This is a genomic window from Bacteroides sp. 44_46 (genome assembly GCF_001915465.1).
Lineage (GTDB): Bacteria > Bacteroidota > Bacteroidia > Bacteroidales > Bacteroidaceae > Bacteroides > Bacteroides clarus.
Genome location: NZ_MNQO01000019.1, coordinates 173015 through 288357 on the forward strand (window position 1 = coordinate 173015; position 115343 = coordinate 288357).

Annotated in this window: 93 protein-coding genes, 1 tRNA gene, 2 pseudogenes and 1 riboswitch (2 of these 97 running past the window's edge); of the genes and pseudogenes, 53 read left to right on the top strand and 43 right to left on the bottom strand. The window is 46.2% G+C overall.

What is annotated here, in order from left to right:
* Positions 1 to 563: the final stretch of a S41 family peptidase gene (locus BHV73_RS11825; protein WP_087412386.1), read on the top strand. 2707 nt of this gene lie to the left of the window's left edge; only the last 563 of its 3270 coding nucleotides appear in the window; the start codon falls outside the window, past its left edge; it ends in the stop codon at positions 561 to 563.
* A gap of 129 nt (positions 564 to 692) precedes the next feature.
* Here the strand turns inward: BHV73_RS11825 and BHV73_RS11830 are convergent, their stop codons facing one another.
* Positions 693 to 1082, bottom strand: a complete 390-nt coding sequence (locus BHV73_RS11830; protein WP_009122953.1) for a DUF2721 domain-containing protein — start codon at positions 1080 to 1082, stop codon at positions 693 to 695.
* Between the two features lie 109 nt (positions 1083 to 1191).
* On the opposite strand from BHV73_RS11830, the gene BHV73_RS11835 reads away from it, so the two are divergent.
* From BHV73_RS11835 to BHV73_RS11845, 3 genes are read left to right on the top strand one after another with little or no spacing between them, the layout of a single operon-like run.
* Positions 1192 to 2787: an aspartate:alanine exchanger family transporter gene (locus BHV73_RS11835; protein WP_022218056.1), complete on the top strand. Its 1596-nt coding sequence runs from the start codon at positions 1192 to 1194 to the stop codon at positions 2785 to 2787.
* Between the two features lie 4 nt (positions 2788 to 2791).
* A complete protein-coding gene (locus tag BHV73_RS11840; RefSeq protein WP_087412387.1) occupies positions 2792 to 3775 on the top strand; it encodes an aminodeoxychorismate synthase component I in 984 nt (327 codons plus the stop codon).
* Positions 3759 to 4358, top strand: a complete 600-nt coding sequence (locus BHV73_RS11845; protein WP_087412388.1) for an aminotransferase class IV family protein — start codon at positions 3759 to 3761, stop codon at positions 4356 to 4358. Before BHV73_RS11840 ends, BHV73_RS11845 begins: the two co-directional genes overlap by 17 nt.
* 95 nt (positions 4359 to 4453) lie before the next feature.
* On the opposite strand, the gene BHV73_RS11850 is transcribed toward BHV73_RS11845, so the two are convergent.
* The gene (locus tag BHV73_RS11850; RefSeq protein WP_087412389.1) at positions 4454 to 5659 is read right to left on the bottom strand and encodes a multidrug effflux MFS transporter; all 1206 of its coding nucleotides are present in this window, start codon (positions 5657 to 5659) and stop codon (positions 4454 to 4456) included.
* A 170-nt stretch (positions 5660 to 5829) separates the two neighbouring features.
* Here BHV73_RS11850 and BHV73_RS11855 point away from each other — a divergent pair, with 170 nt between their 5' ends.
* The 5 genes from BHV73_RS11855 (at position 5830) to BHV73_RS11875 (ending at position 9192) form a co-directional block, all read left to right on the top strand.
* Positions 5830 to 7113, top strand: coding sequence for a 3-phosphoshikimate 1-carboxyvinyltransferase (locus BHV73_RS11855; protein WP_148360155.1), 1284 nt, complete (start codon positions 5830 to 5832; stop codon positions 7111 to 7113).
* Between the two features lie 145 nt (positions 7114 to 7258).
* Positions 7259 to 7681: a hypothetical protein gene (locus BHV73_RS11860; RefSeq protein ID WP_009122947.1), complete on the top strand. Its 423-nt coding sequence runs from the start codon at positions 7259 to 7261 to the stop codon at positions 7679 to 7681.
* A 10-nt stretch (positions 7682 to 7691) separates the two neighbouring features.
* On the top strand, positions 7692 to 8513 hold the full coding sequence (locus BHV73_RS11865; RefSeq protein WP_009122946.1) for a metal ABC transporter permease: 822 nt from the start codon (positions 7692 to 7694) through the stop codon (positions 8511 to 8513).
* Entirely contained in the window at positions 8513 to 8938 is a 426-nt protein-coding gene (tsaE, locus tag BHV73_RS11870; RefSeq protein WP_087412391.1) for a tRNA (adenosine(37)-N6)-threonylcarbamoyltransferase complex ATPase subunit type 1 TsaE, read from the top strand. The genes BHV73_RS11865 and tsaE overlap by 1 nt, the downstream gene beginning before the upstream one ends.
* A gap of 35 nt (positions 8939 to 8973) precedes the next feature.
* A complete protein-coding gene (locus tag BHV73_RS11875; protein ID WP_087412392.1) occupies positions 8974 to 9192 on the top strand; it encodes an immunity 17 family protein in 219 nt (72 codons plus the stop codon).
* An 88-nt stretch (positions 9193 to 9280) separates the two neighbouring features.
* On the opposite strand, the gene BHV73_RS11880 is transcribed toward BHV73_RS11875, so the two are convergent.
* The 3 genes from BHV73_RS11880 to dnaE form a co-directional block, all read right to left on the bottom strand.
* On the bottom strand, positions 9281 to 9613 hold the full coding sequence (locus BHV73_RS11880; protein WP_022218048.1) for a hypothetical protein: 333 nt from the start codon (positions 9611 to 9613) through the stop codon (positions 9281 to 9283).
* Positions 9614 to 9645: 32 nt separating this feature from the next.
* Positions 9646 to 9960, bottom strand: coding sequence for a thioredoxin (gene trxA / locus BHV73_RS11885; protein ID WP_087412393.1), 315 nt, complete (start codon positions 9958 to 9960; stop codon positions 9646 to 9648).
* A gap of 86 nt (positions 9961 to 10046) precedes the next feature.
* Positions 10047 to 13844, bottom strand: a complete 3798-nt coding sequence (dnaE, locus tag BHV73_RS11890; protein ID WP_286738410.1) for a DNA polymerase III subunit alpha — start codon at positions 13842 to 13844, stop codon at positions 10047 to 10049.
* A 173-nt stretch (positions 13845 to 14017) separates the two neighbouring features.
* Here dnaE and BHV73_RS11895 point away from each other — a divergent pair, with 173 nt between their 5' ends.
* From BHV73_RS11895 to BHV73_RS11910, 4 genes are all read left to right on the top strand, one after another.
* Complete coding sequence (locus BHV73_RS11895) at positions 14018 to 14707, top strand: phosphatidylserine decarboxylase family protein (RefSeq protein WP_009122939.1); 690 nt, start codon at positions 14018 to 14020, stop codon at positions 14705 to 14707.
* 2 nt (positions 14708 to 14709) lie between these two features.
* The gene (pssA, locus tag BHV73_RS11900; RefSeq protein WP_087412395.1) at positions 14710 to 15417 is read left to right on the top strand and encodes a CDP-diacylglycerol--serine O-phosphatidyltransferase; all 708 of its coding nucleotides are present in this window, start codon (positions 14710 to 14712) and stop codon (positions 15415 to 15417) included.
* Positions 15418 to 15484: 67 nt separating this feature from the next.
* Complete coding sequence (locus tag BHV73_RS11905) at positions 15485 to 15799, top strand: DUF4834 family protein (RefSeq protein ID WP_022218046.1); 315 nt, start codon at positions 15485 to 15487, stop codon at positions 15797 to 15799.
* A gap of 14 nt (positions 15800 to 15813) precedes the next feature.
* Positions 15814 to 18006, top strand: a complete 2193-nt coding sequence (locus BHV73_RS11910; RefSeq protein WP_087412396.1) for an alpha-galactosidase — start codon at positions 15814 to 15816, stop codon at positions 18004 to 18006.
* Positions 18007 to 18170: 164 nt separating this feature from the next.
* Here BHV73_RS11910 and BHV73_RS11915 read toward each other — a convergent pair whose 3' ends face one another.
* Both BHV73_RS11915 and BHV73_RS11920 read right to left on the bottom strand, forming a co-directional pair.
* Positions 18171 to 18605, bottom strand: coding sequence for a nucleoside deaminase (locus BHV73_RS11915; protein WP_009122935.1), 435 nt, complete (start codon positions 18603 to 18605; stop codon positions 18171 to 18173).
* Positions 18606 to 18668: 63 nt separating this feature from the next.
* Positions 18669 to 18902, bottom strand: a complete 234-nt coding sequence (locus BHV73_RS11920; protein WP_004293731.1) for a hypothetical protein — start codon at positions 18900 to 18902, stop codon at positions 18669 to 18671.
* An 83-nt stretch (positions 18903 to 18985) separates the two neighbouring features.
* Between BHV73_RS11920 and BHV73_RS11925 the strand changes: the two genes are divergently transcribed.
* The 4 genes from BHV73_RS11925 to BHV73_RS11940 are packed head-to-tail and all read left to right on the top strand — an operon-like array spanning position 18986 to position 21877.
* Positions 18986 to 19351 (top strand): YraN family protein, encoded by a 366-nt coding sequence (locus tag BHV73_RS11925; RefSeq protein ID WP_009122934.1) that lies wholly within the window; start codon positions 18986 to 18988, stop codon positions 19349 to 19351.
* Between the two features lie 22 nt (positions 19352 to 19373).
* Positions 19374 to 19730, top strand: coding sequence for an MmcQ/YjbR family DNA-binding protein (locus BHV73_RS11930; protein ID WP_087412397.1), 357 nt, complete (start codon positions 19374 to 19376; stop codon positions 19728 to 19730).
* The gene (locus BHV73_RS11935; protein ID WP_087412398.1) at positions 19714 to 20487 is read left to right on the top strand and encodes a biotin--[acetyl-CoA-carboxylase] ligase; all 774 of its coding nucleotides are present in this window, start codon (positions 19714 to 19716) and stop codon (positions 20485 to 20487) included. The genes BHV73_RS11930 and BHV73_RS11935 overlap by 17 nt, the downstream gene beginning before the upstream one ends.
* A 43-nt stretch (positions 20488 to 20530) precedes the next feature.
* Positions 20531 to 21877 (top strand): zinc-dependent metalloproteinase lipoprotein, encoded by a 1347-nt coding sequence (locus BHV73_RS11940; RefSeq protein ID WP_087412399.1) that lies wholly within the window; start codon positions 20531 to 20533, stop codon positions 21875 to 21877.
* 34 nt (positions 21878 to 21911) lie between these two features.
* On the opposite strand, the gene BHV73_RS11945 is transcribed toward BHV73_RS11940, so the two are convergent.
* Entirely contained in the window at positions 21912 to 22595 is a 684-nt protein-coding gene (locus BHV73_RS11945; protein WP_087412400.1) for a tetratricopeptide repeat protein, read from the bottom strand.
* Positions 22596 to 22765: 170 nt separating this feature from the next.
* Between BHV73_RS11945 and BHV73_RS11950 the strand changes: the two genes are divergently transcribed.
* Positions 22766 to 24073 (top strand): MATE family efflux transporter, encoded by a 1308-nt coding sequence (locus BHV73_RS11950; RefSeq protein WP_286738417.1) that lies wholly within the window; start codon positions 22766 to 22768, stop codon positions 24071 to 24073.
* A 26-nt stretch (positions 24074 to 24099) separates the two neighbouring features.
* On the opposite strand, the gene BHV73_RS11955 is transcribed toward BHV73_RS11950, so the two are convergent.
* Genes BHV73_RS11955 through BHV73_RS11965 form a run of 3 tightly spaced genes read right to left on the bottom strand, consistent with a single transcriptional unit; the run spans position 24100 to position 26772 of the window.
* Positions 24100 to 25479 carry a glycosyltransferase family 39 protein gene (locus BHV73_RS11955; protein WP_087412402.1) on the bottom strand — a complete coding sequence of 460 codons (1380 nt, stop codon included), beginning with the start codon at positions 25477 to 25479 and terminating at the stop codon, positions 24100 to 24102.
* A gap of 3 nt (positions 25480 to 25482) precedes the next feature.
* A complete protein-coding gene (locus tag BHV73_RS11960; protein WP_009122927.1) occupies positions 25483 to 26040 on the bottom strand; it encodes a hypothetical protein in 558 nt (185 codons plus the stop codon).
* 9 nt (positions 26041 to 26049) lie between these two features.
* Positions 26050 to 26772, bottom strand: coding sequence for a glycosyltransferase family 2 protein (locus BHV73_RS11965; RefSeq protein ID WP_087412403.1), 723 nt, complete (start codon positions 26770 to 26772; stop codon positions 26050 to 26052).
* A gap of 179 nt (positions 26773 to 26951) precedes the next feature.
* Here BHV73_RS11965 and BHV73_RS11970 point away from each other — a divergent pair, with 179 nt between their 5' ends.
* The 10 genes from BHV73_RS11970 to pelA all read left to right on the top strand — a co-directional run bounded on the left by BHV73_RS11970 (position 26952) and on the right by pelA (position 39743).
* Positions 26952 to 27539 carry a helix-turn-helix domain-containing protein gene (locus tag BHV73_RS11970; RefSeq protein ID WP_087412404.1) on the top strand — a complete coding sequence of 196 codons (588 nt, stop codon included), beginning with the start codon at positions 26952 to 26954 and terminating at the stop codon, positions 27537 to 27539.
* Between the two features lie 79 nt (positions 27540 to 27618).
* Entirely contained in the window at positions 27619 to 27798 is a 180-nt protein-coding gene (locus BHV73_RS11975) for a hypothetical protein (protein WP_087412405.1), read from the top strand.
* Between the two features lie 10 nt (positions 27799 to 27808).
* Positions 27809 to 30307: a heavy metal translocating P-type ATPase gene (locus tag BHV73_RS11980; RefSeq protein WP_087412406.1), complete on the top strand. Its 2499-nt coding sequence runs from the start codon at positions 27809 to 27811 to the stop codon at positions 30305 to 30307.
* 70 nt (positions 30308 to 30377) lie between these two features.
* Entirely contained in the window at positions 30378 to 31088 is a 711-nt protein-coding gene (pyrH, locus tag BHV73_RS11985) for a UMP kinase (RefSeq protein ID WP_022217846.1), read from the top strand.
* 158 nt (positions 31089 to 31246) lie between these two features.
* A complete protein-coding gene (gene frr, locus BHV73_RS11990; RefSeq protein WP_009122921.1) occupies positions 31247 to 31807 on the top strand; it encodes a ribosome recycling factor in 561 nt (186 codons plus the stop codon).
* Positions 31808 to 31916: 109 nt separating this feature from the next.
* Positions 31917 to 32849, top strand: coding sequence for a ribosome small subunit-dependent GTPase A (gene rsgA, locus BHV73_RS11995; protein ID WP_087412407.1), 933 nt, complete (start codon positions 31917 to 31919; stop codon positions 32847 to 32849).
* Between the two features lie 140 nt (positions 32850 to 32989).
* Positions 32990 to 34072: an efflux RND transporter periplasmic adaptor subunit gene (locus BHV73_RS12000; RefSeq protein ID WP_009122919.1), complete on the top strand. Its 1083-nt coding sequence runs from the start codon at positions 32990 to 32992 to the stop codon at positions 34070 to 34072.
* A gap of 106 nt (positions 34073 to 34178) precedes the next feature.
* Positions 34179 to 37211 carry an efflux RND transporter permease subunit gene (locus BHV73_RS12005; protein WP_286738420.1) on the top strand — a complete coding sequence of 1011 codons (3033 nt, stop codon included), beginning with the start codon at positions 34179 to 34181 and terminating at the stop codon, positions 37209 to 37211.
* Positions 37208 to 38533 carry a TolC family protein gene (locus BHV73_RS12010; protein WP_009122917.1) on the top strand — a complete coding sequence of 442 codons (1326 nt, stop codon included), beginning with the start codon at positions 37208 to 37210 and terminating at the stop codon, positions 38531 to 38533. Before BHV73_RS12005 ends, BHV73_RS12010 begins: the two co-directional genes overlap by 4 nt.
* A gap of 103 nt (positions 38534 to 38636) precedes the next feature.
* Positions 38637 to 39743, top strand: coding sequence for a pectate lyase (pelA, locus tag BHV73_RS12015; protein ID WP_009122916.1), 1107 nt, complete (start codon positions 38637 to 38639; stop codon positions 39741 to 39743).
* 6 nt (positions 39744 to 39749) lie between these two features.
* Here pelA and BHV73_RS12020 read toward each other — a convergent pair whose 3' ends face one another.
* The 10 genes and pseudogenes from BHV73_RS12020 to BHV73_RS12065 form a co-directional block, all read right to left on the bottom strand.
* Entirely contained in the window at positions 39750 to 40907 is a 1158-nt protein-coding gene (locus tag BHV73_RS12020; protein ID WP_009122915.1) for an acyltransferase, read from the bottom strand.
* Between the two features lie 157 nt (positions 40908 to 41064).
* Positions 41065 to 42705, bottom strand: a complete 1641-nt coding sequence (locus BHV73_RS12025) for a fumarate hydratase (RefSeq protein ID WP_286738421.1) — start codon at positions 42703 to 42705, stop codon at positions 41065 to 41067.
* 115 nt (positions 42706 to 42820) lie between these two features.
* Positions 42821 to 44806, bottom strand: coding sequence for a DUF4954 family protein (locus tag BHV73_RS12030; protein ID WP_009122912.1), 1986 nt, complete (start codon positions 44804 to 44806; stop codon positions 42821 to 42823).
* Between the two features lie 113 nt (positions 44807 to 44919).
* Entirely contained in the window at positions 44920 to 46179 is a 1260-nt protein-coding gene (gene hflX / locus BHV73_RS12035; protein ID WP_009122911.1) for a GTPase HflX, read from the bottom strand.
* 115 nt (positions 46180 to 46294) lie between these two features.
* Positions 46295 to 46798 carry a lipid-binding protein gene (locus tag BHV73_RS12040; RefSeq protein ID WP_087412408.1) on the bottom strand — a complete coding sequence of 168 codons (504 nt, stop codon included), beginning with the start codon at positions 46796 to 46798 and terminating at the stop codon, positions 46295 to 46297.
* Positions 46799 to 46817: 19 nt separating this feature from the next.
* Positions 46818 to 47612: a BT_2262 family domain-containing protein gene (locus BHV73_RS12045; protein WP_009122908.1), complete on the bottom strand. Its 795-nt coding sequence runs from the start codon at positions 47610 to 47612 to the stop codon at positions 46818 to 46820.
* A 35-nt stretch (positions 47613 to 47647) separates the two neighbouring features.
* Positions 47648 to 49123: a SusD/RagB family nutrient-binding outer membrane lipoprotein gene (locus BHV73_RS12050; RefSeq protein ID WP_009122907.1), complete on the bottom strand. Its 1476-nt coding sequence runs from the start codon at positions 49121 to 49123 to the stop codon at positions 47648 to 47650.
* Between the two features lie 16 nt (positions 49124 to 49139).
* A pseudogene (locus BHV73_RS12055) lies at positions 49140 to 52112 on the bottom strand (SusC/RagA family TonB-linked outer membrane protein); the annotation flags it as partial.
* 518 nt (positions 52113 to 52630) lie between these two features.
* Positions 52631 to 54283, bottom strand: coding sequence for a RagB/SusD family nutrient uptake outer membrane protein (locus BHV73_RS12060; protein WP_022219500.1), 1653 nt, complete (start codon positions 54281 to 54283; stop codon positions 52631 to 52633).
* A gap of 13 nt (positions 54284 to 54296) precedes the next feature.
* Positions 54297 to 57500, bottom strand: coding sequence for a SusC/RagA family TonB-linked outer membrane protein (locus tag BHV73_RS12065; RefSeq protein WP_118481683.1), 3204 nt, complete (start codon positions 57498 to 57500; stop codon positions 54297 to 54299).
* A gap of 452 nt (positions 57501 to 57952) precedes the next feature.
* On the opposite strand from BHV73_RS12065, the pseudogene BHV73_RS12070 reads away from it, so the two are divergent.
* The 3 genes and pseudogenes from BHV73_RS12070 to BHV73_RS12080 all read left to right on the top strand — a co-directional run bounded on the left by BHV73_RS12070 (position 57953) and on the right by BHV73_RS12080 (position 64106).
* Positions 57953 to 59133, top strand: a pseudogene (locus BHV73_RS12070) (site-specific integrase).
* A 595-nt stretch (positions 59134 to 59728) separates the two neighbouring features.
* Positions 59729 to 62653, top strand: a complete 2925-nt coding sequence (locus BHV73_RS12075; RefSeq protein ID WP_009122903.1) for a SusC/RagA family TonB-linked outer membrane protein — start codon at positions 59729 to 59731, stop codon at positions 62651 to 62653.
* A gap of 16 nt (positions 62654 to 62669) precedes the next feature.
* Positions 62670 to 64106 (top strand): RagB/SusD family nutrient uptake outer membrane protein, encoded by a 1437-nt coding sequence (locus BHV73_RS12080; protein WP_022219496.1) that lies wholly within the window; start codon positions 62670 to 62672, stop codon positions 64104 to 64106.
* A 230-nt stretch (positions 64107 to 64336) separates the two neighbouring features.
* Here the strand turns inward: BHV73_RS12080 and BHV73_RS12085 are convergent, their stop codons facing one another.
* Positions 64337 to 65464 carry an AAA family ATPase gene (locus BHV73_RS12085; RefSeq protein ID WP_009122901.1) on the bottom strand — a complete coding sequence of 376 codons (1128 nt, stop codon included), beginning with the start codon at positions 65462 to 65464 and terminating at the stop codon, positions 64337 to 64339.
* A gap of 432 nt (positions 65465 to 65896) precedes the next feature.
* Here BHV73_RS12085 and BHV73_RS12090 point away from each other — a divergent pair, with 432 nt between their 5' ends.
* On the top strand, positions 65897 to 68920 hold the full coding sequence (locus tag BHV73_RS12090; RefSeq protein WP_009122900.1) for a SusC/RagA family TonB-linked outer membrane protein: 3024 nt from the start codon (positions 65897 to 65899) through the stop codon (positions 68918 to 68920).
* 24 nt (positions 68921 to 68944) lie between these two features.
* The gene (locus BHV73_RS12095; RefSeq protein WP_009122899.1) at positions 68945 to 70423 is read left to right on the top strand and encodes a SusD/RagB family nutrient-binding outer membrane lipoprotein; all 1479 of its coding nucleotides are present in this window, start codon (positions 68945 to 68947) and stop codon (positions 70421 to 70423) included.
* A 141-nt stretch (positions 70424 to 70564) separates the two neighbouring features.
* On the opposite strand, the gene BHV73_RS12100 is transcribed toward BHV73_RS12095, so the two are convergent.
* The 5 genes from BHV73_RS12100 to BHV73_RS12120 all read right to left on the bottom strand — a co-directional run bounded on the left by BHV73_RS12100 (position 70565) and on the right by BHV73_RS12120 (position 74202).
* Positions 70565 to 71221: a MarC family protein gene (locus BHV73_RS12100; RefSeq protein WP_009122898.1), complete on the bottom strand. Its 657-nt coding sequence runs from the start codon at positions 71219 to 71221 to the stop codon at positions 70565 to 70567.
* 56 nt (positions 71222 to 71277) lie between these two features.
* Positions 71278 to 71970: a YjjG family noncanonical pyrimidine nucleotidase gene (locus BHV73_RS12105; protein WP_255379972.1), complete on the bottom strand. Its 693-nt coding sequence runs from the start codon at positions 71968 to 71970 to the stop codon at positions 71278 to 71280.
* Between the two features lie 83 nt (positions 71971 to 72053).
* Positions 72054 to 72932, bottom strand: a complete 879-nt coding sequence (locus tag BHV73_RS12110) for a Cbp1 family collagen-binding glycoprotein adhesin (RefSeq protein ID WP_009122896.1) — start codon at positions 72930 to 72932, stop codon at positions 72054 to 72056.
* Positions 72933 to 72966: 34 nt separating this feature from the next.
* A complete protein-coding gene (gene rsmI / locus BHV73_RS12115) occupies positions 72967 to 73641 on the bottom strand; it encodes a 16S rRNA (cytidine(1402)-2'-O)-methyltransferase (protein ID WP_009122895.1) in 675 nt (224 codons plus the stop codon).
* Between the two features lie 12 nt (positions 73642 to 73653).
* Positions 73654 to 74202 carry a DUF8457 domain-containing protein gene (locus BHV73_RS12120; RefSeq protein ID WP_009122894.1) on the bottom strand — a complete coding sequence of 183 codons (549 nt, stop codon included), beginning with the start codon at positions 74200 to 74202 and terminating at the stop codon, positions 73654 to 73656.
* A 109-nt stretch (positions 74203 to 74311) separates the two neighbouring features.
* On the opposite strand from BHV73_RS12120, the gene BHV73_RS12125 reads away from it, so the two are divergent.
* The 3 genes from BHV73_RS12125 (at position 74312) to BHV73_RS12135 (ending at position 76222) form a co-directional block, all read left to right on the top strand.
* Positions 74312 to 74917 (top strand): thymidine kinase, encoded by a 606-nt coding sequence (locus tag BHV73_RS12125; protein ID WP_009122893.1) that lies wholly within the window; start codon positions 74312 to 74314, stop codon positions 74915 to 74917.
* A gap of 19 nt (positions 74918 to 74936) precedes the next feature.
* Positions 74937 to 76046, top strand: a complete 1110-nt coding sequence (locus tag BHV73_RS12130; protein ID WP_022219487.1) for an AI-2E family transporter — start codon at positions 74937 to 74939, stop codon at positions 76044 to 76046.
* Positions 76047 to 76146: 100 nt separating this feature from the next.
* Positions 76147 to 76222 (top strand) — tRNA-Lys (locus BHV73_RS12135).
* Positions 76223 to 76413: 191 nt separating this feature from the next.
* Here the strand turns inward: BHV73_RS12135 and BHV73_RS12140 are convergent.
* Positions 76414 to 76956 carry a hypothetical protein gene (locus BHV73_RS12140; protein ID WP_181986734.1) on the bottom strand — a complete coding sequence of 181 codons (543 nt, stop codon included), beginning with the start codon at positions 76954 to 76956 and terminating at the stop codon, positions 76414 to 76416.
* Between the two features lie 131 nt (positions 76957 to 77087).
* Between BHV73_RS12140 and BHV73_RS12145 the strand changes: the two genes are divergently transcribed.
* Positions 77088 to 77336, top strand: a complete 249-nt coding sequence (locus tag BHV73_RS12145) for a hypothetical protein (RefSeq protein WP_009122890.1) — start codon at positions 77088 to 77090, stop codon at positions 77334 to 77336.
* A 92-nt stretch (positions 77337 to 77428) separates the two neighbouring features.
* Here the strand turns inward: BHV73_RS12145 and BHV73_RS12150 are convergent, their stop codons facing one another.
* Positions 77429 to 78280: a mechanosensitive ion channel family protein gene (locus BHV73_RS12150; RefSeq protein WP_087413395.1), complete on the bottom strand. Its 852-nt coding sequence runs from the start codon at positions 78278 to 78280 to the stop codon at positions 77429 to 77431.
* A 123-nt stretch (positions 78281 to 78403) separates the two neighbouring features.
* Positions 78404 to 78500, top strand: a riboswitch (TPP riboswitch).
* 35 nt (positions 78501 to 78535) lie between these two features.
* On the opposite strand from BHV73_RS12150, the gene BHV73_RS12155 reads away from it, so the two are divergent.
* Genes BHV73_RS12155 through BHV73_RS12165 form a run of 3 tightly spaced genes read left to right on the top strand, consistent with a single transcriptional unit; the run spans position 78536 to position 82063 of the window.
* The gene (locus BHV73_RS12155; protein WP_087413394.1) at positions 78536 to 80770 is read left to right on the top strand and encodes a TonB-dependent receptor; all 2235 of its coding nucleotides are present in this window, start codon (positions 78536 to 78538) and stop codon (positions 80768 to 80770) included.
* Between the two features lie 8 nt (positions 80771 to 80778).
* Entirely contained in the window at positions 80779 to 81396 is a 618-nt protein-coding gene (gene pnuC / locus BHV73_RS12160; RefSeq protein WP_087413393.1) for a nicotinamide riboside transporter PnuC, read from the top strand.
* Positions 81397 to 81427: 31 nt separating this feature from the next.
* The gene (locus BHV73_RS12165; protein ID WP_022219480.1) at positions 81428 to 82063 is read left to right on the top strand and encodes a thiamine diphosphokinase; all 636 of its coding nucleotides are present in this window, start codon (positions 81428 to 81430) and stop codon (positions 82061 to 82063) included.
* On the opposite strand, the gene BHV73_RS12170 is transcribed toward BHV73_RS12165, so the two are convergent.
* Positions 81990 to 82931 (bottom strand): DMT family transporter, encoded by a 942-nt coding sequence (locus BHV73_RS12170; RefSeq protein ID WP_087413392.1) that lies wholly within the window; start codon positions 82929 to 82931, stop codon positions 81990 to 81992. The two genes, BHV73_RS12165 and BHV73_RS12170, sit on opposite strands and share 74 nt — an antisense overlap.
* A gap of 128 nt (positions 82932 to 83059) precedes the next feature.
* On the opposite strand from BHV73_RS12170, the gene BHV73_RS12175 reads away from it, so the two are divergent.
* Together BHV73_RS12175 and BHV73_RS12180 are read left to right on the top strand one after the other, a co-directional pair.
* Positions 83060 to 83227, top strand: a complete 168-nt coding sequence (locus tag BHV73_RS12175; RefSeq protein WP_164470644.1) for a hypothetical protein — start codon at positions 83060 to 83062, stop codon at positions 83225 to 83227.
* Positions 83212 to 83532: a type II toxin-antitoxin system RelE/ParE family toxin gene (locus tag BHV73_RS12180; RefSeq protein WP_087413391.1), complete on the top strand. Its 321-nt coding sequence runs from the start codon at positions 83212 to 83214 to the stop codon at positions 83530 to 83532. Before BHV73_RS12175 ends, BHV73_RS12180 begins: the two co-directional genes overlap by 16 nt.
* Positions 83533 to 83693: 161 nt before the next feature.
* On the opposite strand, the gene thrC is transcribed toward BHV73_RS12180, so the two are convergent.
* From thrC to thrA, 3 genes are all read right to left on the bottom strand, one after another.
* The gene (gene thrC / locus BHV73_RS12185) at positions 83694 to 84995 is read right to left on the bottom strand and encodes a threonine synthase (protein ID WP_087413390.1); all 1302 of its coding nucleotides are present in this window, start codon (positions 84993 to 84995) and stop codon (positions 83694 to 83696) included.
* Positions 84992 to 86245: a cofactor-independent phosphoglycerate mutase gene (locus tag BHV73_RS12190; protein ID WP_087413389.1), complete on the bottom strand. Its 1254-nt coding sequence runs from the start codon at positions 86243 to 86245 to the stop codon at positions 84992 to 84994. Before BHV73_RS12190 ends, thrC begins: the two co-directional genes overlap by 4 nt.
* A 108-nt stretch (positions 86246 to 86353) precedes the next feature.
* Entirely contained in the window at positions 86354 to 88786 is a 2433-nt protein-coding gene (gene thrA, locus BHV73_RS12195; protein ID WP_087413388.1) for a bifunctional aspartate kinase/homoserine dehydrogenase I, read from the bottom strand.
* A gap of 449 nt (positions 88787 to 89235) precedes the next feature.
* Between thrA and BHV73_RS12200 the strand changes: the two genes are divergently transcribed.
* Entirely contained in the window at positions 89236 to 90273 is a 1038-nt protein-coding gene (locus BHV73_RS12200) for an asparaginase (RefSeq protein ID WP_009122878.1), read from the top strand.
* A gap of 216 nt (positions 90274 to 90489) precedes the next feature.
* Here the strand turns inward: BHV73_RS12200 and BHV73_RS12205 are convergent, their stop codons facing one another.
* Positions 90490 to 91035, bottom strand: a complete 546-nt coding sequence (locus BHV73_RS12205) for a beta-class carbonic anhydrase (RefSeq protein ID WP_022219475.1) — start codon at positions 91033 to 91035, stop codon at positions 90490 to 90492.
* A gap of 112 nt (positions 91036 to 91147) precedes the next feature.
* Here BHV73_RS12205 and radA point away from each other — a divergent pair, with 112 nt between their 5' ends.
* Together radA and BHV73_RS12215 are read left to right on the top strand one after the other, a co-directional pair.
* A complete protein-coding gene (radA, locus tag BHV73_RS12210; RefSeq protein WP_286738428.1) occupies positions 91148 to 92515 on the top strand; it encodes a DNA repair protein RadA in 1368 nt (455 codons plus the stop codon).
* 76 nt (positions 92516 to 92591) lie between these two features.
* On the top strand, positions 92592 to 94217 hold the full coding sequence (locus tag BHV73_RS12215) for an NAD(P)/FAD-dependent oxidoreductase (RefSeq protein ID WP_286738430.1): 1626 nt from the start codon (positions 92592 to 92594) through the stop codon (positions 94215 to 94217).
* Here the strand turns inward: BHV73_RS12215 and BHV73_RS12220 are convergent.
* The 5 genes from BHV73_RS12220 to lpdA form a co-directional block, all read right to left on the bottom strand.
* Positions 94209 to 94715 carry a flavodoxin gene (locus tag BHV73_RS12220; protein WP_039951147.1) on the bottom strand — a complete coding sequence of 169 codons (507 nt, stop codon included), beginning with the start codon at positions 94713 to 94715 and terminating at the stop codon, positions 94209 to 94211. The two genes, BHV73_RS12215 and BHV73_RS12220, sit on opposite strands and share 9 nt — an antisense overlap.
* Before the next feature lie 17 nt (positions 94716 to 94732).
* The gene (locus BHV73_RS12225) at positions 94733 to 96769 is read right to left on the bottom strand and encodes an alpha-ketoacid dehydrogenase subunit alpha/beta (RefSeq protein ID WP_009122873.1); all 2037 of its coding nucleotides are present in this window, start codon (positions 96767 to 96769) and stop codon (positions 94733 to 94735) included.
* An 18-nt stretch (positions 96770 to 96787) separates the two neighbouring features.
* Positions 96788 to 98164, bottom strand: a complete 1377-nt coding sequence (locus BHV73_RS12230; RefSeq protein WP_286738432.1) for a dihydrolipoamide acetyltransferase family protein — start codon at positions 98162 to 98164, stop codon at positions 96788 to 96790.
* A 64-nt stretch (positions 98165 to 98228) separates the two neighbouring features.
* Entirely contained in the window at positions 98229 to 98981 is a 753-nt protein-coding gene (locus tag BHV73_RS12235; RefSeq protein WP_286738434.1) for a lipoate--protein ligase family protein, read from the bottom strand.
* Positions 98978 to 100327 carry a dihydrolipoyl dehydrogenase gene (gene lpdA / locus BHV73_RS12240; protein ID WP_286738435.1) on the bottom strand — a complete coding sequence of 450 codons (1350 nt, stop codon included), beginning with the start codon at positions 100325 to 100327 and terminating at the stop codon, positions 98978 to 98980. Before lpdA ends, BHV73_RS12235 begins: the two co-directional genes overlap by 4 nt.
* Before the next feature lie 142 nt (positions 100328 to 100469).
* Between lpdA and BHV73_RS12245 the strand changes: the two genes are divergently transcribed.
* Entirely contained in the window at positions 100470 to 101090 is a 621-nt protein-coding gene (locus BHV73_RS12245) for a response regulator transcription factor (protein WP_039951145.1), read from the top strand.
* 88 nt (positions 101091 to 101178) lie between these two features.
* On the top strand, positions 101179 to 103653 hold the full coding sequence (locus BHV73_RS12250) for a TonB-dependent receptor (RefSeq protein ID WP_022219466.1): 2475 nt from the start codon (positions 101179 to 101181) through the stop codon (positions 103651 to 103653).
* On the opposite strand, the gene BHV73_RS12255 is transcribed toward BHV73_RS12250, so the two are convergent.
* The 4 genes from BHV73_RS12255 to metA all read right to left on the bottom strand — a co-directional run bounded on the left by BHV73_RS12255 (position 103650) and on the right by metA (position 107927).
* Positions 103650 to 103949, bottom strand: coding sequence for a hypothetical protein (locus BHV73_RS12255; RefSeq protein ID WP_286738437.1), 300 nt, complete (start codon positions 103947 to 103949; stop codon positions 103650 to 103652). The genes BHV73_RS12250 and BHV73_RS12255 overlap by 4 nt on opposite strands.
* Entirely contained in the window at positions 103919 to 104965 is a 1047-nt protein-coding gene (locus BHV73_RS12260) for a hypothetical protein (RefSeq protein WP_286738438.1), read from the bottom strand. The genes BHV73_RS12255 and BHV73_RS12260 overlap by 31 nt, the downstream gene beginning before the upstream one ends.
* Before the next feature lie 183 nt (positions 104966 to 105148).
* Positions 105149 to 107008 carry a peptidase U32 family protein gene (locus BHV73_RS12265; protein ID WP_286738439.1) on the bottom strand — a complete coding sequence of 620 codons (1860 nt, stop codon included), beginning with the start codon at positions 107006 to 107008 and terminating at the stop codon, positions 105149 to 105151.
* Between the two features lies 1 nt (position 107009).
* A complete protein-coding gene (gene metA / locus BHV73_RS12270; protein WP_022219463.1) occupies positions 107010 to 107927 on the bottom strand; it encodes a homoserine O-acetyltransferase MetA in 918 nt (305 codons plus the stop codon).
* A 219-nt stretch (positions 107928 to 108146) separates the two neighbouring features.
* Here metA and BHV73_RS12275 point away from each other — a divergent pair, with 219 nt between their 5' ends.
* From BHV73_RS12275 to BHV73_RS12300, 6 genes are all read left to right on the top strand, one after another.
* Positions 108147 to 108965, top strand: a complete 819-nt coding sequence (locus BHV73_RS12275) for a KilA-N domain-containing protein (RefSeq protein ID WP_039951045.1) — start codon at positions 108147 to 108149, stop codon at positions 108963 to 108965.
* Positions 108966 to 109334: 369 nt separating this feature from the next.
* Positions 109335 to 111248 (top strand): fimbrillin family protein, encoded by a 1914-nt coding sequence (locus tag BHV73_RS12280; RefSeq protein WP_286738441.1) that lies wholly within the window; start codon positions 109335 to 109337, stop codon positions 111246 to 111248.
* Positions 111249 to 111338: 90 nt separating this feature from the next.
* On the top strand, positions 111339 to 112292 hold the full coding sequence (gene metF / locus BHV73_RS12285; protein ID WP_286738443.1) for a methylenetetrahydrofolate reductase [NAD(P)H]: 954 nt from the start codon (positions 111339 to 111341) through the stop codon (positions 112290 to 112292).
* Positions 112293 to 112307: 15 nt separating this feature from the next.
* Positions 112308 to 113432 carry a DNA polymerase III subunit gene (locus BHV73_RS12290; protein WP_118469035.1) on the top strand — a complete coding sequence of 375 codons (1125 nt, stop codon included), beginning with the start codon at positions 112308 to 112310 and terminating at the stop codon, positions 113430 to 113432.
* A gap of 102 nt (positions 113433 to 113534) precedes the next feature.
* Positions 113535 to 114884, top strand: a complete 1350-nt coding sequence (locus BHV73_RS12295) for a PSP1 domain-containing protein (protein WP_286738445.1) — start codon at positions 113535 to 113537, stop codon at positions 114882 to 114884.
* Positions 114862 to 115343, top strand: the 5' portion of a protein-coding gene (locus BHV73_RS12300) for a gliding motility lipoprotein GldH (protein WP_009122856.1). 4 nt of this gene lie beyond the right edge of the window; only the first 482 of its 486 coding nucleotides appear in the window; the start codon lies at positions 114862 to 114864; its stop codon lies off the right edge, out of view. The genes BHV73_RS12295 and BHV73_RS12300 overlap by 23 nt, the downstream gene beginning before the upstream one ends.

Genomic DNA, 115343 nt, shown 5'->3' on the forward strand with positions numbered 1-115343 from the left:
GCCGTTTGGGCTATGTGCATATCGAGTCGATGGGCGATGACAGCTTCCGTTCCGTTTACTCGGATATTTTGGGTAAATACAACAATTGCGAAGGTATCGTCATCGACACCCGCTTCAATGGCGGCGGCCGTCTGCACGAAGATATCGAGATTCTGTTCAGCGGCAAGAAGTACTTTACGCAGGTAATCCGCGGTCGCGAAGCTTGCGATATGCCCAGCCGCCGCTGGAACAAGCCGTCTGTCATGCTGACGTGCGAAGCCAACTATTCCAATGCGCACGGTACGCCGTGGGTATACCGCCACCGGAATATCGGCAAGCTCGTAGGCATGCCCGTTCCGGGAACTATGACCAGCGTATCGTGGGAACGCCTGCAAGACCCTTCCCTCGTTTTCGGCATTCCCGTTGTAGGCTACCGTCTGCCCGACGGCAGTTATTTGGAGAACTCCCAATTGGAACCGGATATCAAAGTCGCCAACTCGCCCGAAACCATTGTGAAAGGCGAAGACACCCAGCTCAAAGTAGCCGTAGAAGAGCTGCTGAAAGAGCTGGAATCCGTCTTATGAGACAAAAAGATTCGTCCTGCGGGACAAAAATATTCATCTCACGAGATAAAAAAAATCATCCCACGAGACAAAAACAACCGTCTCGCGGGATGAAATAAACTGTTCCGTAAGAAGGAAAAAACGCTCTCTCTAATCATCCATATCGTTCAGATGTATCTCCAGCGCTTTCACCGAGATATAAATTTCGTATACTGAAATAGTCAGCGAGATAATCAGCAGTACCAAAGCAAGGCCGAAAATATAAACCGAGGCCAGATAAAGCCGGATATAAATAAAGAACATACTGACTACGCACAGCAGCAAACTCGCTATGCCCGTTACCTGCATGGCACGTGTCAGATACAGACGTTTACGCAGGTTGGCAATCTGCGCGGCGGTTACAGACGAATGGCTCTTCTGGTGCTGTTCCTTCAAAGCGCGCACAAGACCGGCATACGACAAAAAACGGTTGGTATACGCCAACATAATCAAGGATATTGCCGAAAACAGCAAAGCGGGGGTAGTCAAATCTATTTCCATAAGACGGATTTCTTTAAATCTTTAGCGGCTGCAAAGATAAATAATACTTTCTCTATCTAACTTTTTTCCTTTACCTTTGTTCCCACGAAAAGACTAATTCACCGAGCCTATGTTCACTGACCTGCTTAATTCCTCTTACTTCGCGCTTTTCCTCATCGTAGCCTTAGGCTTCATGCTGGGAAGAATCAAAATCAAAGGATTGTCGCTCGACGTTTCCGCAGTAATCTTCATCGCCCTGCTCTTCGGACATTTCGGGGTGATTATCCCTAAAGAGCTGGGAAACTTCGGGCTTGTACTATTCATATTCACCATCGGCATACAGGCCGGTCCGGGCTTCTTCGATTCCTTCCGGAGCAAAGGGAAGACACTCATTATCATCACCCTGCTGATTATTTGTTCCGCCGCTTTGACGGCGACAGGGCTGAAGTATGCGTTCGACATCGACACGCCAAGCGTGGTAGGGCTGATAGCCGGCGCACTGACCAGTACTCCGGGACTTGCCGTTGCCATCGACAGCACGCATTCACCGCTGGCATCCATAGCCTACGGTATCGCCTATCCGTTCGGAGTAATCGGCGTTATCCTGTTCGTGAAGCTGCTGCCCCGCATCATGCATATCGACCTCGACCGGGAAGCCCGCCGCTTGGAAAAAGAACGCCGCGGACAATTCCCCGAACTGATTACCTGCATTTACCGCATTACGAACCCTATCGTTTTCGGACGCACCCTGATGCAAATCAATGCCCGTGCCATGACCGGCGCGGTAATCTCCCGCCACAAGCATGACGAGCAAATCTCTATCCCGACCGCACATACCGTACTCCACGAAAACGACTACATACAAGCCGTCGGCAGTGACGAAGCCCTGAATCAACTTGCCACTCTGGTAGGCGAACGCGAAGAGGGCGAGCTCCCGCTGAGCCACACCCAGGAAATAGAGTCTCTGCTGCTCACCAAAAAGGATATGATAAACAAACAGCTGGGAGACTTGAACCTGATGAAGAACTTCGGCTGCACCGTAACGCGTGTCCGCCGAAGCGGTATCGACCTCTCCCCCTCACCCGACCTCGCCCTTAAGTTCGGCGATAAGCTGACGGTAGTCGGCGAGAAAGAAGGGCTGAAGGGTTTGGCGCGTTTGTTGGGCAATAATGCCAAGAAGCTGTCCGATACGGACTTCTTTCCAATCGCAATGGGTATCGTGCTCGGAGTGCTATTTGGCAAACTGAATATATCCTTCCCCGGTGGTTTGTCGTTCTCACCGGGACTGACAGGCGGTATACTGATAGTGGCCTTGTTCCTTAGCGCCGTAGGCAAGACAGGCCCCATCATTTGGTCTATGTCGGGTCCAGCCAACCAACTGCTGCGACAATTGGGACTGCTGCTATTCCTCGCCGAAGTAGGGACATCGGCCGGAAAGAATTTAGTAGCTACCTTTCAGGAAAGCGGCTGGCTGCTGTTCGGCGTGGGCGCAGCCATTACGTTAGTGCCCATGCTGATAGCCGTAATCGCAGGCAGGCTGTTTTTTAAAATCAGCATCCTCGATTTATTGGGAACCCTTACCGGAGGCATGACGAGTACTCCCGGCCTGGCAGCCGCCGACTCCATGACGGACAGCAATATTCCGAGTGTGGCCTATGCTACGGTGTATCCTATTGCGATGGTGTTCCTCATATTATCCATCCAAATTATTGCAACGGTGATTTAAGACGATGAGAGCCTTGGACAAAGAAACAGCCATCGCCCGCATGAACACATTCGGGCGTAAAAACACACCTTTTCTGTTCATCATCGACTATACGCAAGAGCAGTCGTACGTTGAAGCCCTCGATGAGATAGATACGTCCGTCTGCCTCTACCGATTCGGAGAAGCCGATAATGCCCCCGATGCAGATGCCCGGTATACCGGAACAATAGATTGGGACTTTACTCCCCCGTCTCCAGCCGATTACCGCCGTTCTTTCGATATCGTGAAACATAACCTGCTGGGCGGAAACAGTTATCTGACCAATCTGACGTGCAAAGTTCCGCTTCGCACTAACCTGACGCTAAAGGATGTATTTCTGCATGCTCACGCTTTGTATAAGCTTTGGCTGAAAGACCGTTTCGTCTGTTTCTCGCCCGAAATCTTTGTCCGCATGGAAGAAGGCAGGATAAAGTCCTTTCCGATGAAAGGAACGATTGATGCCGCTCTGCCCCATGCCGAATCAATATTGCTGGACGATGCCAAAGAAGCGGCGGAACACGCCACCATTGTCGATTTGATACGCAATGATATCAGTATGGTTTCCGAACACGTCACCGTAACGTCCTATCGCTATATAGACCGCCTGCAAACCAACAAAGGAGCGATTCTGCAGACAAGCTCTGAAATATGCGGCACGCTGCCCGATGATTATACCGAGCGGCTCGGCGATATCCTTTTCCGGTTATTGCCTGCCGGCTCTATTACCGGCGCTCCCAAGCCGCGTACCATGCAAATCATCGCCGAAGCGGAAGGCTACGAACGGGGATTCTACACCGGAGTTATGGGCTGCTACGCCAACGGCCGACTGGACAGCGCCGTCATGATACGCTTCATCGAACAAGAAAACGGGCAACTCTATTTCAAAGCCGGCGGCGGTATCACCGCCCAAAGCCGATGGGAAAGCGAATACAACGAGGTAAAACAAAAGATATATGTGCCGATTTATTGAAACCATACGTATTGACGGCGGAGTGGTTCGTAACTTAGCCTACCATGAACGGAGGCTGAACGATACCCGCACACACTTCTGGCCGGAAAGTACCGGCCTGCAATTGACCGATTTTCTGCCCCCGATTCCCGAAAACGGCAGACACAGATTGCGTATAGTCTACGGACGATGCGGTATCGAGGAAGTGACTTGTACCCCTTACATCCTACGTCCCGTCCGTTCACTGGCGTTGATATCGGCAAACGACATCGGTTACACCTACAAAAGCGCCGACCGTGAAGCGCTCAACCAACTGTTTGCGCAACGCGGCTCTTGTGATGACATTCTCATTGTCCGCCAGCGCCTGCTCACCGACACCAGCATTGCCAACATCGCTCTCTTCGACGGCAAGCGGTGGTACACTCCGCAACATCCTTTGCTGAAAGGAACCAAACGAGCCGAGCTATTGGACAAAGGCATTCTTACGGAAAAGAATATACGCATGGAAGATTTGCCTTCCTACTCCACCGTCCGCCTTTTCAATGCGATGACAGACTGGGGTGAACTGGAACTTTCCGTCCGTCACCTGCAACCAATATTCTGAAAATTACTGAAACCGGTTGCGGCATCGCAGGTTTCAAGCCTATCCGGATAACTCCGTTATTCAAAGAAACGGCAGACACTCAATATTTATCTGCCTCAACGTTTCGGAGACGTACCGAATGCGAAGTAAAGCCTAGCCCGCCTTTTGCCCAAAGCCAGCAGGATGCAACTTAACGAGCAGCCGGCACTGATGACAAAGATAATTCCCGTGGATACCAGGATATCACCGAGCCCCACCAAAGGAGAGACAATTCCGCCGGAAGCGAAACAGACAGCCCCCAATAGCGCGGAAGCCGTACCCGCATTGTCACGCTGACACTCCATCGCCAATGTTGTGGTAGACGTAAAAGTCAGCCCCATCATAAACAACAAAACCAGCAGAAGCGCTTCGTACATCCAAAAACCGCATCCTGTCATAAGCGCCGTACACTCTCCGAGTGCAGCCACCGCCATGCCCACACAGCCTATCAACGTACTACTGACAGGACGCCTGAACTTCACGGATGTCGCAGCCGCAACCCCTATCGCCACCGCATTAACAGCAAAGCAGAAACTGAATACCAACGGCGAATATCCGTAATGCTGCTGCACTATAAAAGGTGAAGAGGAAATATAGGCAAACAGCACTCCTTGCGCAAACGCCATTTGCAACACATAAAACACATATTGCCTATCTTGCAGCACCACTTTAAAACTGCGGAATGTATCTCCCCACCGGCTTACCGAACGGTGCTCCTTGGGCAATGACTCCCGAAAGCAGTAACTGCCGACAAGCAACACAACGCCCAATCCCAACAGAATACCGAAGATGCCCTGCCAGCCGATAGCTTCCGTAAATACACCTCCGATAATAGGAGCCACCACCGGAGCCACTCCGTTGATAGCGCCAATAACCGCAAGCATCTTCGCCAGTTCCTTACCCGAATATTTATCCGCAGCCACCGAACGGGCGATTACAATACCGCCTGCCCCGGCTATGCCTTGTACCAGACGAAAAGCCACAAACTGATGAATATCCCGTGCAAACAGACAAAGAATGGTAGAGACGATAAACAGCCACATGGCTGTCAGTAACGGTATGCGCCTCCCGTAGCGGTCGCTCAGCGGACCAAACAAGATTTGTCCTGCCGCCAACCCTATCATGCTCGTGGTAAGTCCCAACTGTACCATTGAAGAAGCGGTTTGAAAATAATCTCCCATAGCCGGAAGGCTGGGCAGATACATGTCGGTGACGAATGGGCCGAAAGCAGTCAGCATACCCAGCAATACAAGTAGAAACAACTTAGAATTATCTTTTACCATACTACATATTAATTTGAACCACAAAAGTAGTGTATTTCCATAAGTCCGGCGAGACATATTATTAAGCAATCCTGTTCATTTTAGGAACATGCTTCCATTTCCCAAAGATTTGTCTTACTTTTGCATCGGAATATAAAGCTCTCCACTACCGTAACTTAACAAATACAACTATGCGTTATACCGTTTCCGCCCCCGGCACCCCGATACACGCCGCTATTCAATTGCCGGCATCCAAGAGTATCAGTAACCGTGCGCTTATCCTGCACGCCCTTGCTCACGGCAAGCAAACGCCCTGTAATCTGAGCGATTGCGACGATACCCGTGTCATGGTGCGCGCGCTGCAAGGCAATCCCGAGCATATAGACATTATGGCAGCGGGGACGGCCATGCGTTTCCTCACCGCCTATCTCAGCGTGACACCCGGCAGCCGTATCATCACCGGAACGCAACGCATGCAGCAACGTCCCATCCGTATTCTCGTAGATTCGCTGCGTTTGCTCGGAGCAAAAATCGATTACGCCGGACAAGAAGGATTCCCACCTCTGCGCATCACGGGGACGGAGTTGCAAGGCGATGAAATATCCCTTGCCGGAAACGTCAGTTCGCAATATATCTCCGCCTTGCTGATGATGGGAGCGGTGCTTCCCAACGGACTGCGCCTGCACCTTACGGGCAGTATCATCTCCCGCCCCTACATCAACCTCACGCTTCAGCTTATACACGACTTCGGCGGACGTGCCGAATGGAGTTCCGAAAACAGCATCACCGTATATCCCGGCGGTTACCGGGATGTCCCGTTCACCGTGGAGAGCGACTGGAGCGCGGCATCCTACTGGTATCAGATATTGGCGCTGAGGGGAAATGAAGAACGAAGAATGAAGGATGAAGAATCTCCGAAGGGTGATGAGCATGAAACGGTGGAGCTGCTCGGGCTGTTTCCCCGCAGTTATCAAGGTGACAGTCGCGGCGCGGAGATTTTCTCCCGACTGGGCGTACATACCGAATATACCGACCGGGGCGTACGACTGACATTGGCGGGTACACCCGTCTCGCGCTTGGAAGAGGATATGGTAGACATTCCCGACCTGGCACAAACCTTTGTCGTAACTTGCTGCCTGATGGACATTCCTTTCCGCTTTACCGGTTTGCAAAGCCTCAAAATTAAGGAAACCGACCGTATCGCCGCCCTTATCACCGAGCTGCGAAAGTTAGGTTATTTGGTACGTTCCGAACAGGACAGCATTCTGTTATGGGACGGAGAACGTTGTCCTGCTGAAAACACCCCGATTATCTCCACGTACGAAGACCATCGTATGGCAATGGCATTTGCTCCTGCCTGCATCGTATTACCGCAGATAGTGATTGATGAACCTCAAGTAGTTTCCAAATCCTACCCGGCCTATTGGGAAGATTTAAAGAAAGCGGGGTTCACAATCTCCAACGAACAAGGGTAAAAGGCAATGTTTCTTTTTGCTATCCGCCAGTTTCTCCGAAGAGAATCAACCTTTTTGCCCGTCCAAAAGAAGTCAGATACGAAAACAATGTGTATCTTTGTCCGTTCTATTTTATAAGGACACTTTTTTCAAGGAAAGAGAACGTATGTGGATACTGATTATTAGCCTGATTGCCCTCGCCATCGTAGCTGCCATAGCGGGAATAGTACGCAACCGCAGACTTCAAAAGAAAATTGACAACGGCGAGTTGGACGCCATGCCCGAAGTGCAGGAAGCAGATATGGAATGTTGCGGACAGCACGAAGTATGCGAGAAAGACAGTCTGCTGGCCGCCGTCAGCAAGAAAATAGAATATTATGATGACGAGGAACTGGACAAATACATCGGGACTGCTCCCGACCGGTATACTCCCGAACAAGAAGAAGAATTTCGTGACGTATTCTATACCATGCAGTCGGAAGATGTGGCCGGATGGGTGCGCAGCCTGCAACTACGAGGCATCGCGCTACCGGACAACATAAAAGACGAAGTGTTCCTGATTGTAGGAGAAAGGAGAATTAATCACTAATCACCGCCACATGGAACTTTTACAATATACTTTTTTTCAACATGCCCTTATCGGCAGCTTGCTGGCAAGCATTGTCTGCGGAATTATCGGTACATACATCGTTACCCGGAGACTGGTATTCATCAGCGGCGGACTGACGCATGCTTCTTTTGGAGGTATAGGAATGGGGCTGTACACGGGAATTTCACCGATTCTTTCGGCAGCTATCTTTTCAGTACTGTCGGCATTCGGTGTAGAATGGCTCAGCAAACGAAAAGATATGCGTGAAGACTCTGCTATTGCGGTATTCTGGACGTTAGGAATGGCATTGGGCATCATCTTTACATTCCTGTCTCCCGGATTTGCCCCCGACCTTTCCGCTTATCTGTTCGGGAATATCCTGACAATAACATTTGGCGACATCGCCTTGCTGGGCGGGCTGGCGATATTACTTATCTTGTTTTTTTCGTGTTTCCTGCATCCGATAATCTATGTAGCATTCGACCGCGAATTTGCCCGTTCACAAGGTATTCCTGTACAGGCTTTTGAATATGTATTGATGATGTTCATCGCATTGACTATCGTAGCCTGCCTCCGTATGGTGGGTATCGTGCTGGTTATCTCATTACTGACAATTCCGCAAATGACAGCCAATCTCTTCTCGCACAGGTTTCACCGTATTATATGGCTATCCATCGGCATCGGCTATCTTAGCTGCTTGGGGGGACTGCTTATTTCATACTATCTCAATGTTCCTTCGGGAGCAGCCATAATCTTCTTCTCCATTATTATTTACGCAATCTGTAAAGGAGGAAAAAGTTTTTGGTTATCTTTGCATCAAAATACAAGATAATGGAAATCAAAATTCAGTCATTAGACCAGATTCATGAAGCTGCCCGCCAATTCATCGAAGCGATGGGCGACAATACGGTATTTGCTCTTTACGGCAAGATGGGAGCCGGTAAAACAACCTTTATCAAGGCGGTTTGCGAAGAACTCGGCGTGTCCGATGTCATCACCTCTCCTACTTTCGCTATCGTCAACGAATATCGTTCCGATATTGCCGGAGAGTTAATCTATCATTTCGACTTCTACCGCATCAAGAAACTGGAAGAAGTGTACGACATGGGATATGAAGACTATCTGTACAGCGGTGCGCTTTGCTTTATCGAATGGCCGGAATTGATTGAAGAGCTTCTGCCGGGAAATACCGTAAAAGTTACTATTGAAGAGGTGGAAAGCGGTGAACGAAAAGTGACGCTGGAACCACTGGATTAATATAGATTACTAAATTAACAGCTAATCACTTTACAATGAGCCAATACATTGTTCAAGGTATCTTTGTTGCCGCGGGAATTATCTCCCTGCTGGCTGCTATTTTGGATTGGAATTGGTTCTTTACCGCCCAAAATACGCAGTTTGTTGTGCGAAACGTAGGCCGCCGGCAAGCGCGCTGGTTTTATGGCGTATTAGGAGCGATACTTATCGGAATGTCAGTATTCTTTTTTCTGAATACTCCGCCAATGGCATAATAAAGAAAGACCAATACAGTTTAATTAATAAAAGGAAAGGCGCAGGTTTTACAATCTGCGCCTTTCCTTTTATTAATTAAACTGTGATTTACTCATCTTCCAAAGATTCCGTATATTCCATTTCACCTTGTACAATGAAAAGGATTTCATCCGGATCATAATCACCCATTTCATCCTTATGAGCTTCTTTGATGATGTAATCTACGATTTTCTCCAAATCGACTTCGATATATCCGTCACCGTCGGGCTGCACATCAAGGATGCCGCTCTCGGAATAATACTCGTCAATCAAATCGAGGAAATAATAGAACTCGTCATCAGAGAACTTCTCTTTTAACTCCTGCGGCAAATAGTTTTTGATGTACTCAATGGTCTTTTCATCATCGAGATCATTCTTCAAAAAATCGTCTTCCAGTCCCATAGCTTTATATTTTAAATTTGTCAAATAGTACCTTATAACAACGCTTCAATCTTCGTTACATAAACCGACTTGGGGGCAGAACCTACCTGTTTATCCACCAATTCCCCGTTCTTAAAGAACAGTACGGTAGGAATGTTACGAATACCATACTCGGCAGCTACATCACCGTTCTCGTCTACATCACATTTACCGATAAGTACTTTACCTTCATATTCACCTGCCAATTCATCGATGATAGGACCTACCATTTTACAGGGTCCGCACCACGGTGCCCAAAAGTCAATTACTACAGGTTTACCCTCTGCCAAGATTTCCTTGAAATTGTTGTCTGTAATTTCTAAAGCCATTTCTTCTAAATATTAAGTTTAAATATTAATTCAATAATACAATAGCAAACATTATCTTCTTACTGTTATCAGTGAAGCAAAGATAATTAATTTATCCGAAACTCAAGCTCCGGACGCTCTTTTAAATAAGAGATAAGTTCACGGCCTACGGAAAGCTTCACCGGACGAGACACCAAATCAACAGTCATCTTACTATCCGGATCGGTCACTCTGAAATAGAGTTCCGTAGTACCGGGACGGTCTTTCGTAAGTTCTGCCAATTCCGTCACCAATGCTTTGTTCAGTACACTGAGCGGGATAAGAATCGTAATCTTCTCTATCAGTTTCTCTTTTACATCGGGAAGCAATTCCATAGAGGTAATCTTCAGTTCCAATTCATCCTGCCGCCACTGTTTAGGTTGGCAACGCGCCTTAATATAAAGGAAAGTACGCTCACCCAAATAGCCTTGATAAGTTACCCAATCGTTCCCGAAGAAAGGTAACTCTGCCGAACCGGAATAGTCTTCTATCTTGGCTATACCGTAAGGATTGCCGTTCTTACTGATGCCTCGGCGGACGGTAGTGACTATACCGCCCATGGTAATTTCACGTCCCACCAGAAGTGTCTTATCCTCCAACTCCGCCATGTGTGTATTACAAACATGTTCCAGCACTACGGAGTACTCATCCAAGGGATGAGCGGAAAGATAAATACCGACTAAATCACGTTCCTTATTCAATCTGTCAAGGTCGCTCCAACGCTCTGCGGGAAGAATTTCGGGAGTAGCGATATCTACCACATTTTCACCGCCGAACAAAGAGTTGACCGCTGCCGCTTTATCCGCCTGATAACGGTTACCATAGCGTACCAATGTCTCGATAAAGACTTCATTCTTGGCATTAACGGCAAAATATTGTTCACGCTTCAACTCGGGGAAACTGTCAAAGCCACCGGCAAGAGCAAGGCATTCCAGGTTCTTCTTGTTACAAGCGTTCAAATTGACACGCTGTACGAAATCGAAGATACCTGTATACGGACCATTCTTCTCACGCTCCTCCATGATGCTTTGCACAGCACCCTCACCTACTCCTTTCACCGCACCCAATCCGAAACGGATATTACCTTCCGGATTGACGGTAAACTTCAAGTTCGATTCGTTCACATCAGGGCCAAGTACTTTAATACCCATCGACTTACATTCGTCCATGAGTTTGGTTATGGTAGTTATATCGGATAAACTTCGGCTCATGACGGCAGCCATATATTCCGCCGGATAATTCGCTTTCAAGAAAGCCGTCTGATAAGCCACCCATGAATAGCAGGTGGCATGAGATTTATTGAAAGCATAAGACGCGAACTTTTCCCAGTCAGTCCAAATCTTTTCGAGCACCTTCGCATCGTGCCCGTTTTTCTGTCCGCCCGCAATGAATTTCGGCTTCATGTGATCCAGTTTATCCCGCAACTTTTTACCCATCGCCTTACGCAAAGCATCGGATTCGCCACGGGTGAAGTCCGCCAACAAACGGGACAGAAGCATGACCTGCTCCTGATAGACAGTAATACCGTATGTATCCTTCAAGTATTTCTCCATAATAGGAATATCATACTCGATAGGCTTGCGTCCCCACTTACGGTCGATGAAATCCGGGATATAGTCCATAGGCCCCGGACGATAGAGGGCATTCATGGCAATCAAGTCCTCAAACGTACCGGGTTGCAACTCACGCAGATATTTCTGCATACCGGCAGATTCAAATTGGAATGTACCGATAGTCCGTCCGTCACAGTATAATTTATAGGTAGCGGGATCATTGATGGAAATCTTGTCGATATCCAATGCCAATCCCCGATGTAAACGTACATTCTCAACAGCTTCCTTAATGATTGAAAGAGTCTTCAATCCCAGGAAGTCCATTTTAATCAACCCCGTATCTTCAATGACCGAACCTTCGTACTGGGTAACGAGCATCTTCTCACCGGTCTCCTTGTCATCCGCCGTGCTGACAGGAACCCAGTCGGTGATATCGTCACGGCAGATAATCGTACCGCAAGCGTGTACACCTGTACCTCTCACATTACCTTCCAGCATTTTGGCATACTTCAACGTATCGCGTACCAACGGGTCGGGCGATGCCTCTGCCGCCTGCAATTCCGGTACGTAAGCGATAGCATTGGGAAGATTCAGTTTCTTATCAGGGATTTTGTCGGGAACCAGTTTGGCCAAACGGTCGGATTCCGACAAGGGTAATTTCTGTACACGGGCAACGTCCTTGATAGCCAATTTGGTTGCCATGGTACCATACGTGATGATATGCGCTACCTTCTCCTGTCCGTACTTTTCCGTTACCCAACGCAACACTTCACCACGTCCGTCATCATCGAAGTCCACATCAATATCAGGCAACGAGATACGGTCCGGATTAAGGAAACGCTCAAACAGCAAGTCGTACTGGATAGGGTCTATCTTGGTAATACCCAAACAATAAGCCACAGCCGAACCGGCAGCCGAACCACGTCCCGGCCCCACCGAAACTCCCAGTTGCGTACGGGCGGCATTGATAAAGTCCTGTACAATCAGGAAGTAACCGGGGAAACCCATCGTCTTCATGATGTACAACTCAAACACCAAACGCTCTTTTACTTCATCCGACAACGGATCACCGTAAATCCGTTTGGCGCCGTCAAATGCCAGTTTGGCGAGATAGTCGGCTTCCAGCTTGATACGATAAAGCTTATCGTAACCGCCCAAACGCTTTATTTTGGCTTTAGCGGCTTCCTCATCCAAGACTACTTTCCCATTTTCATCTTGCGTAAATTCATCGAACAAATCTTTTTCCGTATATTTCTGCCTGTATCCTTCTTCTGTTCCGAAATCCTCGGGAATGGCGAAAGTAGGCATGATAGGAGCATGGTCTATGGAGTAGTATTCCACCTTGTCCAAAATCTCCAACGTATTGGAAAGCGCTTCAGGAACATCGGCAAAAAGTTCGTTCATCTCCGCCTTGGTTTTCATCCACTCCTGCTTGGTATAAAGCATACGGCTCGGATCGTCCAAATCCTTGCCCGTACTCAAACAGATAAGGCGGTCGTGCGCCTCGGCATTCTCCTCGTCCACAAAGTGAACGTCATTGGAGCAGATTACTTTTATATTGTACTTCCTGGCATATTCCAGCAGTTTGGCATTGGCTTTTTGCTGTAAAGGATAAGCTTCGTGATTGGCACGGGGAACGGTCGCCTTATGGCGCTGCAATTCCAGGTAATAATCATCTCCGAAAAGATTCTTATACCAACGGATGGCTTCTTCTGCCTCCTCTAATTGGTCATTGATAATCTTTTTAGGAACCTCTCCACCGATACAGGCGGAGCAGACAATCAGGCCTTCGTGATACTTCTCCAGCTCATTGCGATCGGTACGCGGACGCATATAGTATCCCATAGTCCATGCGCGGGACACCAATTTTATAAGATTATGATAACCAGTTTCATTCTTCGCCAATACAATCAGGTGGTAACCGCTTTGGTCGGGCTTACCCTCTTTCTTATCCATTGTACGGCGGGCCACATACATTTCGGAACCGATGATAGGCTTGAACAGTTTATTTTCGGCTTCCGTTATCTTCGCTTTGCAAGCCGCTATCTCCGCTTCCTTATCCTCACATGCTATTTCACCGCTCTCTATACCGGCAATCCGCTTTTTCAGGTCTTTTATTTCCCCTTTCGGACCACCGTTCTTTTTATTAACATAGTTGGTGAATTCCTTGATACCGAACATATTGCCATGATCGGTAACGGCAATACCTTTCATACCATCCTTCATCGCCTTGTCTACCAAACGGCTCACACTGGCCTGGCCGTCAAGGAGCGAATACTGGGTATGTACGTGCAAATGAACAAAATCCTGCATAAATCTATCCTTTCTATAAGTGAGCATAAAGGTACGACCTATGCGATATCTAACAAAAATATTCCTCAAAAAGTTATCAACATCTGCAATTCTATGACTAAATTCTTGTTAGATTTTCAAAATAAGCCTATTTTTGCAGATAATTTGCATCAGAAAAGAATAAAACAAGATACATGGGTCGACTTAAAAAACTAAAGAAAATACGCATTCACCGCGAAGGCACACATACACTGGCCGGCAGTTTGCTGTTGATACTTGCCGTAAACGCCGGACTTTATTTCGGTTTGGAGTGCAAGATTCCGTTCTATGTAGTGGCCGTCATCAGCCTTATAGTTTATGGAATCTTGGTAAACTTCTTCCGTTGCCCGATACGTTTGTTCGGTCAGGAAGAGACTGAAAAGATTGTGGTCGCTCCCGCTGACGGGAAGATTGTGGTAGTGGAGGAAGTTGAAGAAACCGAATATTTCCATGACCGCCGTATCATGGTTTCCATATTTATGAGTCTGGTCAATGTACATGCCAACTGGTACCCGGTAGACGGAACCGTGAAGTCGGTGTCTCACCAGAACGGTAAGTTCATGAAGGCCTGGCTGCCTAAAGCAAGTACCGACAACGAGCGTTCCACCGTAGTAATCGAAACTCCCGAAGGCGTGGAAATCATGGCACGTCAGATTGCGGGCGCTATGGCACGCCGTATCGTAACCTATGCCGAACCGGGCGAAGAATGTTATATTGACGAACATATGGGTTTCATCAAGTTCGGTTCCCGCGTGGATGTATTTCTCCCGCTGGGTACGGAAGTGCTTGTTAAACTCGGACAACTGACTACCGGTAATCAAACCGTGATAGCAAAACTTAAATAACAATGGCAAATCGCATCACCCGTTCTATACCAAACACCTTAACCTGTCTGAACTTATTCTCCGGGTGTATCGCTTGTGTCATGGCTTTCGAGGCCAACTACAATCTGGCGCTTGTATTCATTATCCTCAGTGCCGTATTCGATTTCTTCGACGGTATGATGGCACGTTTACTGAACGCGCATTCCCCCATCGGAAAGGATTTGGATTCCTTGGCGGATGATGTAAGTTTCGGTGTAGCCCCCTCATTGGTAGTATTTTCCTTATTCAAAGAAATGTACTATCCGGCATCCATGGAGTTCATCGCTCCTTACATGCCGTATGCCGCATTCCTTATTTCCGTATTCTCGGCGCTGCGTTTGGCGAAATTCAATAACGATACCCGCCAGACCAGTTCCTTTATCGGTGTGCCGGTTCCTGCCAACGCCCTTTTCTGGGCATCGTTAGTGGCGGGCATACATCCTATCCTTATCTCCGGGAACTTCAATCCTTTTTATCTGTTAATATTGGTCTGCCTGTTCTCATGGCTGCTGGTATCGGAAATACCGATGTTCTCATTGAAGTTCAAGAATCTTTCATGGAAAGACAATAAAGTAAGTTTCATTTTCCTGATTGTCTGCATTCCACTCCTTATTTTTTTAAAAGTCAGCGGCTTTGCAGCGGTGATTGTATGGTACATCTTACTGTCACTCCTAACAGGAAAACGTAAATAAACATTTTCTTGGCACGGTTGTTGTACTATCGTTCGCTGAAAACGAACACATAAAAAGACATTAGCCCATGTTTCATTTTTTAGGATTCTTATTTATCATTATAATTGCTATCCTGCTTATCGGGCTTAGCATTATAGGCACTGTCATCCGAAGCGTCTTCGGATTAGGCGGCCGCCGTTCATCGAGCACTTACCGGAATGACAACGGAAATTACCAATCCGGAAGGGGATATTCTTTTAATGACAGACAGCAATCAGGCCCTTCTCCCAATGAAGAGCCGGACACAAGAACTAAAGAAGCCCCCACGCACAACAGACACAAAAAACTATTCTCCCAAGATGAAGGAGAGTACGTAGACTTTGAGGAAATCAAAGAAGAATAACAATAAAACACACCATGAAAACACTACTTGCCTTTATTCTTTTCGCGTTATCATCCCTGACGTATGTTAATGCAACGGATAACAAAACAATCCGCATCTCTACAAAAGACACAGACTTAATACTCCAGGTAGGGGAAAACGGTCGTCTGTACCAAACCTATTTGGGTGAAAAACTATTGCATGAGCAAGACTTGCAGCATTTCCAATGGAATATACATGCCGGCTCGGATGGCAGCGTAAGCAAACGGGGTTGGGAAGTGTACAGCGGTTCGGGCAACGAAGATTTTTTTGAACCGGCCATTAGTATCACGCACCACGACGGTAATCCATCCACCATATTATATTATGTTTCTTCATCCGACAAGGCCGTTGAAGGTGGTACGGAAACAACAATTCTGTTACGCGACGACCAGTATCCGGTAGAAGTTACCCTACATTACATAGCCTATCCCAAAGAGAACATTATCAAGACATGGAGTGAAATCAGACATCAGGAGAAGAAACCCGTTACCCTATCCTCCTATGCCTCTACCATGCTTTACTTCAACAACTCCGGTTACTATCTCACCGAGTTCAGCAGCGACTGGGCCAAAGAAGCGCAGATGAGCAGCCAGCAACTACAATTCGGCAAGAAAGTCATCGATACGAAACTCGGCAGCCGCGCCGCCATGCATACACACCCCTTTTTTGAAATAGGATTAGACCAACCCGTCAACGAACACCAAGGCACCGTGCTCATGGGGACATTAGGCTGGACCGGAAATTTCCGCTTCACCTTTGAGGTAGACAACGTAGGCAATCTTCGTGTAATCCCCGCCATCAATCCCTACGCCTCAACTTACGAATTAAAAGCGAATGAAGTGTTCACCACGCCCGAATTCATATTCACATTAAGCAATAACGGTACCGGACAAGGCAGCCGCAATTTCCACGAATGGGCGCGTAACTACGGCATAAAAGACGGTAACGGTCCCCGCCTGACACTATTGAACAACTGGGAAAATACGGCGTTTAACTTTAACGAGGAGAAGCTTGCCGCACTGATGAAAGAAGCCAAACACTTGGGAGTAGACATGTTCCTGCTGGATGACGGTTGGTTCGGCAACAAATATCCCCGTCAAAACGACCGTGCCGGTCTGGGCGATTGGGAAGTGACCCGTGACAAACTGCCCGGCGGCATACCGGCTTTAGTCCGGTCGGCAAAAGACGCCGGTGTAAAATTCGGTATCTGGATAGAGCCGGAAATGGTAAATCCTAAGAGCGAGTTGTTTGAAAAGCACCCGGAATGGGTAATCAAGCTACCCAACCGCGAAACCTATTATTACCGTCACCAATTGGTCTTGGACCTTAGCAATCCGAAAGTACAAGACTACGTTTACAACGTTGTCGCCGATATATTAAAAGAGAATCCGGAAACAGCTTTCTTTAAATGGGACTGCAACAGCCCTATCACCAATATATACTCGCCCTATCTCAAAGAGAAACAAGGACAGTTATATATTGACCATGTACGCGGCATCTACAATGTTATGAAGCGCGTCAAAGCGAACTATCCCGATGTGCCGATGATGCTTTGCTCCGGCGGTGGCGCCCGTTGCGACTATGAAGCGCTGAAATACTTCACCGAATTCTGGTGCAGTGACAATACCGATCCGATAGAACGTATCTACATCCAATGGGGGTTCTCTCAGTTCTTCCCCGCCAAAGCAATGTGCGCGCACGTCACCGGCTGGAACAAATCCACTTCCGTCAAGTTCCGTACCGACGTGGCCTCCATGTGCAAACTCGGCTTTGACCTCGGGCTGAAAGAGCTTAGTGCTGACGAGCTGACCTATTGCCAAACGGCGGTAACCAACTGGAAACGCCTGCAAGCCGCAATCATGGACGGAGTTCAGTACCGATTGGTCTCTCCGTACCAAAGTAATCACATGGCTGTAAATTACGTGAGCCGGGATACCGACAAGGCCGTTCTTTTTGCCTACGACATTTATCCCCGCTTCCAAGAGAAACTGATGCCCGTCAGACTGCAAGGCCTGAACCCAGACAAACGATATAAAGTAGAAGAGATAAATCTGATGCCTTCCGTAAAATCCGCTTTAAAAGCCAATGGAAAGATATATTCGGGAGATTATCTCATGAAAGTCGGTTTGGATGTATTCGGAACGGCAATTACGCAGAGTCACGTTATTGAACTGACCGCGCAATAATCATCCCGTAAGATAAAAAAAATCATCCCGTGAGATGGAATAATCCGCCTCACGGGATGATTTTTTTTGTCCCGCGGGACGAATCCATCCGTTCCGCAAGACGATTTCATTCGTGTTCCGTACTATCTGGGCAGTCTGCTGTAACGGTATTATTCAGAAAAGCATTACCTGCGTTTCGCAGCGAAAAAGTCTTTCATCAACGCGGCACATTCGTCCGCCAGTACGCCTTTCACTACCGAGGTTTTAGGATGCAAAGCCTGTGGCGCATAACGCTGGTATCCCCGTTTCTCGTCTTCCGCGCCAAACACCAGCCGTCCCGTCTGCGCCCATGCAATGGCTCCGGCACACATGACGCAAGGCTCAACGGTGACATAAAGAGTACATTCATTGAGATATTTACCGCCAAGCGTAGCGGCGGCGGCAGTAATCGCCTGCATTTCGGCATGCGCGGTGACATCGGTCAGAGTCTCAGTCAGATTATGGGCACGGGCAATAATGCGGTCTTTGCAAACAACGACAGCCCCAACGGGTACTTCCCCCCGCTCACCCGCCTTTTGCGCTTCAAGAAGCGCCTGCTTCATATAATCCGTATCCGTCATTTTCTTCCTGCCTGCTGTTTATCTTCTTCTACATCATGCACGACACCCTGCTCCGCCGCTTTCTCATCTTCGCATATCATGCTCGCCGAACAGCGTAGGATAATCTTCCTCCATATTCTTGTGGATAAACATGAGAATGGTTTCCCTGAGCCAGCGTGATTTATTCGTTATCTTGTACTTCTCCAGATAACGGTCTACAATCCGCAGCTCTTCCTCGCTCATCAGGCATACCATGCGCTGCTCGCGTTTAGGCTCTTCGGGTGTTGCTTTCGCACACGTTTTGTCTCTCTTTCTCATATTTCTTTGCAAAATTAGTTTTACTTCTGTAAAAACAAAGCAGAAAAAACGTATTTTTGTACTGAAAGAAAGAAAATCGTACTATGGCAATACATAATGCTCTGGGAAAAGCAGGAGAAGATGCGGCAGCAGCCTATCTGGAGCGTAACGGATACGAGATACGCGACCGGAACTGGCGGAAGAACCATCTGGAACTGGATATCGTCGCGACCAAAGACAATGAGCTGATTATCGTCGAAGTGAAAACCCGAAGCAATACAGAGTATGTCGAGCCGCAAGATGCCGTCAATTGGCAGAAAGTACGCCGTATTGTCATAGCCGCCGATGCTTACATAAAACATTTTTGCATAGATATGCCCGTACGTTTTGATATTATTACGGCAGTAGGCGATATAGGAGCTTTCAAAACGGAACATATCAAGGAAGCGTTTTATCCGCCTATGTTTTAAGAACTCTAATACCTGAAATACAATGGATATAGAAACCGCCCGCGAATATTGCCTCAGCAAAAAGGCTGCGACCGAAGACACTCCTTTCGGTGAGGATTTCCTCGTTATCCGAGTTATGGGGAAGATGTTTTTATGTATAAACCTCAATACCCCCGACCGCATCACCATGAAATGCGACCCGGAATACGCGCTGGAATTGCGTGACCGCTATAACGCCATCGAAGGCGCCTGGCACTTCAATAAAAAGTACTGGAACCAAGTGTTCCTGGACAGTGACGCAGATGACAAGCTGATAAGACATCTGATAGACCACTCTTACGAAGAAGTAATAAAGAAATTCACTAAAAAAACGCGCAATGAGTATGAAGCCCTGCCCTGAAACATTCCCTTATCCGCTGATAGCGTTGGACGAGACAGACTCAACCAACCGATACATCAGCCAGTTGTGTAATGAGCTGCAAGAATCCGTTGCCGAGCTGACCACGGTTACAGCCGAGTTTCAAAGCGCCGGCAAAGGCCAGCGTGGCAACACCTGGGAAGCGGACAAAGGAAAGAATCTGCTTTTCAGTTTTGTCCTCTATCCTACTTTTCTGGAAGCACGCCGCCAGTTTATCCTGTCGCAAATCGTTTCCCTCTCCATTAAGGAAGAGCTGGACAGATGGTCGGACGAGATTACGATAAAGTGGCCGAATGATATTTACTGGAGAGATAAGAAAATATGCGGTATACTGATAGAGAATGACCTCTCCGGACACTTCATCGGACGCAGCATCTCCGGCATCGGAATCAATATCAATCAGGATGAGTTTCACAGCGATGCTCCCAACCCGGTATCCCTGAAGCAGATTACCGGTCAGGAGCACGACCGCTATGAGATTCTATCGCATATCCTGAAACGGGTGCAAATCTACTACAACGGTTTGCAAACGGAAGACGGCAGTACTTATACCGCCGAAATAGCCGCCCGCTATGCCCGCTCCTTATTCCGCCGCAGAGGCTTTCACCCTTATGAAGATGCCGACGGCAGGTTTTCCGCCCGCCTGCTGCGCGTGGAGCAAGACGGACGTTTTGTTCTGGAAGACGAGAACGGCAAGGAACGGGAGTATTTATTCAAAGAGGTGCAATACATCGTCTGATTAAACAAATTGGCAAACATTATCTTTGTAAAACACGTTTTGTATGGAATTAATATATAAACTCATGAAGATACAAGTCTTAATCGTAGCCGTCATATCAAGTTTCATTTTATATGGTTGCGAAGATAATGAAGCCGACTATTTGGAACTCTCCGAATCGTCATTCGGCAATGTCAGTGGCGACGGGGCTACACTGACTGTCAATATCACAAGCGACGTAGAGTGGCAAGTGTCCAAAACTGCGCAATGGTGCAGCATCACTCCCGGCAAAGGCTCCGGAAATCAGACGCTGACCCTGCAAATAGAAGCCAACCCCGACAGTAAAGAAAGGAAAGTTACAGTAACAGTCGCGTCGCCGTCCATCCAGGTAAGCAGAAAGATAGAAATCACTCAAGCAGCAGGATATACCCCCATAGAACAGCATCACTATAAACTGCCTGTGGTTTTTCATGTTCTCTATCACGACAAGTCCGACCCTGAACAGTACGTCAGACAAAGTCGCTTATCCGAGATATTGAACACGGTAAACCGGCTGTATAAAAACAGCACGCAAAGTGTAGACATGAACCTGACCTTTACACTCGCCACCGTTAATCCTGACGGAGAAGCGATGGAACAGCCGGGAGTGGAATACATTGCATGGCCGGAGAACTATCCGATAGATTGCGATGCCTTTATGAACGATGATATAAGCGAAGCAACTGGAAAAGGCTATGTAAGATATTTATGGGATCCCAACAGATATATCAATATAATGGTCTACAACTTCGCCAATGACCCCAACAGCAATACGACAACATTGGGGATATCACATCTGCCTTTCACCGTGAAAGGAGCCAATAGCCTGGCAGGTCTCAGTGAAATCAATGCATCCCATTTAGAATTGGAGAACTTATCCTTTCCCTATTGCGTATCCATCAACAGCCTGTTCATTAACGAAGAAAGTACGGGAAACACATACAATACGGCGGACATTACCGTTACATTGGCGCATGAATTGGGGCATTACTTAGGATTGCACCATGTATTCTCCGAAACGGAAAACGAAAACAGTTGTGAAGATACCGACTATTGCGCAGATACCCCCACCTATAACAAAAAAGCATACGATATGGATTGCGCATACATCGAGGTGAATGATCCGGATAACTTCACATTCGCCAATTTGGTGAACCGCGAGAATTGCCTGACAGGCGAATCCTTTGTCTCATACAACATCATGGATTATGCAATCAGCTATTCCGACCGTTTTACTCCCGAACAGCGAGCGCGTATTCGCCATGTCTTGTTATACAGTCCTCTGATACCGGGCCCAAAAGCCGGTCAGGAAGCAGGCACGCGCTCTGCGCCAAGCGGGCTCATGAAGTTACCAATCCGTACCGCCAAATAGGGATTGCGATAAAAAGAAAAAAGGAGATGAACAATCATTTGTTCATCTCCTTTTCCAATATCTTTATCCGTTCCAATGTTTTTCCCGCTTCCGTAGAAGGAAACAACTGAAGAACTTTCTGCAAATAGTTCTTAGCCTTATCATACCCGTTAGCGAACACATCCGATAACCCGTTACGGTAACTGGCATATTGCATCCGTGTGGGAGAAATAATTTTCTTATAGTTATCTTCCAGCGTCTTCTTCTTTCGCTCGGCTTGCAGGTAGTAATAATTACCTAAAAAGATATTTGCCTGAAGATTATCTGCATCCAAAGCCAACACCGTCTCATAGAGTTTCAAGGCATCTTTCGCCTCGCCACGCATCATCTGCATCTCCGCACAGGCTACAAGGCCGGGAACATCTTCCGGATAATACTGCAACCATTCCTTATAAAAAAGGTATGCTTTGTCATAATTCCGCTTATCCTTGTAATAAGCAGCCAGTTCGCGTACCAGACGAGGAGCCACCGCACTGTTCTTCTCAATGCGGGTCCAATAAAACATCTCCGTCTGCTCCGCTCCCATGCCTGCGGCCTGACGGAACAAACTCACGGCATAATCATCCTTACCGGCTGATAAGGCATCGGATACTTTCTGCAACAACACATCTGCCGATTGTGCCAAAAGTGACATCGGGCACAGCAAGAGCCCAAAGAAAAGTAAAGTTAAGGTCTTCATTTTTTAAGTCTATATAGTTTAACAGCCCGAAATCGCTCATAGAGAGTCACCTACAAATTTACAAACTTCCCCGCCAATCATCAATAGATAAAAGTAGAAATATAGTTAATCTTTCCCACTATTTTTGCTTTTCTGCGTACCTTTGCCCCCCATTAAACAAAATATCGCGAATGAAGCCCATAGACAGACAGATATTACAGATAGCCTTACCTTCCATCGTATCGAATATCACCGTGCCTTTGCTCGGACTAATCGATGTGGCTATCGTGGGGCATCTGGGTGCTCCCGCCTATATCGGCGCCATTGCGGTAGGCGGTATGCTGTTCAATATCATTTATTGGATATTCGGCTTTCTGCGTATGGGAACCAGCGGCATGACATCACAGGCTTATGGTAAACGGGATTTCCCCGAAATTGTTCGGCTGCTGATACGTTCCGTAGGTATAGGGCTGGCTGTGGCTCTTTGCCTTATCCTGCTGCAAGTGCCTATCAGGCAAGCGGCCTTCCTCATTATCCACCCCACGGAAGAAGTCAGGGAAATGGCGACGCTCTATTTCCACATCTGCATATGGGGCGCTCCTGCCATGTTAGGATTATACGGCCTCTCCGGATGGTATATCGGCATGCAGAACTCGCGCATTCCCATGTACATAGCCATTACACAGAACATCGTGAACATCATCGCCAGCCTCAGCCTTGTCTATTTCTTCAATATGAAGGTAGAAGGCGTAGCCTTGGGGACGCTGATCGCCCAATACGCGGGCTTCTTCATGGGACTCATACTGTGGATGAACCGTTACGGTAAACTGAAAAAGCACATCGTTTGGAAAGGGGTATTGCAAAAAGAAGCAATGGTACGCTTTTTCCAGGTGAACCGCGACATATTCCTACGTACGCTATGTCTTGTAGCCGTCACGTTATTCTTCACCTCGGCAGGCGCTTCGCAAGGTGAAATTATACTGGCGGTAAATACATTGCTGATGCAGCTCCTCACCCTTTTCTCTTACGTAATGGACGGCTTCGCCTATGCGGGAGAGGCACTGAGCGGACGATACATAGGCGCCCGCAACCGGGAAGCATTTACAAACACCGCCCGTCACCTGTTTATGTGGGGCGGCTGGATGGCCATACTCTTTACATTGGTTTACGCGTTGGGGGGGAATGCTTTTCTGGGACTGCTGACCGATGACCGAAACGTGATAACCGCCGCCGATACCTATTTCTATTGGGCGCTTGCCATACCCGTTGCCGGAATCGCCGCCTTTATTTGGGACGGTATCTTTATCGGCGCTACCGCCACCCGCGGAATGCTCGCATCTATGGCAGTGGCGGCCGTCTGCTTCTTTGCCGCATTTTACGGGTTCTGCCCGGCTTTAGGCAACCATGCCTTATGGCTTGCTTTTCTTATCTACCTCTCCATACGGGGAGCTATGCAGACCTTGCTCAGCCGAAAGATTATCAAAGAAAACTTCAGCTAAAGCCGTTGCGCATACCCGCAAAGAAATTACTTCTCCTCCAACAGCAGGAAACTGTCCAGCCTGCCAAAGAGCATCCTCGCCCAATGATTAGACAATGCATAAAACCACATCATAGGAATGAAACAGAAGAAGAAACGCTTGGCGGAGTAAGCCAGAACATTCTGGATGGAGTCCCATTTATAATCAATCTGATAAAGAACCATCACATAAAAGGCCAGAGAGATGACAACCATCGCCAGCAAAGCCAGATTATCTTTCCTCTTGAGTAAGAACCAGCCGTTTGCGAGCAATGATAGAGAGAACGCCATAACAGTCCAGCCGAAGAACTGCGTATCTTTATAATAGGCTTTCATAAACGCCCAAATAATACCGGCTTTCTCCGCATCCCAATAAGGACGGAATATGACGATATTTTCGGCATAAAAGCCGCTCACCCACGAAAAGACCGCCCACAAAAGCGCGGGAAACAGCGCAGCGGCAACAGGCAGCAAATCTTTCCAATGCCTGTTCCTGAGTACATCCGCAAAAACAACCGCCAAGGCCGCACCGATAAAGACTATCCCTTCCGAACGCGTCCATATATTTACGGCAAGCAGCAAGGAGCCGAGGTACAAATCTTTCCGTTCCCTGCACTTCAGCCATAAAGCAATATAAATAATGCCCGACGAAGCAGTGGCGGCATGAATGACATTAGTGGCCGACAACGACGAAAACGCAATCATCTCCGGAGTAATCAGCACGAAGAAAGTGGCGACAGCCGCACCCGTAGGTCCTGTCACGCGCTGCATACTGCCGTAGAAAGCTATCAGCAGGGATAAATACATCAATGCCGGAACAAGCTTGGACGTTTCCGCTCCCAAAAGATAGACAAAAGCATAACTCAACTGAACCATCGGAGCATACGTCATGTAACTGCCCGCATCGTGGATGTGCGGCATATAGCTCTGCTGAAAGATGCTCAAGTTCCTGAAAGTATGTTCCTTTGCCATGACATAACCAATGGTATCAAATCCCGCCAGACTATCCCTGTCGAACGTAGGGAAATACATACACTTGGTAAAGTTCATATACTCGAAGTACGCAATAAGCACGATAAAGAAGCACCAGACAAGGTTGCAGTTCGAAGTATCGATACGGACAGCCTTCTTATAATACATTATCACCCCGTCCCTGCGCTTGTACAGAAACGACAGTAACAGAAGCAGTATCAACACTCCCCCAAGCATAACGCTGGCAGTTATCAGTTTTATTTTAAGCAGGTTGATGATGAGCATCATCATTGTTTGCAGTCCGATTCCCACCGGAAAGGCAAGACCTATCTTTTCGCTCCACGTAAACTTCACGGAGATGCAGTTGACGGCAAGAAAGCCTATTGCAATAACGAGAACTATTCCTAATACAAGCATAAGCTACTGTTTTTTCGGTTGGACAACCGGTAATACGGCGTGTTGAATCTCCGGATCGACTTGATAAGGAAGCCTGTCTTTACCTTCTCCGTTCACTATGGCTACGTGGGTTATCCTATCCGCATACCTGCTTTCTTCCAATTCACTTTCCAATATGAGCAGGCGGGGGTACAGGAAACGGGTCGCGTAAAGCTTATTGCCGATTTCCCGCTTAAACGGACTGCCTTTCTTCAGGAAAGCCTCCTGAGAAGGATAAAGAATGACCGCATTCTCCGGCGTGGCCTGCTTTATGAAAAGAAGATAATCGTAGTCAACTCCCAGCTTCATCTTCATTTTCTCTTCAAAAGTAAGCTCGGGATGTTTCTTTATCGTCGCCATATTCTCTTTCAGCAGACTGCTGTATACCCAACGATAAGCCGGCTGTTTCGTCAATGTATATTTAACGAGGAGCAAAGCAAGAACCATGAACAGCACATTCCTTGCAAGCCACACGGCGTACACGGCAAAAGTTTTCCTTTGCTTCTCCTGTTTCCCTTCCTTAGTCGTTTTCTCAGATTGCATACCCGGTATTTACTTTTCGTTAAACCTATATTTCAGCAATATGCCGATAGCTTCCACTCCATCATGCCATTTTATCTTTTTCCCCTCTTGCCTGGAGCGCGGATAATAGCGTATCGGAACTTCCTTTATCTTATATCCCCTTCTGAGAACCTTGGCCGTCACCTCCGGGCAGAACCCGAACCTGTCGCAGACAAGCGGTATGGACTTCAGCAAGGAAGCGTCAAACATCTTGTAACAAGTAGGCTCGTCCGTTATCTTCCGGGAGAAAAGCAGGCTTGTGACAAAAGACACCAGCCGCCCGCCCCAATAAAAGGTACGATATATCGGCTTATTGTCACCGCCCAACAGCCTGGAACCATATACAACCCTATATTCTCCCGACAGAATAGGCTCCAGCAAAACCCGGTAGTCGTCCGGGTCATATTCCAAATCGGCATCTTGTATGATTATGACGTCACCGGTGGAGCGCGCTATTCCCTGACGCACCGCATATCCCTTCCCCCGGTTTGCCGGCAGCCTGAGATACCGAATGCAGGCATCCGCATACTGCGTTTGGGCTTTCTCCACCTCCCGTTCCGTATCGTCGGCGGAGCAATCGTCAATCACCCATATCTCTTTTTCCACAGCGGCAGGAAGCTCCGCGCCTATAACCTTTTCCAAAACCCTGAAGATGGTTCCGGCCTCATTATAAGCAGGTATTATTACGGAGAGTTTCTTTACTGATTTCTTCATCTTTATCGATTAGGATATTATCCCTTCAGGCCGCGTCCCCAAAGAGCCCATAAGGTAATCGTCCGCAAAGTAATGAAATTTTGATTAGAAAGTCACGATAAGCGCCATTAATATTTATTCGCAAATAAATGCAAGCAAAAACAAATCGTTCGTGTTATCTTTGCTCGAAAAAGAACAAGATGCCCGATACCGTACCCAATTCCGAAAATACGCTGCACATCAAGAACATGGTCTGCAACCGTTGCATCATGGTGGTGAGAAACCAGCTTGAGCAATTGGGACTCCACCCCCTTTCGGTGGAACTGGGCATCGCCGTCCTGCCCGGCACCGTTACAGACGAGGTATATCAGAGCGTAAAAGCCTCGCTTGAGCCTTTCGGATTCGAACTGATTGACGATAAGAAGTCCCAGACAACAGAGCGGATAAAAGACGCCATCATCGAATTAGTGCATTACAACGACAACGATTTGAAGGTCAACCTGTCCGATTATCTGGCAGCCAAACTGCATCGGGAGTACAGCGCGCTAAGCAAACTGTTCTCGGAAGTCACCGATACCACTATCGAGAAGTATCTCATCGCGCAGAAGATAGAGCGCGCCAAAGAACTGCTGGTATACGGAGAACTATCCCTGAACGAAATAGCCGACAAGCTGAACTATTCGAGCGCAGCCTATCTCAGCTCCCAATTCAAGAGCGTCACCGGGTTGACACCCAGTTATTTCAAGAAGATAAAAGCAAACAAGCGCAAACCGCTTGACGAGGTATAGGCGTAATCTTGTAAATCATATCCCGAATTTTACAATTCCCAAGCAACTTCCCTGCCGTATCTTTGTTCCATATAAAAGTTTGGAACGTGAGATAAATAAGTTCCCAACCCGTGGTACCGGAAATACCAACGGTTGGTACCGGCAGTTTCAAGCGTTGGTACTGAAGATTCCAACCGTTGGTATCAGGCGTACCAACCGTTGGTATTTCCGGTTTCAGCCGTTGGTACTGAAAGTTCCATATCAAGAGCTAACAATTTAGATACAACATTATGGCAAACAAAAGCATTGTTCAAGAAACTTTCCCCGTATTGGGAATGAGTTGCGCCTCATGCTCGGCAAGAGTGGAGAAGACGTTAAACCATCAGTCCGGCGTCCAAAAAGCGACCGTAAACTACGCTTCGGCAATGGCGACCGTGGAATATGACACCCGGGATTGCTCTCCCGAAGCCCTGCAACAGGCAGTGCAGAATGCCGGATACGACTTGCTGATAAAACAGGATGAGGATACGCCGGATGAGTTGGAGCAGGCGCACGACAAAAAATATCGCGCGCTGAAATTCCGTACCACATGGGCCATCGTCTTGTCCGTACCCATTATGGTTATCGGCATGTTCTTTATGGACATGCCGTACGCCAATCTCATTATGTGGCTGCTCTCCACTCCCGTCGTATTCTGGTTGGGAAGAAGTTTCTTTACCAGCGCATGGAAGCAACTGAAACATGGCACGGCCAATATGGATACGTTGGTAGCCAACAGTACCGGGATTGCTTACCTTTTCAGCCTGTTCAACATGCTGTTCCCCGGGTTTTGGCTGGAAAGGGGTATTCATCCGCACGTCTATTTCGAAGCGGCGAGTGTCATCATCGCCTTTATCCTGCTGGGACGGCTGCTGGAAGAAAAGGCAAAAGGAAACACTTCCTCCGCCATCAAGAAACTTATGGGACTACAACCCAAGACGGTAACCGTCATTGACGGTTCCTCGTCGGAGAAGGTTGTCCCGATTGGACAGATTCGTCCGGGAGACATTATTTTAGTGAAACCGGGAGAACGGATCGCCGTAGATGGCACCGTCACGGAAGGCAGCTCTTATGTGGACGAAAGCATGTTGAGCGGTGAGCCGGTGGCGGTAGCCAAACAAAAGGATGCAAAAGTCTTTGCCGGCACTATCAATCAGAAAGGAAGTTTCCGGTTCAGCGCGGAGAAAGTAGGGACAGATACGCTGTTGGCAAAAATCACCCACATGGTGCAGGACGCGCAAGGCAGTAAAGCCCCCGTCCAGCAATTGGTAGATAAGATTGCGGGTATCTTCGTACCGGTTATTATCGGCATTGCCGTGCTCTCCTTCATCGCATGGATGTTGCTGGACGGACAGAGCGGATTCACACACGGACTGCTAGCATTGGTTACGGTACTCATCATCGCCTGCCCATGCGCCCTGGGACTTGCCACACCTACCGCCATCATGGTAGGCATCGGCAAAGGCGCGGAACGGGGCATTCTGATAAAAGACGCCGAAAGTCTGGAAACCGCCAAGAAGATTGATACGGTGGTACTGGACAAAACCGGAACCGTAACCGAAGGGAAGCCGGTAGTCGGCGATTTGATTTGGGAAACGCAGACGGCGGAGACCGGAAACATCTTTTACAGCCTGGAAAAGTTATCGGAACATCCGCTTGCCGAAGCGGTAGTCCGCCACTTACAAGATGCCCGAAGCGTAAGCATCGATAATTTTGAAAGCATCACCGGCAGGGGCGTAAAAGGCGAGTCGAACGGAAAAGCCTATTATGCCGGCAACCGGAAACTGCTGGAAGAGAACCGGATTGCTGTCAGCCGGTCGCTAAGCGACGAGGCCGCCCGTCTGACAACGGACGCGCAGACCGTTATCTGGTTTGCCGACAGCGAAAACGCGCTTGCCATAGCCGGAATTACAGACCAAATCAAACCGACCTCCATACAGGCCGTCAGCGAATTGCAAGCCGCCGGCATCGAAGTCTGCATGCTGACGGGCGACAACGAAGCCACCGCACGGGAGATTGCACGCAAAGCGGGTATTCTTCATTATAAAGCGGGAGTATTGCCGCAGGATAAGGCCGCCTTTATCAGTGACCTGCAGAAAAACGGCAGGAAAGTGGCAATGGTAGGCGACGGCATCAACGACAGCGCAGCCCTGGCGCAAGCGGATTTAAGCATCGCCATGGGCGGCGGCAGCGACATCGCCATGGATGTAGCCAAGATGACCATCATCTCTTCCGACCTCACAAAGATACCGGAAGCGTTGAAGCTCTCCAGACTGACCGTGCGCACCATTCGTCAGAACCTGTTTTGGGCGTTCATTTATAATATAATAGGTGTACCCGTCGCAGCCGGCGTACTCTACCCCGTCAACGGCTTCCTGCTGAATCCCATGATAGCCGGCGCGGCCATGGCGTTCAGCAGCGTCAGCGTGGTAACCAACAGCTTGCGGCTGAAAAGGAAAAAGATAGAGAGTGCCGAAAGCCCTGCCATCGACCCGGCAGGACAACCGGACAATAAAGTAGAACCATCAACAGAAAAAATCATGAGAAAAGAATTTAAAGTGGAAGGCATGATGTGCAACCATTGCCGCATGCATGTGGAAAAAGCATTGAACAGCATGGAAGGCGTACACGCCACCGTAACCCTCAATCCGCCGGTGGCGACCGTGGAATTCCCGGAAGGCGAAAAGACACTCGACGAGCTGCAGGCCGCAGTAACCGCAAAAGCCGGTGACTATACGCTGAAAGAATAACTGAAAATTGTTTATAGCGATTGGCATTATTTTCCTATCTTTGCCGCTAAGCGAAATAAATTAATAAACTATGGCAACATACAAAAGAATCTTATTGAAACTCAGCGGCGAGAGCCTGATGGGAGAAAAGCAATACGGTATCGACGAGAAACGTCTGGCCGAATATGCAGCGCAGATTAAGGAAATCCATGAATTGGGCATACAAATCGGCATCGTTATCGGCGGCGGCAACATCTTCCGCGGGCTGAGCGGCGCCAACAAAGGTTTCGACCGTGTAAAAGGCGACCAAATGGGTATGCTGGCAACCGTTATCAACAGCCTTGCGCTAAGCTCGGCACTGGTAGCGGCAGGCGTAAAAGCCCGTGTGCTGACAGCCGTCCGCATGGAACCTATCGGTGAATTCTACAACAAATGGAAAGCTATCGAGTGCATGGAAGCGGGCGAAGTGGTTATCATGTCTGCCGGAACGGGTAATCCGTTCTTCACGACAGACACCGGTTCCAGCCTCCGCGGTATCGAAATAGAAGCGGACGTCATGTTGAAAGGGACACGCGTCGACGGCATCTACACCGCCGATCCGGAAAAAGACCCTACGGCTACGAAGTTCCACGATATCACTTACGACGAAGTGCTGAAACGCGGCCTGAAAGTCATGGACCTTACGGCTACCTGCATGTGTAAGGAAAACAACCTGCCCATCATCGTCTTCGATATGGACACCGTAGGCAATCTGAAAAAAGTAATGCAAGGCGAAGAAATAGGAACGCTGGTACATAACTGATATCCATCCGCACCCATCCGCCGGTTTACATGACAGATACGGATTCAGATTTACACAGGTTATCCGAATAAAATAATCTGTGTAAATCTGTGTAATCTGTCGTGAAACAATTATATTTGCAAAGTTTCAAATTAAAAGCTACTTCAAACAATAGAAATATGAAAGACGTAAAAGACATCTTAGACGAAGCACAAGAGAAAATGGATATGGCTGTAATGTACCTGGAAGAATCATTAGCCCATATCCGTGCCGGAAAAGCCGACGTTCGTTTGCTGGACGGAATCCGTGTCGATTCTTACGGAAGCATGGTGCCCATCAACAACGTAGCAGCCGTAACCACCCCGGATGCCCGCAGTATCGCTATCAAGCCGTGGGACAAGAGCATGTTCCGTGTCATTGAGAAAGCAATCATCGACTCCGACCTCGGCATCATGCCCGAAAACAACGGCGAAATCATCCGCATCGGTATTCCTCCGTTGACAGAGGAACGCCGTAAACAACTTGCCAAACAGTGTAAGAACGAAAGCGAAACCGCCAAAGTAAGTGTACGTAACGCACGCCGCGACGCTATCGACGCCTTTAAGAAATCTGTGAAAGAAGGATTGGCGGAAGACGCCCAAAAAGGCGGCGAGGAAAAGCTGCAAAAGATTCACGACAAGTATATCAAGCAGATTGACGATATGCTGGCGGCGAAGGACAAAGAGATTATGACAGTATAAATATAGTTGAAAGTTGAAAGTTGAGAGTTGAGAGTTACCGTGCGGCATGACCGTTCCAACGACTCCCGGCACTCAACTTTCAGCTTTCGGCTCTCAACTTTCAACTATTTTGAGGGGACTGGTAATTAAAAATACAGGGAGTTGGTATCTGGTAAAGACCGACGAAGGAACATACGTTGAATGTAAAATCAAAGGTAACTTCCGTCTGAAAGGTATCCGTAGCACCAATCCGGTGGCGGTAGGCGACTACGTGCAAATCATATTGAACCAGGAAGGCACGGCTTTCATCAATGAAATCGAAGACCGGAAGAATTACATCATCCGACGTTCGTCCAACTTGTCCAAACAATCTCATATCCTTGCCGCCAACCTCGACCAGTGCATGCTGGTGGTAACAGTGAATTATCCGGAAACCTCCACTACATTCATCGACCGCTTTTTGGCATCAGCCGAGGCATACCGAGTACCCGTCAATATCATATTCAATAAGACAGACGCTTACGATGAAGACGAGCTTCGCTATCTGGACGGGCTTATCAATCTTTACACCACTATCGGTTACCCTTGTTTCAAGGTGTCCGCCAAAACCGGTGAAGGCGTCGACACCATAAAAGAAGAGCTTAAAGGGAGAATAACTCTCTTCTCCGGACATTCCGGAGTAGGCAAATCCACCCTTATCAATGCTATCCTGCCTGAACTGGATATCAAGACCGGCGCTATCTCCACCTACCACAACAAAGGTATGCACACCACCACTTTCTCCGAAATGTTTCCCGTGCCGGGTGACGGCTACATCATCGACACACCGGGCATCAAAGGTTTTGGAACATTCGACATGGAAGAAGAAGAAATAGGACATTACTTTCCGGAAATATTCAAAGTTTCCGCCGGCTGCCGCTATAACAACTGTACCCACCGCCATGAACCGGGTTGCGCCGTACGCGAAGCGGTAGAGCAACATTACATCAGCGAATCCCGCTATGCCTCTTACCTGAACATGCTGGAAGATAAGGAAGAAGGTAAATACAGGGCAGCGTATTAATAAAACGGTAAAGTGGCAGTCTTGCCCCTACCGCTCTACCGCTTTATTGCCTTATCACTTTTATTAACTTTTCTTGTTTTAAACTTTTTCGTACCTTTTCCGTCCAAATCTACGGCTAAATATACTACTAATACTACGATATGAATAAAAAAGTAAAATGGGGCATCATCCTATTCATTGGTGCCGGACTGATAGGCGGAGGTATTTATTCTCAACTTCCCAAGACAAACGAGGAATTGGCGGCTGCCGATAAAGTAATGACCGGTAAGCGTGGAGGCAAAAAGATTCTGAACGTAAACGCCAAAATAATAAAACCGCAACTGCTAAAAGACGAAATACAAATCAGCGGCAGTTTGCTGCCCGATGAAGAAGTAGACCTTTCATTCGAGACATCCGGCAAGATTATCGAAATCAACTTTGAAGAAGGCAGTTTCGTGAAGAAAGGGCAATTGCTCGCTAAAGTGAACGATCGTCCTCTTCAGGCGCAATTGCAAAGGCTGGTATCGCAGTTGAAGCTGGCGGAAGACCGCGTATTCCGTCAAAATGCCTTGCTGGAAAGAGATGCGGTCAGTAAGGAAGCGTACGAGCAGGTAAAGACCGAACTGGCGACCTTGAATGCCGACATCGACCTGATAGAGTCCAATATTGCACAAACAGAGCTTCGCGCTCCCTTTGACGGAGTTATCGGCCTGCGGCAGGTCAGCGTAGGAACATACGCTTCTCCCTCTACCATTGTAGCCAAACTCACCAAGCTCTCCCCCTTGAAAGTAGAGTTCGCAGTACCCGAACGATATGCCAATGACGTAAAAATCGGCGCAGGGCTGGACTTTACGCTCGAAGGAAAGCTGAACGCTTTCCATGCCACTGTTTACGCACGCGAATCAAAGATAGACCCCACGACCCATACACTGACCATCCGTGCGCTCTATCCCAACGCCAACAGCGCCGTACTGCCGGGACGCTACGCCAGTATCAAACTGAATAAGGACGAAATACAGAATGCGCTTGCCGTACCCTCCGAAGCCATCGTACCGGAAATGGGTAAGGATAAGATTTTCCTCTATAAGTCAGGAAAAGCACAGCCGACAGAGATTACCACCGGTATCCGGACGGAAGCCGAAGTGCAAGTATTGCAAGGTCTGAACGTAGGCGATACAATCATCACTTCAGGAACCCTGCAACTCCGCACAGGATTACCCGTGACATTAGACAACATTAACTAAGTATAAAGTATCAAGAATAAAATATGAGCTATGGCAGGTTTATGCCGGAAGCAGTAATTCATAATTCGTACCTTATACTTCATATTCATACCTTATACTTCTTATCATGAATATATCTGAATTAAGCATACGGAGACCGGTACTCTCCACCGTATTGACACTGATTATCCTGCTTTTCGGTTTCATCGGGTACAACTACCTCGGTGTCCGCGAGTATCCGTCAGTGGATAATCCTATTATCTCCGTATCCTGTTCCTATCCCGGAGCAAACGCCGACGTTATCGAAAATCAGATTACAGAACCGCTGGAGCAGAATATCAACGGTATTCCGGGGATCCGTTCCCTCTCCAGCGTCAGCCAGCAGGGTTCATCACGTATTACGGTAGAGTTCGAGCTTTCCGTCGACTTGGAAACGGCCGCCAATGACGTACGTGACAAAGTTTCGCGCGCCCAGCGTTATTTACCCCGCGACTGCGACCCGCCAACCGTATCCAAAGCCGACGCGGATGCTACTCCTATCCTCATGGTGGCTTTGCAAAGCGACAAGCGTTCGTTGCTGGAACTTAGCGAGATAGCAGACCTCACGGTCAAAGAACAGTTACAAACCATTTCCGATGTAAGCAGCGTAAGCATTTGGGGAGAGAAACGTTATTCCATGCGTTTGTGGCTCGACCCCATTAAGATGTCCGGTTACGGTATCACTCCTATCGACGTAAAGAATGCGGTAGACAATGAGAATGTGGAACTTCCTTCGGGCAGTATCGAAGGAAATACCATCGAACTGACGATTCGCACGCTCGGCCTGATGCATACGGCAGAGGAATTCAATAACCTCATCCTGAAAGAAGACGGCAACCGTATCGTCCGGTTCAGCGACATAGGCCGCGCCGAACTTGGCCCGGCAGACATCAAAAGTTATATGAAGATGAACGGTGTGCCTATGGTGGGTATCGTAGTGATTCCGCAACCGGGCGCCAATCATATCCAGATTGCCGACGCCGTGTACGAACGTATGGAGAAGATGCAGAAAGACCTGCCGGAAGATGTGCATTACTCGTACGGTTTCGATAATACCAAATTCATCCGTGCCTCCATCAATGAAGTAAAGCAGACGGTGTACGAAGCGTTCATCCTCGTAATCATCATCATCTTCCTGTTCCTGCGCGACTGGCGTGTGACCCTCGTTCCCTGTATCGTAATTCCCGTCTCATTGATCGGAGCTTTCTTTGTGATGTACCTGGCAGGATTTTCCATCAACGTACTCTCCATGCTGGCCATTGTGCTTGCCGTGGGACTTGTGGTGGACGATGCCATTGTTATGACGGAGAATATCTATGTCCGTATTGAAAAGGGAATGCCCCCGAAAGAGGCAGGTATCGAAGGAGCCAAAGAAATCTTCTTTGCCGTAATCTCCACCACCATTACGCTGGTAGCGGTGTTTTTCCCTATCGTATTTATGGACGGTACGACAGGACGTCTGTTCCGTGAATTCAGTATCGTAGTATCCGGTTCGGTTATCATCTCCTCTTTTGCCGCGTTGACTTTTACACCGATGTTGGCTACCAAACTGTTGATAAAAAGAGAAAAGCAAAGCTGGTTCTATCGTAAAACCGAACCTTTCTTCGAAGGGATGAACAACGTTTACAGCCGCTCTTTGGCCGCTTTCCTGCGGAAACGCTGGATTGCACTGCCGTTTACGGCGTTAACCATTATCATTATCGGTTTTCTTTGGAACTATATCCCCGCGGAAATGTCACCGCTGGAAGACCGTTCGCAAATCAGCATCAATACGCGTGGTGCCGAAGGCGTCACCTACGAATATATCCGTGACTACACAGAAGATATCAACCAGCTGGTCGATTCTATCGTGCCCGATGCGGAAGCGGTGACCGCCCGTGTATCCAGCGGTAGCGGTAACGTGCGCATTACTTTGAAAGACATGCAGGACCGTGACTATACGCAAATGGAAGTAGCGGAAAAGCTATCGAAAGCGGTACAGAAAAAAACGATGGCCCGTTCTTTCGTGCAGCAGTCTTCCTCGTTCGGCGGACGACGCGGCGGCATGCCCGTACAGTACGTACTGCAAGCTACCAACATTGAGAAATTGCAAGAGGTACTTCCCAAGTTCATGGCGAAAGTATACGAGAATCCGGTGTTCCAAATGGCGGATGTGGACTTGAAGTTCAGTAAACCAGAAGCCCGTATCAACATCAATCGTGACAAAGCAAGTATCATGGGAGTCAGCACCCGTAACATTGCCCAAACACTGCAATACGGTTTAAGCGGCCAGCGCATGGGTTACTTCTATATGAACGGCAAGCAATACGAGATATTGGGAGAAATCAACCGTCAACAGCGTAACAAGCCTGCCGACCTGAAAGGCATTTATATCCGTAGCGACAAGGGGGATATGGTACAGCTCGACAACCTTATAGAACTGACAAACGGCATCGCTCCGCCTAAGTTGTATCGCTACAACCGTTTCGTATCCGCCACTATCTCCGCCGGGCTTGCCGATGGCAAGACTATCGGACAAGGTTTGGACGAAATGGACAAGATAGCTAAAGAAACATTGGACGACACTTTCCGCACCGCCCTCACCGGTGACTCAAAAGAGTACCGTGAGAGCTCTTCCAGTCTGATGTTCGCTTTCATTCTGGCAATCCTGCTTATCTACCTGATTCTGGCCGCCCAGTTCGAAAGTTTCAAAGACCCGCTGATTATCATGCTGACGGTGCCCCTTGCCATTGCCGGCGCACTGATATTCATGTATTTCGGAGACATCACAATGAATATATTCAGCCAAATCGGTATCATCATGCTGATTGGTCTGGTGGCAAAGAACGGTATCCTTATCGTAGAGTTCGCCAATCAGAAGCAGGAAACCGGCGAGGACAAGATGCAAGCCATCAAAGATGCCGCTCTGCAACGCCTACGCCCCATCTTGATGACAAGCGCCTCTACCGTACTGGGACTGATACCGTTGGCATTCGCCACAGGTGAAGGATGTAACCAACGTATCGCCATGGGTACGGCCGTAGTAGGCGGTATGCTTGTGTCCACACTGCTCACGATGTATATCGTCCCCGCTATTTATAGTTATGTATCTACCAACCGAAGTAAACTAAAGAACGAATGAAACGTACGATTTTATCTTTCTTAATCATTCTGTGCGCCACGCTTGCCGTTCAGGCACAGCCCGCGCCTATCTATACCCTGAAGTCTTGTCTGGAACAGGGGCTGTTGAACAACTATTCCCTGCGTATCACCCGTAACGAACAGCAAGTAAGCAAGAACAACGCCACCCTTGCCAATGCCGGCTACCTGCCTACCCTGGACTTATCTGCCGGTTATAAAGGTACTTTGGATAATACCGAAACAAAGCTGCGCGCCACCGGTGAAACAACCAAAGAGAACGGTGTGTTCGACCAGACCGTCGATGCCGGCATTAACCTGAGCTGGACTATCTTCGACGGCTTCAATATCACCGCCAACTACCAGAAACTGAAAGAGCTGGAACGACAAGGCGAAACCAATACCCGTATCGCCATCGAAGATTTGATAGCCAATATTGCAGCCGAATATTACAATTATGTACAGCACACAATCCGCCTGAAGAACTTCCGCTATGCCGTATCGCTCTCCAAAGAACGTCTGCGTATCGTAGAGGAGCGTTATCATATCGGAAACTTCTCCCGCCTGGACTACCAGCAGGCTAAAGTAGACTTCAATGCCGACAGTGCGCAATACATGAAACAACAGGAGTTATTGCATACCTCACGCATCCAGCTGAACGAATTAATGGCACACGAAGATGTAGACCGCCCTTTCATCGTTGAAGACAGCCTCATCAATGTCAGCGCCAAACTGAATTTCGAGGAACTTTGGAACGCCACTCTCCAAGCCAATGCATCTTTACTGAAAGCTGAACAGAACAATACTTTGGCACGACTGGATTATAAAAAAGCCAGTTCCCGCGACTACCCGTACGTGAAGATGAATGGCGGCTACGGCTATACCCTCAACAAATATGATATTTCCGCCAACAGCCGTCGTAGCAACCTCGGACTGAACGTAGGCGTCACCGTAGGCTTCAATCTCTTTGACGGCAACCGTCGCCGCGAACTCCGGAATGCACGTATCGCAGTGCAAAACGCCCGTCTGGAACGGGAACAGTTGGAACAAGCCTTGCGCGCCGACCTGAGTAACCTGTGGCAAGCCTATCAGAACAACCTCCAAATGCTGAACCTGGAACGTCAGAACCTTGTTGCAGCCAAAGAAAACCATGAGATTGCCATGGAACGATATATGCTCGGTAACCTCTCCGGTATTGAAATGCGTGAAGCGCAAAAGAGCCTGCTGGATGCCGAAGAACGTATCTTATCGGCGGAATATGACACCAAACTATGCGAAATATCCTTGCTGCAAATCAGTGGAAGAGTGGAACAATATTTAGAGTAAATACATAAATCACAATATTTACTCTCTTAAAAACAAATATTACTATTCTCTCTTTAGAGTTTTCCCTACTTTTGTTCGCAAAGAAACTCAAAACTTCAATAGTATGAAACGAACATTTCTCTTCTGCGCATTGCTCGCCCTTCTCACCGGAGCCAATGCGCAGGAAACAACCGATTACAAGGAAAAACATCCCTACAAGGATTGGGTGAAGATAGCTCCCAAACTGGATGACGCTTTCTTCACCACTCCCGAAGCCATTCGCATTGCCGACAATGTACTGCTCTACCAACAAACGACCGGCGGCTGGCCCAAGAACATCTATATGCCCGCCGAACTGACGGCCGATGAGTATAAGAAAGCCCTCGCCGCGAAAGATAACGTCAACCAGAGTACCATCGACAATAATGCCACGAGTACGGAAATCCGTTACCTTTCCCGGGTTTATCTGGCCACCGATATAGAGAAATACAAAGAGGCCGCTTTAGAAGGTATACGTTACATACTGAAAGCGCAATACCCCAACGGCGGTTGGCCTCAATTCTGGCCGCGTCCCAAAGGCTATTATACCCACATCACCTACAACGACAACGCAATGGTAAACGTCATGAACCTGCTACGTGATGTTTACAACAAGAAAGCCCCGTACACCTATGTACCGGATACTCTTTGCCAACGCGCCCGTGCCGCATTCGACAAAGGTGTGGAGTGTATCCTTAATACTCAGGTGAAGCAAAACGGCAAACTGACAGTGTGGTGCGCCCAGCATGACGAACACACCCTCGCCCCCGCCAAGGCCCGTGCCTACGAACTTCCCTCACTCAGCGGGGCCGAATCGGACAACATCGTCCTACTGTTGATGTCCATCCCCGATCCGTCACCCGAAATCATCGCTTCCGTGGAAGCAGCCATCGCATGGTTCAAGGCAAACAAGATAACAGGTATCATGCGTGAGAATTTCACTAATAGCGAAGGCCAAAAAGACTACCGGATGATTCCATGCCCGCAGGACGATTATCCTTGTCCCGTACTTTGGGCGCGTTTCTACACTCTCGAAGACAACCGTCCTTTCTTCTGCGACCGAGACGGCGTGAAGAAGTACGATATCTCCGAGATAGGCTATGAACGCCGTAATGGATACAGCTGGTACAACAATGCCGGACTGAAAGTGCTGAAAAAGTACGAGCAGTGGAAAAAGCGGATAGGTAATTAAGCATACCTATCCCAACACCCATTTCGTATTCTTCCCGAAACAGCGATAAGCCATCGCTACCAGAAACCAGGATACACAGAATGCCACCACTGCCGCACAAGGTATCTGCAAAGGAATGGGAATATGGATAGCGCGCATCAGTACCACACTCGGTCCGGTAAAGAAATAATGTATCATATACACACCGAAACCGCAAAGAGTCAGATTGGCCAGCGCTCGTCTGACTCTTTCCGATTTAATATTTGCCCGTTTACACAGTACGAATACGGGAACAGTCATCATGACTACATTCAGCGAGCAATATGTAAAGTACAATTCCAGCATTTCATCCGTGAAGTCCGGTAACGAAGTCATGTGACAAAACCCCAGGAAGGTCACCGCATACCCCGCTACAAACATCGGTATACCGATAAATGCCAGTTGTCTTCCGCTCCAATCATGGTTACGCAAATAATGCCCCAGCAACAGGTAACCGTTGAAACCGGCAAAGTAGTACAACATTCCGAACGCATTCCACGAACAACCGCCCCAAAGATATTCCGATACGTACTCATTATAATAAGGTAGTAATAAAGTCACTCCCCACGCCGCAAGAAACCAGAGTTTGGCACGTTCCGACGCCTTTTCCACCCATGCCGAGAATATCGGCAAATATAAGTAAAGGCCGATCAGCAAGTATATGTACCACATATGTACGGCAAGCAGCGAGAAATTAAGGGGTATTTGAGCGATATATCCCATGCTCACTGCAAAAGATTGGCGCATGACATCCTCGCCCGAGTAAGGGAAGAAATCAAGAATGACTTCCGGGTTCAGCCCTAACAGTCCCGTTATCCAAGGAAAGAAATTATATATCAGCGACCAGATAATAAACGGGAAGAATACGCGGGGAATACGTTTCTTATAAAATACGGATGCTTCTCCACGTACCGGCAACAGCAACGCGCCGGTAATCATTACGAATAGCGGTACGCAGGGGCGAAGCACCGCGCCATAGGCGGCTCCCCAAAACTTAATGCTTTCGATGTCGGGCGACGTACCCGGAAAGAAATTGAAAGGGTCTGCGCTGTGGCAGCAAACTACGGTAAACATAGCTACCAATCGGGCTACATCGAGCCATACAATGTGTTGTCCTGCTTTGGATTGTGTAAGTGTTTGTTCCATGTTATCAGATATTTGTGTTTGAAAGCGTAAAGATAGAAAATGTACCAAAATACAGCAGCCTTTTTCCATATATATTTTTGACAGGAAACTCATCAAACACAAACAGAGCCGCTGAAGTTTCCCTCGGCGGCTCTGTCTTTATTTAATCTTGCGGCACTTATTTACTGCAATTCCAGGGTTTCAGTTGTTTAAAGAAGTCATTACCCTTATCATCCACCAGGATAAATGCGGGGAAATCTTCCACTTCAATCTTCCAGATAGCCTCCATACCGATTTCGGGATATTCCACACACTCGATACTCTTGATATTATTCTGTGCCAAGATGGCGGCAGGACCGCCGATAGAACCGAGATAGAAGCCGCCATACTTCTTGCAGGCATCCGTAACCTGCTGGCTACGATTACCTTTGGCAAGCATAATCATACTTCCGCCATGGCTTTGGAAAAGGTCCACATACGGGTCCATACGTCCGGCAGTTGTCGGCCCCATTGAACCACACGCCATTCCCTGCGGAGTTTTGGCAGGACCGGCATAGTAGATAGGATGGTCTTTGATGTATTGCGGCAAATCTTCACCGCGATCCAAACGTTCTTTCAACTTGGCATGAGCGATGTCACGACCTACGATGATAGTACCGTTCAGAGACAGACGGGTAGAAACCGGATACTTGGTCAGCTCCTTCAGGATATTTTCCATCGGTTGGTTCAAATCGATCTTCACTACATCACCCTCACCAGCTTTACGGAGTTCGGCAGGAATCAGCTCACCCGGATTGCTGTCGAGTTTTTCAATCCAAATACCCTCTTTGTTGATTTTACATTTAATGTTACGGTCGGCAGAACAGGACACGCCCAGACCTACCGGACAGGAAGCACCGTGACGCGGTAAACGAATGATACGTACATCATGAGCCAGATATTTACCGCCGAACTGTGCGCCAAGACCAATCTTGTGAGCTTCCGCCAATACCTGTTTCTCCAATTCCACATCACGGAAAGCACGACCGAACTCATTGCCGGCGGTAGGCAGGTTATCGTAGAAGTGAGTGGAAGCCAACTTCACCGTCAGCAAGTTCTTCTCGGCAGAAGTACCACCGATAACGAATGCAATGTGATAGGGCGGACAAGCAGCCGTACCCAATGTCTTTATCTTTTCGATAAGGAACGGAACCAGCGTTTCAGGATTCAGGATAGCTTTCGTTTCTTGATAGAGATATGTTTTATTGGCAGAACCGCCACCCTTAGTAACGCAAAGAAACTCATACTCCATGCCTTCAGTAGCTTCAATATCAATCTGCGCCGGAAGATTGCACTTCGTATTCACTTCGTCGTACATATTGAGAGGGGCGTTCTGAGAATAACGCAGATTCTCTTCCGTATATGTTTTATAGACACCGAGCGAGAGGGCTTCTTCATCACAATAGCCCGTCCACACTTGTTGTCCTTTTTCACCGTGGATGATAGCCGTACCCGTATCCTGGCAGAAGGGCAGCACACCCTTAGAGGCAACTTCGGCATTACGCAGGAAAGTCAAAGCCACATACTTATCGTTGTCACTTGCTTCAGGGTCACTCAAAATCTTAGCAACTTGTTCGTTGTGCGAACGACGCAACATAAACGAAACGTCACGGAAAGCCGCATTAGCCATTGCGGTCAGACCCTCTTTTTCAATCTTCAGGATGGGTTTTCCTTCAAACTCGCTTACGGACACGTAGTCTTTTGTAAGCAGATAATACTCAGTTGTATCCTTACCCTTCTCGAACATGGGCTGATACTTGAACGGAGGTGTTGTTGCCATAATTACTTGTTCATTTAATATTTAAAAGTGATTCGTGACACAAAGGTAACAACTATTATTGAAATATTTCTTTAATTAGGGTGAAAACTTATAGGCACAACCATCTTGCCATTACTTAACGTACGTGTCGCATGCGCCCTATCAATTCATCGCCCAACGCCGTCTTTACTTCGATATGTTTCAACACGGCAGTTACAAACGGATTACTTTCAAAATCACCGCGCACTTGCTCAAAGTCAAGTTCTTTTTCAAGACGTGAGCCATCGGCTCCGAACCCGGTCATAGAAGCCAAAGAAAATTCTTTCTTGGCATCTTCATAGACCATACGGTCTAGACCGACAACAGACTCTTTCCACTTTTCTACGATGTGTATAATGTCTTCCGCCGTAATATTTTCGGGATTGATACCGTAAAATTCTTCCAGTTTGTCGTACGCCCATGTCCACTCGTAAGTGTAGTAGTTCTGATGCATCCGTTCAAATTCCGCATTGATGTTTTTCAATCGGTTGACCACCCCGGACTCAATGCCGTCTATTAATGCGTCAATTTCGCTTTTAGGAGCTATCAATCCGGAAATATCCACCCACTCCCCGCTACCGATAGAGGTATCGGGCTTAAGGCGGGTGCGTATCTCTTCATTACTTCTGAAATTGATACCTTCCAAACGCTTGATTACGGAATTACCAAGGAATTTGTGAATAGCGATTTCATAAAAGCGAATACCTTTTACCAATGCTGAATTGCGAATCTTGGCACTATGGAAAGAATAGATATCGGATAATTCACCCGAAGCATAACGCAGGTTCTTCAATGTCTCCCGCCCCTTGAACATCTTTTGTACAGTATACGGACTCAAAAGGTTGTAGTTAATGAAGTCCAGCTTATTGGTATCGGTACGCTGGTCACGCTTAGGCCATTTCTGGGCATCACGGATAGTACCTACGCTACGCAGATTGACACCCGGAACAAGATAGGTCGTATTGTTCTGCTCTATCAGATAAGAGAACGGCAAGTTGGAAGTATCGGAATGGTTGACGTGACGACCCATAACGAGAGAGAAAGCCCCCACCCTTGCAGGCCACAGAATATAAGAATCGGAAGTGGTCTTAGCGCCGCGTTCCAACGTTCCCTGGTGAATAGGGCCGAGCTTGTACATGTGATTACTCTGATTGGAACCGGAACCGGCATTCATAAAGGAGAACATACCGGCTATAAGCAAAGTGGATTTGTGGTGCGTCACCGTATAAGGTCCGGCAAAGATGGCACATGCTTCACCGTTTTCTCCCTGACAATTACTGAAGAACAAGGAATCCGAAGCAGAATAGTTATGCCCCAGTTTGCAAGCCTGCCCTACAAAACAACGGGTAAGCATAGCACCGTCGTCCACACGCGAACCGGATGATATAATAAAGTTATCGCAAATAACGCCGTGACCGATATGTACAGGAGCTATCTCATTACTGTTGACGCTTCCGTTGTACAGACGGCACGTACCGCAAATGTGGCAATAGTCACCGATACGCACATTCTTGATAGAACCGGTGTTGAGTATCATGACATGATTACCGATAGAACCGACAGTAGAAGCATGCTTATTGGAATAGAAATCTGTTATTTCCTTCATCCGTGCAATCAGCTCCGGACGATGGCGGTAAAGCGCCATGATATAAGCTTGATGAGCGGAAAGTTTATCACTGATAAGAACCTCACGGCCACCCGTTTCGTTCAGAACGGATACCTCTACACCATTACCAAATTTAGATAACCCGTCTACAAGAATGATATCCACATTCTCAATGAAAGTATCATGTCCGATTTCATAATTGGCAATGTAGTTCTGAATATTCTCAATGCAGCAGTTATCGCCCACCGTTACATTGTGAAGCGTTACATGCCGCAAACCGGAATGTTTCTTTATTCCACCCGGTAAGGTAAATTCCGAATGGAATATCCCCAAACGCACCTCGCCCGAGAAGCGGGTATGATGCACAAATTCCGTTGAAAACTCTTCAGCAACGGTTACCTTCCCCCAATCATCCGCCAGACACGACTGGCTCTTTAACCGGAGCACTTCGTCTTCGGTCAAGTTTCTGTAAGTCATAACACCTAAATTAAGAATGAAGAATTAAGAATGAAGAATCCGGCTGCGCCGTGTCGTGCAGACATCATTCCGCACGGTAATTCTTCACTCTTCATTCTTAACTCTTCATTAAATTAAACCTCTTCTTCTTCGTAGGTCTGATAAAGAAAATCGTTATAGGGGTACTTTTGCACGTGCAGTTCTTTTACACGCTGATAAACCACACTCTTCAATTCCTCTACATTGACTCGTTCACGGGCAGAGATAAAGAGACAGTTGTCTTCCATCTTTGCCATCCATGTCTTCATCAGTTCTTCGAGCGTTAAGTTTTCTTTGGTTCTGGGGGTAAGGTCGTCTTCCGCTTTCGCCACATAGGTGTAAGCGTCTATTTTATTAAATACAAGTATCATGGGTTTACCGGATGCACCGATGTCCGCCAATGTCTTGTTTACCACTTCTATCTGCTCTTCAAAGTCGGGATGTGAAATATCTACGATGTGCAGCAACAAATCGGCTTCGCGCACTTCGTCCAAAGTAGATTTAAAAGAATCTACCAAGTCGGTCGGCAATTTACGGATAAAACCAACCGTATCTGACAAAAGGAACGGCAGGTTCTCGATGATAACTTTACGTACCGTAGTATCCAACGTAGCAAAGAGCTTATTCTCCGCAAATACTTCGCTCTTGGAAAGCAACGTCATCAAAGTAGATTTGCCTACATTGGTATATCCTACCAATGCTACACGAATAAGACGACCGCGATTCTTACGCTGGGTTGCCTTTTGCTTATCAATCTCCGCCAAACGTTCTTTCAGTAATGACATGCGGTTTAAGATGATACGACGGTCCATCTCCAACTGTGTTTCACCCGGACCGCGCAAACCTACGGAACCTTTACCGCCACCCGCACCTGAACCACCTCCCTGACGTTCCAAGTGAGTCCACAAACGTTGCAGACGGGGAAGCATGTATTTATACTGCGCCAGTTCAACCTGAGTTTTCGCATTGGCAGTCTGTGCACGCATGGCAAAAATGTCGAGAATGAGTGAGGTACGGTCTAATATCTTTATTTTCAACTCAGCCTCAATATTACGTATCTGCTTTGCCGAGAGCTCATCATCGAAAATCACCATACCGATTTCACGTTCGGCTTCTTCTTCGTTACGGATATATTCTTTTATTTCTTCCAGCTTACCCTTTCCGACATATGTCACAGAGTTTGCCTGGTCTAACTTCTGAGTAAATCGTTTCACCACTTCCGCCCCGGCTGTCTCAGCCAAGAATGCCAGTTCATCGAGGTATTCGTTCGTCTTGCGCTCATCCTGAGTTTTCGTGATAAGACCTACCAATACTGCGGTTTCGACCTGTGCTTCGGAAATTACAAATTCTTTCATTCTATTTTATACCTTATTATATATGTATACCTTTATTATATGTGGCGGCAAATATAACAAAAAAAAAGAGGACAATGTTGCGTTGTCCTCCTTTTCGTATTCTCTAGTTTCAAAATTACTCATCTTCAGCAAAGCCTGTACGACGGAAACCCGCGATTTTATAGGTATCGTCTCCCTGCACATTTACAAAGAAAACAATACTATCCGCCGGCATTCCGCTCGGAGTAGTGGCCTCGCCTTCCAAAACCTTACCGTCTGTAATGCTCAGTGTTATCTTGGGCGCTCCCCAATTAGCTTCATTGACAGCAATAGACGTTTCTGCCATTTCGAACGTACGACCTGCATAGTTAGTAGTAACTTTCAATGCAGTATTCAGCAGATAGCCTTCTTTCAACCACATCTCGGTAGGAACATTAGCGGCAGTATTATAGGTGTTCAATTCCACCGTACCGCCCAATACATCTTCCCATTCTCCTTGAGCATTTTTCTGCTCCCATGTTACATACCATGTTCCTGCCATCTTTTCTACGGCAGTACCGCCCGCTTCTACATCCGTTTCTTCGCAACCTGTCAGCGAGAAGGAAAGAACGGCAAACAATAACATCAAATATTTTTTCATATACGTATTCCTTTTATATTTATTCTACTGGTTTATCCAACACTATATTAAATAACATTCCCTGATATTCAATAGACCATTTCAATATGCCCGGATAAATATCATCAGCCGGAGTTACATCCGGATTATAAGTGATACCGGATAATTCATCATACATTCCACCAAAAGCAGAAGTTCCTCCTGATACGATAGTAAATGCAGGGTCAGTATTGCTCTTCATGCTGACATAAGCAGGCATAGCATACGCAGCACCGTATCCACGGCCTTGATCGTAGTAACCGCCCATCATATCCGAGATATGGAAAATACCCGGAGCAATCTTTTCAATGACAACAGAGAAATTACTTGAGAAAGGTTCCGGAGTATCCCACACATAATTACCACCGTCATCTGTCATATCTTCACCTTCATCGTTTGTTTGAGGCATTTGGCGATTAGAGTCCAAACTGGTAGAATACGTACCGGATATATCGGTAGTGATGGCAGGGTCATAAACGGCAACCATTCTTGTAATCTCACTGCTATACCCGTCTACGTTTGTAGCTGAATATGTAATGAAATATACACCGGCCTTGCTGACGTCTACTTTATCCGCACCGGTAGTTACAATCGTAGAAGTAATATCCTTGCCCTGCTCTTTAGCAATTACACCCGGCTCTACATAAGGGGTACCTAATTCAACCGTCATAATCTCGTCTCCGTTCATCTCAAAATCCACATAGTAAGTGATGAATGACGGGTCTTGTGTTGATTCATCGCAAGAAACCATCACAAGCGATAAACAAACAAATAAACTATATATTATCTTTTTCATATCTTTCTTTTATTATAAATATGTGATTGATACGCTTAATTCTTATCCCACCAAACAGGATCAGTCAACTTCATACCTGTAGGAGTATTTTTATTCAGCTGACTTGCACTATAAGAAGGATACAGACGCTTAATCATATTCTGACCGCCCAACGCATTAGTCATCGGAGCAATTAAATCACCGGCCTCATACCCTGAAATATCACCACTTGCCATATCGGCAGCCGATTTAGATGACAGTTTCGGACAATCCGTGCGACGAATTTCCGACCAAGCCTCCATATGATCCATATAGCAAAGAGCAACCCACTTTTGCATATAAATAAGTTTCAATTTAGCATCAGTAGTTGTAGCCGAAGCCCAACTAACAGTAGTAGTATATAATGCATCCGCTCCGGTCAAGCCACGTGCGGCGAAGTCGGCTTCGATACCGGCTTCATAAGCAGCTTTTGCTTTGGCATCATCATTGATGAAACGGATATATACCTCCGCTATCAAGAACTGAAGCTCACTTTGAGTAAAGAAATAGACCGGTTTTGTAGCATAATACTGCATACCGCTATAATCTTTATTAAATTTACTTCCTTTCAGATTATTCTTGACTCCCGGAATTTCACCCTCATACTTCTTGGTAGCTTTTGCTTCCTTAAAACTATAAGCCAAACGTTCGATATCATTTGTCTGACTCATATACGCAATGATAGGATATGAAGCACAATGATTGTTAGCCAGACTGATGTTATTCTGTCCATACCAAGGATTATACTTGGATGTTTCATTGGCATACACATCAAATTTCACATCACCGGAAAAGAATTGATTGGCAGTAACGAGAGATTTTACTTTTTCCGTATATCCGGCAACATCCACACCCGCATCAATAAATCGAAGATACATACGCAAACGAAGAGCATTGGCAAAACCAACCCATTGGGATACATTCTTATTGAGCAGCAAATCCGTACAAGTCATTGCAGACTCCCCAAGCTCTTTTTCAGCTTCTTCCATTTCTGCCAAAACACCTTCATATATGGCTTGGCCGCCATCCCATTTAGGCATTGGATTTTCACTACCCATCAAAGCTTCACTGTAAGGAGCCTGATCCATATTATCCACTAATAACTGGAAGCTGAATGCACGCAATACAGACACGGCAAAACGGTCGGCCGGAGTTACATCTTCACTTTCGCTAATAGTTTTCAAATCTTCCAAAGCACCTGCATATAATTGGGTATAAGCACGGTCTATAATCTGAGAAGAAGGATTTATATCATATTCAATCAATGCATCATATTGCTGAGCTTCCGGCATTTGCTCGTAGTACTGAGCAAAGAAACCGGCATAATTGTACATAGCATTACCTACCGTCCATGCAATAACATTTTCCGCAGCAGGAAGTATCATATCCGGTGTTACATCACTCGGTGCATCCGGATCCGTATTAATATCAAGGTTGCAGCTCGTAAACCCTATGAGCAACGAGGAAGCAAATATCATCAGTTTCTTTTTCATATTCGTTTCTGTTTTTTTAGAATTTAACCATTAAGTTAAAACCGAACTTACGGCTGCTCGGGTTGGCCGTCCATTCACCGTACTGTCCTTCAAGGTCATTACCGAATGAAGTCATTTCCGGGTCAATAAAGGTATTGTCTGACGGAGTCCATACAAAAAGGTTGCTTCCGTAAACAGACACCTTGATATCTTGGAACGGAGTCTTGGATAACCATCTCTTTGGCAAATCCCATCCTAAAGAGATATTGCGCAACTTAACAAATGATTTATCAATCAATTCATAGCTGCCCATCATATCTCCACCTGCATTCCAATAATCACAAATCTTAGCATAGCTCACCGGAGTGGTATTTTCCACGAAACTGCCATCGCTTAATTGATTAACCGAGTTAGGCACGATGAACGGGTTACGGTCGTTATAGGCAGTCTGGATAGCATTACCTGTAAAATAGTTGATTGCCTTTGTACGTGAATACATTTTACCACCCTGACGAATATCGAAATCTACACCTAAAGTAATACCTTTGTATTGCAACATGGTAGATACACCCATCTGATATTTATAGTTCATGGTACCTACAATAGCCATTTGGTCTGAAGCCACCGGCAGACCGGTAGAAGGATTCACTACAATATTACCATTATCATCAGTCATAGGAACTTCAGCTTTGTACGTACCCAAAGGTTCACCTACAATAGCATATAGTGTTGTACCACCGCTCAAACCGAAAATGGTAGCAAGGCCGCCCAATTCTTCCGGCAAACTGATTACCTTACTATTGTTTTTCGTAAAGTTCCAGGTCAATTCCCAAGTAAAGTCTTTAGTCTGAATAGGACGTCCGGTAACAAGCAACTCCCAACCTTGATTACGAATTTTACCCAAGTTGACGTTACGATATGTATAACCGCTGGCAGCATCCATATTCAAACTCATAATCTGATTGTCTGAATTACGGTTATAATATGCCGCATCTACTGACAATCGTCCATTAAAGAACGCTACATTTGCCCCGAATTCATATTCCGTAGTCATCTCCGGCTTCAATGCATTATTGCCAAGTATATTACCTTTGGTAAAAGCATTAGTACCATTCAGCGGAAACTTCACTTCACCCCAGCCACCGCTATCAGCCACGGCTTGACCATAAGAAGTCAATGTCATATAAGGATCGGCATCATTACCGGTCTTACCATAAGCCGCACGAATCTTACCGAATGTAAACCAGCTTTTCAAATCTTCATTAAACAATTCGCTGAATACAAAACTACCTGTAACACCCGGATAGAAGAAACCGCGTTTACCCTTAGGAAGAGTAGATGACCAGTCGTTACGCGCTGTGGCAGTCAAATAAACCATGCTTTTCCATGCCAAGTCCACTTGTGCAAACACCGCATTGGAACGACGGCGGGAGCTTAATTCCTCTGCAAGAGGAGTATTGGCCGAATTGCTCAAATGATACCAGGTAGGGATATCCAAACCTGTAACAGTCGATGTCATTGAAGAATATTTACGCTCATTGAAGTTACCACCGACTAAAGCATTGATATCAAAATCACTTACCGGCATGCTGAAAGTAACTAATACATCTTGATTCAGCTCACGACGACGTAACATTTCTTCCATTACCTTTCCGTTCTTTCCATTAAAGTTTCCCTGATCATCATTAGGAGTACCGGCAAATAAAGCTGCCAAATTAGGCTCACCATATTTTTGTTCGCTGTTCGTAGCGTCTAAACCGATGCGATAGGTAAACTTAAAATATTTCAAGAAATCGTAATCTACCTGGAACTTTCCATAAATCTTCTCTGACTTATAAGTATTCATATAAGTATCCAGAATATAATAGGGATTGGTTACACCATAAGGAGTATAATAGTATCCCGGACCATTGAATGGATCATTCAAATCCTTTTGACCAATAATGCTTATATCACGCGGAGTTTGGTACAGAGAGTTAATCATTGAAAGTCCCTGTCCGGTTGTAGCAAACTTATTACGCTGACTTGCATAATTTACAGAAGATGACAGGGTCAAATTTCCAATCTTATGTCCGCCACGGGCAGAGAAAGTATATTTGTCATACGTATCTGCCTTGCCCGGCAACATTCCATCATCACTTATTTGTGAAAATGACACATAGTAATTACTTTTTTCATTAGCATTATTGAATGAAAGGCTGTTTGAGTAACGGAAACCTGTATCAAAGAAATCTTTAATGTTATCTTTCATTGCCACATAAGGCTTTACTTTCTGCGAGTTATCATAGACATTACCCCAAACACGCATAGAACCGTCAAAACGAGGTCCCCAACTACCATTCTCCAATTCAGTATGTGTACCGCTCCAACCCATACCGAATTCATTCTGTAATTGCGGGTAACGTAAGATAGTAGAAGCCTGTAAGCCACCATTATATTCTATTCCCAAACCTTTCTTTTGCTGCTTACCAGTTTTTGTAGTGATCATGATAACACCATTAGCCGCACGGCTACCATAAAGTGCCGTTGCAGCAGCACCTTTCAATACTGTCATGCTCTCTACATCATCAGGATTAATAGCATTGGCACCATTACCAAAGTCATAGCTCGTATCAAGAGCATCACTGGTAGATGAACCGGCGGAAGAGTTACTCATCGGTACTCCATCAATAATATAAAGCGGCTGATTGGAACCTGACAAAGAACTAAAACCACGTACGACAACAGAATTAGACGCACCCGGATCCGATGAGTTACTTGATATCTGTACACCCGCAATTTTTCCGGATAAAGCAGACATCACATCTGAATTGCGAGTAGCTGTAATCTTGTCACTATTCACAGAGGTTGCAGAATATCCCAATGCTTTTTCTGAACGTTTAATACCCATTGCTGTCACAACGACCTCATCAAGCACTTCTGTATCAGACTTTAATACAACTCTCAAATTAGGCTTGATTGCAACTTCTTGTGCCTGCATACCTACGAACGAAACCTGCAAAGTCTTCGCAGAACTACAAGCTATGTAATGTATTACAAATTAAGTATTTACATATAGTCTATTTTTCATTGTACTTAGTAAGAGCTTTACAGAAAGTATCCTATTGTATATTAGCATTATTTTGAAACTACCAATATGCTACCAATATTCATTATATATCACTATTATTTAATGTATTATGTATGATAATATGGTTCGTTTTGTAGCTATTAGCATATACTAATTGTTTTTGAGAACCAATCTTTGTCAATAAAAGTATATCAATAATTAATATTGAGAGGAAAGAAGCTTAAAAGATTTTTTTAAGGGGAAAGAAGTTTTTATGTTAAAATAAAGTCATATATATAACTAAAAAAGTATTCTAGTCAATAGAAGATATCACAAAAAAAGAGAGATGCACCAATTGTCTTGGAAACATCTCTCTTGGGTTTAGCAGGAATATAATTATATTCCCATATTATTACTCTACTATTTGTAGTTAAATATACAATTTATTTCGTATATCGCCCTGCTTCAAACTGGTGTATTTACTTTATTTCAATAGCTGTATTGTAATCACTTTCACGATTTGGAATAATCCATTTCCAGAATGTTTCATCATAATTACCACTTTTGTCAAAACCGAAAGTTCCACTAACGAACTGACTGTAATTACCACCCTCAGCTATAGAAGGGCGGACTACGGGATCTCCCCAACGCTTACAGTCATACCAGCTGAAACCTTCACCCCATAATTCTAAACGGCGATACATTTTGATTTCTTTCAACAAATCTTCGCCCGTAGCCGTACAAGTATATTGTGGGTCACGACCACTGGCAAGATTCAATTCTTCCAGACTATTTTGCGCAGCAGTCGGATCTGTACTCAGATGATAATTAGCTTCTGCTTCGATTAATAACATTTCTGAAGCTCTAAAAATAGGTTGGCAACCAACAGCGGGTTGAGCCGTAGCTTGGAACTTCAAACTTGCATAAGCATAAGATTGAGTTGCAGCTGATGCAACGACTCCTTTAGCATATTGATTAGCTTTTACATAGGCCGTTTCATCTGTAAAAGCATTTATATCGTCATCATCTGTATAGATAACATCTGTAAAAGCTTTACCTGCTGGTAAGAATGTAGATTCTGTAAGAAACAAGCCTTTACGAATATCCGTATCTGGAAATGACTCTGCTAATTCGCGATTGATACACACATCAATTCCTTGTTGTGCATAATAACCATTACAGGTCATGAAAAGCTGCCAGCCAAAGTACCAAATTGTTTCAGACGCATCATTGTACACGCCCCAAATCCATTCGTTATTAGGCTCACAAAAACCTGTACGGTAAGAATTTACATCCATCAAGGCAAAGCCGTCACGTGCTAAAGAGGCATGTGATTTTGCCGTAGCATAATCCTCACGTGTCAAAGCTGCACGTGCATAAATGGCATGAGCTACTGGTGCGTCCGGGAAACTGACTGTGGAAGCAGCTTCGGAATACACATCATCGCGAGTCAGTCCAGAAGCGTCATATAGTCTGAGTGCTTCATCAAGGTCAGCATAAATTTGCTCATAAGTTTTTGCCAATGTAGCCAAAGCCATATCAGTTTCTCCACCAGCATTTGCAACTTCCTTTGTACGCAATACTATACCATCTGCCGCACCATTATTGCTACGTGCCCAAGGAAGACAATAAAACTCCGATAAACGGAAAAATGAATAAGCACGGAATGTTAGTGCTTCTGCCTTTAAAAAATCTTTCATTTCCTGTGTACCTTCCGCTTTATCAATTCTATCGATCACCGCATTAGCATTGCCAATAATCAAATAATAATAATACCAAGGATAAGAGTCATATATGGAACTACTATTTTGAGTCTGGCTTGATTCATTATTCATGATCGGTGACCATCCCGGAGACATATAAGGAAAGTTAAGATCCTGTCCTGCATATTCTCCATAAAGAACTTTCATTGTTCCTTCACCGTTAAACATCTGTCCGTAATAAGCATGTTGCTGTACCATTGTCCGGCAAATACCGTTAATAACAAGTTTGGCATTATCCGTTGTAGAGAAGATGGCATCTCCTTCTGCTGTTTGCGTAGAATCTGTTTGAAGCCAGCTGTCCGAACAAGAGGTAAGCCCCATAAGACAACCAAGGCCGAATATCATAACTTTTTTGAATGTATATTTCATAATTAGTTTCATTTTAGAAGTTTAAATTAAGACCAAGCGTAAATACACGTGCTGCAACGAACGTGTTGTCTTGAGAACCGCTAAAGCTATATTGAGGATTCATACCTTTACGTGCTGTAAAAGTAGCGGCATTCTCTATTGAGCCATAAACGTTCAAACCACTTAATCCCCATTTGGTAACTACTCTTTTAGGAAATGCGTAATTCAAGTTGATATTTTTGATGACAAAATAAGAAGCATCCGTCAACCAGCGTGAACTTGCACCATAAGAAGTAGATGCCAAACCTGAAAGGTCGAATTGAGGTGTACCGTTTGGATCCAAACGATTAGGAGCATCAGCCGTCATACCTTCCGGAACAGCTTGCCAACCATTCAATACATCCTTATGCAAAGCACTTGGCCCGTTAGTTGTCGTATACATCAACCCTTGATAGTTATAATCGTACACTTTTCCGCCTAAGGAATACGTACAAAGTACAGAAAGTGTAAGGTCTTTCCAACTTAAAGAAGTATTGATACTTCCATATACATCAGGTAATGCACTTCCTTGCCAAGCTTTTTCCGCATATGAGGTATTATACACATAGTTCTTATCATTAATAGTAACATAATTGCCACTAGCTTTTAGAGCACTTATAGTATTTTCACTCAGATTTGAATTCGCGGTATAAAGCGCACGTCCATTCATTTGGTCTACTCCAGCATAAGTATAAGTGTAGAATTCATAAATACTATGTCCTTCACTGTAATTCTGTGTTCCATGCAAAATATCTTTGCCGCCAGGTAGTTTGGTGATTTCATTATGAATAGTGGTCAAATTCAAACCAATATTCCACTTCCAATCTTTAGTTCGGATAGCATCTACATCCATAGCAACTTCAAGACCTGTATTACGCACACTACCTATATTAGCAAAATATTGTGACATACCGCTTGGCGTTTCGTCAGAAGTGGCATACCAATCTGTCGCACCAGCAGAAAGTGGATTATATACTGTGAAAAGCAAATCTTTAGATGTTTTGTTGAAGAAGTCTAAAGAAAAGTTGAAGCGGTTAAATAGACGACCTTCCAATGCAATATCCAATGAACCGGAAGTTTCCCATTTCAAATTCTTATTAGGAATCTGGATTTTATAGAAAGCACCGATACCTGCATTTACATCCGAATAGAAAAGCTCTTTATAAGCATAATAGTCAGCACCAGCATCATTACCTACCTCGCCATAAGATACACGGAACTTCAAGTTGTCTATCCACGTAAGATTTTTCATAAATTTCTCTTGAGAAATGATCCAGCTTGCACCTAAAGACCAGAAATTACCCCATGGTTCATAGAAACGTGAAGAACCATCACGACGGAATGAAGCATCTACAAAATATCTCTCAGCAAAATTATAGCGTGCACGAGAAAGGTAGCTTTCTGTTGTATATTCCTGTGTATAACCATCAATGCTTGTCATCTTGGCAAAATTACTCATTTCTGTGTTACCGCTGACTTTCATTTGTTCTTTCATCATAAAGTCATAGTTGTAGGAATGCTTGAAAGACTCATGTGCCAATAATACATCTATGTGATGTTGTTTGAAATCATGTCCCCAAGTTAATTCCTGTGTAAAGCGATATTCGCGAGTACGGGCATGCATTTTAGAAAGACGTCCATTATTGGCAGCTCCATCACCGCAATAAGGATTATTGAAAGCTTTCTCTGTGTTATTTACATTATAGAGGTCTCCTCTTACTGTTGCCGTAAAATCTTTCAAGAAAGAAACCGTACCATACACCTGACCTGATACAGCATTACGTTCTTTACGATTAATATCATTTTTTATTTCATAAATGATATTGCGTCCACTTAAGTATTTATAATTGTTTATATCGTAAGAATTTCCATTCTCGTCAGTAGCAATGCTTCCATCTTCATTATGGAGCATATAAGGATATACAGGAGCCATTTGCCCTGCTGTATAGAAAGGGTTTGCATAGTATTGGTCGTAGGCATTAGCTTGATAATTAGAACCAGACATAGTTCCACTTAAGCTAACCCCTGTTTTAAACCACTTAGTTGGCTGATAGTTTGCTTTTAAGCGAGCTGTAAAACGATCATAGTCAGAACCTATAATATAGCCTCTTTCGTTTAAGTAGCCAAAAGAAGAGAAAATATCATATTTGTCACCCATAGCATCTGCACTGGCAGTATATTCTTGGCGATATCCTGTACGTTCCAGAGCGTCCAACCAATCCAAGTCGTTATACCCAGGTTTTACATTTGCAATGAATTTTCCATTTTCATCGAACATCTCAGCACCACTCTTATCGAAAATAGGAGATTTAACGATGGTATTTACATTTTTAGAAGCCTCGAACGCTTGTTCTACAGGCATTCCGCCGTTTTTCTGATAATAACTTTGCATACCGGAACGCATAGCCTCCATCCATTGATTCACTCCCAGTTTCTCATATTCAGGAATACCACGGGTGTACATACCTTGTTTTACACCTATTCTAAAGTTCAACTTGTGGCTTTTTCCTTTCTTGGTAGTAATCATAATAACACCGTTAGCAGCTTTATTTCCATAAAGAGCGGCAGAAGATGCATCTTTCAACACAGAAATAGATTCTATATCTTGAGGATTAATATCATTTAGGCTTCCACCATAAGGGGAACCATCTACAACTATCAATGGGGCATTAGTTCCATTTACAGAGCCAAATCCACGAATACGAATTTCAGATTTATCGCTACCCGGTTCACCGTAAGAGTTATTCACCTGAATACCAGGAGCAGCACCTTCCAAAGTTCCCGTCACTTCTGTAACAGGACGCATCTCTAATTTTTTTGAGTCGATAGAAGCTACAGCACCTGTGATAGATTGACGGCTGGCTGTACCATAGGCAACTACCACTACTTCATCAAGCATCTCACTATCAGATTTTAACGTAACTTTTACATGTGGTTTAATTTCCACTTCTTGTGTCTGCATACCCACGAATGAAACCAACAGAGTTTTCGCAGAACTTGGTACGTTCAGTAATGTAAAATCACCATCTACATTGGTAATAGCACCAATTTGTGTACCTTTTACCAATACAGAGGCTCCAATAACTGGCTGCCCATCTTCTTCAGAAATCACAACACCTGTAACCTTCTGTGTTTGGGCAGTTACTAAGCCTATTCCTACAAAAAGGCAGGCCAATAACAGCATTAATTTTCTTTTCATAAATTCTCTCTTAAAGTTTAACTTTACATTAATTGTTTCTTTACTCTAACAAAATGCAAATATATTATAAATATGAAACGGGCAACTATTTTATTGAAAAAACCTTGTAAATCTATCAAACTGTTAACAAAATATGCCATTTTATGCTGAATAGCAGATTTTATACAATTAAAGAACCTCAAAACACTATCATTAGCTATCACTATGTTTCAACCATTTTACCCAATTATTAATCCGGATACACGTATTTTAAAACAAAATGGTTAAAAAAACTCCCATATTTGTGCTATTTGATTGGATTATGAGAGACATTTTGCGTCTTTTTTATGGCTTTAAAGAATGAACTATAAAAAAACAGAAGCCATTTTTTGCAGATATTAATCCTTATTCAAACCCTGTTTTGCACAGAATATCGTCTTATTTGTTTATAGTATTAATCAAAACAACTTGAGATGAATAAAATTATTTACAGTCTTGTGTATAACAGGAAGAAGTGTCTGAACAAAAAGGTATGGCATTAGTACAGGTAGAAGCCTATTTAGACAGAAAAAAAAAGTACTTTTCCACCAGAGTCTATTTGAAGCCGGAACAGTGGGATACCAAAAAGCTGGTTGTTAAGAACCACCCTAATGCAGATGCTCTAAACCGGTTGATTTATGAATTTGTAGCAGCGATAGAGAAAAAAGAGCTGGAATTATGGCAACAAGGCAAACGTATATCTTTAGAGCTACTAAAGAATATGTTGACCACTCAGGAGAATAATTCTTCGTTTATATCCTTTTTCAAGCAAGAAGTCACAAACTCATCTTTAAAGAATAGCACTAAGCGCAATCATCTTTCCACCCTTATGTTATTGCAAGAGTTCAAAAAGGATATAACGTTTTCTGATCTGACATTTGAGTTTGTGTCCTCTTTTGAGTATTTTCTACAGTTAAAAGGGTATCATACAAATACTATTGCAAAACATATGAAACATTTGAAACGCCACGTAAATATAGCTATTAATAAGGAATATATTGAAATACAGAAATATGCTTTCAGAAAATATAAAATAAAAACAGTGGAGAATAAACATACCCATTTAGTGCCGGAAGAACTGGAAAAGTTGGAGAAATTGAATTTGTCGGGTAGATATATGAAGTTACAAAAATCTTTGGATGCTTTTCTGTTCTGTTGCTATGCAGGAATGCGATACTCTGATTTTACAAATTTATCTTCCGAGAATATTGTGGATATTAATCAGGAAACATGGCTTATATATAAATCGGTAAAGACAGGAACAGAAGTACGTTTACCCCTTTATTTGCTTTTCGCAGGCAAAGGGATTATAATTCTTAATAAATATCGAGATAATCTTGAAGGCTTCTTTCGTTTGAGAGATAACTCAAATGTCAACAAAGACTTGCTGACCCTCGCAAAGTTGGCCGGATTATCAAAGAATATATCTTTCCATACGGCACGTCATACCAATGCAACGTTGCTGATATACAACGGGGTAAATATCACTACCGTGCAAAAGCTACTCGGGCATAAGAGCGTAAAAACCACTCAAGTTTATACCAATATTATGGATATGACCATCATTCATGATTTAGAGAAAATGAAACAAGCAACACCGTTTGCTGGAAAATAAGTGGGGAATAAGGCTTTTTTAGTCAAGAAGTACCCCAAAAACAAGCAGCCAAGCTGCTGGCTCTGATTCGTTAGACAACTGTTTCCCTTTCGTTAGACAGTTGTTTAACGAAAGGATAACGGATGTCTAACGAAAGGGAAACAGCTGTCTAACGAATTAAAACTTGCTAAGTGGCTTGATAGTTAAGCACGATAGAATTATTATGTTTTACTACGGATTTGCATCCTTTATTTGTTTGTTGTCATACGTTATATGTTTTTGGGAAGAAATATCATAATCTTATTATAATATTCTTTTATATCTCTGAATTACTGTATTTATTTTTACATGAAATCTTAGTTTACCGTTTCCTAAATAATATGTTTTTTATTTTCATTCACTGCCACTATTTATATCGTTTTTTTTATTTACAAATGTATCTTAGTAAAAATTGAAAGTATATTTTAATAGTCATAATAAAAACTGCATATTGCTATTAGTACTCTAAAAATCAATAATTTATCATAGAATATGGGTACATAAGGGTAACGTAAAACTCTTGTTGATGTCCGTTGGAGCATGTTCTATTGATGTTTTAATCAAATGCAAAAAATAGATGCAATTTGTAAACTGCTCATTTATATATATTTATGTATATGATAGTTCTGCGAAAACTCTGCAGATTTCGTTCGTAGGTATGCAGACGCAAGAAGTAACAATTAAGCCGAATGTAAAGGTTGTAATGAAGTCTGATAGCGAGATGCTTGATGAAGTGATGGTAGTTGCTTATGGTACCGCGAAGAAATCTTCGTTTACAGGTGCCGCATCTTCCGTTAGTGGTGATAAAACCTTAAAGGATATACCCGTTTCGTCTTTTGAAGAAGCTCTTGCCGGTTCTACTCCGGGACTTACGATTAATTCAACCAGTGGGCAACCGGGAGCCGGCTTGCAGATTCGCGTACGTGGAACAGGCTCTATGAACGCGACTAACGAACCTCTTTATGTTATCGACGGTGTACCTGTTGTTTCGGGAGATATTGCAGTCTCTGCCGTAAATAATGACTCTAAGGCTTTCAATGTCATGGCATCTATTAACCCGAGTGATATAGAAAATATTACGGTTTTGAAAGATGCCGCTGCAGCCTCTCTTTATGGTTCAAGAGCAGCTAATGGTGTCATTCTTATCACCACCAAACATGGCAAGGCGGGCAAAACTAGAATTAACTTCAAAGCTAATTGGGGATTCTCGGATTGGGCTATGAAGAATCGCAAAAGTGTAAATGGAAAGCAGCGACATGAACTGACCTATGAAGCCTGTTATAACGAAGCAACCATTTACGGTATACCCGATAGTGAAGGAAACTATAATGGACCCGCTTCTGATGCTGATGCAAAGGCGTATGCACAAGAAATGGCAGACTATTACGCTGATGCAAACTATAACGTAGATTGGGAAGATGCTTTCTTCCGTAAGCACGGTTCAAGCCAAAACTATGAATTCTCGGCTCAGGGAGGAGATGAGCGTAATTCGTTCTTCGCATCACTTGCATACAAAAAGGAAGAGGGAAAGGCCAAGACTTCTTCTTTAGATGGATTTATGGGGCGTATCAATGCTGTGCATCGTTCTGCTGATAATAAGTGGCAAATGGGTGCAAACATTTCATTGTCTAAACAAAATTCTTCGGTTACTAGTGAAGGAACAGCTTATGCTAACCCATTTTTCCTTGTGAATTATGTTTGTTCACCTAACATGCCTATATATGACGAAAATGGTGACTATTATTTGCATCCGGTATTGCAACAGGTTTTCACTCATACTCATCCTGTTGAAGATATTAACCTGGATAAAAATGAATCAAAGGTTTTCAGAAGCTTCAATAATCTATGGGCATCCTACCAAATCATTGAAGGATTGACTTTGAAAGAGAGTATTAGCTATGACTATATCAATAACACATCTGTCACTTATTGGCCGCTTTCCTCTAATAATGGTGTTATGAACAATGGTTTAGGAGCTACTTACCCTGTACAGCAACATAATATTTATTCGTCCACAACTTTAAATTATACCAAAACTTTCAATAACAAACATAACGTTGACGCTTTGATTGGTTGGGATATTGATGATAGACGTAAAGAATATGTTCTTGCTACTGCATCGGGATATCCTCATGATAAATTACCGGAGTCTATTAATGCCTCGACTCCTTTGGAAGGTTTTTCATATTATACAGAAGACCATTTATTGTCTTTACTTTCACGTGTCAATTATGATTATGACAATAAATATTATTTCTCGGCTAACTATCGTAGAGATGGCAGCTCACGTTTAGGAGCAAACAACCGCTGGGCTAATTTCTGGTCTGTTTCCGCTGCGTGGAGAATGACTCAAGAAAAGTTTATGGAGAATGTTTCATTTATCAATGACTTGAAAATTAGAGCATCATATGGTATTAACGGTACATTACCCAATGACCTTTACGGACATTTAAGTCTTTATGGATACGGCTATAATTATCAAACGATAGCAGGCTCGGCACCAGCATCTGTTCCTAATCCTGATTTGTCGTGGGAACGCAATAACAACTTTAATATAGGTTTCGATGCAAGATTGTTTGATAGATTAGGCATTACCTTTGACTATTACACTCGTAAAACAACAGACTTGTTGCAAGATGTACCAACTTCAATGGTTGTTGGCTTTACATCAATGCTGAAAAATGTTGGAGAAATGACAAATAAGGGGGTTGAATTGGATATTAATGTTGATGTATTTAAGAATGGACCTGTTAAATGGAATACAGGTTTAGCTCTGTCTCATAACAGCAATAAGGTATCTAAACTTTATGGTGGCAAAGACATCATTGACGGCACAAGTATCATACGTGAAGGCGAATCATATTATTCATGGTGGAGTCGTGAATGGGCTGGAGTAGACCCTGCAACAGGTGAAGAACAGTGGGTTCTGAACACAGAGAATGAGGATGGAAGTCTGAATCGTGAATTGACGAAAGACCCTTCAAAAGCACAAAGAGTAATTATCGGGAAACCGGATCCTAAATTAACCGGTGGTTGGAGAAATAGTGTGTCATGGAAGGGTTTGGAACTTAATATGCTGTTCAATTTCTCTTTAGGCGGTAAACTCTTTGATTCAATGCGAACCAGTATAACAGATACAGATGGTTACTATATTTACTATAATACGTCCATAGACCAAATGAATAGATGGCAAAAGCCGGGTGATGTTACGGATGTACCCAGACGCATCAATAACTATATCTATGGTAATTATGGTAGCTCACGTTTTATGAAAGACCTTAATTATCTGCGTTTAAAGAGTTTGAGCCTGTCATACACGCTTCCTAAACAATGGGTAAGTCGCGCGCAAATGGAAAATGTCAGAGTTTTTGTTTCCGGAAGTAATCTATTAACGTTGACTTCTTATGATAATGTAGACCCGGAACAACCAATAAACGGTATCCCGACGTTTGCATTGCCGGCTCTGAAGAGTGTGACATTCGGTATTGAAATTGGCTTCTAATCAACAAAAAAAGAATATGATGAAAACAATAAATATAATATCTAAAACAGCTCTAATAGCAGGCTTGGTGTGCTTAGCCTCTTGCAATGACTATTTAGTTACATACCCTTCCGATTCGTTGGAAAGTGAAACCGCCATCACTACGCCTGAGGATACCAAAACTGCGCTGAATGGTGCATATGCAGGATTAATCAGTGCTCGGGATGCTGCTGGTAACAACTATTATTATTACGGAACTGATTTCTTGGCAAGGGCAGAAGTTGGGGGAGATGATATGCAAACCTCAAAGTCTGGTGACCGTACAGAACAATATTATCGCTTTACCTATCGCCAGACAAACGCCTCGGCGGATTTATGGTATCCTCCCTATACCGTTATTAATCGAGTTAACGTATTGTTGGAAGCAATAGATAGTGGTAAGGTCCCTATGACGGACGTAACCAAGAATTCTAAAGGAGAAGCTTTAGCTATCAGAGCCTTAGCACATTTTGACTTACTAATTACATATGGAGCTCCTTACTTAAAAGATAATGGGGCATCATTAGGAGTTCCTATTGTGAAAAAAGTGTTGTCCGCAACAGAATTGCCTGCTCGTTCAACGGTGGCCGAAGGTTATCAAGCTGTACTAGATGATTTGACTGAGGCTTTGGGTTTTATTGGTGAAGACAAGAACTATGGACACTTTAATATATGGGCGGTGAAAGCGCTTCTTGCCCGGGTTAATCTTTATAAAGGAGATTATGACGCCGCTTACACTTACGCCACTGATGTTGTGGAAAACAGCCCGTATAGTTTGATAGAAACCGGAGAATATGTAGCTTCATGGCAACTGGAAGAAACCAAAGAATCTATATTTGATTTAGCACTGTCTTCCACAACTTATTCTGGAGATCGTGAACTATGGGGAGCAGTTGTAAGTCCTGCGGAATATGGTTCGGTTATAGCAACCAAGGAATTTGTGGATTTATTAAATGAGGATCCTAATGATGTCCGGTTAGGCTTGCTTATCCCTGATAAGAGTGGAAGTAAACAAACCGTTAATAAATATCCTGGACGTGATGCCATAACAATTAATAATATCCGTGTGTTACGTTTGTCTGACATTTACTTGATTGGTGCAGAAGCTGCATTGAGAAAGGCCACAGTAGACCAGACGGTTGCAGATAATTATTTGTTTGCTATAAGGAATCGTGCAAATCGAGCAAATGTTAAAATTACTGCTACTTTAGATTTGGTGAGCAAAGAACGTAGGAAAGAGTTGGTTATGGAAGGACACCGCCTGCATGACATATTACGCCAAGGAGGAGAAGTGACACGTCAAGGAGGTTATCATTTTTTGAATGCGACTGACTTGATTACGGTTAATTGGAATGATTACCGTACTATCATGCCGATTCCGCAAGCAGAAATAGATGCTAATACTAATATGATACAGAATCCTGAATATAATTAATAGAATAAGATATTCATAGGGGAAGATTATTTTCTTCTTTCACAAGGATAGGCCAACTAGTTATTATAAACTGGTTGGCCTATTGTATTCTCCGAAGAGAACAATCTTAATTATAAATACTTTGCAGTATTTTATAGTGCCACTTATAACTGAATCCCGTTTACATTTACACAAAATTATGGACAGTGCCATTTTTTACTTTTACTAATAAGCAAATCATTACTTCCCTTTTAACTTATCTGTTTCTTCAACCAAATATCAAAGAACTTATCATATATGCTATACACACCTAATTCATTAGTTACAAAATCTTTATCCAAAAGTCCTTTAATAGCTCCTTGTACAGAACTGGCAGTGAGTTTATAAGTTTTCAAGAATTTGGAGGAAGTAATCTCCCGTGCCTTCCCTTCCTTGCAAATAGCAATAAGAACTTCTTTTTGCTTAGGTGGAAGTTGAAACAAAAGCGAAGAATAGGTAAAATTCAATTGTGCCAAAATATTATCAACTGCAGTATTCACTTTATCAACTGTACATTCTTCACCTTCAGCAGTTATTGCATAAAGTGAGTTTGCTAGAAATTGAATGTACCAAGTTATTCCTTCAAAACGCTGATAAACTTCTTGAACTGTTTCCTCAGTAATTATTTTCTTATTCTCCGTAAAGTGCTTTTTTATAAATTCCGTATAAATATCTATATCAATAGGAGATAATTCCATGATAGCCGTACTCTGATAAAACGGACGTGATGGGCTGGTAAATATCTCTCCCATCATATGTCGTTGCGAACCGGCATAAATAAATTTCGCATTAGAACAGTGTTGGATATGTGTTCGTAGTGTAGCCTCAACATCACTTTCCGGGTATTTAGCAATAACTTGAAACTCATCAATGGAGATTAAGCAAGGTTTATCTGCTTGTTCCAAATAATGAAATATTTCATCAAGAGTAATGGTAGGAGTCTTTATATCTCCCATCTCCAGATTCCAACTTGGATTACCGCTGAAGTCAAAAGAAATACTGGTACGAAGAGAAGACAAACTTTTGAGAAATACTTCCCACGCTTTTCTTCCACGTGGCTTTAAACCGTTCAAAATACCTTTTCCAAGTTCAAATACAAACTCTTGAAGATTCTTTGTCGCATATATATCTATTAAGAATGTATGATATGCTTCCTTTATTTGTTTTTGATGAAAGCAATGTTCTATCAGCCCCGTTTTTCCTAAACGGCGGGGAGATATCAAAGCTACATTGTTACCGTTGGTTATATAGCGTGTTAATGTGGCAGTTTCAATGATACGATCACAAAAGTACTCTGCCGAAATATAGCCACTGGTTATAAAAGGATTGATTTTTGCCATAGATTACATGTTTTATACAAAGATAATTATAATCTTATTATAATAGTAATTTTATAACGATTTTCTGTAAGCAACAATTCAAAAGTACGATAAAAAATAAGAATCTCTCTTTCTTATCTTCCTACTTATGCAAAGTTTTTTCATCTACAATACTGTGTTTTATTTTGACATGAGATCTAAATCTACTGCTTTTATTATAGCATGCCTCATCTTTGATAGCAACCAATATTTAGATTACTTTTTATTTACAAAGATAGTGCAATAAAAGACCAAGGTATATTTTAATAGTTATCATATGAGTTATATTACAGCATGTAATATTTTAAGAATCAGCATTTTGTTTTGAAGTACGGTAACACACGAGTAACTTTATAATCTTGTTAATTCCCTCTTGAATATGTTCTGTTGACGTTTTAGTCAAGTAGGATAAATATGTTATTATTTATAAGTTGTTTATTTAGAGATATTTATGCATCTGATAGTTCTGCGAAGACTTTGCAGGTTTCGTTCGTTGGCATGCAGACGCAGGAAGTGGCTATCAAGCCGAATGTGAGAGTAATACTCAAATCCGATGCCGAACAATTGGATGAAGTGGTAGTAACCGCCATGGGTATCAAACGCGATCGCAAAGCATTAGGCTATGCGGCACAGGATTTGAATTCAGAACAACTGAATAAAGCGGGAACAACATCGCTTGCCAGCGCCATACAAGGTAAGCTGACAGGGGTAGATATCCGACAATCATCAGGTGCACCGGGTGCTTCTTCCCAAATTATAATTCGTGGCGCCCGCTCGTTTGACGGTAATAACCAGCCACTATATGTAATCGACGGTATGCCAGTAAATACAACTGCTGATTTTGATACCGGCAACTCTGTAACGGGTGCCAACTATGCCGATCGCAGCATAGACATTAATCCTGAAGATATAGAATCTGTAAATGTACTAAAAGGACAAGCGGCATCCGCATTATATGGTATCCGTGCATCCAACGGTGTAATTGTCATTACGACCAAACGTGGTGCCAAAAACAATATGAACAAGCCAAGTGTAACGATTTCAACGAACCTGAGTGCGCAACGGGTTTCACGCAAATTCGAACACCAAGATATATATTCGCAGGGTAACAGCATTACCGCAGGATATGATCCGACTTCCTCTATGACCTGGGGACCGAAAATCAGCGAATTGGCTAACGATCCTAAATATGGTGGAAACATGAGCAATCAATATACTGCGGCAGATGGTATGCACAAAGGACAATATTACAATCCCAAACGCGCGCAGGCCGGTCTGGACGGTTGGACTACACCGCAAATCTATGATAATGTGGGTGACTTCTTAGGTACAGGATTTACTGAAAACACCAATGTGAACCTGTCACAAAGTATCAACGGAATAAATTATTCGTTCGGCGTGAATAATTCGCACCAAAATGGCATCATCCCTTCAACAGGAATGGACCGTTGGGGAGCACGCGGATTGGTAGACTGGAAAATCAATCCACAGTGGAATACAGGATTCTCCATAAACTATTCATCTACCAAAATCACATCCGCACCTGGAGCCAATGATGGTATCATGAATGTGGTTTACTCGGCTCCCGCCGAATATGATTTGAAGGGAATCCCTAATCATGAACCGGGCAATCCGACGAACCAAATACTATTCCGTTCTACCTCATTTACCAACCCTTATTGGTGGGCGGAACATAACGAATACCTCCAGCATACTAACCGTGCCTTTGGTAATACCTATTTGGAGTATCAGCCAGATTTGGGTTTGGGAGAGAACTTCTCACTCAAGATTAGAGAACAAGCCGGTCTTGACATCTGGACTTCAGACTATGCCACCGTACGAGAAATGGGTAGCACGTCATCACTGAAAGGTGGAGACATAGAGAATTACGGTTCGCAGCACAATGTATTCAATAACTTATTTACCGTTAACTTTGACGGAAAATTCGGCAAAAGTGATGAATGGAGGCTGAATGTAATATTAGGTAATGAGTTCAATCATGAGAGCATTCGTAACTGGGACTATTACGGCAGTAACTTCAATTTTCCCGGTTTTACCAATATTGGAAATGCCACTTCATTGACATCCAGTGAATATAAGCGACAAGAACGTACAGTGGGCTTTTTCGGAAGCCTTTCAATGTCATGGCAAGATCAGGTGTACCTGACCGTAACCGGACGTAACGACTATGTGTCAACAATGCCACGCGGTAGTCGCAGCTTCTTCTATCCTTCGGTATCGTTAGGTTGGGAATTCACCAAATTACCTTTCTTGCAGAACAATAAAATATTAAACTACGGTAAACTCCGTGCTTCATTCGCACAGGTAGGCCAGGCCGGTAACTATTATGCCAATTATTATTATACCCCAACCTATGGCGGAGGCATGTATTCTTACTATCCGGTTACTTATCCTCTACCTAGTGGAGTATCCACTTTCACACCCTATTACCGAGTGTATGATGAAGGATTGAAACCGCAGAATACAACCAATTATGAAGTGGGTGCCGACTTGCATTTCTTTGGCAGCCGTCTGAAAGTGGAATACACATACAGTTTACAGAATGTAGAAGATCAGATTTTTTATGTGCCCGTAGATGGAGCGACAGGTTATCAGGAAATGTTAACCAACGCCGGAAAGATGCGTACACATGCTCACGAACTTTCTATCAATGCTGCTATTCTGCAAGCCAAAGATTTCGACTTAAATTTAGGTATCAATTTTACGAAAGTAAACAACAAGGTTATAGAACTAGCTCCAGGGGTAGAATCCATTATGTTGGGCGGATTTGTAGAGCCACAAATTCGTGCACAGGCAGGATGTACCTATCCGAATATATATGGTTTGGGATTCAAACGCGATGAAGCAGGCAATTTGCTGTTACTGAACGGTCTGCCCCAATCCTCGGGCAATAGCCAAGACTTGGGGAACTGCTCTCCAGACTTCACTACCGGTTTTACGCTGGGCGGCCGTTATAAACGTCTTTCACTCTCTACTACATGGAGTTGGCAACAAGGTGGAAAGATGTATCATGGAACAAACATGACCCTGAATTATTTCGGTGCTACCAAAGAGTCGCTTCCTTATCACGAAGGGAGTATGGTTGCTGAAGGTATAGACGAAGCAACGGGACAACCCAACACGGTTGAAGTAAATAAGGCCGATTACTATCAGGCTTATTACAACATCACCGAATCCGGTGTTTATGATACGAGCTTTATCAAGTTACGCGACTTAACCTTGACTTATCAATTGCCCAAGCTTGGTATCTTCGACATTTCAATTTACGGTTTTGCCCGTAATGTACTTGTTTGGGCCAACCTGCCAAACTTCGACCCAGAGTCTTCGCAAGGTAATAACAATATGAGTGGATATTTCGAACGGTTCTCAGTTCCCAATACATCCAGTTTCGGCGGTGGTCTTACTATTAATTTTTAAACATACAACATAAAGATTTTGATTATGAAAAAATACATATTCATGACTTTGACGGTGGTTCTTCTCGGACTGACAGCATGTACGGAAGATGCATTTGACCGTATCAACAAGGACAATGAACATCCTTCACCGGAAGCGGTCCCGGCAGTACTCCAGCTGACAGATGCCATTATGTCCACAGGTTTCAGTACCGTATCGGGTGACTTTGCTTTTTACCTTTCCTCACTCAACGAACAAGAGATAGGTATGGGTAACAATCAATTAATGTTTGCCGAAATGCGTAACTCAAGCGAATGGGCAGCTTCTACCACCTTTAATAATGTATGGAACTCCATCTATGGCAACTTACAGAATATACGCCAAATGCAGAGTAAAATAGAGAATGAAGTACCGGGTAATGTAGGACAGTCTGATATACTAGGAATGGCACAAGTATTGGAAGCTGTAAACTTCGGTATTCTGACCGATATGTTCGGTGATATCCCTTACAGCGAAGCTGTACAAGGGCAAGGTAATCTGCAACCCAAATTAGATGCGCAGAAGGATGTGTATACCGGCGTTCTGGCTACACTCGACAAAGCCATCAGTAACTTGGAAAAAGGTAAAAGTATGACAAATGCCGGCAACCAAGACATTGCCTACAAAGGTGTCGCATCTAAATGGCTCGCAGCTGCTCATGCGCTGAAAGCACGCTACCTGTTGCATAAACTGGCAGTAGAACCCAACGTGCTTTCTGAAGTAGCGACAGCGGTACAACAAGCTATAGACAATGGATTCGAAGGATTTACGGTTACAGGATTTAATGGTTCTACATGCGACAATCCATGGAGTGCCTATGTTTTCAGCCGTCAGTACACAGCACCCTCAAAGACTGTAGCAGATCTGATGAAAGCTACAAATGATCCTCGTTTGGATTATTACCTGAATGCTTTGGGAGAATCTTATACTCCGGGAGATGAAACTATTGCCAAGACGGTAGATGATGCCAGAGTAATGCAATATCAGCCAACATGGTATTTATTTGGTTCACAACCCGTTCATATCATGAGTAAGGCCGAACTCTATTTCATTCAGGCGGAAGTTCAACTACGTTCAAACATTGATGCCACCTCAGCGTATCAAAAAGCAGTAGAGGCTTCTGTTACGGAAATTCTGACTTGGTTTGGAGATGAAGCCACTGTGCCTGCTGCCGCAACAACAGCAAAAGCCTATGCAATGTCTTTGGGTACACCGACACTTCAAAAACTTTTCGAACAGAAGTATGTGGCGCAAGCACTGGATGAACAAGTGGAAACTTACAACGACTTACGCCGTTTGAAAGCAATGGGTGAAGAATATGTAATACTGACTAATCCGAGAAATACCCAAAGCGGTATCAATCGCTATCCGGAACGTTTACCCTATGGTAACAGTGCAGTCATCGGCAATCCAGATGTGAAAGAAGCTTACGGCGACGGTTCTTATATCTATTCTGAAAAGACATGGATAAACGGAGGTAAATAACTCCAAATAGATGAGGGTGTATCGAAACTCTCATAAATAGAAAATCACCCTCGCCACAGATAGTCGTAGCGGGGGTGATTTCGATACAAGGGGAGTTTTGACACACCTCCATTATAATAGAACGTCAACTTCCAAACCTACTTATTTAACTATCCCCAAATACCCTTCCTTAATTATATCCACCAATATCGGCTTCATTCCGCTAACAAAACACTCCACGGCAATCACCATCAGAATCAGCCCCATCAGACGCATCATCACATTATTACCGGTCTCACCCAATAAATTCACCAAACGGGTGGAAGCTCTCAATATCAAGAATGTAAGAAAATAAATAAGGGCAATAGTACCTATAAGCACCCCTTTCATCTCAAAAGAATGCGCATCTTGCATCAGTACAATCGCATTGGCAATAGCACCCGGACCGCACAACATCGGGATACCTAAGGGAGTAATTGAAATATCATCCGCATAGGTCTTAATTTCTTCGTCTTTTAACTTCATCGGCGTATAGCGTGCCTGCAACATATCAAATCCAATCTTAAAAATGATAACGCCACCCGCTATTCGGAAACCATTCGTCGAGATACCGAAAAACTTGAAAAGGAATTGTCCGGCGAAGACAAAGACCATTAAAGTTATAAACGAGACCAATGTGGCGCGGCTGACGATAGAACGGCGTTCCTTCTCCGTCATTCCCTGTGTCATCGTCAAAAAGACAGGCATCGTACCTAAAGGATTCGTCAATGTAAAGAAAGAAGTGAAACACAACAATGCAAAAGGAATGAGAGTTTCCATAATGGTAGTTTTATACGGTTATCATTGAAAGCAAAAGTACAACTAATCTCCCAATGTCACAATAAATCCAACAACTCTTTCAAATCCGTAATCTGATAGGTAGGAGTAAAAGGCAAATCCGTACGCCCGGACAGATTATAAAACACCTGATGCATTCCCACGCCGGCAGCTCCTGCAATATCATTTTCCCAACTATCTCCAATCATCAGCGAATCATTCAGTTCGGACTGGGTTGCCGAAAGAGCAAAATGAAAAATCTCCGACCAGGGTTTCAGGATTCCGATATCATCGGAAAGAACCACCTTCCTGAAATATTTATCAATGTCCGACGAACGCATTTTATGGAACTGGAGTTCTTTAAATCCGTTTGAAAGAATATACAAATTATATTTCGCCGAAAGATATTCCAACACTTCACGCGCGTGAGGCATCAACTTGCTTTTGGTAGGAATCGTTGCGAGAGCATCTTTTTCGTATGCTTCTGCCAAAGCGGAGTCACCTGCTCCCACAGCCTCCAATGGATAGAGATAGCGTTGGCGGTTTAGCTCTTCTTTCGTCACTTTACCATCGGCATACTCTGCCCATAACTCCAGATTACGACGCTGATAGAGTGAATAATAATGCTCGAAAGAGTCAAAGAAACGGTCGTAATCATACTTCCGGTACATTTCTTCGTATGTATCACGAGCATTGGCAGAGAACGCCCAAAGCGTATCGTCCAAATCGAAAAAAAGATTTTTATAAGGCATAAAGAGAATACTAAAAAGGCTGTTTCAAAAGCAAGCCGACAAACGCTCTTTTGAAACAGCCCCATCAATTATCAATCAAGTAACTATTTCACTTGAATTACCAAATACTTGGAAACACTCCAGAACTCTTTCGGGTTGGTAATCTTCAAAGTCAACTGACCCTTATCATCTTTCTCCAAGGCATAAGAACCGGTAGGATGAGTAGTCAGGATATCAGCATCCTTAGAATACAATTTGATTTCTTTAGTGGTACGAATATCAACCTGAGTAAAATAATCCTTATTGACATCGCCGTCTTTCAAAACCGAACCCTTCTTGAACAGACCGGAGCCGCTCAAAATCTTCTGATCTTTCAATTCTTTCTTCGTTCCGAATACAAACCAAGCGGTATTGAGCGCCTTATCCTGTTCTGCCACAGTCTTAGCTTTTGCCTCATTTTCAGCAGTCAGCTCACTCTTAACAGCATTCAAATCTGTTACGGCAGCATCCAGTTCCTGAATACGGATATTCTTGGAAGCCAATTCAGCCTGCAGTTCCTCAATACGCTGAGTTTTCGCATTCAACTCCTGCGTCAAAGATTCAACAGCCTTCTTCAATTGAGAAGAATTGGTTTTGCTACTTTTCAGCATAGACTGCAATTTCGCAATCTGCTGTTTGTTTTCTTCCATCTGCTTGCGAATGAATTCAATATCAGAGGCTATCTGCTGTTTTGCATTCAGAGAACCCTCTGCAACCGCACCACGCTGCAAGTCCACACGGCTCTCTGCCGCATTGATTTGGCGAAATCCTTCCGAAATATCATTGAAAGTACCCATCATCTCATCCAATTCAGCATTACGCTGAGTCAATTCCATCAAAAGAGAATCGTTTTCAGCTTTCAACTGGTCTTTGCTACCGCCAGAGAAGCTATCACATGAAGCCATAACGGCCGCACATACAATTAAAACAGCTAACTTTTTCATACGCTTTTGTTTTACGTTTTGTTAATGAAGTTATTTAATCGTCTATTCCTGCTACTACAATCACTATCTCACCACGCGGTTCGTTGGCGGTGAAATGTTCTATCAATTCGGTGAGAGTACCGCGTACCGTTTCTTCGTGTATCTTAGATATTTCACGAGAGACGGATGCCTGCCGCTCCGCACCAAAATATTCCGCAAACTGCGTCAGCGCTTTTACCAAACGGTGGGGGGATTCATAAAAGACCATTGTCCGGCGTTCTTCCGCCAGCCCTTTCAGCCGTGTCATCCTACCTTTTTTCTGAGGGAGAAAGCCCTCAAAGCAGAACTTCTCGTTAGGTAATCCTGAAGCCACCAATGCCGGAACGAAGGCTGTAGCCCCCGGCAAGCATTGCACTTCAATACCGTTGCGGACACATTCGCGAACTACCAGAAAACCCGGATCGGAGATTCCCGGAGTACCCGCATCCGATATCAGCGCTACGGTTTCACCGCCCTTTATTCTATTTACAACACTTTCTACCGTTTTATGTTCATTAAATTTATGGTGAGACTGCATCGCATTCTTTATCTCAAAATGCTTCAGTAATATTCCGGAAGTCCGTGTATCTTCGGCCAGTACCAAATCCGCTTCTTTCAGAATGCGAATCGCACGGAAAGTCATATCTTCCAAATTTCCTACCGGTGTAGGCACCACATAAAGTTTTCCCATATCCGCTACTTTTTAACTGAAATACTTCTTGAGAAGTTCCACAAAATCCGCCGTCGCCTCATTCTCCTCGTCCGGCCGAACCGTTGATATAAAAACAGCCATCGCCTCATCCAAAGAAGAAGCCTCACCCAACCGGCGTACCACTTCATTCATACGCGCCGTATCCCCGTTAAACAGTTCGCGGGTAAAGCGGAACGAATCATTCAGGCTGATAGCGTGGCGTAAGTCCTTAGCCGGTTTAATACGTTCGGCCAAAATCGGCGAAGCGGGAGCTGCGATATCCGAAACGGGAGCCGTTTCAACCGGGGGTTCTGCCACAGGTTCGGAAACAACGTCCGATTCGGTCATGTCCTGCACGGTATCAGGAGCGATCTGTCCCGCCGGAGTTATCACAAAAGCGGCATCCAGCAATTTGGTCAGCGCATCCAGCCGTTCCTGCATTTGATGGATATTCCTTTTGGCAACTATCTTCAACACAGGATTTGCATCGGCGGATATCGACTGCATCAAACATTTCAATTCCTGAACATCCAGTTCTATATCATTCAATAATGCTTGCATATCCTTCTCCCGTCCGTATTAATGGTACAAATGTAGAAATAAATAATGAAAAAATACCTGGAAGCAAACAAAATCATTACTTTTGCGACTGAATATAACACTTAAAAACATGGTATTATTCTCGGAAGACCACATACAGGAAACCAAACGCAGAGGGAGAATCGAAGTGATATGCGGCTCTATGTTCTCCGGCAAGACTGAAGAGCTTATACGCCGTTTGAAACGTGCCAAGTTCGCCAAACAACGTGTCGAAATATATAAACCTGCAATAGACACGCGCTACTCGGAAGCAGATGTCGTATCGCACGACAGCCACACCATATCTTCCACTCCGATAGACTCATCGGCAAGTATTCTGTTATTCACGTCCGAGATAGACGTAGTGGGCATTGATGAAGCGCAATTCTTTGACGAGGGTCTGATCGATGTATGCAACCAGCTTGCCAACAACGGTATACGTGTCATCGTAGCCGGACTGGACATGGACTTCCGCGGCAACCCTTTCGGGCCCATGCCGGGACTGTGCGCCATTGCGGACGAGGTGTCCAAAGTACATGCCATTTGTGTAAAATGCGGCCAACTCGCCTCATTCTCCCACCGTACCGTGAAAAACGACAAGCAAGTACTACTGGGTGAAACAGCCGAATACGAGCCTTTGTGCCGCGAGTGCTATTTACAAGCGATAAAGGAAGACCGGCAAGCAGCAAGCGATTAGTAAATTAACACAGAAGTCTATGGAACGTAAAAAGATTACATTCGACAGTTTTATCCGCGGTGTCATTTTAGGAGTTATCATTATCGGCATATTGATGCTTCTGAAGCGTTTAAGCAGCGTTCTATTGCCTTTCTTTATCGCCTGGCTTATTGCCTATCTGATATATCCGCTGGTCACATTCTTCCAGTACAGGCTAAAGTTAAAGAACAGGATCGTATCCATATTCTGCGCATTATTGGCGCTCCTGATTGTAGGTGCCGGAGCTTTCTATCTGTTAGTTCCCCCCATGATACAGGAGTGCGGCAGAGTACAGGCCTTATTGGTTCAATACTTTTCGCACGGAACATACAACAGCAATGTGCCAACCTCTCTTTCCGAATTCTTACGGGATAATATCGATGTCAAATTCATAACCGAACTATTCAATAAAGAGAACCTGCTGGATGCGCTCAAAGAGGCCGTTCCCCGTCTATGGTCTTTACTATCGGATTCCATCGACCTATTATTCAGCGTATTCACTATATTCATCATCCTGCTATACATCATCTTCATTTTATTGGACTATGAAAGTATCGCTGAAGGCTGGACACATCTCGTGCCCCTGAAATACCGTTCTTTCGTAGTGGGCATACTGAACGACGTAAAAGTAGGTATGAACAGATACTTCCGCGGGCAAGCATTCGTAGCTTTATGCGTCGGCATTTTATTCAGTATAGGCTTCCTCATCATAGACTTCCCGCTGGCCATAGGTCTCGGGCTGTTCATCGGAGCATTGAATATGGTGCCTTATCTTCAAATCATAGGTTTTGTTCCTACCATCATACTGGCAATCCTGAAAGCATCCGACACGGGTGGGAATTTCTGGATAATCATCGCCTCGGCCATGGCGGTATTTATTGTAGTGCAAGCTATTCAAGACGGATTCATCGTACCGCGCGTCATGGGAAAAATTACCGGACTAAATCCCGCTATCATTCTATTGTCACTTTCTATATGGGGCTCATTAATGGGGATGTTGGGAATGATTATCGCGCTCCCGCTTACAACGTTAATGCTTTCCTATTACCAACGTTTCATTATCAACAGAGAAAATATTCATAAGACAGAACCATCTGATAATCAAACATAAGAAAACAAACAGCAAGAATAATGCAAACTTTTTTCGCCACAAGCCTTGCATATTCAATAAAAGTGCCTATCTTTGCACCCGCTTAACAGCAATAAGGATTGATTCGCTAGCTCAGCAGGTAGAGCACAACACTTTTAATGTTGGGGTCTTGGGTTCGAGCCCCAAGCGGATCACCAAAGAGGAAGCTACCACATGGCTTCCTCTTTTTTTATCACATACCGATAACAAATCCATCCTACGGAACGAATAAATCCGCCTCACGAGCCAAATTATTTCATCCCGCGGGAGGATTTATTTCGTCCCGCAAGACGAAATTATTCAGCTCACGGGACAAAACCAGCCGCCATTAACAAAGCTTTGTCCGTAACTATATTCCCTTCTTTATGACCGGAAGTCCAAATCCGCCCCGAATTAAAGACAGCACTTTCGGCTTCCCTTTCCGTGCTTTCCGGTAGACGGCACGAGAAACATGCAATGTCTCCACCTTACCATTATCAAAGGCAACTTCCAGATAATATTCATAGCGCATGCCATCGGACACATAGCGGTGTTTTCCTACCCTACGCCTTTTTTCATGCTGCTCCATACGTTTATCGAGTACGGTTACTGTTACCTCATGCTCGGAAGCGGCATCCGCCGACAGGTAGTTGCCGGCAAGGAACAATACATAGCAGACGGAACCTACGCACACCAAATGGCAGAGCACATTCACAATTCTGTTCTCCATGGTCGTCAGCCATATCCATTTCCGGTAGAGAGGAAGCGTCAGCATGCCCGCCGCCAATGCTACGCCAACGGGTATCCACCAGGCTGCCAACGTTTTCTCGGAAATCACATATCCCATAGCGCCCGAAAACAACACAACCAAGACAACAAAAATGCGTAATATTTTAATAAACAGAGTTCCCATCGCTTCAATTTGTATTTTCCTGCAAATATAAAAATAAAAGCGACATAACAAATTCTCCCGTACCGCATTCCGCATGAACTAACTTACCCGACGGAACGTTATAACCATACTAACTTAAAGAAGCAACCATCATGGAAAAAAACTTGATTCATAGTAATGAATTGCATTTCATTGACAAGAAACGCATTCACCGGGCAGTAGAGCAGCTGGTTGAGTCATTGGAGCTGGCCGCAGGGTCCACAACAGGATTCAATCTGTATGCAGTAGTAGAGAGCTATTTCACCGACTTGGACAAACGAAGGGAAATAAACCGTTTGCTCCATCTTGAGCAAAATATTTGCGAAGAAGTGGAAGAAGAACTCGGAGTATACGAAATGTAAAACAATGTATGTACATCGATACAAAAAGGAAGCTGCATTTTTTGATGCAGCTTCCTTTTTGTATCATATTTCTTCCGTATTCGGATTCCTTATCAATCCTTTGCCTGATGTACCGTCAACTGCGGGAACGGGAAACCGATTCCTTCCTCGTTGAATACAGTATAAATGGTCTTGTTCATATCAAAATAAACTCCCCAGTAATCACTGCTCTTCACCCAAACACGGATAACTACGTTCACGCTGCTGGCATCCAAAGCATGCAGGGCCACAAAAGGTTCCGGAGTATCCAATACGCGGCTGTCTGCCGCAAGTACACGGCGCACGGTGCTTTCCACCTTGTCGTAATTCTCGCCATACTCCACACCGATAATCCATTCCACGCGACGGGTGTCTTCCCGACTGTAATTAGTCACGGTTCCACTGCTTAAAGCGCCGTTGGGAATATAAATCACCTTATTGTCGGACGTAGTAAGGATGGTATGGAATATCTGGATTTCGCGCACCGTACCGGATACACCCTGACTTTCAATCCAGTCGCCCACCTTGAACGGACGGAATAACAAAACGATAAGTCCGCCGGCAAAATTCTGCAGATTACCGGACAGCGCCATACCTATCGCCACACCGGCAGACGCCAGCAAAGCGGCAAACGAAGTCGTCTCGACCCCCAACTTACCGATAACGGCTATAATCAGCAGAATTGTCAGCAGTATGTTCACAAGGCTCTTGACGAAGCTCTGAATACTTGCATCGATATTCCGCTTCACAAGAAGTTTGGACACCAGCTTTTTGATGAAAGAAATAAGGAAACGTCCCACCACAAAGATGATAGCCGCTCCTATGATACGGCCGCCGGCTCCCACTCCCCAGTCTATCAGTTGCTGCATAAAAATCTGAAGTTTGCTGAAGCCCTCTTCAGAAGCCTGGACGGCAAACACCGCCATTAATAAAGATGATAACATAATGATTTATAGTTTATAAATTACTGAATGCAAAATTAACAAATAAATCTATTTTCCGTTCACATTATTTGTACCTTTCGGCCAAAAGAGATACTTTTGCACCCGATTTCAACTAAGGGGTGCCCTAATATGACGGGCTGAGAACATACCCATTGACCTGATCCGGGTAGTGCCGGCGGAGGGAAAAGAAGAAAAGTTCCCCTTTTCTGTATTCATCTTTAATAGTTTAAATTGCAAATGAGAAAGTATGCAATGGCGGCATGTCTGTTTATGGCAGCGCTGAATGTCTGTGCACAGACAAAGGAAAAAGACAGTCTGCGAGTGATAGACTTGCAGGAGGTAGAGATTATCTCCACACGTGCCACAGGAACCACTCCGGTGGCGTTTACCAACATCAACAAAGAACAACTTAAAAAGCAGAACTTCGGTCAGGACTTGCCGTATCTGTTGAGCATGACACCTTCCGCCATCACCACCAGCGATGCCGGAGCGGGTATCGGCTACACTACGTTAAGAGTTCGCGGCACAGACGGAACCCGTATCAACGTCACCGCCAACGGCATTCCCATCAACGATGCCGAAAGCCATAATGTATTCTGGGTGAACCTGCCCGACTTCGCATCGTCCGTCAAAGACATGCAGATACAACGCGGCGCAGGAACTTCCACCAATGGCGCAGGAGCTTTCGGAGCCAGCATCAACATGCAGACCGGAGACTTCTCGCTGAAACCGTATGCCGAGCTGAACGGTTCGTACGGCTCGTTCAATACGCACAAAGAAACGGTAAAAGCAGGTACAGGACTTATCAACGGGCATTGGTCTTTCGACGCCCGCCTGTCCAATATCAGTTCGGACGGATACATCGACCGCGCATCGGTCGGGCTGAACTCTTACTACCTGCAAGGCGGGTATTACAACGACAACACCTCTGTCAAACTGATAACGTTCGGCGGTAAAGAACGCACTTACCATGCCTGGAATTACGCCAGCAAAGAAGAAATGGAAAAATACGGCCGCCGCTACAACTCCTGCGGGTATATGTACACCGACGACAACGGCATAGACCACTTCTACGAAGACCAGACTGACAATTACGTACAGAAGAATTATCAGCTGCTTTTCAACCACAACTTCACTTCCGCCTGGAATGTAAACGCAGGTCTGCACTACACCAAAGGAGACGGCTACTATCAAGAGTACAAAGACGGACGCGAGCTGGTGGAATACGGCCTGCTTCCGTACGAACACGACGGTGAAACCGTAAACGAGAGCGACCTTATCCGCAAAAAAGCAATGGACAACCGCTTCGGCGGCGGTATCTTCTCCGTTAATTATAAGGGTGACCGCCTTCACGCATCCCTCGGCGGCGGGCTGAACCGCTATGACGGCGACCACTTCGGCAAAGTGTTGTGGGTGAAGAACTACATCGGCAACCTCGACCCCGACAAAGACTACTACCGCAACAATGCCACCAAGAATGACGGTAACCTCTACCTGAAAGCCGACTACGAGTTGTGCAACGGTCTCAATGTCTATGCGGATTTACAGTACCGCCACATCTCTTATAAGATGTATGGACAGAACGACAAGTGGAACAGCGTTACCAATGACGGCTTGCAGCAACTCGCCATTCACGAGAAGTTCGACTTCTTCAATCCCAAAGCCGGACTGTCGTGGCAGCTCAACCGTAACAACCGGATATACGGTTCGTTCAGCGTAGCCCACAAAGAGCCGACGCGCAACAACTATACGGACGGCAAGTTCACCGAGCATCCCAAAGCAGAGCGTTTGTTCGACTACGAGCTGGGTTACACCTTTGCCGATTCATGGCTGACATTCGGTGCCAACCTATACTACATGGATTACAAAGACCAGTTGGTGCTGACCGGCGAACTGAATGAAATCGGTGAAGCCGTAGCCGCCAATGTGCCCGACAGCTATCGCATGGGTATCGAACTGATGGCAGGCTTAAAGCTGCCTTACGGCTTCCAATGGGACATCAACGCCACTTTGAGCCGTAACCGCGTAGAGAACTTCACCGAAACCCTTTACGAGAACGAAGACCCGGCGGGCGAAAAGTGGAGCACCTATCTGGGCGACACTCACATCGCCTTCTCTCCCGACTTCCTGCTGAACAACCGCTTCGGCTATACTTACAAAGGCTTTGAAGCATCTTTGCAATCACAATACGTCAGCAAGCAATACATGAGCAACCTGGACTGTAAAGACCATATTCTGGATGCCTATTTCGTCAGCAACCTGAACTTATCATACACGTTTACGTTACCCAAAATAAAGTCGGTAACCATAGGCTGTACCGTCTACAACCTCTTCAATGAAGAGTACGAAAACAACGGCTACGCAGGCAGCGGTTTCTATTACGAGGGCGGGCAGAAAGTACGCTACAATTATGCAGGATATGCGGCGCAGGCCGGTACCAATGTATTAGGACATATCTCTTTGCGTTTCTGAACTTGATTATGGAGCAGACACTCGAAATTATCGGAACACTTGTCGGACTTCTCTACCTCTGGCTGGAATATCGGGCAAGCATCTATCTTTGGATAGCGGGCATCATCATGCCCGCCATCTACATCTTCGTGTACTACAACGCGGGTCTGTACGCGGATTTCGGTATCAACATCTACTATCTCGGAGCCGCCATATACGGCTGGACGATGTGGAAGTACGGAGCATTCCTGCGGCGTACCATCCTGAAAAGAAAAGCCTCGGAAGCGGAAAACCGGCAACAGGAGTTACCCATCACCCGCATGCCGCTGCGGTATCTGCTACCGCTCGTTGCGGTATTTGCCGTCACTCTTACGGGCATTGCCTGGATACTTATCAACTTTACAGACAGCAATGTTCCGTGGCTTGACTCCTTTACCACCGCGCTCAGCATTGTCGGCATGTGGATGCTGGCGCGCAAATACGTGGAGCAATGGTGGGCATGGATAGGCGTAGACGCTGTAAGCACAGGTCTGTACATCTATAAGGGACTTGATTTTACCGCCGCACTATACGGCCTTTACACAATAATCGCTATCTTTGGCTACTTCAAATGGAAAAAGATGATGAAGCAAGAGGCTGATTTATGATTTATAAATTCCGATTTATCAATTATCGACTATGAAAGTGGATGCTGTAATTTTAGCCAACGGAGAATACCCTGCCGCCGCCCCGCCTTTACAAATATTGGCGGACGCTCCCTACGTAATCTGCTGCGACGGCGGCGCGGACGAATATATCCGGAACGGACATATCCCCAATCTTATTATAGGTGACGGCGACTCCATCAGCGAGGAGAATCGCAAGAAGTACGGATATCTGCTCCACCGCATTTCCGAACAAGATACGAACGACCAGACGAAAGCCGTCAACTATCTGTTATCACAAGGCAAACGCCGGATAGCCATCGTAGGCGCCACCGGCAAACGCGAAGACCACACCTTGGGAAACATCAGCCTGCTCATGGACTATATGCGTGCAGGAGCCGATGTTCGTACCTATACAGACCATGGCGTCTTTATCCCTTGCCGGGACACACGTACCTTTGCCTGCCGGCCGGGGCAGCAAGTATCCATCATCAACTTCAATGCCCGCAACCTGCATGGGCTTGGTTTGGTATATCCTCTCAGCGACTTCACCAACTGGTGGCAGGGCACTCTCAACGAATGTACCGGGACAGAATTTACGATTGAGGCTGAAGGAGAGTATTTGGTCTTTTTGAATTTCCCTCAGCCACTTCCACAAAGTACACGCTGATACAAATCATGGCAATGGCGACGGCCTGCGTCCAACTGAACCGGTCTTGTCCCAAAGCAAGGGAGACAACCGTGGTCACTACCAATATCAGATAACTGTAAATAGCGACAACGGTAGTCTTCAGGTACTTCAATCCGATAGGAACCAGAAAATAGCTGAGATAAGTAGGGAAAATAAGCACAAATGCAAGTACCGCCCATGCCGTCCAGTGCCACTCGCCTCTCCAGGCATCTGTAAACATCGGCGCATCCCACCCCATCACGGATGAAACGATTATTCCGGAAACAGCCGCACCGCCAAAGATGTATTTCATCATCGTCACTACTCCTACCTTCTCCAACAACTTCTTGCTCACAATCAGGTAAATCGCAAAAACAAACGAGCTAATCATACAAAGCAGATTACCGGTGAACGCATCGTGTGCCAAATCATCGCTGCCCTGCGTCAGGATACACAGCATCGCACCGCCAAAACCCAAAGCGATACCGATAATCTTCATCACCGTAGCTTTCTCATGCAGAAAGAATACCGAAATAAGAAACACCCAGATAGGCTGCATCGAATTGAATATGGCACTCGACACCGGAGTGGTTTTGCTGATGCCCAGCAGATAGCAGAACATAAATCCGTAAAGCCCGAACGCTCCCAGGCAGAACAGCATGAGGCGTTGCTTTTTTGTAACCGCCGCTTCCTTTATGAAGCAACCCGTCACCCAAAAAGCCACCGCCGCAAACACGCACCGTATGGTGACACCCGTTAAAGCTCCCAACCACAAAGGCAACAAATACTTCAATCCGTTCATGTTCAGACCCGCCATGACACGGGATGCAACCATACTGAGATTGGCTTCCAGCTTTTTATCTTTCATGAGACTATCTACATTGAGTTTGAGGTATTGAAAACGTACGGTACCGGAAAATGTTCGGAAACAAGCGGAGCCTTATCCTAAACAATTCATAACTTTACAACGTTTTAAGGGAAACAGGAGACTGAAAAATGAAAGAAACAGAACCGAAGCAAACGTCACAACCCGCCAAACAGATACTCGTGTTCTCCACCCGCTTACGCCAAGACATTCAAACCGCCTGCCGGCAACTGGAGAACGGAGAAGGACAAGAAAATATAACCATCAATAAGGAGGCTGAGTCATGGTTAAACAAATAAATTGGTCGCCACTCGCCAAAGAAGAGCTCAGAAATCTGTTGCTGTCCTCCCTGCAAAAGCACGGGAATAAAGAGCAGGGAAAGGTCATATATTCGCTCTTTCAAAATGCGCTCCACCACATTACTCTAAATCCTTTTATCGGACAAGCCACGGAAGCGGATAATATACGATATATCACTCCCCACCCCGACTATACGCTATTCTACCGCCACAGCCTTCTGAAAATAGAAGTACTGGTGCTTTGGAACAACAGCCACAAAGCCGGAAAGATAAAGACCATTCTCAAAGAAAAGCCAAAGTGTTAAAACGAGTATTAGTTCTCATCCCGTCATTTAGAGGAACCTTGCGGCGAAGAATCCCCTCTCTTGTATGCAAGGAGAAGGGATTCTTCACTTCGTTCCGAATGACGGGATGAGAACTAATACTCGTTTTGGCGTATCACCATCTTATTAGAAAGAGTGAGTAATCAGATACTCATCAAATAACGCTTGAAGTCCGCAAAGTCTTTCGACATGGGCAGGCTTTTCTTTTCGCCACGCATAAAGGCTTGCAGCTTCTCCGGTATCCGCACCGCTTCACCGATAATATTCTCCACCGTGTCTTTGAACTTGGCAGGGTGAGCCGTCTCCAGGAAGACTCCCGTCTCGCCCGGTTGCAAGCCCTCTTGCAATGCACGGAAACCGCATGCGCCATGAGGATCGAGCAAATAACGCTCATTCTTCCAAACATCTTTCATGGTTTCGGCAATCTGTTCGTCCGTATAAGTAGCGCCGCTTATCTCTGCCGAGATAGCCGCATGACTACCGCCATAGAGGTCGAGGACACGCGCAAAGTTGCTCGGGTCGCCCACATCCATGGCATTGGCAATCGTGGCGATACTGGGGCGCGGCGTATAAACACCCGTCTGCAAATATTGATAGAATATGTCGTTACGGTTATTGGATGCTATGAAACGCTTCACCGGCAGTCCCATACGTTTGCCGAACAAACCTGCCGTTATATTACCGAAGTTACCGCTTGGCACGCAGATTACGGCATCAGCGGCCTTTCCCGCCCGCTTCAATTGCGCATAAGCATAGAAATAGTAGAAAGCCTGCGGCAGGAAACGCGCCACATTAATGGAATTGGCGCTGGTCAGTTGCAAACGGCTGTTAAGTTCCTTGTCCATGAAAGCCGCTTTCACCAATGCCTGACAGTCGTCGAACGTACCGTCCACTTCAAGAGCCGTGATATTCTTTCCCAGTGTAGTGAATTGCTTTTCCTGAATTTCACTGACCTTGCCTTTCGGATAAAGCACATAAACATGGATACCTTCCACGCCGAGGAAGCCATTGGCTACGGCACTGCCCGTATCGCCCGAGGTGGCAACCAGTACATTCACCTGCTTCTTACCCTCTTTTCTGATGAAATAGCCCAGCAAACGCGCCATAAAACGACCGCCTACATCCTTAAAGGCAAGTGTGGGTCCATGGAACAATTCGAGGGAGTAGATGTTTTCCGTCACCTTCACCAAAGGAACGTCGAAACTCAATGTATCATATACGATCTGCTTCAATGTGTCTGCCGGAACATCTTCGCCAAAGAAAGCATCCGCTACCCGATAAGCTATCTCCTGAAAACCGAGCGTATCGATGCTGTCGTAAAATTCCTGCGGCAACGGTTTGATGGTAAAGGGCATGAAAAGCCCTTTGTCTGCGGCAAGCCCTTTCACTACGGCTTCTTCGAGGGTAACGTCGGGGGCTTGTTTGTTGGTACTGTAATATTTCATAACTCTTTCATAAATTCGTTTATAAACTCATCTTCTTTCATCAGGCCGTAGCTGCCGCTGCAAGCGGCAACCTCATCGAAAGTCTGCACTTCGTCCGGCTCGATGCCCGGATACCAGATAAAGAAAGGTATCGGTTCGTTGGTGTGCGTACGCAGTTCGCAAGGAGTGGGATGGTCTGGTAAAACGGCTATTGCGACAGGCTCTTCCCAACCTTTCACTGCTTCATAGATAGGACCTACGGCACGGCTGTCCAAGTTCTCAATGGTCAGCATCTTCAAGGAAACATCTCCTTCGTGCCCGGCCTCATCGCTGGCCTCGATATGCAGATAAACGAAATCATCCGTTTTCAAGGCATCAAGGGCGGCAGCCACTTTATTCTCGTAGTTGGTATCGTACAGTCCGGTCGCACCTTCCACCGTCAGACGGCGCAGTCCGGCATAATAGCCGATACCGTTAATCAAGTCTACGGCAGAGATAACAGCGCCTTTCTTCACTTGAGGAAACTTATCCGAGAGTTTCTCCATCTGCGGACGATACCCCGGACTCCACGGCCAAATACTGTTAGCCGGGTCTTTACCTTCGGCCGCACGTTTCCTGTTCACGGGATGCTCTTTCAGCAGCTCCTGCGACCGCATGATTAAGTCGTTAATCAGGTCGGCGGTTTGCTGCGGGGTTAAATCGGCTTGTCCTTCGGGAACAGTGATACCCTCCGTACCGGGCATAGGCTTCACCAGCAACGGCCGATAGGGTTTCAGGGGAACATCATGCGGAGGAGTACAGTCTATCCGCTTGTCTCCGCCTTTTATTACCAGCAAATGCCGGTATTGCACACCTGTATGGAAGCGCACACGCTCACTGCCCAAATGTTCCTGCAGATACTTCACCAGTACATCGGCTTCTTCGGTCGTGATATGTCCCGCCGAATGATTCTTTATATCATCCCCTTCAATACAGATAATATTACAGCGCATCGCCATTTCACCCGGCTTCAGGTCTACTCCGATACTCGCCGCTTCCAACGGACCGCGTCCCTCGTATACTTTCGGCAAGTCATAGCCCAAAACAGACATATTGGCCACCTCGCTACCCGGATGAAAACCATCGGCAACAGTCTTCAACCTGCCTACACGTCCCATCCCTGCGAGCTTATCCATATAGGGCGTTTTGGCAGCCTGCAACAAAGTCTTGTCTCCCAAAGACTTTACAGGCCAGTCGGCCATACCGTCGCCCAATATAATAATGTGTTTCATCTTTGTAAATGAAGAATTAAGAATGAAGAATGATGAATTAAAAATGATAAATTAAGAACCACCGCGCAACCCGAATTCTTCATTCTTAATTCTTCATTCTTCATTTAATTAAACGTTCGCAATACTCATAATATCCGCAAATACCCCCGCAGCCGTTACACCCGCACCGGCTCCGTAACCCTGTATCATCATAGGATATTCCTTATAACGCTCTGTGGTCAGCAAGATAATGTTGTTACTGCCTTCCAGACCGTAGAACGGATGGTTGACACCGACCTCCTGCAATCCTACGGATGCCTTGCCGTTCTCCAGCTTGGCAACGAAACGCCAGTGCTTGTTTTCCGCTTCCAATACCTTGCGGCGTGCTTCAAAGTCGGCGTCAAGGCTCGGCACTTTCTTCCAGAAATCATCCAAAGAACCTTCAAAGAAGTCATCAGGTACAAAGAGGTTCTTTTCCACATCGCTTTGTTCGATGCGATAACCGGCTTCACGCGCCAGAATCACCAGTTTGCGGATTACATCCTTGCCGCTAAGGTCGATACGCGGGTCTGGTTCGGAATAACGTTCCTCCTGAGCCATCTTAATGGTCTTGCTGAAAGGAATATCCGCGCTTATCTTGTTGAAGATATAATTCAGTGTACCGCTCAGCACGGCTTCAATCTTCAGTATCTTGTCGCCGCTATGGATAAGGTCGTTAATGGTATTGATGATGGGCAGACCTGCACCGACGTTTGTCTCAAACAAATATTTCACACCGCGCTGGCGGGCTATCTGCTTCAACTCACGATAGTTTTCGTATTCCGAAGAAGCGGCAATCTTATTGGCGGCAACTACCGATACGTTGTGCATCAGAAGGTCTTTATACAGGGAAGCCACTCCCGCGCTCGCCGTACAATCCACGAATACGGAGTTAAAGATGTTCATGCCGATAATCTCGTCACGGAGCGTATCCAAAGAACTCTCCTTGCCTTTCTCCGCCAACTCTTCACGGAAACGTCCCAAGTCAAAGCCCTCACGACCGAACATGGCTTTGGACGCATCGGCAATGCCTACCACATTCAGTTGCAAACCGTTCTCCTGCATCAACTTCTGACGCTGGCTGTGAATCTGTTCTATCAAACTGCCGCCTACCGTGCCAACACCGCATATAAAGAGGTTCAACACCTGATATTCCGACAGGAAGAAAGAATCATGGATAACATTCAGGGACTTGCGCAGAGACTTGCTGTCCACCACAAACGAAATATTCGTTTCCGAAGCGCCCTGTGCACAGGCTATCACATTGATACCGTTACGTCCCAGCGTACCGAACAACTTACCGGCAATACCCGGTGTATGCTTCATGTTCTCGCCAACGATAGCCACCGTAGCCAAATCCTTTTCCGCCTGTATGGGCGAAATCTCTCCCATCTCAATCTCTTTGGCAAACTCCTCGTTCAGCACTTCGCAAGCCAGGTCGGCATCTGCATTACGCACACCGATGGAAGTAGAGTTCTCCGAAGATGCCTGTGATACGAGGAACACGCTGATACCATTCTTTGCCAAAGCCTTGAAGATACGGTAGTTCACACCAATCACGCCCACCATACCGAGCCCCTGTACCGTTATCAGGCTCGTATCGTTAATGGACGAAATACCTTTAATGGCTTTGCTCTGCGGATTGGAAACCTCTTGCTTGATAACGGTTCCCGCTCCTTCGGGATTGAAAGTATTCTTTATTATAATAGGTATGTTCTTATGGCAAACCGGATAAATGGTAGGCGGATACACCACTTTAGCCCCGAAGTTACAAAGCTCCGTAGCCTCTACATAGCTCAGCTCATTAATAGTGTAGGCAGTGGAAATCACACGCGGGTCGGCGGTCATGAAACCATCCACATCCGTCCAGATTTCCAGCGCATCGGCATCCAATGCCGCGGCTATAATGGCAGCCGTATAGTCGGAACCGCCGCGACCGAGGTTAGTCACCTCGCCCGTAATCTTGTCCGTAGAGATAAATCCCGGAACCAATACGCGTTTAGGCATATCCTTGAACGTCTCACGTACCAAAGAGGTGGTAAGTTCCGTATCCAATACATGCTTGGAATGTTTCTTCTCCGTTTTGATGAACCGGCGCGAATCAAACCATTCAGCGCCCGTCAGTTGCGCCGCAATAATAGATGAAAGGCGTTCGCCGTAACTCACAATCGTATCGGATGTCTTTTGCGAAAGGTCTTTTATCAGATAAATTCCCTGGAAGATGTCCTTCAATTCGTTAAGCAACTCTCCCACCTGGCGTTGCAGTGATACTTGCGCTTCGCCTGCCGGAATTACTTCCTTTATCATTTCCACATGACGATAGACAATCTCACGAAACTCGTTTTCATAAGAGGAGTCACCGGCCGCCGCCATTTTCGAAGTATTAATCAGTTTGTCCGTAATACCGCCCAATGCGGATACTACCACTATTAAGGGTTCGTTTATAGCCTCTACAATTCTCTTAACGCTTAAAATACTGTTCGCGGAACCTACGGATGTTCCGCCGAATTTTATTACTTTCATTTCTTTTTATCGGATTGAAACGGTTGATACAATGTGTCAAAAACAAGCTGCCATAGCCCGTATAGACTTTAACTAAATAAGAAAAACTGCTGAAAATCGGTGTAACACGTAGAAACACAAAATACTATCCCCAACCCCTAAGGGTCATGGTACACATGGATGTGACTGTATGTTGATAGTACTTGTTCATTGTCTCTTACTGCTATCGTTTATGATAAGTGTTGCAAAAGTAACAATAAAAATATTCAAACTATCACGTTTTATGACTTTTTTGCGATAAAAATACAATTTCACCTCATAAAGGACAGAAATATGTATATATCACGGCCAACAGATTCACACTTTTCACAGCGGAAAGGCAAAAATACGAACGCAGTTTTATAACACTTTGCTATTATTTTAGAGATATATTACTATCTTTGCATAGTAACCATGTAAGAATCGAGCGTATGTCCCCAGATAACACTTCCGTTTTGTTAATTTACACCGGTGGCACTATCGGCATGATAGAGAATGCGGAAACCGGAGCTTTGGAGAACTTCAACTTCGAACATTTACAGAAGCATGTGCCCGAACTTCAGAATTTTACGTTCCGCATCGATACCTATCAGTTCGATCCGCCTATGGATTCTTCGGATATGGACCCGGATGCCTGGCGCAAACTCGTACGCATCATCAGCGACAACTACAATCGATATACAGGCTTCGTCATTCTTCACGGCACGGACACTATGGCCTACACGGCATCCGCCCTCAGTTTTATGCTCGAAGGTCTTAACAAGCCCGTCATTCTTACCGGCTCACAGCTTCCCATCGGCGTGCTTCGTACCGACGGTAAGGAAAACCTGCTGACGAGTATTGAAATAGCCACCGCCCGTCATTCCGGCGGACGGCCTATCGTACCGGAAGTATGTATCTTTTTTGAGAACCACCTGATGCGCGGCAACCGCACTACCAAAATAAATGCGGAAAACTTCAACGCTTTCCGCTCATACAATTATCCGGTACTTGCTTCCGCCGGCATACATATTAAATATAACAATGTACAGATACATACGGAAAATACACACGGACAACTGCGGCCGCATTATCTGCTTGACACCGATATTGCCATACTGAAACTCTTCCCCGGCATTCAGGAGAGCGTGGTAGATGCCATTCTTGCCATAAAAGGCCTGAAAGCCGTGGTCCTGGAAACATACGGTTCAGGGAACGCTCCCCGGAAGGAATGGTTCCTTCGCCGCCTTCATGACGCTTGCGAACAGGGCGTTGTCATCGTAAACGTTACCCAGTGCAATGCCGGTACGGTGGAAATGGAACGTTATGAAACAGGTTACCGGCTGATGCAGGCAGGCGTAGTATGCGGATATGACAGCACCACGGAATCCGCCGTGACCAAACTGATGTTTTTGTTAGGACACAACTACTCTCCCGCAGAGGTACGCGAACTGATGAACCGCCCCATTGCAGGTGAGATTACGATATAACAGGGATGCCTGTATAAGCAAGCCGGGATGAGAGTACCGGTGAGTTATGATTAAAAGCCTTATAATATGGTATTAAAAGCCTTTTAATGCTATATTATAAGGCTTTTAATACTATCTCATCATAGGGAAGAGGGCGGCAGATACAGTGAAAGAAGAAAGACGGCTCCCGCCAATATCCGGTTAAAGGTATACATCCATACGGATAATCATAACCATTTATTCCACCACAGGACTCAAGGCTCCGGTAATCGAGTCTATGATAAACCCGGAAACATGCACGTCTTCCGGAATCAGCGGGTGTTCCAGAATAGCTTTCACTGTCTCCCGGACGGATTTCTCCGTATCGCCGAAACCGTAAAGCCACGAGTCGAAATCCACCCCGCAGAAACGTATCATATCTATCGTCTCCTGCTTGATACCGCGCGCTTTCATGTGTTCTATCATTTGGGCGCTGCTCATATGGCATGCACCACAATCGGAATGCGCAATGACCATCACCTCTTTCACCCCCAATTCATAGATAGCCACCATAAGACTGCGTATGACACTGCCGAAAGGATGCGAAATGATTCCGCCCGCATTCTTTATCATCTTGACATCACCGTTCTTGATACCCAAAGCCGCCGGAAGCAATTCCGTCAGACGGGTATCCATACAAGATAAGATGGCGATTTTCTTATCGGGATATTTGTTGGTGATATACTTCTCATATCCCTTGTTCTCTACAAACTGCTTATTGTATTTAAGAATATCTTCTATCATGGTTTCCGTTTTATATTTCTGAGAACAAATATAAAAAAACTCTGTGACACACCGCCGGCTCTGAAACGAAAAATCGTACCTTTGGGCAATTATTCTAAAGGAAGTTCTTTTTATGGCAAAAGAGAAGACGGTATATGTATGTAGCAACTGCGGACAGGAATCGCCCAAATGGGTAGGTAAATGCCCGTCGTGCGGAGAGTGGAACACCTATGTAGAAGAGATTGTACGCAAGGAAGCAGTAAACAAGCGTCCGGTATCGGGCATAGAAACAGCCAAAGCAAAACCCGTAACATTAAACGAGATTGCCGCCGATGACGAACCCCGCATCGACCTGCATGACGCGGAGCTGAACCGTGTGCTGGGCGGCGGGCTGGTGCAGGGCTCGCTCGTACTGATAGGCGGTGAACCGGGTATCGGCAAGTCCACCCTGGTACTGCAAACCATACTCCGCATACCGGAGAAACGCATCCTTTACATATCCGGGGAAGAAAGCGCCCGGCAGTTAAAACTGCGTGCCGACCGCCTGTCAAGTACGTCCTGTGACTGCCTGATTGTCTGTGAAACCTCGTTGGAACAGATTTATGTACATATCAGGAACACACATCCCGATTTAGTCATAATAGACTCCATACAGACCATTTCCACGGAAACGCTCGAATCCTCTCCGGGCAGCATAGCCCAAGTCAGGGAGTGCTCCGCCTCTATCCTGCGCTTTGCCAAAGAGACGCATACGGCGGTTATCCTCATCGGGCATATCAACAAAGAAGGAAGCATTGCCGGACCTAAAGTACTGGAACATATCGTAGACACCGTACTTCAATTTGAAGGCGACCAGCATTATATGTACCGCATCTTGCGCAGCATCAAAAACCGCTTCGGAAGCACCGCCGAACTGGGCATCTATGAAATGAGGCAGGACGGTCTGCGACAGGTAAGCAATCCTTCGGAGCTGCTTCTCAGCCAAGACCATGAAGGGATGAGCGGCATAACCATCGCCTCAGCCATAGAAGGCGTACGACCGTTCCTGATAGAGACGCAGGCATTGGTCAGCAGCGCCGTATACGGAAACCCGCAACGCTCCGCCACCGGTTTCGACATACGGAGAATGAATATGTTACTCGCCGTACTGGAGAAGCGCGTCGGCTTCAAACTCGTCCAGAAAGACGTTTTTCTCAATATCGCCGGCGGGCTGAAAGTAAACGACCCCGCTATCGACCTGGCCGTTATCAGCGCCATTCTGTCCAGCAACATGGATACCGCCATCGAACCCGAAATCTGTATGGCGGGAGAAATAGGGCTGTCCGGTGAAATCCGCCCCGTAAACCGGATTGAGCAACGCATCGGCGAAGCGGAAAAGCTCGGCTTCAAACGGTTTATATTACCAAAATACAATTTGCAGGGACTGAATACCTCCAAATTAAAGATAGAGCTGATACCGGTGAGAAAGGTGGAAGAAGCGTTCCGGGCACTGTTCGGCTAAATCCGTCCCAGGGTGATTTTGCCGCAGGGCATACGGATTAATACACATTATTATATAGTATACAGAAAGAAACCCAATGATACAAGAATACCAATTACGCGTGTTGCCTGAAATCGCAGCCAACGAACAACGCATAAAAAAATACCTCATACAAGAGAAAGGGCTGAACGCGCGCGACATTACGGCCACACGAATTCTGAAACGCAGCATCGATGCACGCCAACGGACCATCTTCGTAAACCTGACCGTGCGCACCTATCTCAATGAGATGCCGAAAGAGAAGGAGTATCAGGAAACCGTCTATCATAATGTGTCGGACAGGCCGCAAGTCATTGTTGTAGGAGCCGGCCCCGGCGGGCTGTTCGCCGCCTTGCGTCTGATAGAGCTTGGTTTGCGCCCCGTCATAGTGGAACGCGGAAAGAATGTGCGCGACCGCAAAAAAGACCTTGCCCTGATAGGAAGGGAGCAGACCGTCAACCCGGAATCCAATTACAGTTTCGGAGAAGGCGGCGCGGGAGCCTATTCGGACGGCAAGCTCTATACCCGCAGTAAAAAGCGGGGAAACGTAGATAAAATACTGAACGTATTCTGCCAGCATGGCGCTTCGTCTTCCATACTCGTAGACGCCCATCCCCATATCGGAACCGACAAACTGCCGCGGGTCATAGAAAATATGCGGAATACAATCATCAATTGTGGCGGTGAAGTGCATTTTGAGACACGCATGGACGCCCTTATCATTGAAAACGATGAAGTGAAAGGCATCGAAACCAATACCGGGCAAACGCTCCTCGGTCCTGTAATACTCGCCACCGGACACTCTGCACGGGATGTATACCGCTGGCTTGCAGCCAACCGGGTGGAAATAGAGGCCAAAGGCATCGCCGTAGGAGTACGCCTGGAACATCCCGCTTCCCTGATAGACCGGATACAATACCACAACCGCAACGGACGCGGCAAATACCTGCCCGCCGCCGAGTACAGCTTTGTCTCCCAGGTGGACGGAAGAGGCGTGTACAGCTTCTGCATGTGCCCCGGAGGCTTTGTCGTTCCGGCAGCCAGCGGTCCCCGGCAAATAGTAGTCAACGGCATGAGCCCCAGCAACCGGGGTTCCCGATGGAGCAACTCGGGAATGGTAGTGGAACTGCGCCCGGAAGACTTGGGGAATGATGAATTAAGAATGATGAATGAAGAATGGGCTGCGCAACAAAGCAGTGCGGCCGACGCTCGACTTTCGGATTTCAATTCCCAACTCAACATGATGTACTTTCAAGAAGCTTTGGAACGTCTTTGCTGGCAGCAGGGCAACATGAAGCAAACAGCACCGGCACAACGCATGGCAGACTTTACAAAGAAAAAGCTCAGCTACGACCTGCCGGAAAGTTCGTATGCTCCCGGACTGGTATCATCGCCTCTGCACTTCTGGATGCCGCCGTTCATCGCAGACCGGCTGAGCAAAGGTTTCCAGCAATTCGGAAAGTACAGCCACGGTTTCCTTACCAACGAAGCCACCATGATCGGGGTCGAAACCCGTACATCGGCTCCGGTGCGTATTGTCAGAGACAAAGATACGCTGCAACACGTCCGCCTGAAAGGGTTGTTTCCCTGCGGAGAGGGAGCCGGATATGCAGGCGGTATCGTATCAGCCGGGATTGACGGGGAACGGTGCGCGGAAGCCGTAGGCCGGCTCTTGCTACAATAATTCCGTTTTCAGCCGGTCACACCAGGCTTTGATACGCTTATCGGTTCTTCCGGACTGGTTCTCGATATCAATAACCAGTCCGCACCATTCATTACCTCGTAAAGCCTTCGACCGGTTGAATGAATACTCTTTAGCGGGAGTAAATCCCACTAAAGCAGCTCCCGCCTTTTCAAAAGCATCACCCAGAATACCCAGGCCGTCAACAAAATTATCGGGATAATTCACCTGGTCGCCCAGGCCGAAAAGAGCAACGCGCTTTCCTTTCAAGTCCAATGTCTCCAGTTCAGGAATCAGCTCATCCCAATAGGTGGGCAGCTCTCCGTCAAACCAGGTGGATACTCCGACAATCAAATTGTCATAGGCCTCGAAATCATTGCCCCAAGCCTGTTCGGCCGGAATAATATCCACATACTCCGTACCCAATGCCTCACGTATCTTCTTCGCTATCTGTGAGGTCTTCACTGCATTCGCAGCATAAAACAATCCTATCTTTTTCATAATCCGTTCATCTTTCATTAAAATTCCAGCAGCTTTTTGGCCGCATCATAAATTCTGTCCGCGTCCGGCAGGATAGCACGTTCCAATACCGGATGAAAACCTACGGGTGTAAAGGTGGAACCTACCCGCTGTACCGGAGCGTCCAGATAGCGGAACATATCCGAACCGATACCGGCGGCAATCTCGCCGCCAAAACCGCCGAACACCTTATCCTCGTGCACCACCAATGCCTTGCCGGTCTTCTTCACCGACTCATAAATCGTCTCCCTGTCCAGCGGAATCAAAGAACGTATATCGATGACTTCCACGTTCCAGCCGCCTTCTTTTTCCAGACGCTCGGCCACATTCAGACAGAGGTGCGTCGTATTGCCATAAGTAATGATGCTCAAGTCGGAACCCTCCCTGCGGATACGCGCCTTACCGAACGGAACTTCAAAATCTTCGGGTACGACCGTCGCCGCTTCCACCGAGTTATACAAAGCTTTCGGTTCGAGAAACAGCGTAAATCCGCGCGAGAGCATACTCGTACGAAGCAGTCCGGCAGCGTCATCCGCAAAGGACGGGTATACAATGCGCGCTCCGGGCAAGGTAGCCAAAGCCCCTTCGAGATTCTGCGAATGATAAAGCCCTCCGCCGATATAGCCGCCCGAAGCCAGACGTAACGTTACATTGGGAACAAACTTCCCGTTGCTGCGCCAGTACTCGTGCGTACATTCCACATACTGCTCAACCGCAGGCCAGAAGTAATCGGCAAACTCCGCACCTTCTATTACGACACGTATCTTCGGGTCAAAACGGCTCATGCCGTTTGCCGTACCCACAATATAGTCCTCGGCAATGGGCGCACTGAACACGCGCGCCTCTCCAAACTCCTGCTGCATACCTTTCGTAACATTAAAGACACCGCCCTTATCCTTATTGGCAACGTCTTGTCCCCAAATAAAAGTATCGGGATTATGCCGGAATTCCGCTTTCAGGGTCTCATTGATAGCATTCACCAGGAACTCTTTCCCGCCTTCCGTCTCGGAGTGCACACCGTCCCTGTATTTTTCAGGCTTATAAGGCTCGGGCAGTACATAGTCGAATATGGTCTTCGGATCCGGGTCGGGAGCAGCCAGCGCCTTACGGTTGGCTGCGGACAAATCTTTCTTCGCCTTTTCCTCAATCGCAACCAAATCTTCCTCGGTAAGGCGTTTGTAGCGCAGCAACATCCTGCGGAACTTCATCAAAGGATCGGCGGCCTTTACGTAAGTCAGCTCTCCTTCATCACGATACAACGTATGCTTGTCCGAATTGGAATGCGAACCGATACGCACACAATTGGCATGCACAATCACCGGATTGCGGTTAAGCAACGCGTATTCCCGCGCCTCGGTCATCGCATTCATCGAGTCAAAGACATCCTTGCCGTTGCAATGAATGATTTTCAAGTTCTTGAAACCGGAAAAGTTATCGGCAACCTTACGCGCCGCCGTCTGGTCTTTCTTCGGTACGGAGATGCCATATCCGTTATCCTGCCAGACGAAGATAACCGGCAGACGCTCCAGACTCGCACCGTTGACAGCCTCATACACAAACCCCTCGGACGAGGCCGACTCGCCATGCGAAGTGATAACCACTCCTTTATGCCCGTAATACACCATGGCCCGCGCCACGCCTGCGGCGTGCAGGTCGTGCGTACCTGTCGCCGAAGATATATTCTCGATATGCCACTCCGGTTTGGCGAAGTGATTGGACATGTGCCGTCCGCCGCTTCCCGGATCGGTAGCCTTCGAGATGCCGTTCAGTATCAGTTCTTCGGGAGTCATTCCTGCCGAAAGCACTGTCAGCATATCCCTGTAATAAGGAAAGAGGAAATCCTCTCCTTTGGTGAATACCTGTCCCATTGCCAGCTGTATGCCGTCATGCCCCGCATACGGAGCATGGTAAGACCAGCCTAAGGACTGCAACAGATAGGCAGGCGCTTTCTCGTCAAGCGCACGCCCCAAAGCCATTAAGTAATACCACTTCTTCAGCGTTTCCGCATCCGTGGTTTTTATATCATATTTCTTCATAATACTCTTTTTTTAGTTTTATTCATTCCAGTTCTCCAGGTAATTCTTGATGAAGTAGAGGAAGTTGCCTCCCAGCGACCCGTCCACCACTCGGTGGTCGTAAGACAAGGAAAGATACATCTTATGGCGGATAGCTATCACATCCCCTTCGGGCGTTTCCATAACGGCGGGTTTCTTCTCTATCACCCCTACTCCCAATATGGCGACCTGAGGCTGATTGATGATAGGCGTACCGAACAGCGATTTGAACGTGCCGAAATTGGTAATCGTAAACGTACCGCCCGCTATATCATCGGGCGTCAGTTTGTTGACGCGCGCTTTAGCCGCCAAGCCGTCTATCGCAATGGCAAGTCCGCTCAGGTTCAGCCGGTCGGCATCGCGCACAACAGGTACAATCAGGTTACCGTCGTTTTGCGATACGGCTATTCCCACATTGATATGCTTCTTGAACAAGATGTTATAACCTTCCACGGAAACATTCACCTGCGGATAGGCAACCAGTGCCTTGGCTGTCGCTTCGGTAATGGCAGGCATATAGGTCAGTTTCACCCCTTCACGTTTAAGGAAAGCCTCCTTATTCTTCTCACGCCACTTCACAAGTTTCGTCATATCCACTTCCACCAGCGTGGTTACGTGCGGAGAAGTATGTTTGGACATCACCATGTGGTCGGCAATCATCCGGCGGACACGATCCATCTCTTTCACCTCGATGCCTTCTGCGGAAGAGGTTGCAGTCGCGGACGAGGGCCGAGGCGCTACCGATGCCGATGTGCCTTGTACGGGGAATGCCGCCGATACCGGTTTCGGCGCGGCAGCCGCGCTCACCTTCGGAGCCGGCGTCACATCCGGCTTCGCAACGGCAACGCCCGCCCCGCCATTCTGTTTCCGTATGATATATCGCTTGATATCCTTTTTGCTCAAACGCCCCTGATAGCCTGTACCCGGTATCTTATCCAACTCCTCTTGCAATATCCGGGCTTCGCGCGCCAATTGGAGAACCACCGGAGAATACCAGCGCTCATCTTCCGACTTGGCGGCTTGCGCCTCAGGCAGTTCCCGCGCCGCGGCCGAAGCATCGGACGCAACATTATCCGCCGCAGCGACCTTGGCGCTTTCCGCCGTACCGGCAGGAGATTCGGAAACCTCATCGTCTCCACCCATATCCACCACGGCCACTACCGTACCTACCGCAACGGTATCGCCCTCCTGAAACAATATCTCCACTATCTTACCCTCCACCGGCGAAGGAATCTCCGCACTGACTTTGGCTGTATTCACTTCAAACAGCACATCATCTTCCTTGATGACGTCCCCCACTTGTACCGACCAGGAGACAATAGTCCCTTCGGTTATACTTTCGCCCAGCTTGGGCATCTTTATCTCAAATCTCGACATATAGTTAAGTTTTAGGTTATTAGTTCTTATTATGTAAACAAATCGCCCGGAAGTAAAGTTTACCTCACACCGAAACCGATACGGCCTTATCGTATATCCACTCCCCGCAGGCGTACTTTTCGGCCTTCAGCCGTTCAATCTCCTTCAAATCCCCGGGAGTGAAACGATAGATACGGCTGTCTCCCTTCTCAAAGAAGAAGTGAAACAGCAGACGGGCGAAGCGTCTCAGAGGCAGGACGGGCGACAGATGCTCACTGATATTCGTTACCGTACTTCTCACAGACGGAACGGCATGCAGCACGCGTGAACCGGGCAATAAATCCCCGTCACCGCCCTTTCCGCATAATGCGGCGTCCAGCGCCTGCAGGTTGGTGGAATACAATAAAGTACAATGATACATCACCCTGTTCTTATGGATGCACTGCGCACTGCCCGACACTTTCCGCCCGTCTACATAGATACCCATCCGCTTGTCGGTATACGCCACAATGCCGAGGGTTTCAAGGAAATCTACGGTCTGCCGCAGGTAGTACTCAAAGTCGGGACGCTCCACCGTTTCTATAAAGCTCAGATTGAGGTTGCCCTCATCGTGGTACACAGCCCCGCCACCGGAAAAACGGCGCGCCAACGCGATATCGTTCGCACGCAGATACGCCTCATCCGTTTCCTTCCGTACACTCTGGTGCTTGCCTATCACCACAGAAGGGGCGGACTGCCACACCATAAAGAAATTATCTTTCTTTTTCTTGAGAAGGTACTCTTCCGCCGCCAGATTAAAATACACATCCGTACAGCGGTTATCTATGCAGGATGTCATGCAAACAGTGTTTCGTGAAATATCTCTCCCACCGTAGGATGCGGGAATACGCTCTTTTGAAACTCCTCCACCGTATAGCCGTGCTGAACGGCAATACCCGCCACAACGACCATCTCCGATGCCGGATTGCCCAGCAGGTGGCAGCCGATAATCCGTTCGTCATCATCCAGCACCAGTTTGCACAGCCCGTTTCCCAATTCGTTTTCGGCAACGAAACGTCCGGAATACGCCATAGGCAGCTTCTGTATGTGATAGCCGGTGCCGGTGGCTTTCAGTTCTTCTTCGGTCTTCCCCACTCCGGCAACTTCCGGATTGGTATAGACCACACCCGGTATGCAGTCGTAGTTCATCATATCCTCTACTCCCAGAATATGGTTAACCGCCACTTCACTCTCACGAATCGCGGTGTGCGCCAGCATGGAACGCCCCGTTATATCGCCGCAGGCGTAAACGCGGGGATGGGACGTTTGCATATGCTCATCCACCTTCACGCCGTTGCGTAGCAGCTCGATATCCAGTTTGTCCAATCCCGCCTTATCGAGATTCGCCTTACGGCCTACGCTTACCAAAACTCTTCCGGCCTCTATCAGGGAAGCCTTGCCGTCCTTTTCGACAGTCACCCCCTCTTGGGACACCGCCGTTACTTTCGTATTCAGATAGAAGTTCACGCCCCGTTTCAGATATTCCGCACGCAGCATGCCGCTCGTTTCCTTGTCCATCGCCCCCAGTATCTCGGGCATCATCTCCACAACGCTCACCTTCACCCCCATACTGTTGAAGAAAGAGGCGAACTCCATGCCGATAACGCCGCCGCCGATGATAACCAGCGATTGGGGGAGCTCCTTGCTCTCGAGCGCTTCTTTGGAAGTCCAGTAATCCGTATCGGACAAGCCGGGTATCGGCGGGACAACCGTATCGGAACCGGTACACACCAGCAGATAGGTTGCTTCGTAGGTTTCACCGCCCGACACGATGCGGAACATTCCGTTCTCCTCACCCGCTATCACGGCTTCTCGCTCCACTATGGCGACGCCATACGAGCCGACTGTCATCTTCACGCCGCCCGTCAGTTTCTTTACAACTTTGTCTTTGCGGTCGATTATCTTTCCCATATCGAAAGCCGCCGCATCGGGAACGGCTATGCCGTATTTGGCGGCTCCTTTCATAGTATCCCACAGCTTGGCGGAATACAACAGTGTCTTTGTTGGAATACATCCTTCATTCAGGCACACGCCGCCAATGGCTTTCTTCTCAAACAAGACGGTCTTCAAACCGCCGGCAGCCGCTCTCTCGGCCGCTGTATATCCGGCAGGCCCGCCGCCGATAATGGCTATATCATATCTCATAACGTTAAGGTTTTAAGTTAGTTATAAACTACTAACAAATAAGAGAGTGACAGAGTTCTGCATTCGGGCGAAATTCATTTCCCCGCATTATAAGGATGATACAAAAATAATCCGTACTTTTGCGGGCAAACCCTGTATCTTTATGACAACTCCCGAAATAGCAATCGTCGCTCCCAACACACTGACCTCTTTGGGATTGCAGAACCTTCTGGAAGAGATTATCCCGATGGCCACCATCCGCGTGTTCCGTTCTTTCGCCGAACTCATGGACGACACGCCCGACATGTACGCCCATTACTTCATCTCTTCCCGGATATACTTCGAGCATACCTCTTTCTTCCTGCCCCGCAAACCCAAAACCATCGTACTGGCAGGCGGCGACAACCAGCCCCAGCTATCGGGAGTACCCACCCTGAACATCTATCAGGACGAGAAAAGCCTCATCAAAGATATTCTCCAACTGCACCGGTACGGCCATCACCACGGGCATCCGGGCAAGCAACCGGACGGCTCCCGCTCCTCCATGCCGCCCCATGCCGCCAACGGCGCCGACGACCACGACCTGTCCGCCCGCGAAATAGAAGTGTTGGTACTCATCACCAAAGGACTCATCAACAAAGAGATTGCCGACAAACTGAACATCAGCCTCACCACCGTCATCACCCACCGCAAGAACATCGTGGAGAAGCTGGGCATCAAGTCCGTATCGGGACTGACCATTTACGCCGTGATGCACGGCTACATTGACGCCGACGGGATATAATAAAGCGCTTCCCCCTCATAATCCTCATAAATTAGGATTGCACGGACTGGAGATTTCGCGTTACTTTGCAGCCGAAATAAAACCAGTTATGAAACAATATAAGATTATCACCCTGATTCTGATGCTCCTCACTGCCGGCAATGCGCTTGCAGAAGACCTGGACACCCTGAAAGTAGTGGACGTTGAAGAAATCCTCGTCATCGCAGCGCCCAAAGAAAACCGCAAGTTGCGCGAGCTGCCCACGGCCGTCACCCTGCTTTCGCAGGAAGACATGCAGGCTGCCCGGGTGGGCTCCATCAAGAACCTGACAGGACTTGTTCCCAACATGTTCATCCCCGACTACGGCTCACGCCTGACTTCCGCCGTTTACATCCGAGGCATCGGCTCGCGCATCAACACGCCGTCCATCGGACTGTATGTGGACAACATCCCCTACATCGACAAATCCGCTTTCGACTTCGACTACTCCGACATCGAACGCATCGACGTATTGCGCGGCCCGCAAGGAACCCTGTACGGACGCAACGCGATGGGCGGGCTGATTAAGATTCACACCAAATCGCCTTTCTCCTATCAGGGCACAGACTTCCGCATGGGCGCAGGCACGCACAATGCCTACAACACTTCGCTGACGCATTACCACCGGGTGTCCGAGCGTTTCGCTTTCTCCACCGGCGGCTTCTATGACTACGAAGGCGGCTTCTTCCGCAACGCGGCGCTGAACAATAAGAAAATAGATAAAGGACAGTCGGCCGGAGGACGCTTCCGCGGCATCTACCTGCCTTCCGAGAACTGGAAAGCGGACTTGAACATAAGCTACGAATACAGCGACCAGGGCGGCTATCCGTACTATTATACAGGCAGCGTCAATCCCGCCGCCCAAAGCGAAGACATGAAATCCTATATCGGTACAATCTCCAACAACCGCGAAAGCAGTTACTACCGCAATCTGCTGAATACAGGGCTGAACCTCGAATACCAGGCGCAGCGCTTCACCCTGAGCGCCGTAACGGGTTATCAGTTCCTGAAAGACCGCATGTTCATCGACCAGGATTTCACCGCAAAAGATATTTATACGCTGGAACAAAAGCAGCGCATCCATACCCTGAGCGAAGAGATTGTGATGAAAAGCAAAGGCAACGGCCGCTGGCAATGGGCCACGGGTGTATTCGGCTTCTACCAATGGCTGAAAACCGACGCACCGGTGACCTTCAGAGAAGACGGCATGAATATGCTGGGGCAGATGCTGGGCAGTGTAATCCCTTCCAAAATAGAAGTTACCATGATGCCGGGCATGGGACTCAATATCCTGCCGTCCTTGCAACTCGGCAGCGGCAATCTGCTCATTAACGGCAATTTCGACACGCCTCTTCTCAACGGAGCGCTGTTCCACCAATCCACTTTCCGGGACTTATTCGGCCTGACGGGATTATCCTTCACAGCCGGATTGCGTCTGGACTACGAGAAGATGAAGATGAACTACGACTCCGGTACCGCAATGGACTATACGGTAGGTATCAAGGGAGAAATGGTACGGGGCGGACAGGTTATCAAAGAAATACCGATGATGCCCGAGACGGCGCTCACCGTACAGTCACGCTACCGGGGTTCCATCGATAAGGATTACCTGCAACTGTTGCCTAAGTTTGCCCTTCAATACGATTTCAAAGACAATCTGGGCAACGTTTACGCAACCGTAAGCAAGGGCTACCGTTCGGGCGGATATAACATCCAGATGTTCTCCGACCTGTTGCAGTCCAGCCTGCAAAACGACATGAAGCGACAGACGAAAGAAGAAGTACTGAAAGCCATAGAAAACTCCCCCGGCGCATCTTACAAAGATTTTATCAGCGAAAAGTTCCCCGATGCAGGCGAGAACCCCGACGCCCGCTCCGCCACCGAGTACAAGCCGGAGCAAACCTGGAACTATGAAATCGGAGCCCACTTGAACCTTTTCAATAACCGTCTGCGCACCGATGCCGCACTCTTCTGGCTGGAGACGCGCGACCAGCAAATCTCACGTTTCGCGGGAGCGAGCGGCTTGGGACGCGAGACGGTCAACGCGGGCAAAAGCCGCAGCCTCGGCGCCGAACTGGCTCTGGCTGCCGCCATCACCACCGACTTCACGCTGAACACCAGCTACGGCTATACGTACGCCACCTTCAAGGATTACGTAACCAACGCCCGCGTCAACGGCCGGCTTCAGGAAATCAGCTATAATGGCCACTACGTACCTTTCGTCCCCAAACATACGCTGACCGTAGGCGGGCAGTACATTTTCCGCATCAATCCGGGATACTGGCTGGACCGCATCCAACTGAATGCCGGCTATACCGGTGCAGGACGCGTCTACTGGACGGAAGAAAATACCGTCAGCCAGTCGTTCTACGGTACGCTGAACGGACGTGTCAGTTTACAGAAAGGCCGCGGACAGATAGATTTCTGGGTGCGTAACGCGCTGGACAAGGATTATGCCGCTTTCTACTTTGAGAGCATGGGCAACGGGTTCATGCAGAAAGGACGCCCCATCCAGGCGGGAATCGAGCTGCGCTGCAGATTTTAGCAAATGAAACCGAACGTTTTCGGCAAGCCTGCAAACAGGTTTCGCAAGCCACTTACCATAAACAGGTTACGTGTACCAAAGTAATACCATGCTTTGGTACGCGAAATACCAACTGTTGGTACGGGAAGTACCACACATTGGTACATGAGGTACCACGCTTTGGTATGCGGAGTACCAACCGTTGGTACATGGAATACCAGCCGTTGGTAGACAACATACCCGCCTTTGGAACGGAATGTACCAACCGCCGATACCGATGAAATACTTATTCGTTGATTGCCCCGCAATGCGGACAAATTCCTTTCGCCCCTATCTTCTGTCCGCAATTACCGCAGCGATAGCGGGATGCAGCCAGTGACGAACGCAGTTTCCTGAGGAATACCCACACAAATACGGCGATAAACAAATAGCCGATATATATCTGGGTAGTCAATATAAAGAAGAAATAACAAAAGATGCAACAAGAGGCCAGCCCCAACAGATAGAACACTGCCGCCGCCGGACTCAGCAGACGGAACAAATCGTCGAGCACCGCCAGCAGCACAATGACAAACAACCAAAGGCTCATAAGGAACACAGAAAGCACGAACGGCACTTTAAACGGCGATAGCGTAGGATTGAAATAAAAATGCTGCCACGTCTCCGGTACAAATACCTGCATAGACTCGTACACGGTGGCGCTGAACGCCAGCAACAGGCATAGCAGCAACGGATATACACTGTCTATATCATTGAAGCAGACCATTTGCAACTGCCTGCGCCGGAACGCACGAAACAGCCATACCGCCACGAACAAGGCGAAAATAACAATGAAATAGGACGCATGCGTATCGCTGAACAGGTAAATGGCCTGGGAGATACTGTCCGTAGGAACAAAAGCCCGCATCATATCCTTTTCCCGAAGCCAGCCCTGCACTTCCTGAGAATGGGCGAGTTTCACCCATACGCTATCCACGCTGTCCGCGGGATGGATGGCAAACTCCGCCACTACCACCCTATCCCCTTTGTACAGCGTGTTGTAACAATCCTTTACAGGCAGACAGGCTATCGTCACCGAATCATCCTGTACCTCCAAGTTCGTATTCCACGTATAATGACGCTCATACAGATAAGCCAGCGAATCGCGGGTCTTTGCTCCCAGTTTTCCGTTTTCCAAGTCGGGACGGGGGTAATGGCAGGACGTAAGAACAAAAACAGTAAATATGAAGTATAAAGTATAAGGTATGAAGCATAAAGGGCGGGGCACACGCCGGACGGTGATGTCGCGTTTACAGCTACTTATGTTTACTTCCTCTTTCTTCATATTACACATTTCCGATACTCATTCGTAATCATCCTATTCTGAATCGTCTTGTACAGTCTGTCATTCAGAGCGGAGAGAATACTCTTTTTTTAGATGTATAGAGGGAAGAGATTCTTCGCTTCGCTCCGGATGACTGATAGTATAAGCTGATTATATGCATTTACTTATACTGTATACCTTATATTTTATACTTCATACTTTCTCTTCACTTACTTTCATCTGGCAGTTCTTGCAGTCAAAGGCGAGACGGAAGCGTTTGCCGTCCGTTCCTACCAGATAATAAGGTTCCCGGTACGGGGACTGTCCCTTTTGATGCGTAGGACACCAGCCCATGCTATAACGCAGGCAATGTTTGCAGAACATAAGTACGGCTTCGGGCACGGCCTGTTTCTCGTAAGCCGGTTCTATGGAAGCTACCCCGTGAGCCTGATAAAAGCCGCGGGCGGCAGTATTCATCACATTACCCAAATAGGTCAGGGACGTTATCGGGAAACGGTGGCGGGTAGGTTTCCACACGTGCAACTCACGGCGGTAAGTAATACGACGGGCGGCAATCAGCCTGTCTATCGCTTGGCGGCGCCAGTCGGCTATCGCCGAGGCGGGTATGAACCAGTTCTGCGACAGGTTGATTGCAATGGCGGGAGCCGCTTCCGGGGCACTGTCCCGTACCTCGAAAGGAGTATTTCCCAATTTGCCGAGCTGGGTGCGCAGGTTATCCTGTTGCGGAGTACGCGCAAGTTCTTTTGAAGAGGGGAAAGACAAGGTTATACGATTGTCGTCCTCGTCCTCGGCGGTCAGCGCAAAGCCCGAAGGGGTATCTGCCAGTTCCCATTTTATGCCGATTTTACGCTCGGCGGACTTACGGGCCAGGACGCGCTCAAAGTCCTGGTCGAAATTACGGTAAAGACGGGTGCGCGGTTTGATGCGGGGCATATCGCCTGCCGGATACAATTTGTTGCCGTCCACCCGATTGATGCGGAAACCTTGCAAACGTCCCTGTTCGTCGAGAAAGCAAACACCGTCTCCGTTATGGAAGGGTTTCACTCCGGCCACGGTAAGGTAGTTGCCACGCTGCTCTTTCATCGTTCCCATCTCCTCGCCCAAGGATTTCGGCGTATCGAAAGAGGATATTTCCCGATCGCGGCCTTGCAGAAAGTAATGGGTGAAGCCGCGGCTGAAACTCTTGTCCAATTGTGGCTTGAAACCGAAACGGCAAATGCCCGAGGAAGCGCGTACATACTCCTTGCGGCGGGCAAAGACAGCATCCAGTTTCTGACGGTAGGCGGCTGTGACATTCTTCACGTAAGAAACGTCTTTCAACCGCCCCTCTATTTTCAGGGAAGAAGCGCCGGCATCCAGCAGTTCTTCCAGCACTTCACTTTGGTTCAAGTCTTTCAAAGAGAGCAGGTGCTTGTCGCGGACGATGGTTTTTCCGTCCGCATCCACCAGACTGAACGGCAGGCGGCAGAACTGGGCGCACTCTCCCCGGTTGGCGCTTCTGCCAAAGCATGCCTGACTGACGTAGCACTGTCCGCTATAACTTACACAAAGCGCGCCATGTACAAAGACTTCCAAAGGCGTCTCCGGACAGGCCTCATGGATATTGCGTATCTCCTGCAATGAAAGCTCGCGCGCCAGCACCACTTGGCGAAAGCCCGCATCCGCCAGAAAACGAACTTTCTCCGGTGTACGGTTGTCCATCTGCGTACTGCCATGCAACGGTATGGGCGGCAGGTTCAGACGGGTAATGCCCATGTCCTGCACAATCAGCGCATCTACACCGATACGGTACAACTCCCAAATCATCTTTTCCGTTTCCGCCAGTTCTTCTTCTTTCAGAATGGTATTTACCGTGACATAGATACGTACATTGTACAAATGGGCGTATGCCGTCAAAGCGGCAATGTCTTCCAGCGAATTAACCGCCGCAGCACGTGCGCCGAACTTCGGAGCGCCTATATATACCGCATCCGCACCATGATTGACGGCTTCAATGCCGCACTCCAGATTCTTGGCGGGCGCCAACAGCTCTATCTTCCGTTGCTTTATCATGCTATTTGATATCTTCAATGTTGAACGGGGTTTCCTGATATACAAAGTAGTTCAGCCAGTTGGAAAACAACAGGTTGGCATGCGCGCGCCAACGCACCAATACGCCTTTGTCCGGATTATCATCCACATAGTAATTGCGGGGCATCTCGATGGGCAACCCCTTATCCAAGTCGCGACGGTACTCCGTATCGAGCGTCAGCGGGGAGTATTCGGAATGACCGGTTACGAAAAACTCACGTCCGTTACGCGCCATCACCATGTAGACTCCCGCGTCTCTCGACTCCGAGAGCAGTGTCAGTTCGGGAACTTTCAGAATATCTTCCTTGCGAACTTCCGTATGGCGGCTGTGGGGCACATGGAACACATCGTCAAAACCACGGAAAATGGGATAGAGAGGTTGCAGCGTACGATGCTCGAATATACCGAACATCTTTGCGTCCAACGGGTATTTGGGTACTCCGTAATGATGGTAAAGTCCGGCTTGCGCAGCCCAACAGATATAAAGGGTGGACGTGACATGCGTACGCGCCCAATCGAAAATCTCGGTAATCTCGTCCCAATAGGTCACTTCCTCAAAATCCATCTGTTCCACAGGAGCGCCGGTGATAATCATGCCGTCATACTTCTCGTCACGCATCTTCTCAAAATCCGTGTAGAAAGTTTTCATATGCTCTATCGGAGTATTCTTTGAGGTATGGCTCTTGATTTTCATAAACGAAATCTCCACCTGCAACGGAGTATTGGACAGCAAACGCACCAAATCGGTTTCCGTCGTAATCTTCAACGGCATCAGATTCAATATGACAATCCGCAACGGACGAATGTCCTGTTGGGTGGCACGTGAATTATCGATAACGAAGATGTTTTCCTCTTTCAGCAGCTCTATCGCGGGAAGTTTATCGGGTAAATTTAAAGGCATAAGCTCTGTTCTATGGTTTAACTAATTACTGTTTACGATTTTAGCGTGTAAAGTTAGATAAAAAATCAGAGCGATATAAATAAATTGCGGAAGTTTTTGTTGAATTATATCCTTTATCGGAATCTCCATACCATATTTTTGCAAATAGTTCATTGGAAAGGAGATAATCTTGTGAATTATAGTACCTTTGTGATCGAAACTCAAAGCATCGATTACATAATGGCGAAAATTATCGTTCAAGACACACTGATTACCGTTCTTAATTTTGAAGAACAAGATTATATATCTCTTACCGACATGGCTTCTGCCAAAGAGGGGGACAGCAGAGCGGCGGATGTGATTAAGAACTGGATAAGAAGCCGTTATACGATTGAATTTCTTGGCACATGGGAAGTCATCCATAATCCTAATTTTAAAGTGGTCGAATTCGACCACTTTAGAAAGAGCGCAGGACTACCGTCGTTTGTACTAAGTGCTTCCGAATGGATAGAACGCACCAATGCCATCGGTATCATCGTAAAAAAGGGGCGTTATGGCGGAACGTACGCCCATAAGGATATCGCTTTTGAATTCGGTTCCGCAATCAGCGTACCTTTCAAACTCTACCTTATCGAGGAATTTCAACGATTAAAGACTGAAGAACAACGTCAACTGGGTTGGTCGGTAAAACGTGAGCTGTCGAAAATCAACTATCGCATACATACTGATGCCATAAAACAAAACCTTATTCCGCCGGAAGTCACACCGGCGCAAGCAAGTATTATTTATGCCAATGAAGCCGACGTGTTGAATGTAGCCATGTTCGGTATGACAGCAAAACAATGGCGGGAAACAAATCCTGACCTAAAAGGTAATATTCGTGATTATGCTACTGTCAATGAGCTGATCTGCCTGTCGAACATGGAAAACCTGAATGCCGTTTTTATCGAGCAGGGTATGACACAAAGGGAACGTCTTGTCAAGCTAAACCAAATAGCGATTCATCAAATGAACATATTGGGAAATGGCGATAATAATAACCATAGGTTATTGGAATAAAGAGCTATGGGATTAAGTTAGGAATATACTTCACGTAACCTGTTTTTTTGAGGTAGCAAAAATTTAATCCACCTTGCTGCATATTACTCAAATTTGTAATAACGCAGTGTATATACTTTAAATTGAGCGACTGTTTTTGTGATTATTCCAAAGATTTAGTATACTTTTGTACCCTTGTCTTATAGAGATATAAAAAGAAGAAGAAAAGTACCGGGCTATCAAGCGTGACAGCCAACAATAGAAATCCGGAAGCGTAAATAACTTTCTCATAACATTTGTGGTTCTGCCCAATCTGATATATCAATAACACATAAGCTTTTGAGTACGAACCAAAGACGAAGTTTTTTTGTCTTACAAAACTACTGTAACATGAATATAATGAAAAACGCTTTCAAGAGGATAAATAATGTACTATATCTGATTATAGCCTTATTAATAGCCTCTTGCGTCAACAAGATAGACGATGAAATCAAGGAAAGTAATATCCCGATTTCCTTTTCCGTCAAAACAAGTAAAACTACCACCAAAGCAGCCAAAAGCACTTTTGAAACCGGAGACAGAACCGGAGTCTTCGCCATGCTGACGGGCAACTCTTTGGATAAGCAACGATATATTGACAACCTGCTGCTGGAATGCGGTGAAGGCAGTAAGCTGATACCCAAGAAAGAAGTATACTATCCGGAAGGTGATGCCACACTGGATTTCATCAGTTATTATCCGTATCAGACCGAAAGTGTCTCCAAAGGAAGTTCCTTACTGAACGTTGCTGTCCAAACCGACCAGAGTAAAGCCGCCGACTACAGCCTCTCCAATTTCATGACCGCCCGTATCGAGGATGTATCCAACAGCGAGAAAACCGTAAAACTGGAATATAAGCACCAGTTTGCGAAAATAAAGTTAGTCCTTACGCCTAAAGAGGGAGAAGATGCAGACGATATGCTCAAAGCCAATCCCAGAATCATAGCTACGGGATTCAAAACGCAAGCCGTATACGACCTGCAATCAGATAAATTATCCGGTATCGATGATGCCAGCGAAATGGATATTATACCTTTCGGCACGTGGAAGAAAGAGGGTAACTCTTTATCCGGTAAGGAGTTTATCGTTATTCCGCAGACACATTCCGACAGCGGACAGGCTTTTACATTGGAATGGAACGGCAAAATCTATATCTGCTCTCTCCCGTCGGCAGCCATCAAAGAAGATACGGAATTGGAAATTCGTATCAACGCGCTGCAAAGTACAAGCGAAACCCTGACCGGAGTTATCGCCGGCATCAAGGAATGGGGATTCAGCGAGCAAGGAGAGAGCGAAAACAGATATGACATCACCGCCATCCATACAGCCTCACTGTCATTCAAAACATCCGACGTTTACAGAATATATCATCAGGGAAAGCCCGTGGCAGAAGTATGCCGGGAGTACCTTTACGCAACCGCTGCCGATGCTGTCGATTCCAGAGCGATTGTAGTCTATCCCGTACAAGACAATGAGCGGACGGACTTAATGAACGGTATCGTTTTACAACTGCCGGACAAAACCGCCATGATACACGGCGGCAGGGTGAGCTGGAATGAATCGGAAAACTCACTGGCCTACACCTCCGGGCACTCCCAACCCATCGAAAAGTTCTATATAGACGCAAGCAAAAAGATAGTCACTGAAAAACCTGCCGCTGCAACGCTGGCTATCAACGTCAGCAGCTATGTAATCAGAGATATACGAAACGGGATTTTACAAACCTATCCTATCGTGAAAATAGGTACACAGTATTGGATGAAAGAAGATTTACAAGCCGCCTATTATAACGATAGCAGAAGCATGCCTCTCGGAAAAAACCTTGGTGGAGGCGAAAGTTACTTCAAATGGGACGATTGTGACGCCTGCTTTTATAACGGTGAAGCAGTCCTGACCGAGAAGCTGGCTCCGCTGGATTGGAAACTGCCTGCTCCAAATGATTGGAGCAGGTTGAAAGAATACGTGGGGGAGAATGCTTCCGCACTAAAAAAGGCGGATGCATGGAGCTCCGACGTTTATTCCGCAACCAATGAAACCGGATTCGGCATTCAGCCCAGAGGACTGCTTCTGGAAAGAGAAAACAAAACAACCTTGGTAAACGCAAATTCATCTACCGCCTACTGGGTGTACAACAGCACACAAAAGCAATTGGATACGGTCGTAATGTTTACGAACGGCAATAACGACATCGCTTTAAAGAATGCCGTCAAACCGGAAGGCAAAGATTATTATAATGCGTTTTCCGTTCGCTGCATAAAAGAATAGCCTGCCCGGCGGGCATTTCTCATTTCTTTTTCGTATTTTTGTTCCCAATGTGCAGGATTTTGCTAATTAGACAAAGACAACGAAGAAGAAATGAGAGTAATCGATCTGATAAACAGTAACGAAAAAACAGCTTTTTCTTTTGAGATATTGCCCCCTCTGAAAGGTACAGGCATCAAAAAGTTGTACGAAACGATAGATACATTACGGGAATTCGACCCTAAATACATCAATATAACCACACACCGCAGCGAGTACGTGTACAAAGACCTCGGCAACGGACTGTTTCAACGCAACCGGCTTCGTCGCCGTCCGGGAACCGTATCCGTGGCGGCAGCCATCCAGAACAAATACAACATAACGGTAGTGCCGCATATTCTTTGCAGCGGTTTCAGCCGTGAAGATACCGAGTACGTATTGCTTGACCTGCAATTTCTGAATATCACAGACCTTTTGGTGTTGCGCGGAGACAAGGCGAAGCACGAATCCGCCTTTACGCCCGAAGGTAACGGTTATCATCACGCCATCGAATTGCAAGAGCAGATTAACCAATTCAATAAGGGTATCTTTGTAGACGGTTCCGAAATGAAAGTCACCAATACTCCTTTCTCATACGGAGTGGCCTGTTATCCGGAGAAGCACGAAGAAGCTCCCAATATCGATACGGACATTTACTGGCTGAAGAAGAAAATGGAGACCGGAGCGGAATATGCCGTTACCCAATTGTTCTATGACAACCGGAAATATTTCGATTTCGTAGAACGCGCCCGCAAAGCCGGGGTTACCATCCCCATCATACCGGGCATCAAGCCATTCAAGAAGCTGTCACAGCTCAGCATGATACCCAAAACATTCAAAGTGGACTTACCCGAAGAACTGACAAAGGAAGTCTTGAAATGCAAAAATGACGCCGAAGCGCAACAAGTGGGTATCGAATGGTGCATACAGCAATGCAGGGAATTGATGGAACATCGTATTCCCAGTATCCATTTCTACTCCATAGGCGCGGTAGACAGCATTAGAGAAGTAGCCAAACAGATTTATTAACCAAATAGCGGTACCGTGTTTTTTAAAGATGTAATCGGCCAGGACGCAGCCAAACAGCGATTGATACAAGAAGTGCAGGAAGGACGCATTCCTCATGCGCAATTGTTCTGCGGACCGGCGGGAGTAGGCAAACTTCCGCTGGCTATGGCGTATGCCCGTTACATCTGTTGCCCGAACCGTACTGAAACCGATGCCTGCGGTACGTGTCCTTCGTGCGTGAAGTGGAATAAACTGGTACATCCGGACGTACACTTCGTATTTCCCATTGTGAAAAGCGCCAAAGGGAAGAAAGAAGTCTGCGACGACTACATAGCAGACTGGAGACGTTTTGTACTGAACAACCCCTATTTCTCACTGAATCACTGGCTGAACGAAATGGGAGCAGAGAACGGACAAGCGATTATCTACGCAAAGGAAAGCGATGAAATCACCCGTAAACTCAGCTTGAAATCCAGTGAAGGCGGCTATAAGGTAACCATTGTATGGCTGCCGGAAAAGCTGCACGAAGTCTGCGCCAATAAGCTATTGAAACTGTTGGAAGAACCGCCAGAGAAAACAATCTTCCTTTTGGTTTCGGAAGCCCCCGAAATGATATTATCCACGATACTCAGCCGTACGCAGCGTTTCAATATCCGCAAAATAGAAGAAGCGAGCATAGCAAACGCACTGCAACAAAAATACGGCGTACAACCGGTGGACAGCCAGACCATTGCGCATCTGGCGAACGGGAACTTCATCAAGGCGCTGGAAACCATCCACCTGAATGAAGAGAACGAACTCTTTTTTGAATTGTTCGTCAGCTTAATGCGTCTCTCCTATCAACGGAAAATACGGGAAATGAAGCAATGGAGCGAACAACTGGCAGTCATGGGACGCGAACGCCAAAAGAATTTCCTGGAATATTGCCAGCGCATGATACGGGAAAACTTCATCTATAACCTGCATCGGAAAGAGATGAATTATATGACGCTACCCGAACAGAACTTCGCAACCCGATTCGCCCCGTTCGTCAATGAGCGGAATGTTATGGGCATCATGGATGAGCTCAGTGAAGCGCAGGTTCATATCGAACAGAATGTGAATGCCCGTATGGTATTCTTTGATTTTTCACTGAAAATGATTGTTCTGTTGAAGCAGTAAGAAAAAATATCATCGGAAGATATTTCCGGATAACAGGATGATAAAACAATAAGATAAGAGAATAAATATAAAGAGCATTTGAATCGTAAATAAAATAAAGAAATGGAATTTAAACTACATAACGGAAGCGGTAGTCTCTGCTGCAAAAGCTGCGGCAGGCAAGACAAACAGCTGAACACCTACGACTGGCTCGCCGATATTCCGGGCAATGCCGAAGAATCGGACATGGTGGAAGTTCAGTTCAAGAATACCCGTAAGGGCTATTTCCGCAACAGCAACAAAATTCCTTTGGAAAAAGGTGATATAGTGGCCGTAGAAGCTACTCCCGGACATGATATAGGCGTAGTAACCCTTACGGGACGGCTTGTTCCGCTACAAATGCGTAGAGCAAACATCAAGTCGGAAGCAGATATCAAACGTATCTACCGCAAAGCCAAGCAGGTGGATATGGAGAAGTATAATGAAGCGAAAGCGCGCGAACACAGTACGATGATTCGTGCCCGTCAGATAGCTCTTGACCTCAACCTCAACATGAAAATCGGAGATGTGGAATATCAGGGAGACGGCAACAAAGCGATCTTCTACTACATTGCCGATGAACGCGTAGACTTTCGCCAGCTGATTAAAGTGCTTGCCGACGCTTTCCATGTACGTATCGAGATGAAACAGATCGGTGCACGTCAAGAGGCCGGACGTATCGGCGGTATCGGACCTTGCGGCCGTGAGCTGTGCTGCGCTACCTGGATGACGTCTTTTGTTTCCGTTTCAACCAGCGCCGCCCGTTTTCAAGACATCTCACTGAACCCGCAAAAGCTTGCCGGACAATGCGCCAAACTGAAATGCTGCCTCAACTACGAAGTGGACTGCTACGTAGAAGCGCAAAAACGCCTGCCTTCCAAAGAAATCGAATTGGAAACCAAAGACGGCGTATTCTATTTCTTCAAAGCCGATATTCTCAACAATCAGATAACTTACTCCACAGACAAGAATATTCCAGCCAATCTGGTTACCATCAGTGGCAGACGGGCTTTTGAAGTTATCGGTCTGAACAAGAGAGGTATCAAGCCGGAAAACCTATTGGAAGAGACACATCGTGCCGAGCCTAAGAAACCGGTAGACTTATTGGAACAGGAAAGCCTGACCCGTTTCGACCGCAACCGTAAGAACAAAAACGGCGGAGACGGCAATAACAATGGAAACGGTAACGGAAACAATGGCGGTAACCGGAATAAAAAGAGAAAAAAGAGCCCCAATAACCGACTGCAAGGCGGTGAACAATCTGCCGCTCCGCAACAACAAGAGCAACCCAGACAGCAGGGAGACGAAAAACGACCGCAAGGAGATGAAAGACGCTCACAACGGAATAACAACAATCGTAAACGTCCTCACAACAACAGACCCAAACCTCAGGGAGATAAACCTGTTCAAAATGACAAACCCGCTCAAGAATAAGATAAAGTTTCTGAGATATATCATACTTCTGTTTATCGTAAGCGCATCAGGCGCTTGCGATAAACAGACTGTATATCACGCGTTCCAATCCATTCCGCAAGCGGGTTGGAAACGGCAGGACACACTGTTCTTCAAGGTCGCCGTACCCGACTCGCAAACTTACTACAAGCTGACTGTGGAAATCCGAAACCGTAACACCTACCCTTATCAAAACATAAACTTATCCGTTTGCTATGACAGCCCTGAATCTAAAAAGTTACAGGCAGACACGCTGACAGCCGTCTTAGCCGACAAAGAAGGAATATGGAAAGGAGATGGTTGGGGCGGTTTATATCAGTCTGCGTTTCCCGCCGGAAGCATCAAAATAGAGAAACCCGGCGATTATCTTTTCAAAGTAGCTTATACATTGCCTGACGATATTCTGCCCGGCATCAATGATGTGGGAGTCAAATTGCAAAG

Coding starts and splice junctions, on each gene's coding strand:
- BHV73_RS11830 (WP_009122953.1), bottom strand. CDS start 1,082: ATGGAAATAGATTTGACTACCCCCGCTTTGCTGTTTTCGGCAATATCC.
- BHV73_RS11835 (WP_022218056.1), top strand. CDS start 1,192: ATGTTCACTGACCTGCTTAATTCCTCTTACTTCGCGCTTTTCCTCATC.
- BHV73_RS11840 (WP_087412387.1), top strand. CDS start 2,792: ATGAGAGCCTTGGACAAAGAAACAGCCATCGCCCGCATGAACACATTC.
- BHV73_RS11845 (WP_087412388.1), top strand. CDS start 3,759: ATGTGCCGATTTATTGAAACCATACGTATTGACGGCGGAGTGGTTCGT.
- BHV73_RS11850 (WP_087412389.1), bottom strand. CDS start 5,659: ATGGTAAAAGATAATTCTAAGTTGTTTCTACTTGTATTGCTGGGTATG.
- BHV73_RS11855 (WP_148360155.1), top strand. CDS start 5,830: ATGCGTTATACCGTTTCCGCCCCCGGCACCCCGATACACGCCGCTATT.
- BHV73_RS11860 (WP_009122947.1), top strand. CDS start 7,259: ATGTGGATACTGATTATTAGCCTGATTGCCCTCGCCATCGTAGCTGCC.
- BHV73_RS11865 (WP_009122946.1), top strand. CDS start 7,692: ATGGAACTTTTACAATATACTTTTTTTCAACATGCCCTTATCGGCAGC.
- tsaE (WP_087412391.1), top strand. CDS start 8,513: ATGGAAATCAAAATTCAGTCATTAGACCAGATTCATGAAGCTGCCCGC.
- BHV73_RS11875 (WP_087412392.1), top strand. CDS start 8,974: ATGAGCCAATACATTGTTCAAGGTATCTTTGTTGCCGCGGGAATTATC.
- BHV73_RS11880 (WP_022218048.1), bottom strand. CDS start 9,613: ATGGGACTGGAAGACGATTTTTTGAAGAATGATCTCGATGATGAAAAG.
- trxA (WP_087412393.1), bottom strand. CDS start 9,960: ATGGCTTTAGAAATTACAGACAACAATTTCAAGGAAATCTTGGCAGAG.
- dnaE (WP_286738410.1), bottom strand. CDS start 13,844: ATGCAGGATTTTGTTCATTTGCACGTACATACCCAGTATTCGCTCCTT.
- BHV73_RS11895 (WP_009122939.1), top strand. CDS start 14,018: ATGGGTCGACTTAAAAAACTAAAGAAAATACGCATTCACCGCGAAGGC.
- pssA (WP_087412395.1), top strand. CDS start 14,710: ATGGCAAATCGCATCACCCGTTCTATACCAAACACCTTAACCTGTCTG.
- BHV73_RS11905 (WP_022218046.1), top strand. CDS start 15,485: ATGTTTCATTTTTTAGGATTCTTATTTATCATTATAATTGCTATCCTG.
- BHV73_RS11910 (WP_087412396.1), top strand. CDS start 15,814: ATGAAAACACTACTTGCCTTTATTCTTTTCGCGTTATCATCCCTGACG.
- BHV73_RS11915 (WP_009122935.1), bottom strand. CDS start 18,605: ATGACGGATACGGATTATATGAAGCAGGCGCTTCTTGAAGCGCAAAAG.
- BHV73_RS11920 (WP_004293731.1), bottom strand. CDS start 18,902: ATGAGAAAGAGAGACAAAACGTGTGCGAAAGCAACACCCGAAGAGCCT.
- BHV73_RS11925 (WP_009122934.1), top strand. CDS start 18,986: ATGGCAATACATAATGCTCTGGGAAAAGCAGGAGAAGATGCGGCAGCA.
- BHV73_RS11930 (WP_087412397.1), top strand. CDS start 19,374: ATGGATATAGAAACCGCCCGCGAATATTGCCTCAGCAAAAAGGCTGCG.
- BHV73_RS11935 (WP_087412398.1), top strand. CDS start 19,714: ATGAAGCCCTGCCCTGAAACATTCCCTTATCCGCTGATAGCGTTGGAC.
- BHV73_RS11940 (WP_087412399.1), top strand. CDS start 20,531: ATGGAATTAATATATAAACTCATGAAGATACAAGTCTTAATCGTAGCC.
- BHV73_RS11945 (WP_087412400.1), bottom strand. CDS start 22,595: ATGAAGACCTTAACTTTACTTTTCTTTGGGCTCTTGCTGTGCCCGATG.
- BHV73_RS11950 (WP_286738417.1), top strand. CDS start 22,766: ATGAAGCCCATAGACAGACAGATATTACAGATAGCCTTACCTTCCATC.
- BHV73_RS11955 (WP_087412402.1), bottom strand. CDS start 25,479: ATGCTTGTATTAGGAATAGTTCTCGTTATTGCAATAGGCTTTCTTGCC.
- BHV73_RS11960 (WP_009122927.1), bottom strand. CDS start 26,040: ATGCAATCTGAGAAAACGACTAAGGAAGGGAAACAGGAGAAGCAAAGG.
- BHV73_RS11965 (WP_087412403.1), bottom strand. CDS start 26,772: ATGAAGAAATCAGTAAAGAAACTCTCCGTAATAATACCTGCTTATAAT.
- BHV73_RS11970 (WP_087412404.1), top strand. CDS start 26,952: ATGCCCGATACCGTACCCAATTCCGAAAATACGCTGCACATCAAGAAC.
- BHV73_RS11980 (WP_087412406.1), top strand. CDS start 27,809: ATGGCAAACAAAAGCATTGTTCAAGAAACTTTCCCCGTATTGGGAATG.
- pyrH (WP_022217846.1), top strand. CDS start 30,378: ATGGCAACATACAAAAGAATCTTATTGAAACTCAGCGGCGAGAGCCTG.
- frr (WP_009122921.1), top strand. CDS start 31,247: ATGAAAGACGTAAAAGACATCTTAGACGAAGCACAAGAGAAAATGGAT.
- BHV73_RS12000 (WP_009122919.1), top strand. CDS start 32,990: ATGAATAAAAAAGTAAAATGGGGCATCATCCTATTCATTGGTGCCGGA.
- BHV73_RS12005 (WP_286738420.1), top strand. CDS start 34,179: ATGAATATATCTGAATTAAGCATACGGAGACCGGTACTCTCCACCGTA.
- BHV73_RS12010 (WP_009122917.1), top strand. CDS start 37,208: ATGAAACGTACGATTTTATCTTTCTTAATCATTCTGTGCGCCACGCTT.
- pelA (WP_009122916.1), top strand. CDS start 38,637: ATGAAACGAACATTTCTCTTCTGCGCATTGCTCGCCCTTCTCACCGGA.
- BHV73_RS12020 (WP_009122915.1), bottom strand. CDS start 40,907: ATGGAACAAACACTTACACAATCCAAAGCAGGACAACACATTGTATGG.
- BHV73_RS12025 (WP_286738421.1), bottom strand. CDS start 42,705: ATGGCAACAACACCTCCGTTCAAGTATCAGCCCATGTTCGAGAAGGGT.
- BHV73_RS12030 (WP_009122912.1), bottom strand. CDS start 44,806: ATGACTTACAGAAACTTGACCGAAGACGAAGTGCTCCGGTTAAAGAGC.
- hflX (WP_009122911.1), bottom strand. CDS start 46,179: ATGAAAGAATTTGTAATTTCCGAAGCACAGGTCGAAACCGCAGTATTG.
- BHV73_RS12040 (WP_087412408.1), bottom strand. CDS start 46,798: ATGAAAAAATATTTGATGTTATTGTTTGCCGTTCTTTCCTTCTCGCTG.
- BHV73_RS12045 (WP_009122908.1), bottom strand. CDS start 47,612: ATGAAAAAGATAATATATAGTTTATTTGTTTGTTTATCGCTTGTGATG.
- BHV73_RS12050 (WP_009122907.1), bottom strand. CDS start 49,123: ATGAAAAAGAAACTGATGATATTTGCTTCCTCGTTGCTCATAGGGTTT.
- BHV73_RS12060 (WP_022219500.1), bottom strand. CDS start 54,283: ATGAAATATACATTCAAAAAAGTTATGATATTCGGCCTTGGTTGTCTT.
- BHV73_RS12065 (WP_118481683.1), bottom strand. CDS start 57,500: ATGAAAAGAAAATTAATGCTGTTATTGGCCTGCCTTTTTGTAGGAATA.
- BHV73_RS12075 (WP_009122903.1), top strand. CDS start 59,729: ATGCAATTTGTAAACTGCTCATTTATATATATTTATGTATATGATAGT.
- BHV73_RS12080 (WP_022219496.1), top strand. CDS start 62,670: ATGATGAAAACAATAAATATAATATCTAAAACAGCTCTAATAGCAGGC.
- BHV73_RS12085 (WP_009122901.1), bottom strand. CDS start 65,464: ATGGCAAAAATCAATCCTTTTATAACCAGTGGCTATATTTCGGCAGAG.
- BHV73_RS12090 (WP_009122900.1), top strand. CDS start 65,897: ATGTTATTATTTATAAGTTGTTTATTTAGAGATATTTATGCATCTGAT.
- BHV73_RS12095 (WP_009122899.1), top strand. CDS start 68,945: ATGAAAAAATACATATTCATGACTTTGACGGTGGTTCTTCTCGGACTG.
- BHV73_RS12100 (WP_009122898.1), bottom strand. CDS start 71,221: ATGGAAACTCTCATTCCTTTTGCATTGTTGTGTTTCACTTCTTTCTTT.
- BHV73_RS12105 (WP_255379972.1), bottom strand. CDS start 71,970: ATGCCTTATAAAAATCTTTTTTTCGATTTGGACGATACGCTTTGGGCG.
- BHV73_RS12110 (WP_009122896.1), bottom strand. CDS start 72,932: ATGAAAAAGTTAGCTGTTTTAATTGTATGTGCGGCCGTTATGGCTTCA.
- rsmI (WP_009122895.1), bottom strand. CDS start 73,641: ATGGGAAAACTTTATGTGGTGCCTACACCGGTAGGAAATTTGGAAGAT.
- BHV73_RS12120 (WP_009122894.1), bottom strand. CDS start 74,202: ATGCAAGCATTATTGAATGATATAGAACTGGATGTTCAGGAATTGAAA.
- BHV73_RS12125 (WP_009122893.1), top strand. CDS start 74,312: ATGGTATTATTCTCGGAAGACCACATACAGGAAACCAAACGCAGAGGG.
- BHV73_RS12130 (WP_022219487.1), top strand. CDS start 74,937: ATGGAACGTAAAAAGATTACATTCGACAGTTTTATCCGCGGTGTCATT.
- BHV73_RS12140 (WP_181986734.1), bottom strand. CDS start 76,956: ATGGGAACTCTGTTTATTAAAATATTACGCATTTTTGTTGTCTTGGTT.
- BHV73_RS12145 (WP_009122890.1), top strand. CDS start 77,088: ATGGAAAAAAACTTGATTCATAGTAATGAATTGCATTTCATTGACAAG.
- BHV73_RS12150 (WP_087413395.1), bottom strand. CDS start 78,280: ATGGCGGTGTTTGCCGTCCAGGCTTCTGAAGAGGGCTTCAGCAAACTT.
- BHV73_RS12155 (WP_087413394.1), top strand. CDS start 78,536: ATGAGAAAGTATGCAATGGCGGCATGTCTGTTTATGGCAGCGCTGAAT.
- pnuC (WP_087413393.1), top strand. CDS start 80,779: ATGGAGCAGACACTCGAAATTATCGGAACACTTGTCGGACTTCTCTAC.
- BHV73_RS12165 (WP_022219480.1), top strand. CDS start 81,428: ATGAAAGTGGATGCTGTAATTTTAGCCAACGGAGAATACCCTGCCGCC.
- BHV73_RS12170 (WP_087413392.1), bottom strand. CDS start 82,931: ATGAAAGATAAAAAGCTGGAAGCCAATCTCAGTATGGTTGCATCCCGT.
- BHV73_RS12175 (WP_164470644.1), top strand. CDS start 83,060: ATGAAAGAAACAGAACCGAAGCAAACGTCACAACCCGCCAAACAGATA.
- BHV73_RS12180 (WP_087413391.1), top strand. CDS start 83,212: ATGGTTAAACAAATAAATTGGTCGCCACTCGCCAAAGAAGAGCTCAGA.
- thrC (WP_087413390.1), bottom strand. CDS start 84,995: ATGAAATATTACAGTACCAACAAACAAGCCCCCGACGTTACCCTCGAA.
- BHV73_RS12190 (WP_087413389.1), bottom strand. CDS start 86,245: ATGAAACACATTATTATATTGGGCGACGGTATGGCCGACTGGCCTGTA.
- thrA (WP_087413388.1), bottom strand. CDS start 88,786: ATGAAAGTAATAAAATTCGGCGGAACATCCGTAGGTTCCGCGAACAGT.
- BHV73_RS12200 (WP_009122878.1), top strand. CDS start 89,236: ATGTCCCCAGATAACACTTCCGTTTTGTTAATTTACACCGGTGGCACT.
- BHV73_RS12205 (WP_022219475.1), bottom strand. CDS start 91,035: ATGATAGAAGATATTCTTAAATACAATAAGCAGTTTGTAGAGAACAAG.
- radA (WP_286738428.1), top strand. CDS start 91,148: ATGGCAAAAGAGAAGACGGTATATGTATGTAGCAACTGCGGACAGGAA.
- BHV73_RS12215 (WP_286738430.1), top strand. CDS start 92,592: ATGATACAAGAATACCAATTACGCGTGTTGCCTGAAATCGCAGCCAAC.
- BHV73_RS12220 (WP_039951147.1), bottom strand. CDS start 94,715: ATGAAAAAGATAGGATTGTTTTATGCTGCGAATGCAGTGAAGACCTCA.
- BHV73_RS12225 (WP_009122873.1), bottom strand. CDS start 96,769: ATGAAGAAATATGATATAAAAACCACGGATGCGGAAACGCTGAAGAAG.
- BHV73_RS12230 (WP_286738432.1), bottom strand. CDS start 98,164: ATGTCGAGATTTGAGATAAAGATGCCCAAGCTGGGCGAAAGTATAACC.
- BHV73_RS12235 (WP_286738434.1), bottom strand. CDS start 98,981: ATGACATCCTGCATAGATAACCGCTGTACGGATGTGTATTTTAATCTG.
- lpdA (WP_286738435.1), bottom strand. CDS start 100,327: ATGAGATATGATATAGCCATTATCGGCGGCGGGCCTGCCGGATATACA.
- BHV73_RS12245 (WP_039951145.1), top strand. CDS start 100,470: ATGACAACTCCCGAAATAGCAATCGTCGCTCCCAACACACTGACCTCT.
- BHV73_RS12250 (WP_022219466.1), top strand. CDS start 101,179: ATGAAACAATATAAGATTATCACCCTGATTCTGATGCTCCTCACTGCC.
- BHV73_RS12260 (WP_286738438.1), bottom strand. CDS start 104,965: ATGTGTAATATGAAGAAAGAGGAAGTAAACATAAGTAGCTGTAAACGC.
- BHV73_RS12265 (WP_286738439.1), bottom strand. CDS start 107,008: ATGATAAAGCAACGGAAGATAGAGCTGTTGGCGCCCGCCAAGAATCTG.
- metA (WP_022219463.1), bottom strand. CDS start 107,927: ATGCCTTTAAATTTACCCGATAAACTTCCCGCGATAGAGCTGCTGAAA.
- BHV73_RS12275 (WP_039951045.1), top strand. CDS start 108,147: ATGGCGAAAATTATCGTTCAAGACACACTGATTACCGTTCTTAATTTT.
- BHV73_RS12280 (WP_286738441.1), top strand. CDS start 109,335: ATGAATATAATGAAAAACGCTTTCAAGAGGATAAATAATGTACTATAT.
- metF (WP_286738443.1), top strand. CDS start 111,339: ATGAGAGTAATCGATCTGATAAACAGTAACGAAAAAACAGCTTTTTCT.
- BHV73_RS12295 (WP_286738445.1), top strand. CDS start 113,535: ATGGAATTTAAACTACATAACGGAAGCGGTAGTCTCTGCTGCAAAAGC.